Consider the following 114,645-nt stretch of genomic DNA (forward strand, 5'->3'; position numbering starts at 1 on the left):
ATGGTCGGCCGGTTGAGATCGGCAATGACGTTGGCGATAGTAAAGGTTTTTCCTGAACCGGTAACCCCCAGCAGCGTCTGGTGCGCCAGTCCATCCTCCAGCCCTTCTTCAAGGCGACGAATCGCCTCAGGCTGATCGCCTGAAGGTTTGAAAGCGGAGTTGAGTTTAAAGGCTTTACTCATGGTATTACGGTTCCTGCTGAAGAAGTCGGCGGGCAGGCTGGTAATTCTACTCTGCTATGGCGATTTTGCCAGAAAAAAATACTGGATATAATTACAGATATGCTGCACGATGATGGGGAGATGCCGCGATTCGCTTCAGCGTAATTTATGCGGTAATCCGGAAGCGTTTGTTGCGCAAGGTTATCCCCAGACGAGCAACGCTTTTAACAATTGTCAATAGAGCGTCATTAAATTGCAGTCTGATGACAAGCCAGACAATTCTCAGGCTTGCTTTTAAATAACCTGCTGATTTAAAAGAGATTGGCTCAAAAGCCCAGTTTCGCAGCATTATGTATGCAACCCGCGTATTTCCTCGCTTGCGCCCGGTTTTCAGTCGCTAATGCACAAGGTTATCCACAGGAATAGTGGATAACTGAATCCAGCCCCACGTCCATCGGCTGTGTATAATTTTCCCCTCGCTTATCCTGCCGTGCGAAAAAATTTTTTTTGCGATTATTTTTCCATCATCCCGTGCGGCTTTAACTATTCTTTTGGCGTACCCCATCGTGCCGTAACGGGAAAAAGCCCAGCGTTAAGGCCACTTATTTCTTCAGTCCCTGCCTTATGACAGCACAGATGCACCAGAAACGTTAAGCAGTCAGCACCGTCAAAGTGCAGGCGAGTTATTACTGTGGGCAATTGTTAAGCTTTTCTCATCAATTATGGCGAGTTTCGCTGCCTTTTTCCCCGGTTGAGGCTGCTTTGGCGGATCTGGCCTGGGAATTGCAGTGAATTAACGGTGGAGTGACGAGTCCATGCCGGCAGGATGAACAAGCGCCGCCGGCGACAGCAGTGTCCCAATAGCCATTGTGCATGACTGTATGCCAGACGACACAGAGCGGGAGCATTCAGGCGAATAATCTGGAAGGAGAATGTCAGATGCTGAGTTTACGTTCGGTGAATCAATTTTACGGTCAGAACCATATTTTATGGGATGTGGATCTCGATCTGCCGCCAGGCACCTGCACCGGCGTGCTGGGCAGCCCGGGGATGGGCAAAACCACGCTGGTGAACTGTATTATGGGTCGCCTGCCCATTAATAGTGGATCGATGACCTGGCAGGAAGACGGCGCGCCGCCGGAAAACCTGCTGCTGCAGCCTGCTGAGCAACGCGCGCGCATGGGCATCGGCTACGTACCACAGGGACGCCACATCTTTTCCCAGATGAGCGTGGAAGATAACCTGCTGATTGCGCTGATGGCGGCACAGGACGATCGCAGCCGCGCCATTCCCGAGATGGTGTTTGATCTGTTTCCGGCGCTCTACTCGCTGCGTCATCAGCGCAGCGGCGAACTGCCGATGGATCAGCAGCAGCAGCTGGCCCTGGCGCGCGCGCTGGTGCTGCAGCCGAAACTGCTGATCCTGGATGAACCCACCGAAGGCATGTCGCCGTGGCTGGAGGAGGAGATGGGGAATCTGATTCGCCGCCTGAACCGCGACTATGGCCTGACGATTCTGCTGCTGGAACAGCATGTGTCGTTCATTCGCCGCGTGGCGGACTATTTTCTGCTGCTGCATCGCGGCCGCAACGTGGCGCAGGGCAGCGTGGCGCAGCTGGATGATGTAACGGTGAGTAAGTGGTTAACGGCCACCTAGCGTCGGTAGCGTGCGGCGCAGGGTGCTGCGCCGCCGCGCCATTTACTGTGGCAGGGTAAGGTAACGGCCACAGTCGGCCTGCTGCGCCGCGCTGCTCAGCCACGGAATCTCACCGAGGAACGGGGCCGCAATGCGCTGTTGCAGCGTTGCCAGATATTCCGCATGTCGCTTACCCGGCGGCTGGATGTCATTGGCAATCCAGCCGGCGAGGCGCAACCCGCGCGCCTTCACCGCTTCCGCCGTCAGCATGGCGTGGTTGATGCAGCCGAGCTTCACGCCGACCACCAGAATCACCGGCAGTTGCTCGGCGGCGACCCAGTCGGCATAAGTTTGCGTCGCGGACAGCGGCGTGAACCAGCCGCCCGCGCCTTCCACCAGCACCCATTCAGCCTGCTGTTCCAGCGCGCGTAAGCCAGCGGAGAGCTGCGCAAATTCAATCGGTCTGCCCTCTTCCGCGCTGACGATATGCGGCGACGTCGGTTCGATGAACGCCAGCGGGTTTACCTGCTCATAGCTCAGCGCCAGGCTGCTGTAGCGCTGCAGCGCCAGCGCGTCGCTGTTGCGCACGCCGTCGGGCGTAATCTCGCAGCCGGAGGCCACCGGTTTGTAGCCAGCAGTGCGTAATCCCGCAGCGCTGGCCGCCTGCAACAGAGCGCCGCTGGCGACTGTTTTGCCCACTTCGGTGTCAGTTCCGGTAATAAACCAGCGTGTCATTTTTGTAAAACTCCATACATCAGGTGATAACTGAGACGATAGCCGTGCGCATCCTGCGGCCAGTGCTGCTCCAGCTGCGCCAGCTGCGGGCGCGTCAGCAGAGCCGCGTGTCGCCCATCGTGCAGATGCGTTGCGCCGATGCCTTTCAGCGAGCGCATGGCGCTGAGCGCGCTTGGGAAGTGCAGCGTGACGATCTGCGTCTGGCTGCGCAGCGGCAGGCCCGCGGTCGCCAGGGCAAAGGCATCGCCGCTGAGGAAGCGATTGGCGTGACGCCGACCATCGATCTGCGCCCACGCCTGGTGCACCTCCTGCAGCGAGCCGTCGAGCAGCGTCGAAAACAGCACGCTGCCGCCCGGGCGCGTCACGCGCAGAAACTGCAGCAGCGCGGTGCGCAGATCGCTGCTCCACTGCACCGCCAGGTTGCTCCAGACGCCGTCGACGCTGTTATCTGCCAGCGGTAACTGGTCGATATCGCCCTGTAAATAGTCGTGCGCCGAGTGCTGTTCGCGTGCCGCCTGCAGCATCGCCGGTGACAGATCCAGCGCGCAGACCTGGCGACCGCGATCGCGCCAGTAGCGGCTGAACCAGCCGGTGCCGCAGCCGGCATCCAGCAGCTGCGGGCCAAATCCGGCCGGCGCCAGCGCCAGCAGCGCCTCGCCGCTCTGGCGCTGCAGCTGAGCATGCTGTTCGTAGTGCGCGGCCGCCCGGCCAAACGCCTGCGCCACCGCCTGTTTATTCACCTGCAGCGTCATACAGTGCCTCCAGCAACGCGTCGATATCTTCGGGATGATGCGCGGCGGTGAGCGTAATGCGCAGCCGCGCGGTACCCGGCGGCACCGTTGGTGGCCGGATCGCGCTCACCCAGCAACCGGCCTGCGCCAGCCGTTGTGACAGCGCCAGCGCGGCACGGTTTTCGCCAACGATCAGCGGCTGAATGGCGCTGTCAGAGGCCATCAGCTGCCACGGCAACTGCGCCGCGCCCGCGCGAAAGCGGGCAATATTTTGCTGCAACCGCGCGCGCAGCGCGTCGCCCTGCTGGATCTGCTGCAGCGCCGCCAGCAGCGCACAGCACTGCGCCGGCGGCATGGCGGTGGAATAGATTAAATGGCGCGAGAACTGCTCGACGTAATCTGCGGTGGCGTCATCACACAGCAGCGCGGCGCCGCTGACGCCAAAGCCTTTACCAAAGGTCACCACCAGCAATTCCGGTTTCACCTGCTGCTGCCAGCAGCTGCCGCGCCCCTGCTCACCGGTGACGCCAATGCCGTGCGCATCGTCCACCAGCAGCCAGCCGCCCGCGCGCCGGGTTTCGGCGGCAAGTTCAGCCAGCGGCGCACTGTCGCCATCCATGCTGAATACGCCCTCGGTCACCACCAGCGTACCGCCTTCCGCGCGCGTCGCCAGCAGCTTCGCCAGGCTGGCCGGCTGGTTGTGGGCAAAACGGCGCAGCGTTGCCGGACTGTGGCTGGCGGCATCCAGCAGCGAGGCGTGCGCCAGTTTGTCAGCGATAATGCGATCCGACTTTTGCGCCAGCAGATGGATCACTGCCTGGTTGGCGGCAAAGCCGGAGATAAACAGCAGCGCGCGCGGGTAGCCGAGCCAGGACGCCAGCTGCTGCTCCAGCTGCGCATGGTGACGGCTGTAGCCGGTGACGTGGCCGGAAGCCCCGGCACCGACGCCCGCCTCGCGCACACCCTGCTGCCAGGCGGCCATCACCGCCGGATGCTGGCTCAGGCCGAGGTAATCATTACTGGAAAAGTGGCGATAGCGCTGCCCGTCGAGGGTAATTTCACGCACGCTGTTGTGCTCAATGCGCCGCCGCTGCCGCCAGCTGTCGGCGGCACGCTGCGCCGTCAGCGCCTGCGCAATACGTTCAGACCACATTTACACGGCCGCGTTATAGAACTGCGCGCTGTCGGCGTGCAGCAACTGCTCGCTGAGCTGGTGCTGCTGTTCGTTATCGCCCGCATTCGTTGCGGTGTGCTCCGGATTCAGGCCCAGCTTGCGGAACAGGATCAGATCTTTGTCCTCTTCCGGGTTCGGCGTGGTCAGCAGCTTGCAGCCGTAGAAAATCGAGTTGGCACCCGCCATGAAGCACATCGCCTGGGTCTGTTCGCTCATCTGCTCGCGACCGGCCGACAGGCGCACGTGCGAGGTTGGCATCATGATGCGCGCCACGGCAATGGTGCGGATAAAGTCGAACGGCTCGACGTCATCGTTATCCGCCAGCGGCGTGCCTTTGACTTTCACCAGCATGTTAATCGGCACGCTCTCCGGCGGCGTGGGCAGGTTGGCCAGCTGCACCAGCAATCCGGCGCGGTCGTTAACCGTTTCGCCCAGCCCGACAATGCCGCCTGAACACACTTTGATGCCGGCGTTGCGCACTTTATCCAGCGTATCAAGACGCTCCTGATAGGTACGGGTGGTGATGATGCTGCCGTAAAACTCCGGCGAGGTGTCGAGGTTATGGTTGTAAAAATCGAGCCCGGCGCTGGCCAGCCGCTGCGCCTGATCGTGGTCGAGCGTTCCCAGCGTCATGCAGGTTTCCATGCCCATGGCTTTCACGCCCTGCACCATCTGCTCAAGGTACGGCATGTCGCGCTCATGCGGATTTTTCCACGCCGCGCCCATGCAGAAGCGGCTGGAGCCCGCTGCTTTGGCCTTGCGCGCCGATTCCAGCACCGCTTCCACCTCCATCAGGCGCTCGGTTTCCAGCCCGGTTTTGTAACGCGCGCTCTGCGGACAGTATTTACAGTCTTCCGGACAGGCGCCGGTTTTGATCGACAGCAGCGTGCTGACCTGCACCTGACGCGGGTCGAAGTGCTGGCGGTGCACCTGCTGTGCTTCAAACATCAGCTCGAGAAAAGGTTTATCAAATAGCGCCTGAGCCTGAGCCAGTGTCCAGCGATTAGCCATTGCTTACTCCAAAAAAGGGGGTTCATCCTGACGATTAACGTGGTTATACTTGTAAACTAAATCTTTTCAAAATGGTTTACAAGACAGATGTTCACACAGGACGACCTTCGCTTTGACCGCCAGCATATCTGGCATCCTTACACCTCAATGCGCGATCCGCTGCCGTGCTACCCGGTGGTGGCCGCGCACGGCTGCACGCTGCAGTTGGCCGATGGACGTGAGCTGGTCGACGGCATGTCGTCGTGGTGGGCAGCGATCCACGGCTATAACCATCCGCGTCTCAATCAGGCGTTGCAGCAGCAGATGGCGCAGATGTCACACGTGATGTTCGGCGGCATCACCCATCCGCCAGCCGTGGAGCTGAGCCGCCAGCTGATCGCCATGACGCCCGAGGCGCTGGAGTGCGTGTTCCTCGCCGATTCCGGCTCGATCGCCGTCGAAGTGTCGATGAAAATGGCGCTGCAGTACTGGCTGGGTCGCGGAGAGACGCGGCAGAAATTCCTCACGCTGCAGCGCGGTTATCACGGCGATACGTTTGCCGCCATGTCGGTCTGTGATCCGGAAAACTCGATGCACAGCCTGTGGCGCGGCTACCTGCCCGAGCATCTGTTCGCCCGCGCGCCGCAGTGTGGCTTTGACGATGACTGGGATGACAACGATATTGCCGATTTCGCCCGGCTGATTGAGCAGCACCATCGCAGTATCGCAGCGGTAATTCTGGAACCTATCGTGCAGGGTGCCGGCGGCATGCGTTTCTACCATCCACGCTATCTGCAACAGGTGCGGGCGCTGTGCGATCGCTACGGTTTGTTGCTGATCGCCGATGAGATCGCCACCGGCTTCGGCCGCAGCGGCAAGCTGTTTGCCTGCGAGCACGCCGGCATCACGCCGGACATTTTGTGCCTCGGCAAGGCGCTGACCGGCGGCACCCTGACGCTCTCCGCCACCCTGACCACGCGCGACGTCGCCGATACCATCAGCCGCAGCGCGGCGGGCTGCTTTATGCATGGTCCGACGTTTATGGGCAATCCGCTGGCCTGTGCGGTGGCGGTCGAAAGCCTGAAGCTAATCAACGAAGGGCACTGGCCGGCGCAGGTGGCGGCGATTGAACAGCAGCTGCGAACGGAACTGCTGCCGCTGCGCGACCATCCGATGGTGGCGGATGCGCGCGTGCTGGGGGCGATTGGCGTGATTGAGACCCATCAGCCGGTGAACATGGCGGCGCTGCAGCAGTTCTTCGTGGAACGCGGCGTATGGATTCGCCCGTTCGGTAAGCTGATTTACCTGATGCCACCTTATCTGATTTCTGCCGCACAGCTGACGCAGCTGACGGCGGCGCTAAGCGCTGCACTGGCGGTGGACGGCCACTTTCAGCCCTGACACCGCTGGCACTCGCCGCCATTTTCCACCATCATGGAGAGCAGTACACAACAGGAAAGGAGAGATTATGCGCGTAGTGAGCCAGGATTTTAACGATGGCGATAAAATGCCCGAGCGCCACGTGTTTAACGGCATGGGTTACCAGGGCGATAATCTGTCGCCGCACCTGGCATGGGATGAAGTGCCGGCCGGCACCAAAAGCTTTGTGGTGACCTGCTACGATCCTGATGCCCCGACCGGCTCCGGCTGGTGGCACTGGGTGGTCGCCAATATTCCGGCTGAGGTGACCGTGCTGTCACAGGGCGCCGGTTCCGGCGTGGCGGAACTGCCGGAGGGTGCCATTCAGACGCGCACCGATTTCGGCCAGAGCGGTTACGGTGGCGCAGCGCCGCCGCAGGGCGAATCGCATCGCTACATCTTTACGGTGCATGCGCTGGACGTGGAGAAAATTGAGGTGGACGAAGGTGCCAGCGGCGCGATGGTCGGCTTCAACGTGCACTTCCATGCGCTGGCCAGCGCATCGATCACGGTGAAATACGCCTGATTACATAAGGTGCGCATCGCTGCGCACCCCGGCAGAGGTCGCCGTAGATGGCGACCCTGCATGACTCAGGAGCGTTCCTCAGTCCAGCGCGTGAATCACTACCCACATCGGCCCCTGACCCACGGCGTAACGCGCCAGCGGTTGCAGCAGGCCACGATCGCCAATGCGATAGACTTCAATGTGATGCGATTTCTGCCCCGCCGCTACCAGATACTGACCGCTGCCATCAATGTTAAAGCCACGCGGCTGAGTTTCGGTCGGCTGATAACCTTCAATCGTCAGCACCGAGCCGTCCTCACTGATACTGAACACGGTCAGCGTGCTGCTGGTGCGGTCACAGGCATACAGGAAGCGACCGTCCGGGGTGATATGGATATCCGCTGCCCAGCGTGTGTCGCTGAAGCCCGGTGGCATGATATCAAGACTCTGCACGCGCTCGACCTGGCCGTTAACATTGTTCAGCGCCCAGACGTCGACGGTGCTGTCCAGTTCGTTAACCACATAGCCATAAGCGCCGTTCGGGTGGAACGCCATATGACGCGGGCCGGCCCCTTCTACGGTGGTCACCTGCGGCTGCGCGCGCGGTGCCAGCGTGCCGTCCGCCTGCAGCTGATACAGGCAGATACGATCCTGTTTCAGCGCCGGCACAAACAGCGTCTGGTTGCTGAGATCGATATTCGCCGAATGGCAGCCCTCCAGCCCGTTAATCACCTGCAGCGGCGCCTGCGGCAGGCCGTCGCTGCCAATCGGGCTGATGCTGACGCAGGCATCGTTATAGGAGCCGCAAAACAGATAGTTGCCCTGGCGGTCGGTAGAAATGTGAGTCGGGCTGCCCGGCAGCGGCGCTTCACCGGCCAGGCTTAACGTACCGTCGGCCGCAATGCGGTATGCCAGTACGCGAAAATTCGGACGCACGCCGACATAGAGAAAATCTTTCTTCGGGCTCACCACCATCGGCTGCACCTGGCCGGCCACATCCGTGACCTGCAATAACGTCAGTGCGCCATCTTCCTGCATCTGCCAGGCGTGGATCTGCTGGCTCTCGGGACTGGCGGTATACACGACTTGTTTCATGCGTTTTCCTTATTCGCTGCCTGATGAAAAACAGTAACTGTAGCGCGTTTCACCGCCGCGCGCTGGGCTGATTTGTGCCCTGCTTTTTGTCTCAGGGCCGCTGGCGGGTGTAGACTTAATGCTTTGCTAACTCCGGACGGAAAGTGTAATGAGCTACCGCGTAATCGCCCTTGACCTCGACGGCACCCTGCTGACCCCAAACAAAACCATCCTGCCAGAATCCCTTGAAGCCTTAGCCCGCGCGCAACAGGCTGGCGTTCAGGTGCTGATCGTCACCGGTCGCCATCACTGCGCGATTCACCCGTTTTATCAGGCGCTGCAGCTGACAACGCCCGCCATCTGCTGTAACGGCACGTACCTGTACGATTACCAGGCGCAACGGGTGCTGGCTGCCGATCCGCTGGAGAAAAGTCAGGCGGCGCGGGTGATTGAGATGCTCGATCAGGAGAATATTCACGGTCTGCTGTATGTCGATGATGCGATGCTGTACCAGGAAGCGACCGGCCATGTGACGCGCACCCTCAACTGGGCGCAGTCGCTGCCGGAAGCGCAGCGCCCGCTGTTTGTGCAGGTGCCGAGTCTGGCGCAGGCGGCGCACGACGCGCAGTCGATCTGGAAATTTGCCCTGTCGCATCCGGATACCCGCGCGCTGCAGCAATTTGCCGAACGCACCGAACGCGAGCTGGGTCTGGCGTGTGAATGGTCGTGGCACGATCAGGTCGACATCGCTCAGGCCGGCAACAGCAAAGGCAAACGCCTGGCGCAGTGGGTGGCGAGCCAGGGTCTGAGCATGCAGGACGTGCTGGCGTTTGGCGACAATTACAACGATCTCAGCATGCTGGAGCAGGCCGGGCTCGGCGTGGCGATGGGCAATGCCGATGACGCCATCAAAGCACGCGCGCGCAAAGTGATCGGCACCAACCTTGAGCCGGGCATTGCGCAGGTGATCTACCAGGAAGTGCTGTAATGCCAGGCTGGTCGCGGCACAAGGCATCAGTCAGGTTGGCCGGAAAAAAGCGCGAAAAAACGCGCTGATCCGCAGACCGGACGTACCGCGCTGTCGTCCGGTTTGTGTTACGCGGTAATCGACACGCTCTTGATTTGCGCATACAGCCACTGATCGGGCCGGATATTCAGTTCGTCGCGCGCCCACGGTGAAATGCGCGCCCACAGCTCGCTGACGCCGATGCGCAGTTTCACTTCGACCTGGTCGTCCAGCTCCAGCAGCTCCACCACCTGCGCCGGTAAGATATTGCGGATCGAGGTATTTTGCGGCGGCTGCAGCGCCAGCGACACGTCCGCCGAGGCGATACGGATGCGCAGTACGCTTTTCACCGGCTGATTCACCCGGCTGACCCAGATGTGCTGATCGCCAAGCGACAGCGCGGTCATCGGGTAATCCGGATGCTGCTCCAGCACCTGCACGCGCAGCACGCTGCTGCGCTCGGCCGCCGGCAGCCAGGGCCGCATCGCGCTGCTGCCCCACACTTTTTCCAGCGTGCCGAAGGCTTTGACGTTACCGTTATCCAGCACCAGCACCTGATTCGCCAGCTGGACAATCTCCTCCAGGCTGTGGCTCACGTACAGCAGCGGAATCTCCACCTGCTTCGCCAGCTTCTGCAAATAGGGCATCAGCTCGCGCTTGCGTGGCAGATCGAGCGACGCCAGCGGTTCGTCCATCAGCAGGATATCCGGCGCGCTCAGCAGCGCCCGGCCCATCGCCACGCGCTGCTTTTCCCCCCCCGACAGCGAGGCCGGATAGCGATCCAGCAGCGCATCCAGTCCCAGCAGCGTCACCAGCGCCCCGAACTGCGCCTTCATTTTAGGCGCCATGCCATACTGCAGATTGCCGCGCACGCGATAATGGGGAAACAGGCGCGCATCCTGAAACACGTAGCCGATGCGGCGTTTTTCCGGCGGCAGATTGATGCCGCTGTCGCGGTCAAACAACAGACGATCGTTAAGCGCAATCTGGCCGCTCTGCGGCTGCGTCAGACCGCTGATGGCATTGATTAATGAGGTTTTTCCTGCACCGGACACGCCAAAGATCGCGGTGATGCCGCTGGCCGGAATCTCCACATCGACGTTGAGCTGATGCTCACCGAGCTGTTGCGCAATGTTGATTTTCAGCATCAGGCCGCTCCCAGCCGCTTGCGGCCCCAGCGCGCCAGCAGCTCCGAGGCCACCAGCGACAGCAGCGCCAGCGCAATCGCCACCGCGCACAGCCGCGCCGCGGTGCCTTCCGCGCCGGGCGTTTCAATCAGGGTAAACATGGCTGACGGGATGGTGCGGGTTTCGCCGGGAATGTTGGAGACAAAGGTAATGGTGGCACCAAACTCACCGAGCGAGCGGGCAAACGCCAGCACGGTGCCCACGATGATGCCCGGAAAAGTCAGCGGCAGCGTGATGGTGAAAAACACCCGCCAGCGGCCCGCGCCTAAGGTCCGCGCCGCCTGCTCCAGCCGGCTGTCTACCGCTTCCAGCGCCAGACGAATGGCGCGCACCATCAGCGGAAACGCCATCACCGCCGAGGCCAGCACCGCACCGCGCCAGCTGAAGGCGAAGGTCACGCCGAACCAGTCGTACAGCCAGTTGCCAATCAGGCCGCGCCGGCCCAGCGTCAGCAGCAACAAATAGCCCACCACCACCGGCGGCAGCACCAGCGGCAGGTGAATCAGGCTATCGAGCAGGGTTTTGCCGGGAAAGCGACAGCGCGCCAGAATCCAGGCCATCAGGATGCCAAACGGCAGGCTGCACAGCACCGCCACGCAGGAAACTTTCAGGCTGAGAAACACGGCCTGCCATTCGGGATCGCTCAGTATCATCTCTTCGGCGTAAATCCATACTGTTTAAACACGGCAGCGGCATCCGGCCCCTGCAGATAGTCATAGAAGGCCTGCACCGCTGCGTTCTGGTGATCGCTGACCACCGCCATCGGGTACTCTACGGGTTTGTGACTCGCTTCAGGGAAGCGTCCGACTACCTGCACCTTATCACTGGCTACCGCGTCGGAACCGTACACGATGCCATATGGCGTTTCGCGTCGCTCCACCAGCGCCAGCGCGGCACGCACGTTGTTAGCCGGTGCGAGCCGTGAAGCCAGCGTGTCCCACGCGCCCAGCTTTTGCAGCGCTTCTTTGGCATAAATGCCTGCCGGCACGTGATCCGGATCGCCCACCGCCAAACGCTCGCCCTTAAGCAGGTTCTGCCATTGGGTCTGCGCATTGATGGTCACCGGCTGCGCGTTAGCGCTTTTTGCCGCCACCAGCACCAGATCGTTGCCCAGCAGCGTGTGACGCGTACTGCCGATCACGCTGTTTTTCGCCACCGCATCGTCCATCCACTGCTGATCGGCAGAGATAAACAGATCCGCCGGGGCGCCCTGCTCGATTTGCCGCGCCAGCGTCGACGAGGAAGCGAACGAGGATACCACTTCAACGCCGCTTTTTTGCTGATATTGCGTGGCAATCTGCTGCATCGCGTTGGTCAGCGAGGCCGCTGCGAACACAGTAATTTTCTCCGCCGCCAGCGCCTGACCCGACAGCGACACGGTGACCACGGCTGCCGCCGCCCAGTGATAAAGCGTATTTTGCATAGAGAGCTCCAGGTTACGTTATATAGTTGATAATACAACGCGAGCCTGAAAGCTGTCATGAGCTTTATATCGGCAAAAACGGTGGGAAGTTAAGGGCAAAACGCCCGCAGCGTGCGGGCGTTAAAAATCAGTGGTGTGAGCTATTGGCGGGACGGTCGTCGCGGCGGCCAAATTTAGAGATGACGTTAAAGACTTCACCCAGGCCGTAAATCAGACCCAGCATAATCGCCATCACGATGGGCACCATGATGATGGCGACCGCCAGGCTTTTTAACAGTTCCAGCATGGAAACCTCGCGCAAAGAGTAAAAAAGTGATTGTAACGGCTGGAGAAAAAAAGGCACTGCCCTTTTCGTGCTTTTACTTTAGGCCTTACAATTGGCGCATTCACCTAAGGAGCTGACATGCAGGCAGAACTCTCTCTTCACATTCGTCTTCAGCAGAAACTGTTTGCCGATCCGCGCCGTATCGAGCTGCTCAGGCGCGTGCAGGAAACCGGCTCCATCAGCCAGGGCGCCAGACTGGCGGGCATCAGCTATAAAAGCGCCTGGGACGCCATCAATGAGATGAATCAGCTGGCGGATCAGACGCTGGTCGAACGCGCGACCGGCGGCAAAGGCGGCGGCGGTGCCAGGCTGACGCGCTACGGCGAGCGATTGATCCAGCTGTTTCAGCTGATGGAGCAGATCCAGCAAAAAGCCTTTGACGTGCTGCAAAACGACAGCCTGCCGCTCGACAGCCTGCTGGCGGCGATCGCCCGCTTTTCCCTGCAAACCAGCGCGCGCAACCAGCTGTTTGGCACGGTGCAGGCGCGCGATCGTCAGCAGGTGCAACAGCACGTTGAGGTACTGCTGAACGACGGCGTGACGCGCCTGCAGGTGGCTCTGACCGAACGCAGCGCGGAGCGGCTGCAGCTCGACTGCGGTAAAGAGGTGCTGGTGCTGATCAAAGCGCCGTGGATCCGCCTGACGCCTGACGCTGCCGAGGGCGATAATCAGCTGCCGGGCGTTGTCCACACCATCGAACCCGGCGAAACGCAGAGTGAAGTGCTGATTGCGCTGGCGGGCGGTGAAATGCTGTGCGCCACCATTCCCAGCCAGGCGCTTCGCCAGCATAATCTGCAGCCCGGCAGCGCCGTGACCGCCTGTTTTAATGCAGAACACGCCATCATCGCCACACTGCTCTGATCTGGCCGCCATGATTTGACTTCATTTCGCTGGCTCGCTACAACTGAGCGACTTGATGCAGAAAACGGAACAAATCATGGCCTCATTGCAAATTTCGCAAGGCATATTTCACCTGAGCGATAGCCGTACCCTGACCCTGCCGGACTTAACCCTGCACAGCGGCGAAAGCTGGGCCTTTGTCGGTGCCAACGGCAGCGGTAAATCTTCGCTGGCGCGCGCGCTGTCCGGCGAGCTGACGGCGGCAAAGGGCGAGCTGCGGCAGGATTTTCAGCGCCGCACCCGTCTGTCGCTGGAGCAGCTGCAACAGCTGGTGACGCAGGAGTGGGAGCGCAACAACACCGATCTGCTGAGTGAAGGCGAAGATGACACCGGCCGCACCGCGCTGGAGATCATTCAGGATGAAGTAAAGGATGAGGCGCGGGCGCAGGCGCTGGCCCAGCAGTTTGGCATCAGCGCTTTACTGACTCGCCGCTTCAAATACCTTTCCACCGGCGAAACGCGCAAAACGCTGCTGTGTCAGGCGCTGATGGCGCAGCCGGATTTGCTGATCCTCGACGAACCTTTTGATGGTCTGGATGTGGCATCGCGCGCCAGCCTTGCCGATACGCTGCATCAGCTGCATCGCGACGGCTACACCGTGGTGCTGGTGCTGAACCGCTTTGACGATATCCCGGATTTTGTCCAGCAGGTCGGCGTGCTGGCGGAGTGCACGCTGACGCACGTGGGCGCGCGCCAGGCGATTCTCGCCGAAGCGCTGGTGGCGCAGCTGGCGCACAGCGAACGCCTGCAGGGCATGGCGCTGCCGGAGCCGGACCAGCCGGATCAGCTGCCGCAGCTGGCGGCAGATGCGCCGCGCGTTATCCTGCGCAACGGCGTGGTGTCGTATAACGATCACGCGGTGATCGACGGCCTGAACTGGCAGGTCAATCCCGGCGAGCACTGGCAGATTATCGGCCCCAACGGCGCGGGTAAATCGACCCTGCTCAGCCTGGTCACCGGCGATCATCCGCAGGGCTACAGCAATGATTTAACGTTGTTTGGTATTCGGCGCGGCAGCGGTGAAACCATCTGGGACATCAAGCAGCATATCGGTTACGTCAGCAGCAGCCTGCATCTGGATTACCGCGTCAGCTGTAATGTGCGTACGGTGATCCTCTCGGGCTTTTTTGATTCGATCGGTCTTTATCAGGCGGTATCGGATCGGCAGAAAGCGCTGGCGCGCCAGTGGCTGGCGCTGCTTGGCATGGACAATGCGCTGGCCGATGCGCCGTTTCATAGCCTGTCGTGGGGCCAGCAGCGGCTGGTGCTGATTGCGCGCGCGCTGGTGAAGCACCCGACGCTGTTAATTCTGGATGAGCCGCTGCAGGGGCTCGATCCCATTAACCGCCAGCTGGTGCGCCGCTTTGTTGATGTGCTGATCGGCGAAGGCCGTACCCAGCTGATGTTTGTGTCCCACCACGCCGAGGACGCGCCGCAGTGCATCTCCCACCGCCTGAGTTTTGTAAAACAGGGGGCGGGCTATGCTTATCAGCAGGAGGCGTTGCGTTAGTTTTCATTGATGAGCGGGTCGCCATCCATGGCGGCCCGGCAGTAACAGTACGCACCTGACAGATTTCTTCCCCTAAAAATGTAACCGCTACCACTAGCCTGCCGTATTATTCGGTAAATGCTGCGCATAAACCCACAAAATGAGAATCGTCACCTTGTGTAAACGATACCATTTATCCAGACTGGATCACGCTTTCAGCGCCACCGTTATGCTACGTTGAAGGCAGTGATTTTCTTCTGTTTGCCGATTACCAGGACTTGTTATGCAAAAATTTAACCCGGTCGATCATCCGCATCGCCGCTATAACCCGTTGATCGATCAATGGGTGCTGGTGTCACCGCATCGCGCCAAACGTCCGTGGCAGGGTGCGCAGGAGACGCCGGCGCTGGAGCAACTGCCCGCACACGATCCGGACTGCTTCCTGTGCGCCGGTAATACCCGGATCACCGGCGACAAAAATCCCGATTACAAAAGCACTTACGTGTTCACCAATGACTTTGCCGCGCTGATGACCGATACGCCGGACGCGCCGCAGAGCGATGATGTGCTGATGCGCTGTGAAGGCGCGCGCGGTACCAGTCGGGTGATCTGCTTCTCGCCGGATCACAGCAAAACCCTGCCCGAACTGCCGCTGCACAACTTGCAGGATATCGTGCGCACCTGGCAGGAGCAGACCGCTGAACTCGGTCAGCACTATCCGTGGGTGCAGGTGTTCGAAAACAAAGGCGCAGCCATGGGCTGCTCGAATCCGCATCCGCACGGTCAGGTTTGGGCCAACAGTTTTCTGCCGAATGAAGCGCAAAAAGAGGATGACAACCAGCGCCGCTACTTTGCTGATAAAGGTACGCCGCTGCTGGTGGATTACGTAACGCGTGAACTGCAGGACGGCAGCCGTACCGTGGTCGAAACCGATCACTGGCTGGCGGTAGTGCCGTGGTGGGCGGCCTGGCCGTTTGAAACCCTGCTGCTGCCTAAAACGCACGTGAAACGCATTACCGATCTTAACGAGGCGCAGCGCACCGATCTGGCGCTGGCGCTCAAGCAGCTCACCAGCCGTTACGACAATCTGTTCCAGTGCTCGTTCCCCTATTCGATGGGCTGGCACGGCGCACCGTTCAACGGCGAAGCCAACGATCACTGGCAGCTGCACGCGCACTTCTATCCCCCGCTGCTGCGCTCCGCCACGGTACGAAAATTTATGGTTGGCTACGAGATGCTGGCCGAGACCCAACGTGATTTAACGGCGGAACAGGCAGCAGAACGTCTGCGCTCTGTCAGCGCTATCCATTTCCGCGAGGAACAATAAATGTCTTTAAAATCGATCACTCAACAGGTTTTCGCTGACACCTTCGGCTACGCGCCGAGCCACAGCATTCAGGCACCGGGTCGGGTGAACCTGATCGGCGAGCATACCGATTACAACGACGGCTTCGTGCTGCCCTGCGCCATTGACTATCAGACCGTGATTGCCTGCGCCCGCCGCGACGATCGCCAGGTGCGCGTGGTGGCGGTGGATTACGACAATCAGCAGGATAGCTTCTCGCTGGATGCGCCGATTGAGCCGCTCAGCGAACCGATGTGGGCCAATTACGTGCGCGGCGTGGTGAAACATCTGCAGCAGCGCGACGCCAGCTTTTGCGGCGTGGATATGGTAATCAGCGGCAACGTGCCACAGGGTGCCGGTCTCAGCTCGTCCGCCTCGCTGGAAGTGGCGGTGGGCACCGTGTTCCAGCAGCTCTATCAGCTGAAGCTCGACGGCGCAGCGATTGCCGTTAACGGGCAGGAAGCGGAGAACCAGTTTGTTGGCTGCAACTGCGGCATCATGGATCAGCTGATATCCGCACTCGGCCAGCAGGATCACGCCATGCTGCTGGACTGCCGCACGCTGGGCACGCGCGCCGTATCCATGCCGGAGGATGTCGCGGTGGTGATCATCAACTCGAACTTCCGCCGTAATCTGGTGGGCAGCGAATACAATACCCGCCGCGAGCAGTGCGAAACCGGTGCGCGCTTCTTTAACAAAAAGGCGCTGCGCGACGTGACGCTGGAGGAGTTTGCGGCGGCAGAACAGCAGCTCGATCCGCTGGTGGCCAAACGCGTGCGTCACGTGATCACCGAAAATGCCCGGACGCTGGAAGCGGCGGACGCGCTGAGCAGCGGCGATCTGCAACGCATGGGTGAGCTGATGGCCGCCTCGCACGCCTCAATGCGCGACGATTTTGAGATCACCGTACCGCCCATCGACCAGCTGGTGGAGATCGTCAAAGCGGAGATCGGCCCGCGCGGCGGCGTGCGTATGACCGGCGGCGGCTTCGGTGGCTGTATTGTCGCCCTGATGCCAACCGATCTGGTCGATCAGGTGAAAGCGGCGGTGGCGCAGCAGTACGAAGCGCAGACCGGCATCAAAGAGACCTTTTACGTGTGTAAAGCCTCAGCAGGAGCCGGCCAATGGTAAGCGACGTCAACTCTCATGCGCCGGACGGCCAGCCGTGGCGCATCACCGTGCTGCGCAACCGCAACGGCATGGTCGCCACCTTTATGGACTGGGGCGCCACCTGGCTGTCGGCGCGCGTGCCGATGCAGGACGGCAGCGTGCGCGAAGCGCTGCTCGGCTGCGCCACGCCGTCCGACTATCTGCATCAGGATGCTTATCTCGGTGCCACCATCGGGCGTTACGCGAACCGCATCGCCTTCGCTGAGCTGAAGCCGCTTAACCGGCTGCTGGCGGCCAATCAGGGTCCGCACCAGCTGCATGGCGGGCCGCAGGGTTTCGACAAGCGCCGCTGGCAGATCCTCAGCCAGAGCGACAGCGAAGTGCACTATCGTATTGATTCGCCGGACGGCGACCAGGGCTATCCCGGCAATCTGATTGCCGATGTGATTTATCAGCTCGATGACGATAACTGCCTGTCGATTCGCTATGAAGCGCAGACCGATCAGGCCTGTCCGGTCAACCTGACCAACCATGCTTACTTCAACCTTGATGCGCATCATGGCGACGCGCGCCAGCATCGCTTACAACTGCAGGCCGATCGTTATCTGCCGGTGGACAGCGCAGGCATTCCCAATGCGCCGCTGAAAGCGGTGGACGGCACCAGCTTTGATTTCCGCCAGCCGAAACGCGTGGCGGATGAGTTCCTGGCCGACGACGATCAGCGCGCGGTGAAAGGTTACGATCACGCGTTTCTGCTCACCACCGCCGGTGACAGCAGCCAGCCTGCTGCGCAGCTGTGGTCAGCGGACGACAAACTTAGCGTGAGCGTGTTCACCGCCGCGCCGGCGCTGCAGTTCTACTCCGGCAACTATCTGGAGGGAACGCGCGCCCGTGAACAGGGCAGCTATACTGCTTTCCAGGGCATCGCTCTGGAGAGTGAGTTTTTACCGGATTCGCCCAACCATAGCGAGTGGCCGCAGCCTGATTGCTGGCTGCAGCCCGGCGACACATGGCACTCCGTGACGCGTTATCGCTTCACCCCGCACTAAGCGCCGGTTGAAAAACGCGCACTGCGGTGCCGACAGGCTTACGCCGTGCGCTGTTTTCCGCTATGGTATGGCGCTATCAGTGTGCCGCTGAAATCAGCGGCCGCAGCCGGTTTCTATCATCATCGAAACATTAAGCATTAAGGAGTAAAGCTATGGCCGTAACTAAGCTGGTTCTGGTGCGCCACGGCGAAAGCCAGTGGAATCAGGAAAACCGCTTCACCGGATGGTACGACGTGGATCTGTCCGACAAGGGTCGCACCGAAGCCAAAGCAGCCGGTCAGCTGCTGAAAAAAGAAGGTTTCGTGTTTGATTTTGCCTACACCTCAGTGCTGAAGCGTGCCATCCACACTCTGTGGAACGTGCTGGATGAGCTGGATCAGGCCTGGCTGCCGGTCGAGAAAACCTGGCGTCTGAACGAGCGCCACTACGGTGCGCTGCAGGGTCTGGACAAAGCGGAAACCGCCGCTAAATATGGCGACGATCAGGTGAAACAGTGGCGCCGCGGCTTTGCCGTTACGCCGCCAGAGCTGGATCGTAACGACGAGCGTTTCCCGGGCCACGACCCGCGCTACAAATCCCTGACCGACGCGCAGCTGCCAACCACCGAAAGCCTGGCACTGACCATCGATCGCGTGATCCCATTCTGGAACGAGAGCATTCTGCCGCGCATCAAGAGCGGTGAGAAAGTGATCGTTGCCGCGCACGGTAACTCACTGCGCGCGCTGGTGAAATACCTCGATAACATGAGCGAAGATGAGATCCTCGAACTGAACATCCCAACCGGCGTACCGCTGGTGTATGAGTTCGACGAGAACTTCAAGCCAATCAAACATTACTATCTGGGTGATGCCGACGAGATCGCAGCGAAAGCCGCCGCCGTTGCTAACCAGGGTAAAGCGAAGTAAGTTCACGCTGAAACGCAAAAGGCCAGACGCGAGTCTGGCCTTTTTTTATGCCGTGCGCTGCCGTTAGCCGCGACGGGTTTTGATCGCCTGCGCCAGCTGACGCAGCGCTTTTTCCGTGTCGTCCCAGCCAATACAGGCGTCGGTGACGCTCTGGCCGTACACCAGCGGTTTACCGCTGTCGAGGCTCTGGTTGCCTTCTACCAGGTGGCTCTCAATCATCACGCCGGTAATCGCCTGCTCACCGCCGGCGATCTGCTGTGCCACGTCTGCGGCCACCACCATCTGACGCTGGAACTGCTTGCTGCTGTTGGCGTGGCTGAAGTCGATCATCACCTGTGGGCGCAGGCCCGCTTTTTCCAGCCCGGTTTTCACCGCCGCAACGTGTTCCGCACTGTAGTTCGGCTCTTTGCCGCCGCGCAGAATGATGTGGCAATCTTCATTACCGCTGGTTTCGACAATCGCCGAATGACCATATTTGGTGACCGACAGGAAGCAGTGCGGCGCGCTGGCAGCACCGATGGCATCGATCGCCACTTTAATGGTGCCGTCAGTGCCATTTTTGAAGCCGACCGGACAGGAGAGCCCGGAGGAGAGCTCGCGGTGCACCTGCGATTCGGTAGTACGCGCACCAATCGCGCCCCAGCTCATCAAATCCGCCATGTATTGCGGCGTGATCATGTCGAGGAACTCACCGGCAGCCGGCAGTCCGGTGTCGTTGATATCCACCAGCAGCTTACGCGCCAGGCGCAGGCCGTCGTTAATCTGGAAGCTACCGTCCATGTAAGGATCGTTGATCAGCCCTTTCCAGCCCACCGTGGTACGCGGTTTTTCAAAGTACACGCGCATCACCACTTCCAGCTCACCCTTCAGCTCCTCGCGCAACGTCAGCAGGCGAGCGGCATACTCTTTGGCTGCCTGCGTATCGTGGATGGAGCATGGCCCAATCACAACCAGCAGGCGGTCATCTTCACCGTGCAGAATGCGGTGAATGGCCTGGCGGGCCTGGGCAACGGTTTGAGCAGCGTTATCGGTGGCGGGGAATTTTTCCAGCAGCGCAACAGGGGGCAGTAACTCTTTGATCTCTCTGATGCGTAAATCGTCGTTCTGGTAATCCATACTTATTCCATTCAAATTTCTGGCCCTGCGTACGCCGGGCGCAACCCGTCCAATGTATCCCTTCAGGCACCAGGTGTAAATTATGTCCTGTGCGCCAATGGCTCGCTCAGATTTGCATTTATTCGTTTATGAACTAAGCTTTTTAAACGTAAGCACTGAGGAATGAGGTGCTTTCGCTATTTATATTCATGCCGAACACTCATGACGGAATTAAATTCCGTCGCGGCACGCTTTTTTCGTCAAACAGCACCAGCGGGTGTCACGCGGCAACTATCCATTTATTACAGGAGCATAATGATGAATAAGTTTGCATTGATTTTTCTGACGGCAGCGATGACTTTGGGCAGCGGCGCAGCACTGGCTGCGGATAACAACAACGGCCAGGCGAATGCGTCAGCAGAAGCCGGCGCAGCCGCAGGCGGCGCGAAAGAGAATCTGCCGCCAAATAATGTCGACAATAGCAACATTAATAATGGCAGCATGAACACCAACGGTGCCGCGACTTCCGGTACCAGCTCCGGCAATATGTCGACCAGCCAGGAACACAAAAATACCATGTGTAAAGATGGTCGCTGCCCGGATATGAACAAGAAAGTTGAAACCAAGGAAGGCGGTGGTCACGTTAAACACAAAACTGACGGCACCACGCAGTAATCCTCGCGGAGCGTGATGCAGGGCGAGCTTCGGCTCGCCCTGTTGTTTTTCCCCTGCCCTATTTCCGCTATGCTAACGCTATGAAATTCACAGGAACTGTTTCATGGCCGCGCTGCTGCTTATCGATGATCACCCTTTAGTTGAAGTCGCGCTGGAAGCGGCCTGCCTCAACGCCCCTATTCCATTACAGCTTTACGCCGCCGGTGACGAAGCCCAGGCGCGCCAGCTGCTGCAACAGCATCATATTGACCTGATTGTGCTGGATATCGGCCTGCCGGATAGCGATGGTCTGGAGCTGTTGCGCCGTCTGCGCGCGCGCCATCCGCAGTGTCCGGTGCTGATCTACTCGGCCCAGCAGAGCCGCCACACGCTGCTCAGCGCCGCCTCGCTCGGGGCGGCCGGCTATGTGGTGAAGAGTCAAAGCATGGCGCAGTTGCTGAGCGCGATTCTGGCGGTGCTGGGCGGCCAGCAGGCGTTTCCGCCGCTGCCGGAGCGCATTGCGCTACCGCTCACCGAGAAAGAGCAGCAGATTGTGGCGCTGCTGGTGCGCGGGCTGTCGAATATTCAGATTGGCGAACAGCTGCACATCAGCAACAAAACCGTCAGTACCCACAAGAAAAACATCCTCGAGAAGACCGGCGTGCAGTCGGTGGTCGAGCTGGCAGAACTGTGGAAAGCGCAGCAGTGAAACGCTGGCTGCTGCTGTTCGCGCTGTTTTTCAGTCTGCTGGCGCGCGCCGGATTGCAGCCCGCCAGCAGCGTAATGCTGCCCGCCATGATGCCCGCACCGCACGCCGAGCCGTGGCCGGGATCGGTGCTGCGCGTGGCGGTGCCGGCGCAAAACAGCGCGCCCTGGGCGATGCGCATCGGCGATCGCATCTGGGGCATTGATGCCGACTATCTCAGCGCCCTCAGCCAGCTGAGCGGCAGCACATTCAGCCTGCACGGTTACCCTGACTTTGCCGCCCAGCTGGCGGCGCTGCAGCGTGGCGACGTGGATATGGTGCTGAGCACCCGCCAGCGCGATCTGCCCACCGACGTACTGACCAGCGAGAGCTGGTTCACCAGTCCGATGCGCATCTACCGCAATCGTGACAATCAGCGCGCGGTGATGTTCAACAGTGATAACGCTCAGCTGACCATCGCCGCCGACACGCTGGCGCAGCTGCCGCAAACCTTTGCACATCGCCACCGCTGGCAGACGCTGCCCGGCAATTTACAGGCGCTGTATGCGCTGCTGAACCAGCAGAGTGACTATCTGGTGGCCGATGAAGCCAGCGCCGGTTTCCTGCTCAGCCAGCTGCAGCAGGGACAGATTTATCAAATCACTGCCGATCCCGGTGCCGGCGAGCTGTCGCTGCGCGCACTGACGCGCGATCCGGCGCTGATTGCCTGGCTCAACCGCCAGCTGCGTTTGCTGCCAGCGGAGTTCAGCAACCGCGTGCAGCAGCGCTGGAGTCCGCCGCTGCTGCGCTATCAGGATACACAGACCCTGATGCTGACGGGCGAAGAGAAACAGTGGCTGGCGCAGCAGGATGCCATCCCTTATGCCGCCGAGAGCGATAACTCGCCGTGGAGCTATCGCGATGCCAGCGGCAACGCGCGCGGCTTCGGGATTGACCTGCTTAACGCGCTGAGCCAGAGCACCGGTCTGCGTTTCACGCCGCGCTGGGTCAATAATCCGCAGCAGGCCGCCAGTCTGTTGCAGCAGCAGCAGGTGATGCTCAACCTGTTACAGCCGCTGTACGGGGACGATGCTAACCGCACCGCGCTGCCGGTGTGGCGCGCCATCTGGGGCATTTACACGCTGTCCGACAGGCAGCCGATGGACTGGTCCGCGCTGCACGCTCAGCGCGTCGGCGTGCTGCGTGGCGATCTGGCGCAGCGTCTGCTTCCGGCTGAGATCGCGCCCCAGCTGTTCGACGATCGCGCCCAGCTGTGGCAGGCCCTCAACACTGGCCAGATTGATGCAGTGGTGGATAACGTGCTGTCGGCGCGCTGGCGCATGGCCAGCCATGAGGGCAACCGCGTGCATCTCGCGTTTGTGGCCAGCGATATCGCCTGGCCGCTGGCGCCGCAGGTGAGCGCACAGCAGCCGCAGCTGAGCGCCCTGCTCGACCATGCGCTGCAGCAGATTCCGGCGGATACGCTGAACCAGATGCGCGTCAGCTGGTCGCAGCCGCCGCAGCCCGGCACCACCATGACGATGCGCAATGTGCCGCTGCTGATTTTGATTGCGGCCGCCGTGATCATCCTGTTGTTGCTGGTATTGCTGCTGCGCCGTTATCTGCAGCAGCGGCGTGAGCGGTTACAGCGCGAGCAGGCGGAGCGCGCCAATGCCGCTAAAAGCCAGTTTCTCGCCACCGCCAGCCACGAGCTGCGCACGCCGATGCAGGCGATTCTGGGTCTGCTGGAGCTGGAACAGCAGCAGCATCCGAGCGCGCGGCTCGATCTGATGCACAGCAGCGCACGGTCGCTGATGACGCTGCTGAACGACCTGCAGGATCATGCGCGCATCGAGAATCACAGCTTCCGCCTGACGCCGCGCCCGCTCGATCTCACGCTATGGCTACAGCAGCAACAGCAGTTTTACCACCCGCTGATGCGTGATGGCGGGCCACAGCTGCACGTGGCGGCGCTGACCCCGCTGCCGGCCAGCGTGATGCTCGACAGCGATCGCCTGCAGCAGGTGGTGAACAATCTGGTGGCCAATGCGCTGAAATTTACCCGCCACGGCGAAATCCGCCTGACGCTGGCGGTCACCGGGGATATCGCGCTGACGGTGAGCGACAGCGGCAGCGGCATTCCGCTCAGCGAGCAGGCGCAGCTGTTTGAACCGTGGTATCAGGCGCCGTCGGGCAAGCGCCATGCGGTGCAGGGCAGCGGCCTCGGGCTGTTTATCTGTCGCGAAATTGTACAGCGCATGGGCGGCACGCTGTCGCTGGAGTCCGCGCCGCAGCAGGGCACCACGGTGAGCGTGCGCCTGCCGCTGGAACCCTGTGCGGCGACAGCGGCGGATGACGCCACGCACTGGCCGCACTATCCACAGCTGCGCGTAGCGATTGTCGACGATCACCCGACCAATCTGCTGGTGATGCAGCAGCAGCTGGCGAGCTTTGGCATTACTGCGGCGGTGTTTGAGGATGGCCGCGAACTGCTGCGGGCCGATGCGCAGCAGCCGTTTGATGTGCTGTTTATCGACCAGATGATGCCACGCCCCGACGGCCTGACGCTGCTGCGCATCCTGCGCCGTCGTCAGCGCCAGCGCGAACAGCCTGCGCTGCGCATACTGTGCTCCGCCGACGTACAGCTGCTGAAACTGCCGCTGCAGGCGGACGAAGCGCAGCTGGTCAAGCCGGTGACTCTGCGGGATATTGCACCGCTGCTGGCGCAGGCGGTGCGCGATCCGTTGCAGGTGCTGCCGGACAGCCTGCAGATTCTGGCGCAGCACAATCCGGCTTTCATCCCGCGTATTTGCCACACCCTGCAGCGTACGCTGCAGCAGGATCGTGATGCGCTGCTACAGGCCAGCGCGGCCGCAGACTGGCCCCAGCTGGCGCGCGCGGCGCACCGCCTGAAAGGCAGCTGGCTGATGCTCGGCATAGACGACGTGGCCGCCCGCTGCCAGCAGCTGGCTGACGCGGCAAAACAGCATCAGCCTGACCGTGATAATCTCAATTTACTGATATCATTAACGAACAGGCTACTTAACCAACTGGAACGTTATGGCACACACTCATTCTCACAGTGAGCACGGCGGCAACCGCACGCGTCTCGCCGCCGCGTTTGGCATCACCGCGCTGTTTATGGTTGCCGAGGTCATCGGCGGGCTGGTGTCCGGCTCGCTGGCGCTGCTGGCCGATGCCGGACATATGCTCACCGACGCCGCCGCGCTGCTGATGGCGCTGCTGGCCGTGCAGTTCGCCCGGCGTAAACCGAACGCGCGTCACACCTTTGGCTTACTGCGCCTCACCACGCTGGCAGCGTTTGTGAACGCGATCGCGCTGCTGGTGATTACCGTTCTGATCGTCTGGGAAGCACTGCGCCGTTTTTACCAGCCCGAGCCGATTGAAGGCGGCCTGATGCTCGGCATCGCCATTGCCGGCCTGCTGGCGAATCTGCTGTCATTCTGGCTGTTGCATCGCGGCAGCGAAGAGAAGAATCTCAACGTGCGTGCCGCCGCGCTGCACGTGCTGGGCGACCTGCTGGGTTCGGTGGGTGCAATCGTGGCGGCGGTGATCATCATGCTGACCGGCTGGACGCCGATCGATCCGATTCTGTCGCTGCTGGTGGCGTTGCTGGTGGTGCGCAGCGGCTGGGCGCTGCTGCGCGAGAGCCTGCACGAGCTGCTGGAAGGCGCACCGACGCATATCGACGTGGATAAGCTGGCGCGGGCGCTGACGCGTCAGATTGATGAAGTGCGCAATGTGCATCATGTGCATGTGTGGCAGGTGGGCGAAAAGCCGGTACTGACGCTGCACGTACAGGTGATTCCGCCGTACGATCACGACGGCCTGCTGCGACGCATTCATCAGTATCTGCACCAGCATTATCAGATTGCCCATGCTACGGTGCAGATGGAGTATCAGCCCTGCGTCGGCCCGGACTGCGAGTTATGCGAAGAGAGCGGCACGCAGCACGAGCACGCAGCGCTGGAAGGCCACGCGCATCACCACCACTAATGGGACAGCGCGCGCGAACCCTGTTCCCGTGCGCTCTGCATCCACAGGCGCGTGCCGTTCAGCGCGATCAGCGTCAGGATGGCGTACTCCAGCGCCATGGCATACACGCCCTGACGCGCAAAGATCATCACGCTGATAACGTTGATCACCACCCACAGCAGCCAGTTCTCGACGTATTTGCGCGTCATCAGGATCATCGCCACAATTGACAGCACCATCATGCAGGAATCCCAGAACGGGAAGGCATCCGGCTGCAGCTGCGGCATTACCACGTTAAGACCGAGCGACTGCATCAGGCCCACCGCGGTGCGCGTGAGGAAAGCGAATACCGGGTCGATATAGCGCGTCATCAGCGCAATGGCGATCACGCAGGCGGCGCCCCAGCCGATGGCTTTCGGCAGCGGCAGCCAGCGGATTTTCAGCGCCGCTTCATGGCTGCTGGTCTGCCGGCTCCACGCGTACCAGCCGTACACATTGGCAACAAAGAAGAACAGCTGCAGCAGCAGGCTGGCATACAGCTGAATCTGAAAGAAAATCACCGCAAACAGCGTGACGTTAATCAGACCAAACAGGTAGTTGATAATTTTTTCCTGGCTGGCGAGCCAGATACACAGCAGGCCGGCCAGCGTACCGATCGCCTCAATCCATGACAGATCGTAGCCGCCGACGCCAATCGGAATATGAACCAGAATATTGTGTGTGCTAAAGAAGTCCATCATCTGCACCTGTATGAAAACCGCCTCAGGCGTTCCCTTTCAGCGTAAGTTTGAGTTGTGCTGCAAAGTCTAGCATGCGGTTGAGCGGCAGCAACGCTGCCTTGCGCAGTGCCGCATCGACGTGAATTTCATGCTGAGCGCCGCCGTGTGCCAGCCCTTCAGCGATAGCCTGCAGGCCATTCATCGCCATCCACGGGCAGTGCGCGCAGCTGCGGCAGGTCGCCCCTTCGCCTGCGGTAGGGGCTTCCAGTAACTCTTTATCCGGTACCGCCTGCTGCATTTTGTAAAAAATACCGCGGTCGGTCGCCACAATCATCTGCGGATGCGGCAGCGTTTTGGCGGCCTGAATCAACTGGCTGGTGGAACCGACCGCATCGGCCAGTTCGACAATCGCCTGCGGTGACTCCGGGTGCACCAGCACCGCCGCGTCAGGATAGAGCGCTTTCATGCGCTGCAGCGCCTGGGTTTTGAACTCATCATGCACGATGCAGGCGCCCTGCCAGCACAGCACATCAGCGCCGGTTTGCTGCGTGACGTAACGGCCCAGATGGCGGTCCGGTGCCCAGATAATTTTCTCACCGCGACTGTCGAGATATTCAATCAGCTCAACCGCAATGCTGGACGTCACTACCCAATCGGCGCGTGCTTTTACCGCTGCCGACGTGTTGGCATACACCACTACAGTCCGATCCGGATGCGCATCGCAGAAGCGGTTAAATTCGTCAATCGGGCAACCGAGGTCAAGCGAGCACTCCGCCTGCAGCGTGGGCATCAGCACGGTTTTTTCCGGGCTAAGGATTTTGGCGGTTTCGCCCATGAAACGCACGCCGGCCACCAGCAGCGTTTGCGCCGGATGCTGGCTGCCAAAGCGCGCCATCTCAAGGGAATCCGCCACGCAGCCGCCGGTCTCTTCGGCCAGCGCCTGAATTTCCGGATCGGTGTAGTAGTGCGCCACCATCACCGCATCGCGTGCTTTGAGCAGACGTTTAATTTCTTCGATGTAACCGGCTTTTTCCTGCGGGCTGAGGCGCGCCGGTTTCGGCGGGAAGGGATAAATGGCGCTTTCAGCATCAAACATTGCACTCATGACACGGCTCTCGTTTTATCGATTTAACAAAATCGCCCATCAGGACGATGATGCGGCATTAAATCCGCCATCGTGTTTTATATGCTAAACACAATAGCGGATTACACCGAGCCTGTCGTGTGATTTTTATGCGGGAAGTACCAGCTGCGCGCCGGCCTGCGCCTGTTGTGGGCTTTCCAGCTCAAGCAGAAACGCTTTTACCGCCAGGCCGCCAGCGAAGCCGGTGAGCTTACCGTTGCTGCCGATAACCCGATGACAGGGTGCCATGATCGACAACGGATTTTTACCGTTGGCAGCCCCGACGGCACGTACCGCTTTCGGGTTGCCGATCTGCTCCGCGATTTGCAGATAGCTGCGGGTTTCACCAAACGGAATGGTGAGCAGCGCCTGCCAGACCTTTTTCTGAAACGCAGTGCCAACGGTGTCGTACGGCATGTCAAACTGCTGGCGCTCGCCAGCAAAGTACTGGCGCAGCTGGCGCTCAGCCTCACAGAGAATCGGATGCTGGTCGTTACGCGCGATCGGTTTCAGCGGCACGCGCTGCGCCCCTTCGTTTTCCCATAAAATGGCTGACAGACCGCGATCCGTGGCAACGAGAGTCAGTTCTCCGACGGGCGTGGTAATGATTTTAGCGTGATACATGTTGCACCTCCGGCGTGGGCTATGCGGTTGATTATCGCACTTTTGCGCGGCGAAACTGGCTGTTTTCGGCCATGAGCATAAACTGGTTAGCTGTCCGAAAGCAGCCAGTTTTCCATCCGCACCTGCGCGACGATGGTGTTTATTTGCCGGAGACGATGATGTTTGATCCTGAAATTGCCTATCAGGCGCTGACGGCGCGCGACAGCCGTTTCGACGGGGTGTTTTTTGTCGGCGTGACCTCCACCGGTATTTACTGCCGTCCGATCTGTCCGGTGAAAGCGCCGATGCAGAAGAACTGCCTGTTTTTCACCAGTGCCGAAGCAGCTGAAAAGGCGCACTTTCGCCCCTGCCTGCGCTGCCGTCCCGAGCTGGCACCTGGTTCGGCACCGGTCGATAGCCATCATCGCATCGCCGACCGGCTGATTCGCCGTATCGAAGAAGGCTTACTGGAAGAACAGGAGACACTGGCTGAGATCGCCAGCGAGTTTGACCTGAGTGAACGCCAGCTAAGACGGGTGATTCAGCAGGAGCTGGGCGTGTCGCCGCTTGAATTGCGGCAAACCCGGCGCATGCTGCTGGCGAAGCAGCTACTGACTGAAACCGCATTGCCGGTGACCGAAATTGCCTATGCCAGCGGTTTTCGCAGTCTGCGCCGTTTTAACGACGTGTTCCAGGCGCGCTATCGCATGACGCCATCGCGTCTGCGTAAGCAGATTCAGACGGAAGCCCTGAATGGTGAGCAGGAGAGCGCCGAACTGCGCCTCAGCTACCGGCCTCCTTATGACTGGGACGCCATCCTCGATTTCCTGCAACAGCGCGTGATGAAGCAAGTCGAGTGGGTCAGCGAGGGCGTTTATCATCGTACTGTGGCGCTCGGTCAGTGTCGTGGCTGGGTGCGCATTAGCCATTTGCCGGAGAAGCAGGCGCTGAAGGTCCAATTTACCACCACGCTGACGCCGGTGCTGCCTGCCCTGCTGCGCCGCTTGCGCGATCTGTTTGATCTGGATGCCCAGCCAAAGCGCATCAGCGAGCAGCTCAGCCAGGATCCGCTATTAGCTGCGAGTCTGGCACGCTATCCGGGTTTGCGCGTTCCTGGTGCGTTTGACGGCTTCGAGCTGGCGGTCCGCGCCATCCTCGGCCAGCAGGTGACGGTGAAAGCCGCGACGACGCTGAGCAGTCGCGTGGCGGAGCGTTTTGGCGCCCCCCTCACCACACCGTGGCCTGCGCTCTCCCGCTTACCGCCAGAGGCCGAATCACTGGCCACTGCCCCCCTGGATGATATTGCCAGCCTCGGCATTGTGAGCGCCCGCGCGCAGGCGATCAAGGCACTGGCCGAGGCCTGCGCCTCAGGAGCGCTGCGCTTCAATGGCGCGGTAAATCCGGACGTGGTGCAGCAGCAGTTGCTGGCGCTTAAGGGTGTCGGGCCATGGACAGCGAGTTATATCGCCATGCGCGCCCTGCGCTGGCCGGATGCCTTCCCGAAAGAGGACATTGCGATCCGCAATAATCTCGGCGGCGTGAGCGCAAAGGTCGCAGAGCAGATGTCGCAGGTGTGGCGTCCGTGGCGCAGTTACGCGGTGCTGCATATCTGGAAGAGCCTGACGCCGGAAAAGCGGTAGTGAGATTTGGCATGATGTCGTTGCCAGAATAACTGTAATAGTGCCTTTCAGCCAAAGGGTACGGGGCGGTTGCGTAAAGTCGCCGTGAATACATCCCTGTAGGCTCTGCCGGCGCATCCATGCGCCGGAAGCTTTACTCCACCGCTCCGTACCCTTCGGCTTCATGTTAACTCTCTGCGCCTTGCTGAAAGCGCTGCAAAACTACAGCAGCTGAAATGCCTGACAGCCAGAAAAGGCGGGTGCGGAGGAGCGAAGCGTCCGAGCCATGGATGGCGAGGCCGATCCACAGGGATGTGAGATTCCTTTGCGATCCGCCCCGCCTTATCTGGTCGGTGCAAAATCTCAAAGCAACCCATCTAACACTGTAAAAAACGTAAAAAAGCAAAAAGGCGCCTTTAGGGCGCCTTTCTACATAACTGGTGGGTCGTGCAGGATTCGAACCTGCGACCAATTGATTAAAAGTCAACTGCTCTACCAACTGAGCTAACGACCCGCTCGGGAAGTGGCTTACAACTTTCGACTTGATGGTGGGTCGTGCAGGATTCGAACCTGCGACCAATTGATTAAAAGTCAACTGCTCTACCAACTGAGCTAACGACCCATCAAGGTTGTGAAGCAAACTGAAGTGACATCAAAACTGAATAGTTGAGATGGTGGGTCGTGCAGGATTCGAACCTGCGACCAATTGATTAAAAGTCAACTGCTCTACCAACTGAGCTAACGACCCATCTTCAGTGCTGCCGATACTTGTTAAGATATGTCCCGGCAACGGCGGCATATATTACTGATTTAACGGGAGGGCGCAACCCTTATTTTCCGCTAAATGTCTCAACTGCTTACCTTTCATGCGGCAAGACCAGAAATCAGACGAAATCCGGTCTTAACTGCAGCAATTACATTGCAGCGAGCCGTTTTTGTGCCTGCTTAGCAGACTCAGAGTTAGGGAACTGTTTGATCACCTGCTGGTAGACCGCTTTCGCTTTCGCTGTATCGTTCTTCTCCTGCATGATCACCCCAACCTTAAACAGCGCTTCCGCCGCTTTTGGCGATTTCGGGTAGTTTTTAACTACAGTGGCAAAATAGTAGGCCGCATCATCCTTTTTGCCTTTGTTGTAAAACAACTGACCCAGCCAGTAATTGGCATTCGGCTGATAGGTGGAGTCCGGATACTTCTTCACCCACGCCTGCAGCGCAGTAATCGCCTGGTCGTACTGTTTCTTCTCAAGAATCAGCGCGACGGCAGCATTGTAATCGGTGTTGGCATCGCCGGTTTGTGCGGGTGCAGCGGCAGCCGTATTGCTGCTCCCCGCATCAGCGTTTCCCGCTGCGGCACCGGCTGCTGCATCGGCACCACCGCTGGCCTGCGCACCATTACTGCTGCTCAGACTGTCGATCTGCTGATAAAGCTGCTTCTGCCGCTCAATCACCTGATTAAGCTGATAACTGTTCTGCTGGATCTGCCCGCGCAGCGAATCGATATCGCTTTGGTTATCACTCATCTGCTGCTGCAACTGCTGCAGAAGCTGAGCCTGGGCATTGGAGATACGTTCAAGAGTGGTGACACGGTCTTCGACCGAGCCTGAGCCAACGCTACTGATTGACGCCTGGGCATTAGCGGCCCAGGGGGCCGCTACGCCAACCAGTAACGACAGACTCAACAGATGAAGTCTGAAGTTACTAATCATGTGATTCTCTTAGTAAACCAGTACGGCACGACGGTTTTTAGCGTAAGCCGCTTCGTCGTGGCCCAGTACAGCAGGTTTCTCTTTACCGTAAGATACGATAGACATCTGGTCAGCAGACACGCCTTTACCCTGCAGGTACATTTTAACGGCGTTAGCACGACGCTCGCCCAGGGCGATGTTGTACTCTGGGGTGCCGCGCTCATCCGCGTGACCTTCGATGGTCACTTTGTAAGATGGGTTGCTGCGCAGGAAAGCAGCGTGCTGATCCAGCATCTGAGCGTATTCAGACTGCACGTCATACTTGTCCAGACCGAAGTAAACGATGTTGTTCTGCTGCAGCTGCTGCATCTGCAGACGCGCCTGCTCGTCAGAAGACATGTTGCCGTTCTGGCCAGCGCCAGCGCCGTATGCACCGTCAGCACCCATACCGGTCTGATCGTTGTTGTTGTTTTTGTGAGAGCTACATGCAGCTACCGCGATAACCGGCAGAGCCAGCATCAAACCCTTCAGCACTTTGTTCAGTTGCATTTCTTTATCCTATTATTTTGTTTGCCATACATTTTACTCCCCCGCCATGCGAGGGAGCGATGCATCACAGATACGGCGACCAGGCAGGGAATTTGACCTGTCCATCAGTTGCCGGAAGACGCGCTTTGAAACGCCCATCGGTTGAAACCAACTGCAACACGGAACCCATCCCCTGAGTAGAGCTATAGATTACCATCGTGCCGTTAGGAGCCAGACTTGGCGTCTCATCCAGGAACGTGTCCGTTATTGTCTGAACGGCTCCCGTTTCCAGATCCTGTTTGGCGACGTGCTGCGCGCCACCGGCGCTGCTGATCATCACCATCGTTTTACCGTCAGATGACACATCCGCATCCTGGTTCTGAGCCCCTTCCCAGGTAATGCGCTGTGGCGTTCCGCCGTTAACGTTAACTTTGTAAATCTGTGGCGCACCGGCCTGATCCGAAGTGTAAGCCAGCGTCTGGCTGTCCGGGAACCAGGTAGGTTCGGTGCTGTTGTAGCGGCCATCGGTCACCTGACGCGTCTGACCGGAGGCCAGATCCATCACGTACAGGTTCAGGCTACCGGTTTTCGACAGGGCGAAGGCCAGCTTAGAGCCGTCCGGCGAGAAGGCCGGCGCACCGTTGTGACGCGGATAAGAAGCTACCTGACGGATAGCGCCGTTGGCCAGCGTCTGCACCACCAGCGCCGATTTACCGCTTTCAAAGGTCACGTAAGCCACTTTGCTACCGTCCGGCGACCAGGCCGGTGACATCAGCGGCTGTGGCGAACGGTGTACCACAAACTGGTTGTAACCATCGTAGTCAGACACGCGCAGCTCGTACGGGAACTGACCGCCGTTGGTCTGCACCACATAGGCGATACGGGTACGGAACGCGCCTTTGATACCGGTCAGCTTCTCAAACACTTCATCGCTGGCGGTATGCGCGGCATAGCGCAGCCACTGTTTGGTGACTTTGTAGGAGTTCTGCGCCAGCACGGTACCCGGTGCGCCACCGGTATCCACCAGCTGATAAGCCACCTGGTAGCTGCCATCGGCGTTCGGCGTAACCTGCCCGACGACCACGGCATCAATACCCAGTGCGCTCCACGCGGCAGGCTGAACTTCCTGTGCGCTGGTCGGCTGCTGTGGCAGACGAGAGCGATCCAGCGGGTTGAATTTACCGCTGTTACGTAAGTCTGCTGCGACGATGCCACCAATATCTTCGGGTGCAGCGCCCGGACCGGCCCACTGGAACGGCACCACACCAATTGGGCGCGCGGTATTCACGCCCTGCGTAATTTCAATGCGTACTTCCGCGTGCAGCATCGCTGCCCACAGCAGTACAAAAAAACCTAAGGTTACACGAAGTGCCTGCTTCATCTTATCTCCCTTATCTGAACCTGAGTTCATGATAATTCGCACAGTTCCTGAAAAAACACGAGTACTCATAGAGTACGGCAAGCTAACCTTAGTTCAACCTGCCGTACGTTACTGCATTATTCTGGTTTGAAACGCATCGGTGCGTTCTTAAACACTTCATATACGGCCTGCGAAGGCGGCTTCGGAATGCGTGCCTGCTTCGCTGCGGTAATCGCCGCCTGACACAGGGCCGGATCGCCGCCTTCAGCTTTCACGTCAATCAGCAAACCATCCGGTGCCAGTTTAATCCGCAGATCGCAGCTTTTACCGCGATACAGATCGGCATCATAGAAACGGCTCTGAATCGCACTGGTGATCTGACCCAGATACGCATTCACCTCAGCACCTGAGGCACCGGCCTTCTTCTGATTGCCCTGACCTGCCGCCGCGCCACCACCGGAAGCGGCGCCGCTTTTCGGCGCATTCTTACCGGAAGAGAGACCGCCTAACAGATCATCCACATCGCTCTCGTTCTTCGCCGCTTCGGCAGCCGCTTTCTTCTTCGCATCGGCGGCCGCTTTAGCTTTCGCCGCCGCATCCGCTTTGGCTTTGGCTGCTGCCTCAGCTTTCGCTTTGGCTTCGGCGGCCGCTTTCTCTTTCGCGGCTTCCGCAGCTTTCTCTTTGGCTTCCTGTGCAGCTTTGGCTTTCGCATCTGCCGCGGCCTGAGCTTTGGCTTCTGCCTCCGCTTTGGCTTTGGCTTCAGCTGCGGCTTTCGCCTGCTGCGCGGCTTTCTCTTTCGCCGCTTCGGCAGCGGCGGCTTTGGCCTGCTCTTCCGCTTTCTTCTTCGCGTCGGCTGCGGCCTGCTTCGCCTGCTCTTCCGCTTTGGCTTTCGCGTCCGCTGCGGCCTTCGCCTGAGCATCGGCCTGCGCTTTGGCATCAGCTTTGGCTTTCGCCGCGGCCGCTTCTGCGGCTTTCTGCTGCTCCTGCGCCTGCTTCGCTGCTGCTTCGGCCGCCTTCTGCTGCTCTGCCTGCTGCTTCGCCTGCTCTTTGGCTTCCTGCTGCGCCTGCAGACGCTCTTTTTCCAGCTCTTTCAGCCGCTGCTGTTCAGCGGCCTGCTTCTGCTGCAACTCTTCCGCCTGCTGCTGTGCCTGCTTCTGGCGCTGCTGCTCGGCGCGCTGACTGTCACTCTGCTGATTCTGCTGACGGTTATACTGCTCAACCACCGCGCCAGGATCGACCATCACCGCGTCGATATCACTGCCACCACCGCCGCCGCTGGCTTCGATATGTTCGTTAAACGAGCTCCAAATCAGCAGGGCGATCAGCACGATGTGCAGAATCACCGAAATGATTATCGCGCGTTTTAACTTCTCGTTCTGCTCGGTTGCCTTCGACACTCTCGGTTCCCAAAAACGGTTCGCGTTAAATCGGCTGCGTCATCAAACCGACGGATTTCACGCCAGCCTGATGCAACAGGTTCAGCGCCTTGATGATTTCGTCGTAAGGCACATCTTTCGCCCCACCAATCAGGAAGACCGTCTTCGGATTGGCTTCAATACGGCGCTGCGCTTCGCTCACCACCTGCTCCGGCGGCAGCTGCGTCATACGATCGTGATCCACCACCAGGCTGTACTGCCCTACCCCGGCCACTTCCACGATCACCGGCGGATTATCGTCGCTGGAAACGGTTTTCGAATCGGTTGCGTCCGGCAGGTCCACTTCCACGCTCTGCGTAATAATCGGCGCGGTTGCCATAAAGATGAGCAGCAACACCAGCAGCACGTCCAGCAGCGGAACAATGTTGATTTCCGACTTAAGGTCGCGACGCCCGCGACCACGGGTTCTGGCCATCGTTAACCTCGACTTACTTGCTGTTGTCGGTAGAGAAAGCCTGACGATGCAGGATGGCCGTGAACTCTTCCATAAAGTTGTCGTAGCCCTGCTCCAGCTTGTTCACGCGCTGGTTCAGACGGTTATACGCCATAACGGCAGGAATGGCCGCGAACAGACCGATTGCGGTGGCGATTAGCGCTTCGGCGATACCGGGCGCAACCATTTGCAGCGTGGCCTGTTTCACCGCACCCAGTGCGATAAAGGCATGCATGATCCCCCACACCGTACCAAACAGACCGATATACGGGCTGATGGAACCGACGGTGCCAAGGAATGGGATATGATTTTCCAGCGCTTCCAGTTCACGGTTCATCGAGATGCGCATGGCGCGACCGGCCCCTTCGACCACCGCTTCCGGCGCATGGCTGTTAGCGCGGTGCAGGCGGGCAAACTCTTTGAAGCCAGAATAGAAAATCTGTTCAGACCCGCTCAGCTCGTCACGGCGCGCCTGGCTCTCCTGATAGAGACGCGACAGCTCGATACCGGACCAGAACTTGTCCTCGAACGCCTCGGCCTCACGCCCCGCCGCGTTAAGAATGCGGGTGCGCTGAATGATGATTGCCCAGGAGGCAATAGAAAAGCCGATCAAAATCAACATGATAAGTTTGACCAGAAGGCTTGCCTTCAGGAACAAATCAAGAACGTTCATGTCAGTCACTGCTTGAACTCCGCGACAATAGACTTGGGAAGCGCAATCGGCTTCATTAGATGTGGGTTGATGCAGGCAATCAGGACGTCTGCTTCATTGAGCACTTTGCCTTCAGCATTCACGATACGCTGCGAGAACGTCATGGTTGCGCGCGTCATTGCTGTCACTTCGCTCTGGATCTCCAGAAGGTCGTCGAGACGTGCCGCGGCAATAAAGTCCACCGTCATGCGCCGTACCACAAAAGCCACCTGCTCTTCCAACAGGGCCTGTTGATTGAAATGGTGCTGGCGCAACATCTCGGTACGTGCTCGTTCATAAAAAGCAAGATAGCTGGCGTGGTAAACCACACCACCGGCGTCAGTGTCTTCGTAATAGACCCGAACCGGCCAGCGAAACAGCGTTGTACTCACTCTACATCCCGGTCTCATTTTAAACGTTGCTACTATACGCAAGTGAGATCGGCTTGGGAATGGTCCGCCAGAGCCAGGAGAAAATAATTATCAGACGTTAACAACTGGAAGGATTTTCGGGAGATTTCCTGACCAACCGCTGACAAAAACTCACGTCAGCAGCGGTAAAACAGCCCTTACGGGCTGAGACAGAACTTAATGGTAGAACCAGTAAATTCCCAGCGCCAGCACGATCAGCGCCGGCAGCGGGGCAAACAGCGCCTGCCAGCGGGCACGCTGTGGCCGGAAACCGGTGCCGTGAATCACGCCGCTGCACACCGCCCAGATTAACAATAATCCGTGCCAGATGGCGAGCTCACTGGTGCGTGCGGCAAAGCGCGCCGGCTGCCAGATGACGCATCCGGCCAGCCACAGCGCCAGAATCAGTGAAAGGGCCCGCAGCGGGCCCTTATCCATCAGACGATACAGTGTCTGTATCAGGCTGCGCATCAGAGCTTGTCGTCCTGCGCGCCGCCCTCTTCCACATGCTCGATCGCCAGTGCCGTGACCACGCCAAACGCACAGGCCAGCAAGGTGCCAAGAATCCAGGCAAAATACCACATGCTTAATCTCCTCAATCAGTACAGGGAGTGCGTATTGCGCTCAATGTGTTCTTTGGTGATGCGGCCATACATCTTGTAGTAACACCAGCTGGTGTAAGCCAGAATAATCGGCACAAAGATGATGGCTGCCACGGTCATGATCTGCAGCGTCAGCAGGCTGGAGGTCGCGTCCCACATGGTCAGGCTGGTGCCTGGCACGGTACTGGATGGCATGATGAACGGGAACAGCGCAATGCCCGCCGTCATAATGACGCACGCCAGCGTTAGCGAAGAGAAGATAAACGCCCATGCGCCCTTCTCCATGCGCGAACACAGGATCGTCAGCAGCGGCAGCAGCGCGCCGAGCAGCGGGAACAGCCACAGCACCGGCATCTGTTCAAAATTGACCAGCCAGGCGCCGGCTTCACGCACCACGTCTTTACCCAGCGGGTTAGACGCCGCGTGATGATCGATTGCGCTTTTCAGCACATAGCCATCAATGCCGTACTTCACCCACACACCGGCCAGTACAAAGCCCACCAGCATCACCAGCGCACTGATTTGCGCCGCGGTGCGGGAACGCAGGTGCAGTTCGCCGCTGGTGCGCATCTGCAGGTAAGTCGCGCCCTGGGCCAAAATCATCGCGACGCTGATCACGCCAGCCAGCAGGCCAAACGGATTAAGCAGCTGGAAGAAATTACCGGTGTAGAACAGGCGCAGGTACTCATCAGCATGGAACGGCACACCCTGCAGCAGGTTACCGAACGCCACGCCAATCACCAGCGGCGGCACAAAGCTGCCAATGAAGATGCCCCAGTCCCAGGCACCGCGCCAGCGCATATCTTCAATCTTCGACCGGTAATCAAAGCCGACCGGACGGAAGAACAGCGAGGCCAGCACCAGAATCATCGCCACGTAGAAACCGGAGAACGCGGCGGCATAAACCATTGGCCAGGCGGCGAACAGCGCCCCGCCGGCAGTGATCAGCCAGACCTGGTTACCGTCCCAGTGCGGCGCGATGCTGTTAATCATGATGCGACGCTCGGTATCGGTGCGACCGAGGATGCGGGTCAGCATTCCCACGCCCATATCGAAGCCGTCGGTGACGGCAAAACCGATCAGCAGAATGCCAATCAGCAGCCACCAGACAAAACGCAACACTTCATAGTCAAACATGGTCGCTCTCCTTATCCGCGCGCCGGTTGAGTCACAGCCTGCACTGTTTCATGGTGATAGCGGCCGGTTTTCAGGCTGCTTGGACCAAGGCGGGCAAATTTGAACATCAGATACATTTCCGCCACCAGGAACACGGTATACAGGCCGCAGATCAGGATCATCGAGAACAGCAGATCGCCGACGGTCAGCGACGAGTTGGCCACAGCGGTTGGCAGCACCTCACCAATCGCCCACGGCTGACGGCCATATTCAGCGACAAACCAGCCAGCTTCGACGGCAATCCACGGCAGTGGAATACCGTACAGCGCCGCTTTCAGCAGCCAGCGATTCTTACCGATGCGGTTACGAATCACGCTCCAGAACGACAGCGCAATGATGCCCAGCAGCAGCACGCCACACAGCACCATGATGCGGAAGGCAAAATAGAGCGGTGCCACGCGCGGAATGGAATCCTGCGTTGCCTGCTGGATTTGCGCTTCCGTGGCGTTCGCCACATCCGGGGTATAACGCTTGAGCAGCAGACCGTAGCCGAGATCCTGTTTATGCGTCTCAAACTCACTGCGTACCGCCGGATCTTTACTGCCGGCACGCAGCTCGTTCAGCAGCGCATAGGCTTTCATACCGTTACGGATGCGCACTTCATGCTGCGCCAGCAGATCTTTCAGGCCGGTGACCGGTGTATCGACAGAACGGGTGGCGATCAGGCCGAGCAGATACGGGATCTGGATGGCGTACTTGTTCTCCTGCGTCGCCTGATCCGGCACGCCAAACAGCGTAAAGGCCGCCGGCGCCGGCTGGGTTTCCCATTCGGCTTCGATGGCGGCCAGCTTGGTTTTCTGCACATCGCCCATTTCATAACCGGATTCGTCACCCAGCACGATGACCGACAGCACGGCAGCCATACCGAAGCTGGCAGCGATCGCAAAGGAACGTTTAGCAAACGCGATGTCGCGCCCTTTCAGCAGATACCAGGCGCTGATGCCCAGAATGAACATCGCACCGGTGGTGTAGCCCGCGGCCACGGTATGCACAAATTTCACCTGCGCCACCGGGTTTAGCACCAGCTCGGAGAAGCTCACCATCTCCATACGCATGGTTTCGAAATTGAATTCGGAGGCGATCGGGTTCTGCATCCAGCCGTTCGCCACCAGGATCCACAGCGCGGACATGTTCGAGCCGAGTGCCACCAGCCAGGTCACCGCCAGGTGCTGCACTTTACCGAGGCGATCCCAGCCGAAGAAGAACAGGCCGACAAAGGTGGATTCAAGGAAGAACGCCATCAGGCCTTCGATGGCCAGCGGCGCACCGAAGATATCGCCGACGTAGTGGGAGTAATAAGACCAGTTGGTACCGAACTGAAATTCCATGGTCAGGCCGGTGGCCACACCCAGCGCAAAGTTGATACCAAACAACTTGCCCCAGAATTTGGTCATATCTTTATAAATCTGTTTTCCCGACAGGACATAGACCGTTTCCATGATCGCCAGTAAAAACGCCATACCGAGCGTTAAGGGCACGAACAGGAAATGGTACATCGCCGTCAGGGCAAACTGTAAACGCGACAGCTCGACAATATCTAACATGATGACTCCTTGCTCCTCGCATGAACTCATCCTGCGAATAACAACCACAAACAGCGGGCAGTGCGATGCAGAATAAGGTCAGGAACGACTGATTATTGATTCCAGTTTTGTTACCGACAGCACAATGCGTACTGCGGCCCGAAGTGAGCGAGTAACAGTGGTGAAAATTCCCCGAAAAACCGATCGCTTCAGCCTGTTTCGAGCAGGAGTAAGATGAGGAGGCGACAGAATTGATATGACAACGCCTGGCACAAACTCCTGAAAAATGATGAAAAAGACTGAATTGATGCAGCGCAATTTATACCGGTTGGGTTGCTTTTAGCCAGCGGTAAAGTTTGCTATATATCGCCTTTTATTGATCTGGATTAAGACAATAATTTTCCAGATATGTAGTGTTAGAGTTGTTGTTAATTAGTTGTCATAAATCGATGGCGCAATTAAGAAAACAATTACCTTTCCCGTAATTATTTAACCTCTTTGCCAGCCAGACGCCTGGACGCTGACGGGAAAAAGCACGCCTCTTTGCCCTTCTTTACTCAACGACAACGTAAGCATAGCCGCAGAAAATGTTGCCGTTACGTTTTTACTGCAAATGTGTGAGGACGGCTAATGGCCGTGCATGACAGCCATAAAAAAAGCCACCCGCAGGTGGCTTTGTTCTTTCAGCAGCAAAATCTTATTTCGCTGGCAGTACCGCTTTCACCGCGTCGCCGATATCGGCCAGGCTGCGAACGGTTTTCACGCCGGCCGCTTCCAGCGCAGCAAATTTCTCATCGGCGGTGCCTTTACCACCGGCAATGATGGCGCCGGCGTGGCCCATACGCTTGCCTTTCGGCGCCGTTACGCCGGCGATGTAGCCGACGACAGGCTTGGTCACGTGCTCTTTGATGAACGCCGCGGCCTCTTCTTCAGCGCTGCCGCCGATCTCACCGATCATCACGATCGCTTCGGTCTGCGGATCGTCCTGGAACATTTTCAGGATGTCGATGAAGTTAGAGCCAGGGATCGGGTCACCGCCGATGCCCACACAGGTGGACTGGCCGTAGCCGATGTCGGTGGTCTGCTTAACCGCTTCATAGGTCAGCGTACCGGAACGTGACACGATACCGACGCGGCCTGGCTGGTGAATGTGGCCCGGCATGATACCGATTTTACATTCGCCAGGGGTGATCACACCCGGGCAGTTCGGGCCGATCATGCGCACGCCTGCTTCGTCCAGCTTCACTTTCACCGTCAGCATATCCAGCGTCGGGATGCCTTCGGTGATGGTGATGATCAGTTTGATGCCCGCGTCGATCGCTTCCAGGATACCGTCTTTGCAGAACGGTGCCGGCACGTAGATCACGGTAGCGGTGGCGCCCGTGGCTTCTACCGCTTCGCGCACGGTGTTAAACACCGGCAGACCGAGATGGGTGGTGCCGCCTTTACCTGGCGTCACACCGCCAACCAGCTGCGTACCATAGGCCAGCGCCTGCTCAGAGTGGAACGTTCCCTGGCCACCGGTAAAACCCTGGCAAATGACTTTGGTGTTTTTGTCGATCAGAATGGACATTATTTACCCTCCGCAGCAGCGACAACACGCTGTGCTGCGTCTGTCAGGCTGGTTGCTGCAATGATGTTAAGACCGCTGTCCGCCAGTTTCTTCGCGCCCAGCTCGGCGTTGTTACCTTCCAGACGTACCACGACCGGTACGTTGACACCCACTTCAGCCACAGCACCGATGATGCCGTCTGCGATCAGGTCGCAGCGCACGATGCCGCCGAAGATGTTAACGAATACCGCTTTCACAGCATCGTCAGACAGGATGATTTTGAAGGCTTCAGTAACGCGCTCTTTGGTTGCGCCGCCGCCAACATCAAGGAAGTTTGCAGGCTGACCACCGTGGTGTTTCACGATGTCCATGGTGCCCATCGCCAGACCGGCGCCGTTGACCATACAGCCAATGTTGCCTTCCAGCGCGACGTAGTTCAGTTCCCACTGCGTCGCGTGGGCTTCACGGGGGTCTTCCTGGCTTGGGTCGCGCATTTCACGCAGCTCTGGCTGACGGAACAGGGCATTGCCATCGGCACCCAGTTTGCCATCCAGACAGATCAGGTCGCCCTGTTTGGTGATTACCAGCGGGTTGATCTCAACCATCGCCAGGTCGCGCTCCAGGAACATGGTCGCCAGACCCATGAAGATTTTGGTGAACTGGCTGACCTGCTTGCCGGTCAGGCCCAGTTTGAATGCCAGCTCGCGGCCCTGGTATGGCTGCGGGCCGGTCAGCGGATCCAGCGCCATTTTATGGATCAGGTGCGGGGTTTCTTCCGCCACTTTCTCGATTTCCACGCCGCCTTCGGTTGACGCCATGAAGATCACGCGACGGGTAGCACGGTCAACCACCGCACCCAGATACAGCTCCTGATCGATGTCGGTCGCCGCTTCAACTAGGATCTGGTTTACCGGCTGGCCATTGGCGTCAGTCTGGTAGGTCACCAGACGTTTGCCCAGCCAGTTTTCAGCGAAAGCACGAATGTCTTCTTTACTGTTAACCACCTTCACACCGCCCGCTTTACCGCGGCCACCGGCATGAACCTGACATTTCACCACCCACGGACCCGCGCCAATTTTCGAGGCGGCTTCTTCGGCTTCACGTGGCGTGGTGCAGGCGTAGCCAGTCGGTGCTGGCATACCATACCGTGCAAACAGCTGCTTCGCCTGGTATTCGTGTAAGTTCATGATGTTCTATCCATTCAGATCTAAACAGGGTTAATTTGGGCGCGCCTCGTGCCAGCGCGCCCGGCGAAAATCAGACATCCAGCAGCAGACGCGCCGGATCTTCCAGCAGCTCTTTCACCGCGACCAGATAGCCGACAGATTCACGACCATCGATCAGACGGTGATCGTAGGAGAGCGCCAGATACATCATTGGCAGCACCACCACCTGACCATTCACCGCCATTGGGCGATCTTTGATGGCGTGCATCCCCAGAATCGCGCTCTGCGGCGGGTTGATGATCGGCGTAGACATCAGCGAACCGAACACACCACCGTTGGTGATGGTGAAGTTACCGCCGGTCAGTTCTTCCACCGTCAGCTTGCCGTCACGGCCTTTCACCGCCAGCTCTTTAATTTTCTTCTCGATGTCGGCCATGCTCAGCGCATCAACATCTTTCAGCACTGGCGTCACCAGACCACGCGGCGTTGAGACCGCGATGCTGACATCGAAATAGTTGTGGTACACCACATCGTCGCCGTCGATCGACGCGTTGACTTCCGGGAAGCGTTTCAGCGCTTCGACCACCGCTTTGATGTAGAAGGACATAAAGCCCAGACGCACGCCGTGACGCTTCTCGAAGGCATCGCCGTACTGCTTGCGCAGATCCATGATCGGCTTCATGTTGACTTCGTTGAAGGTGGTCAGCATTGCGGTGCTGTTTTTCGCTTCCAGCAGACGCTCGGCCACGCGCTTGCGCAGACGGGTCATCGGCACGCGCTTCTCGCTGCGGTTGGCGACTGCCTGCGGAGCCGCATCGGCTGCCGGTGCCGCTTTCGCGCCGTCGGCTTTCTTCGCCAGATGTTTTTCTACATCTTCGCGCGTCAGACGGCCGCCAACACCGGTACCTTTAATCTGGCTGGCGTCGAGGTTGTTTTCCGCAATCAGGCGGCGCACGGCCGGGCTGAGCGCGTCATTGCTCTCTTCTTCCAGAGATGCAGTCTGACGCTGTGCAGGCGTAGACTCCTTGCTTTCCACTTTCGCCGTGGTCTCTTTCCCGCCGCTGTTGCCTTCCTTCAGACGGCCCAGAATCTGGCGCGATGTTACGGTGGCGCCTTCGTCTTCCAGCACCGCTTCCAGCACACCGTCAGCGGCGGCAGGCACTTCCAGTACCACTTTGTCAGTTTCGATCTCGACCAGCACTTCGTCGCGGGTCACAGAGTCGCCGGGTTTTTTATGCCAGGTGGCTACCGTGGCGTCCGCTACGGATTCAGGCAAATCGGGAACGAGAATTTCTACGCTACTCATTTTCTTTCCTTTTAATTAACCAAGGTTCAGCGCGTCATTGACCAGGTCTTGCTGCTGTTGTTGATGTACGGACATATAGCCCACGGCCGGTGAAGCAGAAGCCGGACGGCCTGCGTAACGCAGTGACGCACCAAATGGAACCACTTCGCGGAAATGATGCTGACTGCAATACCATGCGCCCTGGTTCAGTGGCTCTTCCTGACACCAGACGAAATCCTGAACATGGGCGTAATTCTTCAGCGCTTCCTGCACCGCTTTGTGCGGGAACGGATAGAGCTGTTCGATACGCACGATGGCGACATCGGTCTGCTCGTTCTTACGACGCTGTTCCAGCAGATCGTAATAAACTTTACCGGAGCACAGCACCACGCGTTTCACCTGCTGCGGATCGAGGTCGTCGATCTCACCAATCGCCGGCTGGAAGCTGCCGTTGGCCAGCTCATCAAGGCTGGATACCGCCAGCGGATGACGCAGCAGCGACTTCGGCGACATCACGATCAGCGGACGGCGCATACCGCGCAGCGCCTGACGACGCAGCATGTGGTACACCTGCGCTGGCGTTGATGGCACGCAGACCTGCATGTTCTGCTCAGCACACAGCTGCAGATAGCGCTCAAGGCGCGCGGAGGAGTGTTCCGGACCCTGTCCTTCATAGCCGTGTGGCAGCAGCATCACCAGACCACACATGCGGCCCCATTTCTGCTCGCCGGAGCTGATGAACTGATCAATCACCACCTGAGCGCCGTTGGCGAAGTCACCGAACTGCGCTTCCCAGATGGTCAGCACGCGCGGCTCGGCGGTGGCGTAACCGTATTCGAACGCCAGTACCGCTTCTTCCGACAGCACCGAATCCCACACCTTGAACTGACCCTGACCGTTATGGATATGGTGCAGCGGGGTGTAAGTCGAACCGTTCTGCTGGTTGTGAATCACCGCGTGACGGTGGAAGAAGGTGCCGCGGCCGGAGTCTTCACCCGACAGGCGCACCGGAATGCCTTCGTCCACCAGCGTGGCGTAAGCGAGGTTTTCCGCGCCGCCCCAGTCGAACAGCTTGTTGCCTTCCGCCATCTCTTTGCGGTCGTTGTAAATCTTGGCAACGCGCGACTGCACTTCCACCGCTTCCGGAATGCTGCTGATGCGGCGCGCCAGCTCCTGCAGACGTTTCATGTCCACGGTTTCCGGGTAGCTCTCATCCCACTCGTGGTTGAGGTACGGAGACCAGGTGAACGAGTGCAGGCTCATCGGACGCCATTCCGGCACCACGCACTCGCCTTCATCCAGCGCGTCGCGGTACAGGTTTACCAGCTCGGTGGCATCTTCCTGCGTGGCCACGCCTTCGCTTTCCAGCTGATCGGCGTAGATTTTGCGCGGCGTCGGATGCTTTTTGATTTTCTGATACATCAGCGGCTGGGTTGCGCTTGGCTCGTCGGCTTCGTTATGGCCGTGACGGCGGTAGCACACCAGGTCGATGAACACATCGCGTTTGAAGGTGTTGCGATAATCCAGCGCCAGACGGGTAACAAACGCTACCGCCTCCGGATCGTCCGCGTTGACGTGGAAGATCGGCGCCAGCACCATTTTGCCGATGTCGGTGCAGTAAGGGGTAGAACGCGCATCTTTCGGATTCGAGGTGGTGAAGCCCACCTGGTTGTTAATCACGATGCGTACGGTGCCGCCCACTTCGTAACCGCGCGCCTGCGACATGTTCAGGGTTTCCTGCACCACGCCCTGGCCAATAACCGCGGCGTCACCATGAATGGTGATCGGCAGGACTTTGTTGCTGCCCGGCTCCGCCAGACGATCCAGACGCGCACGCACCGAGCCCATGACTACCGGGCTTACAATTTCCAGATGCGACGGGTTGAACGCCAGCGCCAGGTGCACCAGGCCGCCTTCGGTTTCCACGTCTGACGAGAAGCCCATGTGGTACTTCACGTCACCGGTACCGAGGTGCTCTTTGTGCTTGCCGGAGAACTCGTCGAACAGATCCTGCGGTTTTTTACCCAGCACGTTGATCAGCACGTTGAGACGGCCGCGGTGCGCCATGCCCAGCACCACTTCACGCGTGCCGCTCTTGCCGGCGTGGCGAATCATTTCGCGCAGCATCGGTACCAGCGCATCACCGCCTTCCAGCGAGAAGCGTTTGGCACCCGGGAATTTCGCGCCGAGGTATTTTTCCAGGCCCTCTGCCGCCGTCAGCTCTTTCAGGAAACCTTTTTTCTCGTCCGCGCTGAATGACGCATGGCCCACCACCGATTCCAGACGCTGCTGAATCCAGCGCTTCTCTTCGGTGTTGTTGATGTGCATGTACTCTGCACCAATCGAACCACAGTAGGTCTGCTGCAGTGCGGCATAAAGATCGGCCAGCTTCATGGTCTCTTTGCCAATGGCGAAAGAGCCTACGTTAAAGCTTTCCTGAAAATCGGCGTCGGTCAGATCGTGGAAGGCCGGATCGAGATCCGCCACGCGTTCCTGCTTCCACAGGCCGAGCGGATCGAGGTTAGCGTGCTGATGGCCGCGGAAGCGGAAAGCATTAATCAGCTGCAGCACTTTAACCTGTTTGGAATTAGCGGCCGGATCGGTGACTGTGGAGGTGTAGCGGGTGGCGTCTTTCGCCAGGCGGCGGAAATATTCACGCGTCGTGGAGTGAAACTGCTCAGGTTTCACGCCGGTGCCCGGCAGCTGCTGGAACATCGAGCGCCACACTTCATCAACAGAGTCAGGATCGGTCAGGAAATCCTCATAGAGTTGCTCTATGTAGGACTGGTTCGCGCCGGCCAGCCAGGAGGAGTCCAGCCAGGGTTTCATCGCGCTGTTCTGCATTGTGATCCCTTAAGCATTAATCTGCTTTTTTGAGGTTTCATTTGTTGCCGCTTACGCGGCTTGCCGTAGTGAGTTCAGCGATACGAACCTGTGCGCAACCGGCGCCTGGCCCGTAAGGGAACCTTTATAAGCGTGGTCAGTACCGCGCTTATAGAGGCTTCCGTAAACGATCGGGAACCTGGGTTCCCGATCGTGACTTCCGTTTGTTACGCCCCGCGCTGCAGCAGCATCGACTTAATATGGCCGATGGCGCGCGTTGGGTTTAAGCCTTTCGGGCACACGCTCACACAGTTCATGATGCTGTGACAGCGGAAAACACTGAAAGCATCATTCAGATTGTCGAGGCGCGCATCGGTTTCGGTATCGCGGCTGTCAATCAGGAAGCGGTACGCCGCCAGCAGGCCGGCCGGACCGATGAACTTGTCCGGATTCCACCAGAATGACGGGCACGACGTGGAGCAGCAGGCACAGAGAATACACTCGTACAGGCCGTCCAGGTGCTCACGCTGCGCAGGCGTTTGCAGATGCTCGCGCGCTGGCGGATTTTCCCCATTATTCAACAGGAAAGGCTTAATCTTCTCATACTGAGCATAGAATTGTCCCATGTCCACCACGAGGTCGCGGATTACCGGCAGACCGGGCAGCGGACGGATAACAATCTTCTTGCTGCCATTGCCCAGTGCGGAGACCGGCGTGATACACGCCAGGCCATTTTTACCGTTCATGTTGAGGCCATCGGAGCCGCACACGCCTTCACGGCAGGAGCGACGGAAGGCCAGCGTAGGATCCTTCTCTTTCAGACGGATCAGCGCGTCCAGCAGCATCATGTCGCGACCATCTTCCGCTTCGAGGGTGTAATCCTGCATGCGCGGTTTGTCATCGACTTCCGGGTTGTAACGATAGATAGAAAATTCGAGTCTCATGATGATCTCCGCAATTAGTAAGTACGCGCTTTCGGCGGGAAGGCCGCACGCAGTTTCGGTTGCATGTTCACCTCACGGCGCGTCATGCTTTCCGTTTGCGGAACATAGAGGCTGTGGCACAGCCAGTTGGCATCATCACGCTCCGGGTAGTCGAAGCGGCTGTGAGCGCCACGGCTTTCGGTGCGGAAGTTGGCCGCTACCGCGGTGGCGTAAGCGGTTTCCATCAGGTTATCCAGCTCAAGGCATTCGATACGCTGGGTGTTGAAGTCCGGTGAACGGTCATCGAGACGCGCGTTTTTCAGGCGCTCACGAATCTCTTTCAGCTCGGCCAGGCCTTCACGCATCGCATCCCCTTCACGGAATACCGAGAAGTTGTTCTGCATGCAGCGCTGCAGCGCCTTGCGGATTTCAACCGGGTCTTCACCGGTGGTGTTGTTTTCCCAGCGGTTGAAGCGGGCCATCGCCGCGTCGATTTCATCTTCGGTGGCGTCGCGCAGTTCGCCCTGCTCAGCGATGCACTCCATCAGGTGAACACCGGCCGCGCGGCCAAATACCACCAGGTCGAGCAGCGAATTGCCGCCAAGACGGTTTGCGCCGTGTACCGATACGCAGGCAATTTCGCCTACCGCGAACAGGCCCGGAATCACTTCATCTTCGCCCTGCTCGTTAACGCGCAGCGCCTGACCGGTCACGCGGGTCGGCACGCCGCCCATCATGTAGTGGCAGGTCGGGATAACCGGAATCGGTTCTTTAATCGGGTCAACGTGAGCAAAGGTGCGCGACAGTTCGAGGATACCCGGCAGACGGGATTCCAGCACTTCAGCGCCCAGATGGTCGAGTTTCAGTTTGATGTGCGGACCCCATGGGCCGTCGCAGCCGCGACCTTCACGGATTTCCACCATCATTGAACGCGCCACCACATCACGGCCCGCCAGATCTTTGGCGTTCGGCGCGTAGCGCTCCATGAAACGCTCGCCATGCTTGTTCAGCAGATAGCCACCTTCACCACGGCAGCCCTCGGTCACCAGCACACCCGCCCCGGCGATGCCGGTTGGGTGGAACTGCCACATCTCCATATCCTGCATTGGCACGCCGGCACGCAGCGCCATGCCGACGCCGTCGCCGGTGTTGATGTGGGCGTTGGTGGTGGACTGATAGATACGGCCAGCACCGCCGGTCGCGAGGATAGTGGCTTTGGCTTTGAAGTAGACTGTTTCACCGGTTTCGATGCAGATGGCGGTACAGCCGACGATCGCACCGTCAGCGTTTTTCACCAGATCCAGTGCATACCACTCGGAGAAGATGGTGGTTTTGTTTTTCAGGTTCTGCTGATACAGCGTATGCAGCAGGGCGTGGCCGGTACGGTCGGCAGCAGCAGCGGTACGCGCCGCCTGCTCACCACCGAAGTTTTTCGACTGACCACCAAACGGACGCTGATAAACGCGGCCGTCATCAAGACGGGAGAATGGCAGGCCCATGTGCTCCAGCTCCAGAATCGCTTCCGGACCGGTTTTACACATATATTCGATCGCGTCCTGGTCACCGATGTAATCGGAGCCTTTGACGGTATCGTACATGTGCCATTCCCAGTTATCTTCGTGGGAGTTACCCAGTGCCACGGTAATCCCGCCCTGCGCCGATACGGTGTGGGAACGGGTTGGGAACACTTTGGATAACAGAGCACAGCTCTGGCCCGACTGGGAGATTTGCAGCGCGGCGCGCATACCCGCACCACCTGCGCCGATCACCACGGCATCAAATTCTCTGACTGGCAAACTCATTTACACACCCCACACCACAACAGTTCCATAAATTGCATACGACAACAGCGCGACCACAATCACCAGTTGCAACACCAGACGCGTTGCCAGCGGTTTCACGTAGTCGGTCAGGACCTGCCACATGCCAATCCAGCCGTGGACCAGAATCGAGAACAGCGTCAGCAACGTGAACACTTTGGTAAAGGAGGAAGCGAAAAAGCCGCGCCAGACGTCATACGTCAGCGTGCCGGTCATCACGACAAAACCGAGGATGTAGAGAATGTAGAGCGTAATTAAGATTGCAGCAGCACGCAGTAACAGCCAGTCATGGATACCGTTGCGTCCTAATGCAGAAGCATTGCTTACCATACGAGGACTCCAGCCAGAATTGAGAGCACGACAGTGATAACAAAAACCGCTTGCGCGGTACGGGTTCCCACCTGCAGGGTTTCTGCCGTAAAACCGAAGTCGGCCAGCATGTGACGAATGCCGCTTGCTGCGTGATAAGCCAGCGCGGTCAGAATGCCCCACATGATGAATTTGGCGAAGAAGCTATCCATGATGGATGCCGCTTGCTGGAAACCTTCCGGAGAAGAGAGGGAGAGACCCAGTAACCAGAGCAGAATTCCGAGAGCGACAAAGGTAATCACGCCGGAGACGCGGTGGAGAATGGACGATATTGCAGTAACGGGAAACCGGATCGTCGAGAGATCCAAGTTAACAGGTCTTTGTTTTTTCACGGTTTTGCCCACACAGCTCTTTTTTATTTTGCTTCCTCCGGTCCTGAGTTACAGAAGAGCACAGTGCGTGTTCGGACTGCAACCGCCACCAAAATAGCAACATCCAGTGTTAAATGAAGCGGGTAAAACGCTGGGTGGCTCCTGGTGTCAGGGTATTCCGGAGACCTGGCGGCAGTATAGGAGGATCACATTCTGATTACAATTCCCCTACAATCTCTTTGGTCACATTTAAGCTGAACAGTGATCCGTCTCACGTATTTCACAATTTATACATTTTTAATTATCTGATTTGACAATAGATCAACATTTCAGTTACAAACGAACGCACTAAAACCCTATGATGCATAAAAGTTATGGGGATACACTTTCCCCTAAGCTCAAGTTATGTAACATTGCCTTTACGAGCAACACAAACCGTCAGGTTATTGGTTACCAAGAAGTTATATCGTGACAGGATCTTTAACATCCACGATGTGCAGCGCGTCATGCCCGGACACCACCGATTGGCTTTACACATTTCGCTCCGTAACCTTGCAGCATGAACGTTACCGCTGAGTGATGCTGTGAAGATTCTGTTTTAGCCTAAGTCGTGCGGGTTGCAATAAGGCAGTAAGCGTGCAAATGATGGGCGTTTATGGAAGTAAATGACCGCACTGCGCGCGCGCAGCCAGTGTAGCGGCGGCCCGAAAATACGGCGGGTAAACGCAACATGATGACTGTTCTGGTGTCTAAGATCCTTACCTACTAAGGCGCTATGGAGACGAAAAATGACAGATAAAAAAGTGACGCTAACCCTACAAGATAACAACTCCGTGGAACTGGATGTGATGCAAGGCACGCTGGGACAGGATGTTGTTGATGTCCGCGCCCTTGGCTCAAAAGGCCTGTTCACCTTCGACCCCGGTTTTACCTCTACGGCGTCCTGCGAATCAAAAATTACCTTTATTGATGGTGATGAAGGGATTTTGTTACATCGCGGTTTCCCCATCGATCAGCTGGCTACCCACTCAAACTATCTGGAAGTGTGCTACATCCTGCTGAACGGCGAAGCCCCTACTCAGGCGCAGTACGACGAGTTCCGCACCACCGTAACCCGTCACACCATGATTCACGAGCAGATCACCCGCCTGTTCCACGGCTTCCGTCGTGATTCACACCCGATGGCGGTGATGTGCGGCGTGACCGGCGCGCTGGCCGCCTTCTATCACGATTCATTAGACGTGAATATTGAACGTCACCGTGAAATCGCCGCCTTCCGCCTGCTGTCAAAAATGCCGACCATGGCCGCGATGTGTTACAAATACTCCATCGGCCAGCCGTTTGTGTATCCGCGTAACGACCTCTCCTATGCCGGTAACTTCCTGCACATGATGTTTGCTACGCCGTGTGAAGAGTACAAAGTGAACCCGGTGCTGGAACGCGCCATGGACCGTATCCTGATCCTGCACGCTGACCACGAACAGAACGCATCAACCTCTACCGTGCGTACCGCCGGTTCTTCCGGTGCCAACCCGTTTGCCTGTATCGCCGCCGGTATCGCCTCGCTGTGGGGACCTGCGCACGGTGGTGCCAACGAAGCCACGCTGCGTATGCTGGAAGAGATCAGCACCGTGGATCACATCCCGGAATTCGTGCGTCGCGCCAAAGATAAGAACGATTCATTCCGTCTGATGGGCTTCGGTCACCGTGTGTATAAGAACTATGACCCGCGCGCAACCGTGATGCGTGAAACCTGTCATGAAGTGCTGAACGAGCTGGGCATGAAGGACGACCTGCTGGAAGTGGCGATGGAGCTGGAGCACATCGCGCTGAACGACCCGTACTTTATCGAGCGCAAACTCTATCCGAACGTCGATTTCTATTCCGGCATCATTCTGAAAGCGATGGGCATTCCGTCATCAATGTTTACCGTGATCTTCGCGATGGCGCGTACCGTTGGCTGGATTGCGCACTGGAAAGAGATGCACGACGAAGGCATGAAGATTGCCCGTCCACGTCAGCTCTACACCGGTTACACCGAGCGCGAATTCAGCTCGGCGCTGAAAAAATAACAATCAGGGCGGGTTATCCCGCCCTTTTCTTTTTTAGTATACGGCGAAAGTTCGGGGCGCATCGTGCAGAGCCCTGCCTGGCTGAGCCCCGTTTCAGGCGTCCTCGCGCCGCTGACGCGGTACCTTCACACCCTTCGTCAGTCTGACGGACCGCCGTCGACGGGACATCCTGTCCCGGCTCCGGCTTTCGCCCGCATCCATGCGGTCTCATCCTGACTTCCTCATGCTGTTCAGCGCTGCGGATTGCCTGCCCCGGGGCTCAGCCAGTCAGTGCATTAGCTCTGGTGCAGTTTGCCGCAAGTCGATGCGGGGATCGCCTGTCCCGCGCCTCTTCTATTGATGACCAAAACTCAATGCTGACAGCCCGGACACCAGTAAAACGGTCGTGAGGACAGTACGCCCTTCTCAATGACGGTACCGCAGCGCCGGCACTTTTTGCCCTGGCGGTGAAACACCTCGAAACGAAACGCCGCCTCTTCGTGATACTTCTTCATGCTGCCACGCATCTGATAAGACAAACGCGGCACCGCCAGCATGGCGTGGCTCAACGCATCCAGTTGCTGATCGCTCAAATCCTGTGCACGATGCTGCGCCAGCAAACCGGCGTGCCACAAAATCTCGACGCGCAGATAGTTGCCGAGCCCGGCGAGAAATGCCTGATCCAGCAGCAAACCGCTGAACTGGCGGCGACGAAAACGCGGCGACAGCAGCCGCTCGCGCACCTCTTCCACCGTCAGCGTAGCGTCCAGCACGTCAGGTCCGACGCGTTGTAAAAACGGATGCGCGCCGAGCGTATCTGCGTTCAGCAGCTCAATATCCGAAGCGCTATACAGCAAAATTGCCCGGTCGGCATTACCCAGCCGCACGCGCAGCTGGCGCGAAGTATTGGGCTCAGTCCCGCTCGGCACCACACGCCACACACCGTACAGCTGATTATGGCTGTACAGCGTCAGCCCGTTGGAGAAGTGCGTCAGCAGTGCCTTGCCGCGCGTTTCAAAGGCGTCGATGGTTTCCCCCATCAGCGCCGGTTCGTAGGTCTTCAGCGCCGGAAAAGCAAACCACACCTCGGTCAGAGGCTTGCCCACCATTGCCGCTGCAAGTTGATCCGCCGCGCGGCGGATCTCCGGTCCCTCTGGCATAACCACTCCTGATTAATGGGTTGCGCCGCCCACTTCGCGAATGTCTTTCTCTGTGCTGAGAATCACCTGCAGCGACGTTTCCAGCGCCTGAATCACACTGGCGGTCGACATACTCGGTGCGCCAGGATGCTGCGCCGCCTGCTGCGGCATATACGGGATATGCACGAAACCGCCGCGTGCTGCGCTGCCTGTGGTCTGCAGCCAGTGCAGCAGGTGATACATGACGTTATTACAGGTAAACGTCCCGGCGGTTTGCGACACCGAAGCCGGAATTCCCACTTCGCGCAGTGTCGCGACCATCGCTTTGATCGGCAGCGTGGAAAAATAGGCCGCCGGTCCCCCGGCGACAATCGGCTGATCGACCGGCTGCTGCTGGTCATTATCCGGAATGCGCGCATCGTTCACATTAATCGCCACGCGCTCTACGCTGATATCGCTGCGCCCGCCAGCCTGGCCGACACACAGCACGCGGTGCGGCTGCAGCTCTTCCAGCGCAGCGGTCAGCACCTGGCCGCAACGGGCGAATACCACCGGCAGCTGGCGCACCACAATCCGCGCGCCGCCGAACTCCCGACCATCAAAGCTGCGTACCGCTTCCCACGACGGATTAATGCGCTCGCCGCCAAACGGCTCGAACGCCGTCATTAACACCGTTTTCATCGCAACCTCACAGGAACATCAGGAAATAAAGCAGGAAAATATTTACCAGTAACAGTAGCACACCGGTTGGCACCTGAGCCTTGATCACCGCGTTACGGTCCGGCAGCTCCAGTAAACGCGCCGGAACAATATTGAAGTTGGCAGCCATCGGCGTCATCAGCGTGCCGCAGTACCCGCAGAACATGCCGATCGCCGCCATCACCGCCGGATTGCCACCGTGCTGCAGCACCAGAATCGGAATACCGATGCCGGCGGTGACAATCGGGAACGCCGCAAACGCATTGCCCATCACCATGGTCAGCAACGCCATGCCCAGCGCATATACCGCCACCGCAATCAGCCGGTTATCCACCGCCAGATAGTGTTCGGTCAGATGCGAAATCGCCGTGCCGACGCCAGCGCTGGTAAACAGCAGGCCGAGCGTGGCGAGAATCTGCGGCAGAATAAACGCCCAGCCCACCGCATCCAGCAAACGCCGCGTCTCCTGCATCGACTGCAGCGGCTTCTCGTGGGTAAACTTCAGCGCAATCAGCCAGCCCAGCACGCAGCCAATCATCATCGAAAACAGCGTGACCAGCGTCGAATGATTGCCCGGGCCAAATACCTTCTCCTGCAGACCGGGAATATGATTGAACGCCAGCACGCCAATCACCGTCACCAGCGGAATTGCCAGCGCCGGCAGGAACAGCTTATTGCCGAGACGCTGCGCGCTCTGCTGCTTCTGTTCATCGCTGCGCTGATGATAGCGACCGAGGCGCACGCCGCCGAACCCGGCAATCAGCGCCATGACCACCACCGCCGTGCCCACCGCAATATGCAACCAGCGACGTCCCAGCTCCGCATCACCGGCCCACTGCCCCATCAGTTGATAAGCACCGTCACCAATCAGGAAAATCAGACCATACAGCGCCCAGAATAAACCGGTGGTAAAACGGCGCGGGTTGGCGCTATCGCGCCATGACAGCAGCGCGACAATCAGCAGGATCGCCCCGGCCAGCCACATTAGATACTGTTGCTGAAACATCACTCACCTCCTTTTGCGCGCAGCGCCTGCTGGTTGAGCGCGCCCAGCTCACGCGACAGCTGACGGTCGAGCCGCACCAGTCGCGCAGCATGAATCAGGAACGCACACAGCGCGGTCGGAATGCCCCACAGCGCGATGTGCAACGGTTCGGTGCTGATGCCCGCCGACTCCTGCATAAAGTTGTGCATAAAAATGATCGCGCCGAAGGCCACGAAAATATCTTCACCGAAGAACAGCCCGACGTTATCGGTGGCCGCCGACATGGCGCGCAGCCGCTGACGAATCTCCGGTGATACGCTGCCGTAACGGTTTTCAGTGGCACCTTCGGCCATCGGTGCCAGCAGCGGACGCACCATCTGCGGATGGCCGCCCAGGCTGGTCAGCCCCAGCGCCGCAGTCAGCTCACGCACGAACAGATAGACGATCAGTAAACGGCCGGCGGTGGCGGTTTTGATCCGGGCGATCCACGTCTGCGCACGCTCTTTCAAACCGTGGCGCTCCAGCAATCCGATGACCGCCAGCGGTAACAGCAGGATCAGCGGCAGATTACGGGTATTGAGAAAGCCGGAACCGAGCTTCTCCAGAATATCGCCGAGCGGCATATGCGCCGCCAGCCCGGTGACAAAACCGGCAACAATCACCACCAGCACCGGGTTGAAGCGCAGCACAAAGCCGAGCACAATCGCGGCAATGCCGAGTAACGGCCAGAGATTGACCACGTTATCCATGTTTTCCCCTCGTCAGAAATAAAAAGCCCGGCAACAGGCCGGGCTAACAGTCAATGATCAGGCGCTGGTGACAGCAATCTGATTTGTCGCAAAAGCAGCGCGCAGCGTGCGGGCGAATTCCAGCGCATGGGCGCCATCGCCGTGCAGACAGACTGTCTGCGCATTCACCGCCACCCATTCGCCGCTGACGCTGCGCACCTGACGCTGCTGCACCATGGTGAGCGTCTGCGCCAGCGCCTGCTCAGCCTCTTCGATTAACGCCCCCGGCTGGCTGCGCGGCACCAGCGCGCCACTGGCCAGATAGCCGCGGTCAGCAAACACTTCTTCGCGCGTACGCAGACCATGATGCGCGGCGGCGGCAATTGAGGCGCTGCCCGCCAGGCCAACCAGAATCAGCGCCGGATCGACGGCTTTCACCGCGCGCGCAATCGCATCCGCCAGCGCTGCATCCGCCGCCGCCTGGTTATACAGCATGCCGTGCGGCTTCACGTGCACCAGCTTCGCCCCTTCACTTTCAGCGAGGCTTTTCAGAGCACCAATCTGGTAGATCACCTGCGCGTAGACGGTTTCCGGCGGCAGCTGCATGGCGGTCCGGCCAAAATTTTCCCGGTCGGGAAAGCTCGGATGCGCACCAATCGCCACGCCATTGGCGCTGGCCCAGCGCACCGACTGCAGCATGGTTTCGGCATCGCCGGCATGGAAACCGCAAGCGATGTTGGCAGAGCTCACCAGCTCCAGCAGGGCCCGATCGCTGGCACTGCCTTCACCGAGGTCGGCGTTAAGATCGATCTTCATGAGCAAGCCCCCAGGCTATCTGATCAAGCGAACGTTGCTGCTGCTGTTTGGCCAGCAGCGCCTCCTCCAGCGTGCAGCGGATGAAGTGAATCGGTTCTCCCAGACGAATCTGCGCCAGCTGATAGAGATCGGCTTCGATGACGCAGGCGATACGCGGATAGCCGCCGGTGGTTTGCGCATCGGCCATCAGCACAATCGGCTGGCCGTTCGGCGGCACCTGCACCACACCCGGCACCAGGCCGTGCGACAGCAGTTCACGTGCGACACTGCGCTGCAGCGGACTGCCCTGCAGCCGGTAGCCCATGCGGTTACTTTGCGGGCTGAGCTGCCACGGGTTACGCCAGAATGCGTCCTGCGCGTCGTGGGTAAATTCGTTGTACTCCGGCCCCGGCAGTGCGCGGATGCGGTTGCCCCACAGCAACTGCCGTACGCCAGCCTGATGGCTGAAGCAGCGCGTCGGCTTGCCCAGCGGCAGCTGATCGCCATCCTGCAGTTTACGCCCCTGCCAGCCGCCAAAGGCCGCTTTGAGATCGGTGCTGTGCGAGCCCAGCATGGCGTCGATGGCAAAACCGCCGTTCACCGCGAGATAGCTGCGCATACCGCGCGTAGGCATGGACAGACTCAGCACCTGGCCTTTTTTCACCGGCAGACGCCAGCCGGTCCACACCGGCTGGCCATCCAGTTCGGCGCTGCAGCTGGCACCGGTCAGCGCAAACCAGCCGTCGCGACGAAACTCCGCTTTGAACTGGCCGAGCACAATCTCCAGCACCGCGCTGTTTTCGGCGTTGCCGACCAGCATATTGGCCGTGCGCATTGAAGGCTCATCCAGTGCACCGCTCAGGCTGATGCCGTATTGCCGCCAGCCGTGGCGGCCGCGATCCTGCACCGAGGTCATTAATCCGGCACGCAAAATGTTTAACATACGCCCTCCCGTTGTGGCACGAAGCGGACGCTGTCGCCGGGACGCAGCAGCGTCGGCGGCTGTTGCTGTGGATCGAACAGCCTAAGCGGCGTGTGACCAATCAGCTGCCAGCCACCGGGCGCGGCCAGCGGATAGATACCGGTCTGGCTGCCGCCAATGCCCACCGAACCGCCAGGCACCACCAGCCGGGGCTCGGCGCGACGCGGCGTGTGCAGCCGCTCATCCAGCCCGCCGAGATAAGGGAAACCCGGCTGAAAGCCAATGAAATAGACCACGTAATCCGCGCTGCTGTGCAGTTCCACCACCTGTTGCGAGGTCAGATCCGCCGCACGGGCGACCTCCACCAGATCCGGACCGCCCGCGCCGCCATACACCACCGGAATCTCAACCTGACGCGGCTCGGCCAGCAGCACCTCGCTCTCTTCCCACCAACGCTGCAAACGCTCGATAGCATCCAGCGCTTTCAGCTGCGGATCGCGCAGTAGCAGCGTCAGGTTATTCATGCCCGGAATCACTTCCGCGATCTGCTCATTCTGCTGCAGCCGCTGGCACAATCCCCAGATGCGCTGCTGGCTGACGAGCGAAACCGGCGGTTCCAGCTCCAGTACCACCGCCCGCTCACCCAGCAGATAACAACGTGCTCGTTGCAAAACCCACCTCCCGGTCATTAATAAAACGCGCCGTGACCGCAGTGACGGCGCGCCTGAGGGCATTCGCTTATGCGAAAAGTCAATAAGTTATGCGAAAGTGAAGGAGATGTGTCAACTGATTTGCGCCCGGCACGTGTTTTCCGGGCGCATAAGCGAGGCGGTCAGGCGGGGTTGTCGATATCGATAAAGGTCACATCCAGACCATGCTGGCTGGCGAGCCACTCACCGAGCGCTTTAATACCGCCGCGTTCGGTGGCGTGATGGCCGGCAGCAAAGAAATGCAGCCCCTGTTCACGGGCGCTGTGAATGGTCTGCTCAGAGACTTCACCGCTGATAAAGGCGTCAACGCCAAAGGCGGCGGCCGCATCGATAAAGCCCTGACCGCCACCGCTGCACCATGCCACCCGGCGAATCAGCGCCGGAGCATTATCACCGCAGTGCAGCGGCTGGCGGCCGAGGCGCGCCGCGATTTTTTCCGCCAGCGCCGGACCGCTTAGCGGCTCAGCCAGCTCGCCCCAGGGCACCAGCGGCTGAATTTCACCTTTGACGTCGATATCAAACAGCGTGGCCAGCTGGGCGTTGTTGCCCAACTGTGGGTGAGCATCGAGCGGCAGGTGCCAGCCGTACAGGTTGATGTCATTGGCCAGCAGCGTGCGCAGACGCTGGCGCTTCATGCCTTTAATCACCGGCGCTTCGCTCTTCCAGAAGTAGCCATGATGCACCAGTATCGCATCGGCCTGGCGTTTTACCGCCTCATCCAGCAGTGCCTGACAGGCCGTCACCCCGGTAATTACGCGGCGCACCTGCTCACGCCCCTCAACCTGCAAACCGTTGGGCGCATAGTCGCTGAAGGCACTGGTGTTGAGTTGCTGATTGACGATCTGTTCTAACTCGAAATTGTTCATAACGGCTCCGTGACCGCCTCAGGCTGCGCTGCGCGCGCGCTCGAAGGCGTCTAGTGTCTTTTTACGTGCCGCCTTATGTTCCACGATTGGCGCCGGATAATCGAGTTTCTTGTTATTTTTCTCCGCCCAGGCGTGCGGCTGATGGATGGCGCTGTCCGGTACGTCTTGCAGCTCCGGCAGCCACCGGCGGATAAACTCGCCCTGCTTATCGAAGCGCTCGCCCTGGGTCGTTGGGTTGAAGATGCGGAAGTAAGGCGCGGCGTCGGTGCCGGTCGACGCGGCCCACTGCCAGCCACCGTTATTGGCCGCCAGATCGCCGTCAATCAGCTGCTGCATGAAATAGCGTTCACCCTCGCGCCAGTCAATCAGCAGATCTTTCACCAGGAAGCTGGCGGTGATCATGCGTAACCGATTGTGCATCCAGCCCAGCGTTTTGAGCTGGCGCATCGCTGCGTCAACAATCGGATAACCGGTTTTGCCCTGCTGCCAGGCGGTAAGGTGTTGCTCATTCTGTTGCCAGCTGACGTTGCGCGTCCAGTCGACAAACGGCTGATGCTTACACAGCGCCGGAAAAGCCACCATCAGGTGACGATAAAATTCGCGCCAGACCAGTTCATTCAGCCACACCAGCGCGCTGCCGTTGTTCAGCGCCTGCGGATGCTCCTTCAAAATGCGATGCAGGCACTGACGCGGCGACAGCACACCAATCGCCAGATACGGCGACAGGCGGCTGGTGCCGTCAATCGCCGGTATGTCGCGCTGCTGGTCATATTTTTCCACCCGCTGCTGGGCAAACTGGCGCAGCTGCTTCAGCGCCGCCTCTTCTCCGGCGGGGAACCAGGTTTCGTCGAATTTTTCCACAGGATAATCGAATGCCGCTATTTTTTTGCCGGCGGCCACGGGTGCCCCGGCGCGCGCTTTCGGTGCGTGATGGCACTCTGGCAGCCCCTGTTGCAGACGCCGGATAAACGCTTTGCTGAACGGCGTGAACACTTTGAACATGCTGTTGCTGCCGGTCTGTACGCTGCCCGGCGGTAACAGCAGGCTGTCATCGAATCCCTGGCACACCACGCCCTGCTGATCGAGCTGCTTCTCAACCGCAGCATCGCGCTGGCGCTCATTGATTTCATACTGATAGTTGTAAAACAGCGCATCCACCTTGTGCTGCTGGCAGAAGGTCGCAAGATAGTCGACCGACGCGGCGAAGTCATCGCACTGATGATAGTGCAGCTTGATACCGCGTTCTGCCAGCGACTGCTGCAGCAGGCACAGGTTTTGATGGATAAAAGCCGCCTGTTTGGGGGCCATGCTGTGTTGCTGCCACTGGCCGGGCGTGGCGATGAACAGCGCCAGCACCTCGGCCTGACTGTCGCGGCAGGCTGCGGCCAGTGCGCTGTTATCATTCATGCGCAAATCGTTACGCAGCCAGACTAAGTGAGTGCTCATAACGCTCCGTGTTTACTGGCCGTAGCGCAGACGCAGCGCTTCCGGGTAAGGATCGAAATAACGCTGCTGCGCCAGCCACGGGTGCGGGAACTCTGCCATGTAGTGTTTCAGCATGGTGATGGGGGCCAGCAACGGCTGCAGACCGCGACGGTAGCGATCGATCAGCTGCGCCAGTTCCTGACGCTGCGGTGAACTCAGCTTCGGCCGGAAATAGCCCTGTACGTGCATCAGCACATTGGTGTGATTACGACGCGACGCCTGGTGCGACATCAGGTGCATCAGACGGTTGCGGTATTCAAAGGCGTACGCATCCAGTGACTCCCACTGTTCCATTGCCGCAACAAACCGCCCCATCTCGCGGTACTCATCCTGCGCATGCGACAGCAGCAGAAGTTTGTAGCGACTGTGGAAGGCAATCAGCTTGTGGCGCGTCAGCCCGCTGCGCCACATTTCGTTGAACTCATGCAGCGCATAGACGCGCCCCATAAAGTTTTCGCGGATCGCATCATCGTGCAGGCGTCCATCCTCTTCCAGCGGCAGCCACGGCAGCTCTTTCTGCAGGAACGAGGTGAACACGCCGGTGCCGGCTTTGCGATTGTTGTTAGTGTCAGGCTCGTAGACGCGCACGCGCTCCAGTCCGCAGCTCGGCGATTTGGCACACAGGATGTAGCCGCACAGATGGTGCAGCGATTTGACGCGCTCCGCAGACCAGCGGGCCATGTCGTCGGTCAGCTCTTCCCCGCCGTCTTTGCTGAAACACAGGTGGATCTGATCGTCGCTCTGTTTGACCAGCCGCAGCGCCGGGCGCGGCGTCGGCAGACCAATGGCCATTTCCGGGCAGACAGGTTCGAAGCGCACAAATGGCGCGAGCTCGTCAGTTGCAAAGGCAAAACGCTTGTGGCCGCCATCGAATCGGACGCTATCCCCGAGCAGGCAGGCACTGATACCTACAGGAATTTTCTCGCTCATACTTGTACAACCTCCAAAATCTTGTAGAGGTTTAAGTGTAGCTGAAATGCCGCGAGATAACAGCGGGACAATGCGTTTGTCGCACCACTTTAAGATAAAAAAACCCGGTGCCTCGAGCGAGGTCACCGGGTTATCACCGCGAAGCCGGGCGTTACCAGTAGATACCGCCTGCCGCTTCCGATTGCGCCAGCCAGACTGGTTTGGTGCTGGTTTTGCACCACATGCGGTGCAGATAACTGTAGAAGCGCGCGCGATCCTGGCGGAACAGCATCACTGGCAGCGCCAGTACGCCAATCAATACCACCAGCACACGGCGCAGCACAATTTTGGCGAGTGGATATGCCTGATACATCAATGCCTCCTCGTGGTAAATTTTGCTATGAAATGTGATCTGCCTCAGATATTACGCCTGGTTGTGTAATTTTACTACTCATCCGACCACTATTTTGATCTTTTTTCAGCCATTTCCTGGCCGGGATGAAAGGAAGTTACATTTTTGTAAAATTTTGGATCGCAGCGAGTTACTGAGATCGTGACGGACGCCGTCGCGGTTTATTGTTAAAGTAATGCGTTAACCTTATTTGCCGCAGGAGTCAGCGTGACGACCATCTTGATTGTCGAAGATGAAAAGGAGATTCGCCGTTTCGTGCGCCTGGCGCTGGAGAGCGAAGGCCTGAAGATTGTGGAAGCGGAGCAGCTGCAGCGCGGCCTGATTGAAGCGGCTACGCGCAAACCGGATTTGGTGATTCTCGATCTCGGTTTACCGGACGGCGATGGCAATGCCTTCATCCGCGAAGTGCGGCAGTGGAGCAGCATGCCGGTAATTGTGCTGTCGGCGCGCAGCGATGAGCAGGATAAAATAGAGGCGCTGGATGCCGGCGCTGACGACTATCTCACCAAGCCGTTTGGCATCGGCGAACTGCTGGCGCGCGTGCGCGTGGCGCTGCGTCGTCATCAGCGCAGCCAGCCGGAGCCGCTGGTGCAGTTTGGCGAAGTAAGCGTCGATCTCGCCGCGCGGCGCGTGCTGCGCAGCGGTGAAGAGGTACATCTGACACCGACCGAATTCCGCCTGCTCAGCCTGCTGCTGAATAACGCCGGCAAAGTGCTGACCCAGCGCCAGTTGCTTAACCAGGTATGGGGGCCCAACGCCGTGGAACACAGCCATTATCTGCGCATCTATATGGGACACCTGCGGCAAAAGCTGGAAGCCAACCCCACCCAGCCAACGCACCTGCTGACAGAAACCGGCATCGGCTATCGCTTCATGCCATAAAAAAAGGCCGCAAACGCGGCCTTCTTCATGCAGGATGCCCTGTCAGGCGTTTTTCAGCACTTCGCTGACAATTTCTACCGCTTCTTTCTCGATCTGCTGGCGATGCTCAGCGCCGAGGAAGCTTTCACAATAGATTTTGTAGGCGTCTTCCGTGCCGGACGGACGTGCCGCGAACCAGCCGTTTTCAGTCATCACTTTCAGACCACCAATCGAGGCGCCGTTGCCCGGTGCCGCGGTCAGACGTGCGGTGATCGGGTCGCCCGCCAGCGTATCGGCGCTGACCATTTCAGGTGACAGCTTCGACAGTGCCGCTTTCTGCGCAGAAGTGGCAGGTGCCTGCAGACGGTTGTAGCTTGGCGCACCAAAACGCGCGGCCAGCTCATCATAGTGCTGCTGCGGGTTCTTACCGGTAACCGCAGTGATTTCCGCCGCCAGCAGACACAGGATAATGCCGTCTTTGTCTGTTGACCAGGCGGAGCCGTCGAAACGCAGGAACGAGGCGCCGGCGCTCTCTTCGCCGCCAAAGCCAAAGCTGCCGTCGAACAGACCATCCACGAACCATTTGAAGCCGACCGGGACTTCTACCAGCTTGCGGCCAATATCGTTCACCACGCGGTCAATCATCGCGCTGGAAACCAGCGTTTTACCAACGGCCACCTCTTTGCCCCACTGCGGACGGTGCTGGAACAGGTAGTTGATCGCTACCGCCAGATAGTGGTTCGGGTTCATCAGACCGGCGGGCGTGACGATGCCGTGACGGTCGTAATCCGGATCGTTACCGAAGGCCAGATCGAACTTGTCTTTATACGCCAGCAGACCGGCCATCGCGCACTCGGACGAACAGTCCATGCGCACCACGCCATCTTTATCCAGATGCATGAAGCGGAACGTCTGGTCGATGGCATCATTAACGATGGTCAGATCGAGCTGGTAGTGCTCAGCAATGCGCTGCCAGTAGGCCATGCCGGAACCGCCGAGCGGATCGACACCGATTTTCAGGCCGGCTTTCTGGATCGCCGGGAAGTCAATCACCTGCGCCAGACCTTCAACGTATGGCTGGATCAGATCCTGCTCAACGATGTGGCCACTGGCCCACGCCTGATCCAGCGCCAGACGCTTAACCTCTTTCAGCTCACCTTTGATCAACTGATTCGCGCGATCTTCCACCACTTTGGTGACGTTGGTGTCAGCCGGTCCACCGTTCGGCGGATTGTACTTGATGCCACCGTCTTCCGGCGGGTTGTGCGACGGGGTAATCACGATACCGTCCGCCTGCGCGCCGCCGCGCTTGTTGTGCTCCAGAATGGCGTTGGAGATCGCCGGCGTCGGCGTATAGCCGTTGTCCTGCTGCACAATCACATCAACGCCGTTGGCGGCCAGCACTTCCAGCACTGACAGGATCGCCGGCTCAGACAGCGCATGGGTGTCTTTACCTACGTAGCACGGGCCGGTGATGCCGTTCTTTTTACGCTCTTCAGCGATCGCCTGCGCAATCGCCAGAATGTGTACTTCGTTGAAGCTATGACGTCCCGCGCTGCCGCGGTGGCCGGAGGTGCCAAATTTCACCGCATGGTCCGGGTTCGCCGCATCCGGCTTCAGGACGTAGTACTGCGAGGTTAATTGTGCAACGTTAATCAAATCGCTCTGCTGGGCAGGTTGCCCGGCACGGGGGTGATTGGCCATTGGCGCTTCTCCCTGACGCTTCGGTTTAAATGGTGCCGCAAACTTTCTCTGCCAGTTCCTGCGGGAACTGCATGGCAAGCATGATGTGTTCCACCATGCTGCATTTACGACCTGTATTGGTATTGGTGATCACCCAGTACGGCGTGCCGGGGACGTGCTTCGGCTTAGTATGGGTGCCATTTTGCAGCAGCGTGTGCTCGTCACCCGCAAAGTAGACGCGGGTGCGGCCCTGCAGCGAGGCAGTGGCATCAGCAAAGGCTGCCGGATCAAGACGATAAAGCGTTGACAGGATCAGCATGAAGCGATTAACCGCCTTCTTCTGCTCCGCATACTCGTCAGACAGCAGCAGCTCACGCACGGCGCGCACGCGATCCTGAGGTCGCGCTTCGCTGCGTGCAGCCGGTGCTTCTTTTACCGCCGCATTCGCCGCTGTCGCAGCGGATGCGCTCTGGCCGGCAGTGAATTTCAGCATACGGCGCAAAATGTCCGAGGCGCTTTCACCAATGTGCTGCGTGTGGCTGGCAATATAACGGTAGAGTTCTTCGTCAACTTCAATCGTTTTCATCTTTTTCCGTGCGATTCTGGCAAATGGCAGAACCACGCTACTTTGCAAAGGCCTTAACAAAATCCGGTCGTGCAAAATGTGAGCGGGCTCTAACATAAGGATTATAAAGTTAAATCCGCGACAGCCGATAGCGCTGGCATCGTTTACGGGCAAAAGTCGGAATATGCCCTAATGCCTGACCGCCTGGCGCCGGGACAGGTGAATCCATGATACCCTAAGCCCAGGTCTCAACCGAAAGAACTTTAGCCATGATTTTGAACGCCCGTCTGCAAACTGAACAATCTGCCCCTGATGCCCAGCCCATTCTGTTAATTCATGGCCTGTTTGGTAGCCTGGATAACCTCGGCGTACTGGCGCGCGGCGTGCGCGATGCACGGCCCACGCTGCAGGTGGATGTCCGTAACCACGGCCTGTCACCGCGCAGCGAAGAGATGCACTACGCTGCGCTGGCGCAGGATATGGTCGATACGCTGGATGCGCACCACATCGAACGGGTCGATGTTATCGGCCACTCAATGGGCGGCAAAATTGCCATGGCGCTGAGCGCCGTTGCGCCCGAACGGATTGGCAAAATGGTGCTGATTGATATCGCGCCGGTGGATTATCAGACGCGACGCCACGATGAGATCTTCGCGGCGATCCGCGCGGTCAGCGCAGCTGGCGTCACGCGCCGCAGCGCTGCGGCCGACGTGATGCGTGAACACGTGCGCGAAGAAGGCGTGATTCAGTTCATTCTGAAATCTTTCCATGAAGGCGAATGGCGCTTTAACGTGCCGGTGTTATGGGACAATTATCCGGTGCTCTCCGGCTGGCAGGAGGTGCCCGCGTGGCCTCATCCGGCGCTGTTTATTCGCGGCGGTGATTCACCCTATCTGGACAATCAGCACCGTGATGCGCTGCTGCGCCAGTTCCCGCAGGCGCAGGCGCACATTATCAGCGGTGCCGGCCACTGGGTGCATGCCGAAAAACCCGATGCCGTACTGCGCGCGGTGCGCCGCTTTTTTAACCTGTAAAAGCAAAAGCTTGCTACGGGCGGTTTAGGGTTGGCGTCGCGCCGGGCGCTGGAGTATGATGTCGCGCTAAAAATTTGCCGCGGATGCTTTTTTCGCCGCGGTCGGGCCGATAAATGTTTAAATCGCGCAGCGCCTTTCCGCCGTTCGCGCCCACGCAGTTTCACAAACCATGGCAAAAGAACAGACAGATCGTACCACGCTCGATCTCTTCGCAGACGAGCGGCGTCCCGGTCGCCCTAAAACCAGTCCGCTGTCGCGTGATGAGCAGCTGCGCATTAATAAGCGCAACCAGCTGAAGCGCGACCGGGTGCGCGGCCTGCGCCGCGTTGAGCTGAAAATGTCCAGCGAAGCGGTCGACGCGCTTAATACGCTGGCCGAGCAGCAGAACATCAGCCGCAGTGAACTGATTGAACAAATGCTGCTGGCGCAGCTCAAACTGGCGTAACGTGCGCAGACCGCACGCTGGAACACAAACTCAGCGCTTTACACATTCCGCGCTTTTCGCCGGTCTGCTATCATTCGCATAACTGTGTCGTCTTCTGACTTACTTTCACAATCAGGATTTAAGAGGTTACTCACTCCATGGCAATCGTAGGCATTTTCTTCGGCAGCGATACCGGCAACACTGAAAACATTGCAAAAATGATCCAGAAACAACTGGGTAAAGATGTCGCCGAAGTGCATGACATTGCTAAGAGCACCAAAGAAGATCTCGAAGCATTCGATATTCTGCTGCTGGGTATTCCGACCTGGTACTACGGTGAAGCCCAGTGCGACTGGGATGACTTCTTCCCGACGCTGGAAGAGATTGATTTCAACGGTAAGCTGGTAGCGCTGTTTGGCTGCGGCGATCAGGAAGATTATGCCGAGTACTTCTGTGACGCGATGGGCACCATTCGCGACATCATTGAGCCAAACGGCGCAGTGATTGTGGGCCACTGGCCAACCGAAGGTTACCACTTCGAAGCCTCTAAAGGTCTGGCAGACGACAAACACTTCCTCGGCCTCGCCATCGATGAAGATCGTCAGCCTGAACTGACTAACGAGCGCGTCGACAAATGGGTTAAGCAGATCTTTGACGAGCTGCAGCTGCAGGCGATCATCGAAGCCTGATGCTTTCCTGTCCGATGTGGGCGCTGGCTCACATCGGGCATTGGAATTACCTATAAAAATAATAGCTACGGTTTTTTAACTTTTTCCCTCAATTCTGTAGAATACCCGCAACGGTCATCTGCTTATTCCTCGGGCATCAGACTGAGACTGCGCGAAAAGGAACATCGATCTGCACGATCCCGCTGAGGTTCACGACATTTCTCCTTACAGCATCCGGGGAATTGTCCGCCGCAGCCGGTTTTCATTTCGCAGGCTGAGCTCTATAATGAGACGCAAATGAGAATGCGCGTTGACCACACATTCAAGGCCTTTGCGCCGTAAGTGACTAGCAAAGTAACAGGACAATATCCGCATGACTGACAACAACTCCGCATTGAAAAAGGCTGGCCTGAAAGTCACGCTGCCCAGACTGAAGATTCTGGAAGTGCTTCAGGGACCCGGACCCGAGTCCCATCATGTCAGTGCGGAAGATTTGTACAAACGCCTGATCGACATGGGCGAAGAGATTGGTCTGGCGACGGTATACCGTGTTCTGAACCAGTTTGACGACGCCGGCATCGTGACGCGTCATAACTTCGAAGGCGGGAAATCCGTATTCGAACTGACCCAGCAGCATCACCATGATCACCTGATTTGCCTCGACTGCGGCAAAGTGATCGAGTTTAGCGATGAATCTATCGAAACGCGTCAGCGTGAGATTGCGACACGCCACGGTATCAAACTCAGCAACCACAGCCTGTATCTGTACGGCCACTGTGCGCTGGGAGACTGCCGCGAAGACGAGACGCTCCACGATCAGTAATTGAATATGCTATGCAGTATAAAAAAACCGGTGCCAGGCACCGGTTTTTTTATGGCTGCGTTCAGGCGACCAGCGTTTCCTGCAAATAGCGCCAGCGCGGAACCGGCGTGCTGCAGTCCAGCACCGCCAGCGAAATGCGGGTCTGGTTGTTGCCGTTAAGCATTTGCAGTTCGTGATACTGAATGGTCACTTCCTGCTGCTGCTGGGAAATGATGGCATGCTCACTGGTGGCGATTCGCATCCCTTCCCGCTGCCCGTGCAGTTTGCGAAACAGGGTTTCAGTGTCATTGAGATCGAGCTGTTTGCCTTGCGGCGTCACCATTTTGAAGTCGGGATGAAAGTGCGACAGCAGCAGGTCCATACTGTCATCGCTGCCTTCGGCCTGATTAAAAATACGTTCGATAAGCTGATGTAAAACCACCACGCTATGTTTGGCTTCCAGAGCGAGACTTGTCATTTTTCTTCCTTCGCTAACCCGCACAGCAACATTTAAGAGCGCATAGCCTACCTGAAAATAACGATTTCACACGGGTAAATTAGTTAATTTTATTAAAGTCAGATTAGTCGTAATCGCGCGTAATTACTGTTTTTTGTCTGGTTCAGCATAATCGATTCCCGTTTGCAGATAACGGGCAATAAAAAAGGGCGATTGCTCGCCCTTTGCTGATCATATCGTGCTATCAAGCAGTAAAATTATTCGCCGATTTTTGCCCAGGTATCACGCAGACCCACAGTGCGGTTGAACACCAGTTTCGACGGCTGCGAGTACACGCTGTCAGCGCAGAAGTAACCTTCGCGCTCAAACTGATACGGCGCCAGCGCGCTGGCGGCACGCAGACCCGGCTCAACGAAGCCCTGTTTGATCTCCAGCGAGTTCGGGTTAATGGTGGTGAGGAAATCCTCGGCCGCGCCCGGATTTGGCACGCTGAACAGACGATCGTACAGGCGGAATTCGGCAGGCAGCGCGTGAATCGCCGACACCCAATGGATAACGCCTTTCACCTTGCGGCCATCGGCCGGATCTTTGCTCAGGGTGTCGACATCGCAGGTAGCGTAGATGCAGGTGATGTTGCCGGCTTCATCTTTCGCCACGCGCTCGGCACGAATGACGTAAGCGTTGCGCAGACGAACTTCTTTACCCAGCACCAGACGCTTGTACTGCTTGTTGGCCTCTTCACGGAAGTCGGCACGATCGATCCACACCTCACGGCTGAACGGCACCTCACGCGTGCCCATCTCCGGTTTGTTCGGATGGTTCGGCATGCTGATGATTTCTTCATGCCCGGCCGGCAGGTTCTCGATCACCACTTTCAGCGGATCCAGCACCGCCATAGCGCGCGGCGCGTTCTCGTTGAGGTCGTCACGAATGCACGACTCCAGCGACGCCATCTCAACAATGTTGTCCTGCTTGGTCACACCGATACGGCGGCAGAATTCGCGGATTGACGCCGCGCTATAGCCACGACGGCGCAGACCGGATACGGTCAGCATGCGCGGATCGTCCCAGCCTTCAACAATCTTCTCGCTCACCAGCTGCGTCAGCTTACGCTTCGACATCACCGCATATTCCAGATTCAGGCGCGAAAACTCGTACTGACGCGGATGCACCGGAATAGTGATGTTATCCAGCACCCAGTCGTAGAGACGACGGTTATCCTGGAACTCCAGCGTACACAGGGAATGGGTGATGCCTTCCAGCGCATCAGAGATGCAATGGGTAAAGTCGTACATCGGATAGATGCACCACTTGTTGCCAGTCTGGTGGTGTTCGGCAAATTTAATGCGGTACAGCACCGGATCGCGCATCACAATAAAGCTGGATGCCATGTCGATTTTGGCACGCAGACAGGCTTTGCCCTCTTCGAAGCCGCCATCACGCATCTTCTGGAATAGCGCCAGGTTCTCTTCCACGCTGCGATCGCGATACGGGCTGTTTTTGCCCGGCGCGGTTAGCGTGCCGCGATATTCACGGATCTGCTCTGGCGACAGCTCATCAACGTAGGCCAGGCCTTTGTTGATCAGCTCAACCGCGTAGTTGAACAGTTGGTCAAAGTAGTCAGAGGAGTAACGAATGTTGCCGCTCCACTCAAAGCCCAGCCATTGCACATCATTCTTGATCGATTCAACGAACTCCATATCCTCTTTGACCGGATTGGTGTCGTCGAAACGCAGGTTGCACTGCCCCTGATAATCTTGTGCGATACCAAAGTTCAGGCAGATCGATTTTGCATGGCCAATATGCAGGTAACCATTGGGCTCAGGCGGGAAACGGGTATGCACACTGTTGTGCTTACCGCTCGCCAAATCTTCGTCGATGATCTGACGAATAAAGTTCGTTGGGCGGGCTTCAGCCTCACTCATCTCAAAATCCTCAAAACAATAGCGGGTGATTTGTACCACGAAGTAACGGAGTATGATCCACAAAGCGCTGAAGGGAAACAACCGTTTGTTGGTCGTTTTAAAACAAAAAAGGCAGGAATTGCTTCCTGCCTTCAGTGACGCTCAAAACGTGTTAATTTTTCACTTCATACAGCGGCGTAACGCCTGCTACCACGGTACCGCCTGCCAGCAGATTCAGACCAGCAAAATCATCGCTGTTGCTGACCACCACCGGGCTGATCATCGAACGCGCATTGGCGTTGAGGAAGTCCAGATCCATTTCGAGGATCGGCTGGCCCGCTGTGACGGTTGCGCCCTCTTCAACCAGACGGGTAAACCCTTTACCTTCCAGCGCGACGGTATCGAGACCCATGTGCACGACAATCTCAACGCCATTTTCGGCTTCAAGGCAGAATGCATGGTTGGTGTTGAAGATTTTCACCACGGTGCCCGCCACCGGCGCGACGACAGTTTTATCGCTCGGTTTGATCGCCAGGCCATCGCCTACCGCTTTGCTGGCGAAGGCTTCATCCGGCACGTTTTCCAGCGCTACCACTTCGCCACTGACCGGTGCCAGCAGCGTTGCAATCACCTTTTTCTCGCTGTTGCGCACGGCCTGGGGCTGAGCAGCCGCAGGCGCGGCGGTTGTTGCCGCAGCAGGTGCCGCTGCGCCGGCAACCGGGCCTTTGCTCAGTACGGTTTTCATCGCGGTCGCAATGCTTTCGGCCTGCGTACCAACAATGATCTGCACGCTCTGCTTGTTAAGGCGGATCACGCCAGAAGCACCGAGGCGTTTAGCCACGCTTTCATTCACCTGCGCAGAGTCTTTCACATTCAGACGCAGACGGGTGATGCAGGCGTCGATGTTGGTCAGGTTGTCAGAACCGCCCACCGCGCCGATGTAGCGACGTGCCAGAGATTCGGTTTCGCTCTCACCGTTGCTACTGTGATCAACGTTGACGTCATAGCCGTCTGTCTCATCACCGGCAGCCAGCTCGCGGCCCGGCGTCAGCAGGTTGAATTTCTGAATGGTGAAGCGGAACACCACATAGTAGATGACGAAGAACACCAGACCCTGCGGGATCAGCATCCACCAGTGCACCGCCAGCGGGTTACGCGTCGATAGCACCATGTCCACCAGACCGGCACTGAAACCGAAACCGGCAATCCAGTGCATGCTGGCAGCGATGAAGACCGAAATACCGGTCAGCACGGCGTGGATGACATACAGCACCGGTGCCACGAACATGAAGGAGAATTCCAGCGGCTCGGTGATGCCGGTGAAGAAAGCGGCGAATGCCGCTGCCAGCATGATACCACCGACTTTAGCGCGGTTTTCCGGACGTGAGCAGTGATAGATTGCCAGCGCCGCACCCGGCAGACCGAACATCATGATCGGGAAGAAGCCCGCCTGATAGCGACCGGTGATACCCGGGATGCCGGTACCGTTGGCGATAGACTGCGCGCCGCCAAGGAATTTCGGAATGTCGTTGATGCCCGCCACATCGAACCAGAACACCGAGTTCAGCGCGTGGTGCAGGCCAACCGGAATCAGCAGACGGTTAAAGAAGGCGTACACGCCCGCACCGACCGAGCCCAGTTTCTGAATGTGCTCACCAAAGCTCACCAGACCGCCGAAAATGATCGGCCAGACGTACATCAGGATGAAGGCGACCACAATCATCAGGAAGGAAACCAGGATAGGAACCAGACGGCGACCGCTGAAGAACGACAGCGCCTTAGGCAGCTCAACGTGGCTGAAGCGGTTATAGACTTCCGCCGAGAGAATGCCCACCAGGATGCCGACAAACTGGTTATTGATTTTACCGAAGGCGGCAGGAACCTGCTCCACCGGCATTTTCTGAATCATGGCCACCGCGGCGGGTGAACACAGGGTAGTAACCACGAGGAAACCTACAAAGCCGGTTAATGCCGCTGCACCGTCTTTATCTTTTGACATGCCGTAAGCCACACCAATGGCGAACAGCACGGACATGTTGTCGATGATGGCAGAACCCGATTTGATCAGCAGTGCTGCCAGCGCATTGCCTGCGCCCCAGCTGTCAGGATCGATCCAGTAACCTACCCCCATCAGGATTGCCGCTGCCGGCAGGGTCGCTACCGGCACCATAAGCGCGCGGCCGACCTTTTGCAGATATCCTAAAATACTCACCTTATTCTCCCCCTATGAGACTGGCGTTTTGCCGTGATGCGGGTTGATTTTATTATCCCGGCACCCGGTACCTTGATGACACACTTCACCACGAGGCGCAGTGTAAAGATAAATTAATTCGCCTCGCAAATTAAAACCAGTGTAACTGTGACTTTAATCACCAAAATGGACGTTTTTCACTGCGAAATGCTAGCCACCACCACAAACTTATTTTATGATGAAAAATATCAGGTCGCACTTTTCCAACGCCGCGAGCGTGCAAACGGGTTACCCTATAAGCAGCCAGCTGCAGCAGTAAACGCGACCCTAACTTTCCAATCTTAACTGAGGTGAAGACATGAGACTGATCCCTTTGGCCACACCGACCCAGGTGGGTAAATGGGCTGCACGCCATATCGTTAATCGCATCAATGCCTTTAAACCCAGCGCAGACCGTCCCTTTGTGCTGGGACTGCCAACCGGCGGCACGCCGCTGGAAGCCTACAAGCACCTGATCGAGATGCATAAAGCGGGCCAGGTTAGTTTCAAACACGTGATCACCTTCAATATGGATGAGTATGTCGGTCTGCCGAAAGAGCATCCGGAAAGCTATCACAGCTTTATGTACCGTAACTTTTTCGATCACGTTGATATTCAACCAGAAAATATCAATCTTCTGAATGGCAATGCCGAAGATATTGACGCAGAATGTCGCCAATACGAAGAGAAGATCCGCGCACTGGGTAAAATCCACCTGTTTATGGGCGGCGTCGGCAACGATGGCCACATTGCGTTCAACGAACCGGCTTCTTCGCTCTCTTCCCGCACCCGCATTAAAACCCTGACGCACGACACCCGTGTGGCGAACTCGCGTTTCTTCGACGGCGATGTTGATCAGGTGCCTAAATATGCCCTGACCGTGGGCGTCGGCACGCTGCTGGATGCGGAAGAAGTGATGATTCTGGTGACCGGCCACGTCAAAGCCCAGGCGCTGCAGGCGGCGGTAGAAGGTAACGTCAACCACATGTGGACCATCAGCTGCCTGCAGCTGCACCCGAAAGCGGTGGTGGTGTGTGATGAGCCAGCCACCATGGAACTGAAAGTGAAAACCGTGAAATATTTCCGCGAAATGGAAGCGGAAAATATGAAGGGTGTGTAACAACACGTTGTAGAAAGCCTGCTGTTAAGCGCAGCAGGTTCAGCCGGGAGAAGAGATGATGTACGCATTAGTTAACGGCCGGATTTTTACCGGTCATGAAGTTCTGGACAATCACGCCGTGGTGATTGCCAATGGCCTGATTGAGCGTGTCTGCCCGCGCGATGCGCTGGACGCCGCGATTCCACAACAGGATGTGGCTGGTGCGTTCATCGCTCCCGGATTTATCGACCTGCAGCTCAACGGCTGCGGCGGCGTGCAGTTCAACGATGACATCAATGCCCTGAGCGTGGAAACGCTGGAGATCATGCAGCGTGCCAATGAAAAATCCGGCTGCACCAGCTATTTACCGACGCTGATTACCAGCAGTGATGAACTGATGAAGCGCGCAATTGAAACCATGCGTGCTTACCTGGCGAAGCATCAGAATCAGGCGCTGGGCCTGCATCTGGAAGGTCCGTGGCTGAATAAAGAGAAGAAAGGTACTCACAATCCGCAGCTGATTCGTTTGCCGGATGCGGAACTGGTGGATTTCCTGTGCGCCAACGCTGACGTCATCACCAAAGTTACGCTGGCGCCGGAAAATGCGGGCAGCGCGGTGATTCGCCAGCTGCGTGACGCCGGGATTATTGTGTCATCTGGTCACTCCAATGCCACCTATGCCGAAGCCAAAGCGGGCATCAGCGCGGGCGTCACCTTTGCCACCCACCTGTATAACGCCATGAGCGCCTTTAGCGGTCGTGAGCCTGGTCTTATCGGTGCGCTGTTTGATTCGCCTGATGTATACTGCGGCATTATTGCAGACGGTTTACATGTCAATTACGCTAACGTGCGCAATGCAAAACGAATCAAAGGCGACAAACTGGTGCTGGTGACCGATGCCACCGCGCCGGCCGGTGCGTCGATTGATCAATTCATTTTTGCAGGTAAAACAATATACTATCGCGACGGCCTGTGCGTAGATGAGAACGGTACCCTGAGCGGATCTGCGCTGACAATGATTGAAGCGGTGCAGAATAGCGTGGAACATTGTGGTATCGCGCTGGACGAAGCGCTGCGCATGGCGACCCTGTATCCGGCAAGGGCAATGGGTGTGGAAAGGCAGTTTGGTACGGTGGAAGCAGGAAAAGTCGCCAACCTCACTGTCTTTACCCGCGATTATCAAATCACTAAGACGTTCGTCAACGGAGACAACGTCCTCAGCGAGTAAGTACTGAATGACCACTGGCGGCCAGACTCAAATAGGAAATGTCGATCTTGTCAAACAACTTAACAGTGCAGCTGTTTACCGGCTGATTGATCAACAGGGGCCGATTTCGCGTATTCAGATTGCCGAACTCAGCCAGCTTGCGCCCGCCAGCGTCACCAAAATTACCCGTCAGCTTATCGAACGCGGCCTCATCAAAGAGGTGGAGCAACAGGCCTCCACCGGTGGGCGCCGCGCCATCTCCATCATCACCGAAACCCGCCATTTTCATACCATCGGCGTGCGCCTGGGGCGTAACGATGCCACGCTGACGCTGTTCGATCTCAGCGGAAAATCGCTGGCGCAGGAAGATTATCCGCTGCCGGAGCGCACCCAGGAGACGCTGGAGAACGCGCTGTTCAACGCCATCAGTGCCTTTATGAGCACGCACCAGCGTAAAATTCATGAGCTGATCGCTATCGCGGTGATCCTGCCGGGGCTGGTCGACCCGATTAACGGCATCATTCGCTACATGCCGCACATTGCCGTCAGCCACTGGCCGCTGGTGGCGAGCCTGAAAAAACGCTTTAACGTCACCAGTTTTGTCGGGCACGATATCCGCAGCCTGGCGCTGGCTGAGCACTATTTCGGTGCAAGCCGCGACTGTGCAGACTCCATTCTGGTGCGTTTACACCGCGGAACCGGCGCCGGCATCATCGCGAACGGCCACATTTTCCTCGGCAGCAATGGCAACGTGGGTGAGATTGGTCATATTCAGGTCGATCCGCTCGGCGAACGCTGCCACTGTGGCAACTTTGGCTGCCTCGAAACCATTGCCGCCAATGGCGCGATTGAGAACCGCGTGCGCCACCTGCTCAATCAGGGTTATCCCAGCAGCCTGACGCTGGATGATTGCCAGATGCCGCAAATCTGCCGCGCCGCCAATCAGGGCGACGCGCTGGCCTGCGAAGTGATCGAGTACGTTGGCCGCTATCTCGGCAAAGCGATCGCTATCGCCATTAACCTGTTTAACCCGCAAAAAGTGGTGCTGGCCGGCGAAATTACCGATGCCGATAAAGTGCTGTTCCCGGCGATTGAGGGCTGCATTAACACCCAGGCGTTGAACGCGTTTCGCAAAAATCTGCCCGTGGTGCGGTCTGAGCTAGACCATCGTTCGGCAATTGGCGCTTTCGCGCTGGCAAAACGCGCTATGCTGAATGGCATTCTGCTGCAGCACCTGCTGGAAGAATAATAGAAAGCCTGCCGGCTGGCAGGCCCGACCGGAAGCCATCTATGACCATCAAAAGCGTAATCTGTGACATCGACGGCGTGTTGATGCACGACAATACCGCCGTGAAAGGCGCAAACGAATTCCTGCAGCGCATTCTGGAAAAAGAGATGCCGCTGGTGGTACTGACCAACTATCCGTCACAAACCGCGCAGGATCTGGCCAACCGCTTTGCCAACGCCGGCGTCGACATCCCGGATTCGGTGTTCTACACCTCCGCCATGGCCACCGCGGATTTCCTGCGTCGTCAGGAGGGCAAAAAAGCCTACGTGATTGGTGAAGGCGCACTGATTCATGAACTGTATAAAGCCGGTTTTACCATCACTGACGTCAACCCGGATTTCGTGATTGTCGGCGAGACGCGTTCGTTTAACTGGGAGATGATGCATAAAGCCGCCTTCTTTGTGGCTAACGGTGCGCGTTTTATCGCGACCAATCCTGATACCCACGCACGCGGCTTTGTGCCGGCCTGTGGCGCGCTCTGTGCCGGTATCGAAACTATCTCCGGCCGCAAACCGTTTTATGTCGGTAAGCCCAGCCCTTACATCATGCGCGCCGCACTGAATAAAATGCATGCGCATTCAGAAGAGACGGTGATTGTGGGCGATAACCTGCGCACCGATATTCTGGCTGGCTTCCAGGCCGGTCTGGAAACCATTCTGGTGCTGTCCGGCGTCTCTACGCTGAGCGATATCGACGCCATGCCGTTCCGTCCGGACTGGATCTACCCTTCCGTGGCTGATATCGACCTGTTCTGATTAGCGTCATGCTGTCTGCTTATGGCCCTGCTCGCCGTTACGGTGTGCAGGGCTTTTTTATTTGTCTGGCACACCGCTGTGATTCAGCCGCTGACGCGATCTCATCGGCTGCGCACAAAACCATCACTTCTGACAATTCATTAGACACTATCTAATTTAATCGTTAATTTTTTGAATAAAACCCAACATTACTTCACACCAACAATCTTTTTATCAGTATTTGGTGATTTCGCTTGCGTTACCACCATCAATTAGCGCATTTTCTTATACATCACGCAGCGCAGGCTGCCGGACAAACAAGTCAATAACATCGCCACAGGGTGAGATCAGGAGTCAGTTATGTGTTCGATTTTTGGTGTGCTGGATCTGAAGACCGATCCTGTTGAACTGCGCAAGAAAGCGCTGGAATGTTCGCGTCTGATGCGTCACCGCGGCCCGGACTGGTCAGGTGTCTTCGCTGATGAGAAAGCCATTCTGGTGCACGAGCGCCTGTCCATCGTTGACGTGAACAACGGCGCCCAGCCGCTGTACAACGCGGATCACACCCACGTACTGGCTGTTAACGGCGAAATTTATAACCACCAGGCGCTGCGCGCGGAACTGAGCGATCGTTACGCGTTCCAGACCGGTTCAGACTGCGAAGTCATCCTCGCGCTGTATCAGGAAAAAGGCCTCGATTTCCTCGACGACCTGCAGGGCATGTTCGCCTTCATTCTGTGGGACAGCGTCAAACAGCAGTATCTGATTGGCCGCGATCACATCGGTATTATTCCGCTCTATATGGGCAACGATGAGCACGGCAACCTGTATGTTGCTTCTGAAATGAAAGCGCTGGTGCCGGTGTGCCGCAGCATCAAAGAATTCCCGCCGGGAAGCTACCTCTCCAGCACCGATGGCGAAATCCGTCGTTACTGGCAGCGTGACTGGATGGATTTTGCTGCCGTGGCGCAAAACACCACCGATGCCGCTGGCCTGAAGCACGCGCTGGAAGAGTCAGTGAAGAGTCACCTGATGTCAGACGTACCGTACGGCGTGCTGCTGTCCGGCGGCCTCGACTCTTCCATCATCTCTGCGGTGACCAAGCGCTTTGCCGCCAAACGTGTGGAAGATCAGGACAAGAGCGATGCGTGGTGGCCGCAGCTGCACTCCTTTGCCGTCGGTCTGGAAGGATCGCCGGATCTGAAAGCGGCGCAGGCGGTGGCCGATCACCTCGGTACCGTGCACCATGAAATTCACTTCACCGTGCAGGAAGGTCTGGATGCGATCCGCGATGTGATTTACCACATCGAAACCTACGATGTGACCACCATTCGCGCGTCGACGCCAATGTATCTGATGTCGCGTAAAATCAAAGCGATGGGCATCAAAATGGTGCTGTCCGGTGAAGGGGCGGATGAAGTGTTTGGCGGTTACCTCTACTTCCACAAGGCACCGAACGCCCAGGAGTTCCACGAAGAAAACGTGCGTAAACTGCTGGCACTGCACATGTTTGACTGCGCGCGCGCTAACAAAGCGATGTCGGCGTGGGGCGTGGAAGCACGTGTGCCGTTCCTTGATAAGAAATTTCTTGATGTCGCGATGCGCATCAACCCGGAAGACAAAATGTGCGGCAGCAACGGCAAAATGGAAAAACACATTCTGCGTGAATGTTTCTCCTCTTACCTGCCGGAGAGCGTAGCATGGCGTCAGAAAGAGCAGTTCTCTGATGGCGTAGGCTACAGCTGGATTGACACGCTGAAAGAAGTGGCGGCGAAGCAGATTAGCGAGCAGCAGCTGGCGACCGCGCATTTCCGCTTCCCGCACAACACGCCAACCTCGAAAGAAGCGTATCTGTACCGCGAGATCTTTGAGGAGCTGTTCCCACTGCCAAGCGCGGCAGAGTGCGTGCCGGGCGGTCCCTCCGTGGCCTGTTCGTCGGCGAAAGCCATTGAGTGGGATGAAGCGTTTAAATCGATGGACGATCCGTCTGGCCGTGCGGTAGGCGTGCATCAGTCAGCGTACAAATAAGCATTTTCTTTATGCGTATAAGGGGCCCATTGTGGCCCCTTTTTCTTGCATCTGACGCGGATACGATCGAAAATTGCCGAATAAATCATCAGCCTGGTTACAAGCCAGACAAACAGGCGCGTTAAGGCAAAAAACGGCAAAAAATTTGTTGACGCTACAAAGCTCAATACGCATAATGCGCCCCGCAACGCCGATGAAGGTAACGCGAAAAAAGATGGCTACGTAGCTCAGTTGGTTAGAGCACATCACTCATAATGATGGGGTCACAGGTTCGATTCCCGTCGTAGCCACCATCTTTTTGCGGGAGTGGCGAAATTGGTAGACGCACCAGATTTAGGTTCTGGCGCCGCAAGGTGTGCGAGTTCAAGTCTCGCCTCCCGCACCATTTCAGTCTTCGGCAGCCGGATGGGGTATCGCCAAGCGGTAAGGCACCGGTTTTTGATACCGGCATTCCCTGGTTCGAATCCAGGTACCCCAGCCAATCCGATGCACTCTCGTGGATACGAGTCGACGAATGGGATATCGCCAAGCGGTAAGGCACCGGTTTTTGATACCGGCATTCCCTGGTTCGAATCCAGGTATCCCAGCCATCATCGGGCGCAGTAAAGCAGTACAATCTGGCTACGTAGCTCAGTCGGTTAGAGCACATCACTCATAATGATGGGGTCACAGGTTCGATTCCCGTCGTAGCCACCAAACAAATTGGGGTGTCGCCAAGCGGTAAGGCAGTGGATTCTGATTCCACCATTCCGGGGTTCGAATCCCTGCACCCCAGCCATACAAAGACAATTTGACCAAACACCTATTGGGGTGTCGCCAAGCGGTAAGGCACCGGATTCTGATTCCGGCATTCCGGGGTTCGAATCCCTGCACCCCAGCCAAATTGCACAACAGGCCCGCTTTTGCGGGCTTTGTTGTTTTTTGTCGTTCCTCAATTTCACGCCTTATACAACAGATGGCGCCGCCACGATTGCGGCGCCCGGTGTGTTACAACCCCAGCGCGTAACGCAGCACCTGACGCTTGAGCACGCCAGCATTCTCTGCCGCAATCAGTCCAAGGTTACGCACCACACGCAGCGGCGGCAGCGCGTTGCTAAAGGCGAAGTAGAACAGATCCATACCGCCCTGCATCAGCAAATTATCTTTGTAGCGCTGACGGTGATAACGCTGCAGAACCGGCAGCGATGACCAGCGCTGCGCCTGACTGCGCGCGTCCACCAGCGTATCAATCAGCGCATCCACATCGCGGTAGCCGAGATTAACCCCCTGCCCGGCCAGCGGATTGATGGTGTGTGCAGCATCACCGACCAGCGCCAGGCCCGGCAGCACGTAGCGTGTGGCATGGCGGCGCACCAGCGGAAACGACGCCGTGTTCTTCACCTGGAAGCGGCCGACGCGCGCCGGGAAGTTGGCCTGTACTTCTTTGGCCAGCTGGCTGAGCGGCAGATTTTGCAGCTGACGGATCCGCGCCGGCGCGTCGTACCACACCAGCGAAGCGTGGCGATCGAACAGCGGCAGAAACGCGCGCGGACCGTCCGGCGTAAATTGCTGCCAGGTGGCATCGCCAGCCTCGTGTTCACACTCAACGCTGATTAGCATGCAGGATTGCGCATAGTTCCAGCCGCGCACGCCGATACCCGCCAGCTGTCGCACACGCGAATTAGCACCATCGGCCCCCACCACCAGCTGGCTATCCAGCGTGCTCCCGTCATCCAGCTGCAGCTGCCAGCCGCCGCTGTGCGCCTGCAGCGTCTGCAGTGAGGCCGGACACAGCAGCGTTACGCCATCCTGCTGCATCTGCTCCCACAGCGCGCGCTGCAGCACGCTGTTTTCCACCATATAGCCCAGCTCGGGAATGCCCAGTGCAGCGGCGTCAAAGGTGACGTGCGCGCTTTGCCACTCCCAGGTTTCCAGCTTGCGGTAGGGCGCGCTGCGCATCGCCTGGACACGCGGCCAGACATTGAGCTGGCGCAGCAGCGCCACCGATGACGCACCAATGGCGGAGATGCGTATATCCGGCGCCAGGCTGGCGTCAAACGCGGCCGGTTCAGCACGCTCAATCACCGCCACGCGAAACTGCTGTTGCGCCAGACCACAGGCCAGCGCGGCACCGACCATGCCGCCGCCCACCACCACCACATCAAACTGTGAATCCTGCATTGACTCTTATCCTTCTGATTGCCGTGACGCCTTGCGGCAGCACTCTATGTGGCAAAGTGTACCGGAAATTTACCGCACCAGCAGAAAAGCCCTGCTAACCTTGTGCTTCAGACGGCTCAGCCGCGCGAAGTATAACCGGGCATCATGCCCTGAATAATTCGTGCGCCAGGAAGGCGGCAAGCAAGGATCTCCCCGGGAGCTTACATCAGTAAGTGACCGGGAGAGCCGCGCGCAGCCAACGCACCTGGCGTGCGAAATATAACCGGGCATCATGCCCTAAATAATTCGTGCGCCGGGAAGGCGGCAAGCAAGGATCTCCCCGGGAGCTTACATCAGTAAGTGACCGGGGGAGCCGCGCGCAGCCAACGCACCTGGCGTGCGAAGTATGACGGGCATGCTGGTCACACCCGCGCCAAAGCATTACAATACGCGCCCTGCACTTCTCTGCTCAGAATCAATGGCTAGTTCAATGACCAAAAAACTGCATATCAAAACCTGGGGCTGTCAGATGAACGAATATGATTCATCGAAGATGGCTGACCTACTGAACAGCACGCACGGCTATACCCTGACGGAGGAAGCCGAAGACGCAGACGTACTGCTGCTGAATACCTGCTCCATCCGTGAGAAGGCGCAGGAAAAAGTGTTTCACTTGCTGGGACGCTGGAAGAAGCTGAAGGCGAAGAATCCTGAGCTGATTATTGGCGTGGGCGGCTGTGTGGCTTCGCAGGAGGGCGATAAAATTCGCCAGCGCGCGCAGTGCGTGGACATCGTTTTTGGCCCGCAGACGCTGCATCGTCTGCCGGAGATGATTAATCAGGTGCGCGGCAGCAAAAGCCCGATTGTTGACGTCTCGTTCCCGGAAATCGAAAAGTTTGATCGCCTGCCGGAGCCGCGTGCTGAAGGGCCTACGGCTTTTGTCTCGATCATGGAAGGCTGCAATAAATATTGCACTTTCTGCGTGGTGCCTTATACGCGCGGCGAGGAAGTAAGCCGTCCCTGCGATGACATCCTGCTGGAAGTTGCCCAGCTGGCGGCGCAGGGCGTGCGTGAAGTGAATCTGCTGGGGCAGAACGTCAACGCTTATCGCGGCGCGACCTTTGACGACCAGATTTGTACCTTTGCCGAGCTGCTGCGTCTGGTGGCCGCGATTGACGGAATTGACCGGATTCGTTTCACCACCAGCCATCCGATTGAGTTCACCGACGACATCATCGACGTTTATCGTGATACGCCGGAGCTGGTGAGCTTCCTGCACCTGCCAGTGCAGAGCGGTGCCGATCGTATTCTGACGCTGATGAAGCGAGCGCACACTGCGCTGGAGTACAAAGCGATTATCCGTAAGCTGGTGGCCGCGCGCCCGGATATCCAGATCAGTTCAGATTTCATCATTGGCTTCCCGGGCGAAACCCAGCAGGATTTCGAGCAGACCATGAAGCTCATCGGCGAAGTTAATTTCGACACCAGCTTCAGCTTTATCTATTCGGCGCGTCCGGGGACGCCAGCGGCCGATCTGCCGGACGACGTGCCGGAAGAGGAGAAGAAGCAGCGTCTGTACATTTTGCAGGATCGCATCAATCAGCAGGCGATGGCATGGAGCCGCCGCATGCTTGGTACCGTTCAGCGTATTCTGGTGGAAGGTACCTCACGTAAGAATGTGATGGAGCTGACCGGCCGTACCGAAAACAACCGCGTAGTCAACTTTGAAGGCGACGTGCGCATGATCGGTAAATTTGTTGATGTCGAAATCGTCGATGTTTATACCAATTCGCTGCGTGGCGTCGTGGTTCGCACCGAAGAGGAGATGGGCCTGCGCGTCGCGGAGAGTCCGGCATCGGTGATTGCGCGTACGCGTAAAGAGGATGAGATCGGCGTGGGCCTGTATCAACCTTGAGACCGCGATTACTGAGCGACAGCGCACAACGCGCTGTCGCCTGTTTCATCCCGCAGCCCTTGCTTTCCGCAGCTGCCGCCCAAATATCTCCCCTGAAGCTTGCGCCCGGGCGCGACCCCATAAATAATTCCGTAAAGATGCTGACGCCTGGCGTGCGGTATCTGCTATTTCTTTCAACTGGCCCTGAGTGACCCAAAGGATTCATTTGAATATCGAAACTCGTGAAATCGCCCTTGAACCGGCAGACAATCGTCGACTGATGAGCCTGTGCGGTCCGTTTGATGACAACGTAAAACAGCTGGAGCGCCGTCTGGGCATTGAGATCAATCGCCGCGACAACCTGTTTAAGCTGGTCGGCCGCGCGCTGAGTGTCGAGGCGGCCGCCAATATTCTGCGTTCGCTGTATGTTGATACCGCGCCGGTGCGCGGCCAGATCCCGGACATTGAACCGGATCAGATCCATCTGGCGATCAAAGAGAGTCGCGTGCTGGAGCAGACGGCCGACAGCGTGCCGGAGTACGGTAAAGCGGTAAACATCAAGACCAAGCGCGGCGTGATTAAACCGCGTACGCCAAACCAGGCGCAGTACATCGCCAATATTCTCGATCACGACATCACCTTCGGCATTGGGCCGGCCGGGACCGGGAAAACCTATCTGGCGGTCGCCGCCGCGGTGGATGCGCTGGAGCGGCAGGAAATTCGCCGTATTCTGCTGACGCGTCCGGCGGTCGAAGCCGGCGAAAAGCTCGGCTTCCTGCCCGGCGATCTCAGTCAGAAAGTCGATCCTTACCTGCGTCCGCTGTATGACGCCCTGTTTGAAATGCTGGGCTTCGAGCGCGTCGAGAAGCTGATGGAGCGCAACGTGATTGAAGTCGCGCCGCTGGCCTACATGCGCGGCCGTACGCTGAATGACGCGTTCGTGATTCTCGATGAGAGCCAGAACACCACCATCGAACAGATGAAGATGTTCCTGACGCGTATCGGCTTCAACTCCAAAGCGGTGATTACCGGTGACGTGACGCAGATTGACCTGCCGCGCAGCACCAAATCCGGTCTGCGCCACGCCATTGAAGTGCTGGCCAACGTGGAAGAGATCAGCTTCAACTTTTTCCACAGCGAAGACGTGGTGCGTCATCCGGTGGTCGCACGCATTGTTAATGCTTATGAAGCCTGGGAAGAAGCGGACCAGAAACGCCGTGATAAACTGGCGGAAGAGCGTAAGCGTGAGGCGCAGGCGGCACAAACTGCCAGCCAGCCGACGCCGCAGGAGCCTTCATGAGCACGGTGATTTTAGATTTGCAGCTGGCATGTGCCGATGAAAACGGCCTGCCCGCAGAAGCGGCGTTTCAGCGCTGGCTGGAGGCGGCGGTCACGCCGTTTCAGCCTGAGAGCGAAGTCACGATACGGCTGGTCGATGAAGCGGAGAGTCATGAGCTTAATCTGACTTATCGCGGCAAAGATAAGCCAACTAATGTGCTGTCGTTTCCGTTCGAAGCACCGCCGGGCATTGAGCTGGCGCTGCTGGGCGACCTGATTATTTGTCGTCAGGTTGTTGAGCAGGAAGCGGCCGAACAGGGCAAAAGCCCTGAAGCGCACTGGGCACACATGGTGGTTCACGGCACGCTGCATCTGCTGGGTTATGACCATATTGAAGACGAGGAAGCTGAAGAGATGGAAGCGCTCGAGACCGAGATAATGCTTGCTCTTGGCTATCCCGATCCGTACATTTCGGAAAAAGAAGACGCCTGAACCGCCGGTTCAGGACATTGCGCTGCTGGCGAGGATGCCGGCAGTTCCTTTCCCTCATTCGAGAGAACTAAATAAAAACGCCATGAGCGACGACCATTCTCAAAACAACGACGCACCCAGTAGTAAAAAGGGTTTTTTCTCCCTGCTAATCAATCAGCTTTTCCACGGCGAACCCAAAAACCGTGACGAACTGCTGGGGCTGATCCGCGATTCTGAGCAAAAAGAGCTGATCGACCAGGACACCCGCGACATGCTGGAAGGGGTGCTGGATATTGCCGAACAGCGCGTGCGCGACATTATGATCCCGCGCTCGCAGATGATAACCCTGAAGCGCAACCAGAGCCTTGAAGAGTGCCTGGCGGTGATTATTGAATCTGCCCACTCGCGCTTCCCGGTAATCAGCGAAGATAAAGACCATGTTGAAGGCATTCTGATGGCGAAAGATCTGCTGCCGTTTATGAGCAGCAGCGCAGAGCCATTCAGCATGGAAAAAGTGCTGCGCCCGGTCGTGGTGGTGCCTGAGAGCAAGCGTGTCGATCGCATGCTCAAAGAGTTCCGCTCGCAGCGCTATCATATGGCGATCGTCATTGATGAGTTCGGTGGTGTCTCCGGACTGGTGACCATCGAAGATATCCTTGAGCTGATCGTCGGCGAAATTGAAGACGAATATGACGACGAAGAAGATCGCGATATCCGTCAGCTCAACCGCCACACCTATACGGTGCGTGCGCTGACGCCGATTGAGGATTTCAATGAGGTATTTGGTAGCGATTTCAGCGATGACGAAGTCGATACCATTGGCGGTCTGGTGATGCAGGGATTCGGCCATCTGCCGGCGCGCGGTGAAAGCATCGACATTGAGGGTTACCAATTCAAAGTTGCGATGGCTGACAGCCGCCGTATCATCCAGGTGCATGTGAAAATTCCGGAAGACTCTCCGCAACCGCAACTGGAAGACGAATAATTTTATGGCATTAGCCTCTCTCTACTCGCAGCAGCGGGTTCGCCTGCTGCTGGCGTTAATTCTGGGTGCCGCGGGCACCCTTTCCTTTTCCCCGTATGATTTCTGGCCCGCCGCCCTGCTCTCTCTGGCCGGTTTGCAACTGCTGTTGCTGGATCGCCGCAGCGCGCAGGCGGCAGGTATCGGTTTTGCCTGGGGCTTTGGCCTGTTCGGCAGCGGCATCAACTGGGTGTACGTCAGCATTGCGACGTTTGGCGGCATGCCCGGCCCGGTCAATGTGTTCCTCGTGGTGCTGCTCGCCGCCTATCTGGCGCTCTACCCGCTGCTGTTTGCCCTGCTGCTGAACCGCTTCTGGCCGCGGGCCACGCTGTGGCGCATGGCGCTGGCGGCACCGGCGCTGTGGCAGATCACCGAGTTTCTGCGCGGCTGGGTGCTGACCGGCTTTCCGTGGCTGCAGTTTGGCTACAGCCAGATCGATGGGCCGCTGAAAGGCCTGGCGCCGCTGGCTGGCGTGGAAACCATCACCTTCCTGCTAATGGTGATTGCCGGCCTGCTGGCCTCGGCCTGCTACCACCGCAGCGTGAAAAACCTGATTATCGCCGTCGCGCTGCTGCTGCTGCCGTGGCCACTGCGGATGCTGCAGTGGTATGAGCCGCTGCCGCAGCGCAGCGTCAATGTAGCGATGGTGCAGGGCAATATTCCGCAGTCAATGAAGTGGGATCCGCAGCAGCTGCTGACCACGCTGCGCGTCTATACCGCATACAGCAAGCCGTTTTTCGGCAAAGCGCCAATCATCATCTGGCCGGAGTCGGCAATTACCGATCTGGAGAGTAATCAGCAGCCGTTTCTGCATGCGCTGGATGACGAACTGCGCGCGCGCGGCAGCACGCTGATCACCGGCATTGTTGATTCGCGCGTGGAGAGCGATAACCGCTATCACGATTACAACTCGGTGATTGTGCTGGGCGGCGCGCAGCCTTACAGCTATCAGAGCCGCAACCGCTACCAGAAAAACCACCTGGTGCCGTTTGGCGAGTTTGTGCCGCTGGAAGGTCTGCTGCGTCCGCTGGCGCCGTTCTTCGACCTGCCGATGTCCTCGTTCAGCCGTGGCGCCTACCTGCAGCCGCAGCTGAAAGTGGCGGGCTACAACCTCACCAGCGCCATTTGCTATGAGATCGTACTGGGCGAACAGGTGCGCGCCAACTTCCGTCCGGACACCAACTTCCTGCTGACGGTGTCGAACGATGCCTGGTTCGGTCATTCGATTGGTCCGTGGCAGCATTTCCAGATGGCACGCATGCGTGCGCTGGAGCTGGGTCGCCCGCTGCTGCGCTCAACGAACAACGGTGTTACCGCAGTGGTGAATGCGCAGGGAGACGTGGAGAACATCATCCCGCAGTTCACCCGCGAAGTGCTGAGCGCAACAGTCACGCCTGCCAGCGGGGAAACGCCGTATGCACGCGTCGGTATCTGGCCGGTATGGCTGCTGACGCTGGCGGGCATCGTGCTGGCGATTTTACGCCGCCGCACCTGATATCCCGCCCCCTTTACCAGGCGAAGCGCAGGCTTCGCCTTTTTTCTGCGCAGTTTTCCGCTCCCTTTATCCTTAGTCACCACCACTTTCTGCTGCCTTTTTGCCCGCTCTCCGCGTACTGGCACGATCATTGCTAATTATTTCAGTGGTTTTAGCAACATCCGTGATTTGTCAGCGTAATGCCACGTTTGCGCACCATGATCTGGCACCGAAGCGCACTTAATTGGCGCAGAGGCTGTTTTTTGCCTCTTATTGGTGCGGAGCGGCTCGCAAAAAACGAACTTTTTTGTTTCATTACGTTAACAATTCGCTATGTTAATCACTATCCTGCGCGCAGTTGCGCTAAGGGATAATTAAAAAAGCAGCAGGAAATACACACAACATCACAATCTGCGCAGTTTATGTTCTGCGCAACATTCACACGAAGGAGTAGGAACATGCAGATTCGCAAAGTGGCATTATCGCTTCTGCTGTTGGGCGCAGCAGCGGGCGCGGCCCAGGCGGAAGATCTCACCGGCACCCTGAAAAAAATCAATGATAGTGGCGTGATTGTCGTGGGGCACCGTGAGTCATCCGTTCCCTTTTCTTACTACGACAACCAGCAGAAAGTGGTGGGCTATTCGCAGGACTACTCCAACGCCATTGTTGCCGCCATCAAAGCGAAACTGAATAAGCCGGATCTGCAGGTCAAAATGCTGCCGATCACCTCACAAAACCGTATTCCGCTGCTGCAGAACGGCACCTACGATTTCGAGTGTGGCTCGACCACCAATAACGTAGAACGTCAGCAGCAGGCGGCGTTCTCTGACACCATCTTCATCATCGGTACGCGTCTGCTGGTGAAAAAAGGTGGCGACATTAAAGATTTCGCCGATCTGAAAGGCAAAACCGTGGTCGTCACCTCGGGCACCACCTCTGAGATTCTGCTGCGCAAGCTGAATGACGAGAAGAAAATGGATATGCGCATCATCAGCGCGAAAGATCACGGTGACTCGTTCCGCACGCTGGAAACCGGTCGCGCAGTGGCCTTCATGATGGATGACGCGCTGCTGGCCGGTGAACGTGCCAAGGCGAAGAAACCGGATAACTGGGAAATCACGGGTACGCCGCAGTCCAAAGAAGCCTACGGCTGCATGCTGCGTAAAGACGATGCGCCGTTTAAACAGCTGATGGATGACACCATCGCCAAAGCGCAGACGTCGGGTGAAGCCACCAAATGGTTCGATACCTGGTTCAAACAGCCAATTCCGCCGAAGAACCTGAACCTGAACTTCGAGCTGTCTTCTGACATGCAGGCGCTGTTTAAAGCACCGAACGACAAAGCACTCTGAATTAACAATGAAAACAAGGGCGGCACTGCTGCCCTCTCGATTGCTGAACACGCGGTGCGGACAGACAGACTGTAACAGGCCGTTCCCCTGAAGCAGGACACAAGACACCGCTCAACAATCTTATGGGTAGCCTCGCTACCCTTTTTTTACCGGAGCTCGTTATGGGTATCGATTGGAACTGGGGCATCTTTTTACAGCAGGCTCCGTTCGGCAATACGACTTACCTCGGCTGGCTGTGGTCCGGATTTCAGGTGACCGTCGCGGTCTCCTGCTGCGCCTGGATTATCGCCTTCCTGGTAGGTTCCTTCTTTGGCATTCTGCGTACCGTGCCTAATCGCTGGCTGTCCACGATTGGCACCTGCTACGTGGAGCTGTTTCGTAATATCCCGCTGATAGTGCAGTTCTTCTTCTGGTATCTGGTGGCGCCAGAACTGGTCGGGGAGAAGCTCGGCATGTGGTTTAAGGCTGAACTGGACCCGAACATCCAGTTTTTCCTCTCTTCAACCATCTGTCTCGGTCTGTTCACCGCCGCACGCGTGTGTGAGCAGGTGCGCGCCGCGATTCAGTCGCTGCCGCGCGGCCAGAAAAACGCCGGTCTGGCGATGGGCCTGACACTGCCGCAGACCTACCGCTACGTGCTGCTGCCTAACGCCTACCGCGTGATTGTGCCGCCGATGACCTCGGAAATGCTTAACCTGGTGAAGAACTCCGCCATCGCCTCTACCATCGGTCTGGTCGACCTGGCGGCGCAGGCGGGCAAGCTGCTGGATTACTCGGCGCATGCCTATGAATCTTTCACCGCTATCACCCTGGCCTACGTCGGTATTAACCTGGTGATCATGCTGATTATGAGTCTGGTAGAACGCAAAATCCGCCTGCCCGGCAACCTGGGAGGCAAATAATGTACGATTTTGACTGGAGTTCGATTCCGCCCAGCCTGCCCTATCTGCTGAACGGCATGATCATTACGCTGAAAATCACGGCGGTGGCGGTGGTGTTTGGCATTATCTGGGGCACCATTCTGGCGGTGATGCGTTTGTCCGCGTTCGCCCCGATCCGCTGGTTCGCCAAACTGTACGTGAACCTGTTCCGCTCGGTACCGCTGGTGATGGTGCTGCTGTGGTTCTATCTGGTGGTTCCCAGCTTTCTGCAGCAGGTGCTTGGACTGTCGCCAAAAACCGATATCCGCCTGATCTCCGCCATGGTGGCGTTTGCGCTGTTTGAAGCCGCTTACTATTCGGAGATTATCCGCGCCGGTATCCAGAGCATCTCACGCGGTCAGTCCAACGCGGCGCTGGCGCTGGGTATGACGCAGTGGCAGTCGATGAAGCTGATCATCCTGCCGCAGGCGTTCCGCGCCATGGTGCCGCTGCTGCTGACGCAGGGCATCGTGCTGTTCCAGGATACCTCGCTGGTGTATGTGTTAAGCCTGGCGGACTTCTTCCGCACCGCGTCCACCATCGGTGAACGTGACGGTACCCAGGTAGAAATGGTTCTGTTTGCCGGTCTGGTCTACTTCGTGATCAGCCTGAGCGCTTCGCTGTTGGTAAGTTATCTGAAAAGAAAAAGGACGGTTTAAATGATTAGCCTGAAAAATGTTTCTAAGTGGTATGGGCACTTTCAGGTGCTGACCGACTGCTCCACCGAAGTGAAGAAAGGTGAAGTAGTGGTGGTCTGCGGGCCGTCCGGCTCGGGTAAATCGACGCTGATTAAAACGGTGAACGGGCTGGAGCCCGTGCAGCAGGGTAGCATTCAGGTGAACGGTACCGAGGTGAACAACAAAAAAACCAATCTCGCTCAACTGCGCAGCAAAGTGGGCATGGTGTTCCAGCACTTCGAACTGTTCCCGCATCTCAGCATCATTGATAACCTGGTGCTGGCACAGGTGAAAGTGCTGAAGCGCGACAAAACTGCCGCACGCGACAAGGGCCTTGCCCTGCTGAAGCGCGTGGGTCTGGCGGCGCATGCGGAGAAATTCCCTGGTCAGCTGTCTGGCGGTCAGCAGCAGCGCGTCGCCATCGCCCGTGCGCTGTGCATGGATCCTATCGCTATGCTGTTCGATGAACCGACTTCCGCACTGGATCCGGAGATGATCAACGAAGTGCTGGACGTCATGGTGGAATTAGCCAACGAAGGCATGACGATGATGGTGGTGACGCACGAGATGGGCTTTGCACGCAAAGTGGCGAATCGTGTCATCTTTATGGACGAAGGGAAGATCGTTGAAGATACCAACAAGGATGACTTCTTCAGCAATCCGCAGTCCGACCGCGCCAAAGACTTCCTCGCGAAGATCCTGCACTGATACTCACCATTCTGGCGGTCCACGGACCGCCAGCGTCAGGGCTTATCTTGCCCCTCCTGCCCTTCACCAAAATCGATATATTGCTGCTGTGATGCGCACCATTAAGCTTCATCATCGCGGTAACTAAATGCGCGCATACCGCCGCACCTGTTTTTTACGGCAGAAGGGATCCTGAACTAAGCCGGACGTCACGCGGCAGGGATGCCGCGTGTCGAGGCACGCAGGGATGCGGGTTTTGCCGATCCGGGCGTGTTCAGGTTCCCTTCTGGCAGTCCGCACGCCTTCAGCAACAATACTTTTTTTGCTTCAGAGCACGGTGATAATTCAGGGCTCAAACGGCTGACGCTGGAACTGATCGTGGCCGCACTCCGGGCAGCGCGTCAGGCTTTCCGGGGTGTAAATCGCCCGGGTAAAGCCGCACTTTTCACACACCAGGTTACCCAGACCCACCACTTCGCCGCTCTGATACACGCCGTGATGCCGCAGATCCTGAAACACTTCGCGCCACTCCAGCTGGCTCTTATCGGTGATATCGGCCAGCTCTTTCCACAGGCTTTCACGGATCACCCGCAGAAACACTGAATCGCCGAGCGCTTCGCTGGATTCCTGATAGCTGAGCGCGAACTCGTGCAAATCGCGCCGCACCGCGCGCATGACCTCGTCGACTTCGGCGGTGGTCAGCGTCTGTTTCTGCAGCAGCGCGCTGCGCGCCTCGGCGACCAGTGCGTCGACATCACGCTCGCCACGCTCCAGCCGCTGGGTTAATGCTGCTACGGTTGCACGATACTCCTGCGCCACATTATTCATTTTGTTCTCCTTTCCGCTGCGGATGCTGAGTTAAGTTTAGCCGCTTTGCCATATTTGCTGCGCTTAGCGCAGAGGAAATCGCAAAAGGGTGAAAGCGCTGGCGCATTCCGCACAAATCACGCCGCCGGAGGGCGTCAATTGTTGTTGAGGGGCGGCCTTATGGGTATGCTATGCGGATCAAAAGTGTTTAAAAAAACGATTTCACAAGGACCACAGGCAGCCATGCAAGAGCAATACCGCCCGGAAGAGATAGAATCCCGCGTCCAGCAGCACTGGGACGAAAACGAAACCTTCAAAGTGACCGAGCAGGAAGGCAAAGAGAAATACTACTGCCTGTCTATGCTGCCCTATCCTTCTGGCCGCCTGCACATGGGCCACGTGCGTAACTACACCATTGGCGATGTGATTGCGCGCTACCAGCGCATGCTGGGCAAAAACGTCCTGCAGCCGATTGGCTGGGATGCCTTTGGCCTGCCCGCTGAAGGGGCGGCGGTGAAAAACAACACCGCGCCAGCACCCTGGACCTACGACAACATCGAATACATGAAAAACCAGCTGAAACTGCTGGGCTTCGGCTATGACTGGAGTCGCGAACTGGCGACCTGTCAGCCTGAGTATTATCGCTGGGAACAGTGGTTCTTCACCAAACTGTACGAAAAAGGTCTGGTCTACAAAAAAACCTCCGCAGTCAACTGGTGCCCGAACGACCAGACCGTACTGGCGAACGAACAGGTGATCGATGGCTGCTGCTGGCGCTGCGACACCAAAGTCGAACGCAAAGAGATCCCGCAGTGGTTCGTGAAAATCACCGATTACGCCGAAGAGCTGCTCAACGACCTTGATAAGCTGGAAGACTGGCCGGAGCAGGTTAAGACCATGCAGCGCAACTGGATTGGCCGTTCTGAAGGTGTCGAGATCACCTTTGACGTGGCCAACAGCGCGGAAAAAGTCACGGTTTACACCACTCGTCCGGACACCTTCATGGGGGCAACTTATGTCGCCGTGGCAGCCGGTCATCCTCTGGCGCGCCAGGCTGCCGTCAACAACCCGGCGCTGGCTGACTTCATTGCTGAATGCAGCAACACCAAAGTCGCCGAAGCGGACATGGCCACGATGGAGAAGAAAGGCATGGCCACCGGCCTGCACGCTATCCATCCGCTGACGGGCGAAGAGATTCCGGTCTGGGTCGCTAACTTCGTGCTGATGGAGTACGGCACCGGTGCCGTGATGGCCGTACCGGGTCATGACCAGCGCGACTGGGAATTCGCCACCAAATACGATCTCAACATCAAGCCGGTGGTGCTCAACCTCGACGGTACCGTGCCGGATATCAGCGCCGCGGCGATGACCGAAAAAGGCACGCTGTTCAACTCCGGCGAGTTTGACGGTCTGGACCACGACGCCGGCTTCAACGCCATCGCCGATGCGCTGGCGGCCAAAGGCGTCGGCGTGCGTAAAGTGAACTATCGCCTGCGCGACTGGGGTGTGTCACGCCAGCGCTACTGGGGTGCGCCAATTCCGATGGTGACGCTGGAAGATGGCACCGTAATGCCAACGCCAGAAGATCAGCTGCCGGTGATTTTGCCGGAAGACGTGGTCATGGACGGTATCACCAGCCCAATCAAAGCCGATCCGGAGTGGGCGAAAACCACCGTCAACGGTCAGCCGGCGCTGCGTGAAACCGACACCTTCGACACCTTTATGGAATCATCGTGGTACTACGCGCGTTACACCTGTGCGAACTACAACGAAGGCATGCTGGATCCGGCGGCAGCGAACTACTGGCTGCCGGTCGATCAGTATGTGGGCGGTATCGAACACGCCATCATGCACCTGATGTATTTCCGCTTCTACCACAAGCTGCTGCGCGACGCGGGCCTGGTCAACTCTGACGAGCCGGCCAAACGCCTGCTGTGCCAGGGCATGGTACTGGCTGACGCCTTCTACTACGTCGGCGCCAACGGCGAGCGCAACTGGGTTTCTCCGGTTGACGTTAACGTCGAGCGCGACGAAAAAGGCCGCATCACCAAAGCCATCGACAATCAGGGCCGCGAAGTGATCTACGCGGGCATGAGCAAAATGTCGAAGTCCAAAAACAACGGCATCGACCCGCAGCTGATGGTTGAGCGCTACGGCGCAGATACCTTGCGTCTGTTCATGATGTTTGCCTCCCCGGCGGAAATGACGCTGGAGTGGCAGGAGTCAGGCGTGGAAGGCGCTAACCGCTTCCTGAAACGCGTGTGGAAGCTGGCGTACGATCACGTGGCTAAAGGCGCGACCGTGGCGCTGGATGTCAACGCGCTCAACGATGAGCAGAAAGCGCTGCGTCGCGATCTGCACAAAACCATCGCCAAAGTGGCGGATGACATCGGCCGTCGTCAGACCTTCAACACCGCGATTGCGGCAATCATGGAGCTGATGAACAAACTGCTGCGCGCGCCGCAGGAGAGCGAACAGGATCGCGCCCTGATGCAGGAAGCGCTGGTCGCCGTAACGCGCCTGCTCTATCCATTCACCCCGCACGCCAGCTACGTGCTGTGGCAGGCACTGGGTGGCGAAGGCAGCATCGACGACGCCAGCTGGCCGGTTGCCGATGAAGCGGCAATGGTAGAGGATTCGCTGCTGGTGGTGGTGCAGGTCAACGGTAAAGTGCGTGGTAAAATTACCGTGGCGCCGGATGCGACGCAGGAACAGGTGCAGGCGCGTGCGGCACAGGAGCATCTGGTGGCGAAATATCTCGATGGCGTCACCCTTCGTAAAGTGATTTATGTCCCTGGCAAACTGCTTAACCTGGTCGTAGGTTAAGTTCAGGAGGAACTGTGCGACAACTCGTTATCAGGCTGTTTGTCCTGCTGGCAGTGCTGGTCACTGCCGGCTGTGGTTTTCATCCGCGCGGCACCACGCAGGTGCCACCGGAAATGAAAACGCTGATCGTCCAGAGCGGCGATCCGTATGGCCCGCTGGCGCGCACCGTGCGTCAGCAGCTGCGCATCAACGATGTCAAAATCGTTGAAGACAGCAAAGCGGCCAGTGCGCAATACCCGACGCTGCGTCTCGGCGCGGAGAGTCAGGGACGCGACACCGCGTCGGTATTCATCAGCGGCACCACCGCCGAATACTCGCTGGTGATGACCGTCAGCGCGCAGGTGTTGCTGCCGGGTAAAGGCATTTATCCGATCAGCACCACGGTGTACCGTTCGTTCTTCGACAACCCGAACGCCGCGCTGGCGAAGGATGCCGAGCAGGATATGATTGTGCAGGAGATGCGTCAGCGTGCCGCCGAGCAGCTGGTACGTAAGCTGCTGACGGTACACGCCGCGCAGGAGAGCAACAAAGAGACGCTGCCGCAACCTGAAGTGATTGCGCCAGGCGCGGACTCACCGGAAGTGCCCTCCTCGTCAGCCACCAGTCTGCAATGATCAGGATCTATCCTGAACAACTGCGCGCGCAGCTTCGAGAGGGGCTGCGCGCCTGTTATTTTCTCACCGGTAATGAACCCCTGCTGATTCAGGAGAGCGCAGATGCCATCCGCGCTGCCGCCGCTCAGCAGGGCTTCGACGAGCATTTTTCCGTCAGCGTTGATGCGCAGACTGACTGGGAAGCGATTTTCGCCAGCTGTCAGTCGCTGAGTCTGTTCACACAGCGCCAGACGCTGACGCTGCAACTGCCGGAAAACGGCCCCAACGCCGCCATCGCCGAACAGCTGGTGAAACTGGCGGCGCTGCTGCACAGCGACATTATGCTGGTGCTGCGGATGGCGAAGCTGACCAAAGCGCAGGAAAACAGTGCCTGGTTCAAAGCGCTCAGCGCCAGTGCGGTGCTGGTGCCGTGCCAGACGCCGGAACAGGCGCAGCTGCCGCGCTGGGTGGCCGCCCGCGCGAAAGCCCTGCAGCTGAGTATTGATGACGCGGCAATTCAGCTGCTCTGCTACTGTTATGAAGGTAATCTGCTGGCGCTGGCCCAGGCGCTGGAGCGGCTGTCGCTGCTGTGGCCGGACGGCAAACTGACGCTGCCCCGCGTGGAAGAAGCGGTGAACGATGCCGCGCATTTCACGCCGTTTCACTGGGTTGATGCGCTGCTGGCCGGCAAGAGCAAACGCGCGCTGCACATTTTGCGTCAGCTGCAAAAAGAGGACAGCGAAGTGGTGATTCTGCTGCGCACGCTGCAGCGCGATCTGCTGACGCTACTGCAGCTGCAACGCCAGCAGGCGAAGCAGCCGCTGCGCACGCTGATGGATCAACAGCGTATCTGGCAGAACCGCCGTGCCCTGTTCACTGAAGCGCTGCAGCGACTGGATGCGCAACGGCTGCAGCAAGCGGTGCATCTGCTGGCTCAACTCGAACTGACCATGAAGCAGGACTACGGTCAGAATCTGTGGCCGCAGCTGGAGACGCTGTCGTTGCTGCTGTGCCATCGTGATTTTCCGCTGGGTTTAACTGATGTCTGACCTTTACGCGCTGTTTGGCGGCACCTTCGATCCAATTCATTTTGGGCATCTGCGTCCGGTCACCGCGCTGGCGCAGCAGGTTGGCCTGCAAAAAGTGACGCTGCTGCCGAACAACGTGCCGCCGCACCGGCCGCAGCCGGAAGCCAGCGCACAACAGCGCGTGGCGATGCTGCGCTGCGCCATTGCCGATCGTCCGCTGTTTGATATCGACACGCGCGAGCTGACGCGCACCACGCCGTCATGGACGGTGGACACGCTGGAAACCCTGCGCGCCGAGCGCGGTGCACAACAGCCCCTCGGGTTTATCATCGGTCAGGATTCTCTGCTAACGTTAGGAAAATGGCATCGCTGGCAGGAGCTGCTGTCGCTGTGTCACCTGCTGGTTTGTCAGCGTCCAGGCTACGCCGCGCAGATGGCTACGCCAGAGATGCAGCAGTGGCTGGATGCGCACCGCGCGCATCAAGTGCAGCAGTTGCATCGCGCACCCGCAGGCCACATCTGGCTGGCCGATACGCCGCTGTTCGACATTTCTGCCACTGAGATTCGCCAGCGCCGCCATCATGGCCTGGACTGCGCCGATCTGCTGCCGGCGGCGGTGATCGACTACATCGATCGCGCGGGCTTATATCGCGATTGATCGCCGCGTGCTATACTGCGCCGCTTCATTTTTGGCTGCGTTTTCCGGGGCATTCAGCCTGCCCATAATCACCTGTTTTTAAGGGGAACCTTTTGCAAGGCAAAGCACTCCAAGAGTTCGTTATTGATAAGATTGATGATCTCAAAGGCCAGGACATCGTTGCGATTGATGTGCAGGGCAAATCCAGCATCACCGATTGCATGATTATCTGTACCGGGACCTCCAACCGTCACGTCTCCTCCATCGCTGACCATGTGATGCAGGAATCGCGCGCGGCAGGCCTGAAACCGCTCGGCGTCGACGGCAAAGCGGCTGCTGACTGGGTTGTGGTCGATCTCGGTGAAGTGATCGTGCATGTGATGCAGGAAGAGAGCCGCCAGCTGTATGAGCTGGAAAAGCTCTGGAGCTAAACGTTGAAACTGCAGCTTGTCGCCGTCGGCACCAAAATGCCTGACTGGGTTCAGACCGGTTTCATGGAGTACCTGCGTCGCTTTCCCAAAGATATGCCGTTTGAGCTGACTGAAGTGCCGGCCGGTAAACGCGGCAAAAACGCCGACATCAAACGCATTCTGGAAAAAGAAGGTGAAGCGATGCTGGCGGCGGTGGGCAAGGGCAACCGCATTGTGACGCTGGATATTCCCGGACAGCCATGGGAAACGCCGCAGCTGGCGCAGCAGTTAGAGCGCTGGAAGCTGGACGGGCGTGATGTCAGCCTGCTGATTGGTGGGCCGGAAGGCCTGGCACCGGCGTGTAAAGCGGCAGCCGAGCAGAGCTGGTCACTGTCCGCGTTAACGCTGCCGCATCCGCTGGTGCGTGTGCTGGTGGCGGAAAGCCTGTATCGTGCCTGGAGTATTACCACTAATCACCCTTATCACCGTGAATAAACGCCTGACAACCTCCAGACAATAAACGCAGCGGATGAAATTACAGAGCAACGCTTTTCGCGATTACACTGCCGAACAGAAACTGTTTGTCCGCCGCGCCCTGGTGGCCTTTGTCGGCATCCTGCTGCTCTCCAGCGTGCTGGTGGTCAATCTGTATCATCTGCAGATCCTGCGCTTCGACGACTACAGCACCCGTTCAAACGAAAACCGCATCAAACTGGTGCCGGTCGCTCCCAGCCGCGGCATCATCTATGACCGCAACGGTGTGCCGCTGGCGCTCAATCGCACCATTTACCAGGCCGAGCTGGTGCCGGAAAAAGTCGATGATCTGAAGCAGACGCTGCAGGATCTGCGGCCGGTGCTGGATTTGACCGACGACGATATCGATGCGTTTGAAAAAGAGCGCAAGCGCTCGCGCCGATTTACCTCGATTCCGGTCAAAACCGGCCTGAATGAAGTGCAGGTCGCGCGCTTCGCAGTGAACCAGTACCGTTTCCCGGGCGTGGAAGTGAAAGGCTACCAGCGCCGCTACTATCCCTACGGCCAGACGCTGACGCACGTGGTGGGTTACGTCTCGAAAATCAACGATCGTGACGTCAAGCGCCTTGATGAAGAAGGCAAATGGCCGAACTACGCAGCCACACACGATATCGGTAAGCTCGGCATCGAAAACTATTACGAAGATGTGCTGCACGGCAAAACCGGCTACGAAGAGGTGGAAGTCAACAACCGCGGTCGCGTGATCCGTCAGCTGCATGAGCAGTCACCGCAGGCCGGACGCGATATCTGGCTGACCATCGATCTCAAACTACAGCAGTACATCGAAACCCTGCTGACCGGCAGCCGCGCCGCCGTGGTGGTGAGCGATCCGCGCACCGGTGAGATTCTCGCACTGGTCTCCACACCCAGTTACGATCCGAATCTGTTTGTCGATGGTATTTCGAGTAAAGATTATAAGGCGCTGCTCGGCGATGAGAACCGCCCGCTGTATAACCGTGCGCTGCAGGCATCGTATCCGCCAGCTTCCACGGTTAAACCTTATGTGGCGGTCTCAGCGCTCAGCGCCGGCGTGATCAACCGCAATACCAGCCTGTTCGATCCGGGCTGGTGGCAGCTGCCGGGCTCGGAAAAACGCTACCGCGACTGGAAAAAGTGGGGCCACGGTCGCCTCAACGTCACCAAATCGCTGGAAGAGTCGGCGGATACCTTCTTCTATCAGGTGGCCTATGACATGGGCATCGACCGCCTGTCGGAGTGGATGACCAAATTCGGCTACGGCCACCGTACCGGTATCGACCTGCCGCAGGAGAGTCCCGGTAACATGCCGACGCGCGAATGGAAGATGAAACGCTTTAAAAAGCCGTGGTATCAGGGCGATACCATTCCGGTCGGTATCGGCCAGGGCTACTGGACAGCGACGCCGGTGCAGATGAACAAAGCGCTGATGATCCTGATTAACGACGGCGTGATTAAAGTGCCTCACCTGCTGCGCGCCACCCGTGAAGGCAACAGCATGGTGCCGTATCGCCAGCCGCCGGATGCACCGATTGGCGACATTCATTCCGGCTACTGGGAGATCGCCAAAGACGGCATGTATGGCGTGGCCAACCGCGCCAACGGCACCGCGCATAAAAGCTTTGCCGATGCACCGTACAAGATTGCGGCGAAATCCGGTACCGCACAGGTGTTTGGCCTGAAAGAGAATGAGACTTACAACGCGCATAAAATTGCCGAACGGCTGCGTGACCATAAGCTGATGACCGCCTTCGCGCCGTACGACAAGCCGCGCGTCGCCGTCACCATGATTCTGGAAAACGGCGGTGCCGGCCCGGCGGTGGGCACCGTGATGCGCCAGATTCTCGACCACATAATGCTGGGCGACAACAATACCGTGCTGCCAGAAGCCGCACCCATGCCGCCCGGCTACGAAGGTGAATAACGATGTCGATGAACGATAGTCCCCAGAAAAGAACGATCTGGACGCGTATCCATATCGACCCGCTGTTTATGCTGATCATCATCAGCCTGCTGGCCTACAGCGCCATTGTTATCTGGAGCGCCAGCGGCCAGGATCCGGGCATGATGGAGCGCAAGCTCGGGCAGATTGCCATGGGCACCATCATCATGCTGGTGATGGCGCAGGTGCCGCCGCGCGTGTATGAAAGCTGGGCGCCCTACCTCTACATTGTCTGCGTAATTTTGCTGGTGGCGGTCGATGCCTTCGGCCACATCAGTAAAGGGGCACAGCGCTGGCTCGATCTTGGTTTTGTGCGCTTTCAGCCGTCGGAAATCGCTAAAATCGCCGTGCCGCTGATGGTGGCACGCTTCATCAACCGCGATGTCTGTCCGCCGACGCTGAAAAACACCGGCATCGCGCTGGTGCTGATTTTCATGCCGACGCTGCTGGTGGCGGCGCAGCCGGACCTCGGTACCTCCATTCTGATCGCTGCCTCCGGCCTGTTTGTGCTGTTCCTCTCCGGCATGAGCTGGAAGCTGATTGGCGTGGCCGTGCTGCTGGTGGCGGCGTTCATCCCGATTCTGTGGTTCTTCCTGATGCACGATTATCAGCGCGACCGCGTGATGATGCTGCTCGATCCGGAGAGCGATCCGCTCGGTGCCGGCTACCACATTATTCAGTCCAAGATTGCTATCGGCTCCGGCGGCCTGCGCGGCAAAGGCTGGCTGCACGGCACCCAGTCGCAGCTGGAGTTTCTGCCCGAACGTCACACCGACTTTATCTTCGCGGTGCTGGCGGAAGAGCTCGGCCTGGTGGGCGTCCTGCTGCTGCTGGTACTTTATCTGCTGCTAATCATGCGCGGGCTGGTGATTGCCGCACGCGCGCAAACCACCTTTGGTCGCGTAATGTCCGGCGGCCTGATGCTGATTCTGTTTGTGTATGTTTTCGTTAACATTGGCATGGTTAGTGGTATCTTACCGGTGGTTGGCGTGCCGCTGCCGCTGGTGAGCTACGGCGGATCGGCGCTGATTGTGTTAATGGCCGGATTTGGCATCGTGATGTCGATCCACACTCATCGAAAAATGTTATCTAAAAGCGTTTAAGAGGCTGCACATGCGTAAGGACTGGCTTGGGGTTGCTCTGGCATCACTGGTACTGGCTGCCTGTTCCACACCGGAACAGCAGACGAACACGGCCCCGCCGCAGCCGGCCTACAATGGCCCGGTGGTGGAGATTCCTGGCGTGGAGCCGCGCTATGAGCCGATCAATCCCTCTACCAGCCAGGACTACAGCGTCAACGGCAAAACCTACCGGGTGATTAAAGATCCGTCTAACTACAGTGAAGTTGGTCTGGCAACCTGGTACGGCGAAGAGGCGCAGGGCAACCGCACCGCGCTGGGTGAAACCTACGATCCGGACGCGTTAAGCGCCGCACACCCTACCCTGCCGCTGCCGAGCTACGTGCGCGTCACCAACCTGGCCAATGGCCGGCAGATTGTGGTGCGCGTCAACGATCGCGGCCCTTACACGCCGGGTCGGATTATTGACCTGTCGCGCGCCGCGGGCGATCGCCTGAATATTTCCAATAACACCCGCGTACGGGTGGATTATATCAAGGTAGCGCCGGACGGTTCAGTATCCGGTCCGGGCACCATCGGCACCACCGTGGCCAAACAGAGCTATGCGCTGCCGGCGCGCCCTGACCTGAGCGGCGGCATGGTGATGACCGGCGCCAGCAGCGCGCCCGCCCCTGCCGCACAGGACGTCCGCGCGGTGGATAACAGTTCACTGCAGAGCAACGGCAACATCGGTGCACCGGTGCAGAGCAGCGGCTTTCTCGGCGCACCGCAGCCGTTAGCCAGCGGCGTACTGGAAGGCAGCGCGTCGGCCACACCGGTTGCCGCCAGCCCTGCCGCACCGGCTGCGGCTGCGGCAGCGAGTCCGGCTCCGGCCAGCCACAGCGCCAGCGCCCATGCCGGCAGCGGTTTTGTGGTACAGGTTGGCGCCCTGAATGATGCCGCTCGCGCCCGGCAGATGGCTGACAGCCTTGGCCAGCGCTTTGGTGTACCCGGCGCGGTGGAAGCCAATGGCAACGTCTACCGCGTGCAGCTTGGCGGTTTCAGCAGCCGGGCTCAGGCCGCGGCGCTGCAGCAGCGTCTGAGCACTGAAGCGCAGATCAGCTCCTTTATTACCACGGCCCGCCCGTCAATGTGACGGGCCGTGCCCTTGCCTGCTGACACTGAGGCATAAAGCCAGATGTCGCACGATGGCAGCTTTGCTATAGTAAGGCACTTTTTTCACTCTTAACCCCACGGATGCTGTAGTCCTGAACATGAATACGCTGAAACCTTCTCGTTTTCTGAAACGCCTGACAGTGGGATCACTGGTCGCTCTCTCCCTCAGCCACGTTGCCTTTGCAGATGATGTTAATCTGAAAACCATGATTCCGGGCGTGCCGGACATCGATGCCGAAGCTTACGTGCTGATCGACTATAACTCCGGCAAAGTGCTGGCGGAAAAGAACGCGGACGCGCGCCGCGACCCGGCCAGTCTGACCAAAATGATGACCAGCTACGTCATCGGCCAGGCGGTCAAAGCGGGCAAAATCCATCAGGATGACATTGTTACCGTCGGTAAAGATGCCTGGGCAACCGGCAATCCGGTGTTCAAAGGCTCCTCGCTGATGTTCCTCAAGCCGGGCGATCGCGTACCGGTCTCTCAGCTGACGCGCGGTATCGTGCTGCAGTCCGGTAACGACGCCTGCGTGGCGATGGCCGATTACGTTGCCGGCAGTCAGGACGCATTCGTTAACCTGATGAACAACTACGTGGGCGCGCTGGGCCTGAAAAATACCCATTTCCAGACCGTGCACGGTCTTGATGCTGACGGTCAGTACAGTACGGCGCGTGACATGGCGCTGATTGGCCAGGCGCTGATTCGCGATGTGCCGGATGAATACGCGGTCTACAGAGAGAAAGAGTTCACCTTTAATAACATCCGCCAGATGAACCGTAACGGCCTGCTGTGGGATACCAGCCTGAACGTCGACGGCATCAAAACCGGCCACACCGAAGCCGCCGGCTATAACCTGGTGGCGTCAGCGACCGAAGGCCAGATGCGTCTGATCTCGGCGGTGATGGGCGGTCACACCTTCAAAGGCCGTGAAACCGAAAGTAAAAAGCTGCTGACCTGGGGCTTCCGCTTCTTCGAAACCGTGGCACCGCTGAAGGCGGGCAAAGAGTTTGCGTCTGAGCCGGTATGGTTTGGCAACAGCGATCGCGTGCAGCTCGGCGTGGAAAAAGATGCCTACCTGACCATTCCGCGCGGCCGCATGAAAGACCTCAAGGCCAGTTACGTGCTGAACAACACCGAACTGCACGCGCCGCTGCAGAAAAACCAGGTCGTGGGCAGCATCAACTTCCAGCTGGATGGTAAAACCATCGAACAGCGTCCGCTGGTGGTGCTGAACGAAGTGCAGGAAGGCGGTTTCTTCAGCCGCATCATCGATTACATCAAACTGATGTTCCATCACTGGTTCGGCTAAGGCGCGCTTGAAAAATCGCCAATCCGTCCCCAGATAAGCTACTATATTGCTCCCGCTTCGGCGGGAGCCTGTTTTTTATGCACCGGAGTTAATATGAAAACCAAACTGAATGAACTGCTCGAATTCCCGACGCCTTTTACCTACAAAGTGATGGGCCTGGCGCAACCGGAGCTGGTTGATCAAGTGGTTGAAGTGGTGCAGCGTCATGCGCCCGGCGACTACAGCCCTGACGTGAAGCCCAGCAGCAAAGGCAATTATCACTCGGTGTCGATCACCATTAACGCCACCCACATCGAACAGGTGGAAACCCTGTACGAAGAGCTGGGCAACATCGAAATCGTGCGCATGGTGCTGTAATGCTGACGCTGGTAAAGGCCGCTTTGCCAACGTTATACTCTGCCCTCCACTCGCTACCGGACTTCTGCTTTGTCTGCTAATACGCTTCTTGTTCGTCAGCTTGGCCAGCGCGACTGGCAGCCCGTCTCCGATGCCATGCATCACTTTACCGATCGGCGCGACAGCGCCACCGCCGATGAACTCTGGCTGGTAGAACACCCCGCGGTGTTTACTCAGGGCCAGGCGGGCAAAGCCGAACATGTGCTGGTGCCGGGCGATATTCCGGTGGTACAGAGCGATCGCGGCGGCCAGGTAACCTATCACGGCCCGGGCCAGCAGGTGATGTATGTACTGATTGACGTTAAACGCCGCAAGCTGGGCGTGCGCGATCTGGTCACCGCACTGGAAGAGACGGTCATCGCTACGCTGGCTGATTACGACATCAGCGCGCGTGCGCGTGCGGATGCGCCCGGCGTATACGTTGGCGATGCGAAAATTTGTTCGCTCGGCCTGCGCATCCGTAAAGGCTGCTCGTTTCACGGTCTGGCGCTCAATGTCGCGATGGATCTGGCGCCCTTCCTGCGTATCAATCCCTGTGGCTATGCCGGCATGGAGATGACGCAGATCAGCGCCTTCCGGCCCGGCGTCACGCCGGCGGACGTGCAGCCGCGCCTGGTGCAGCATTTCGCGCGCCTGACCGGCTTTAGCGACACGGAATGGCATGATGAGGCCGCGTGCTGACCTTGACCGTACGTGCGCATTTACAAAATTGTAACTTTCGCCACGGCTTATCGGCTGCTTCTGCCCCGGCGAGATGATATAATTTTTGCAATTTTTTCAAATAAAGTTGAAAGCCTGGTTCTCAGTTTGAGTGAGGAAGCTTTCAAATCGCAATCCCGACCGGAACCTGCAGATTTATGAGTAAACCAATTCAGATGGAACGTGGCGTCAAGTATCGCGATGCCGACAAAATGGCGCTGATTCCGGTAAAAACCGTGGTCACCGAACGCCAGGAAATCCTGCGTAAGCCGGAGTGGATGAAGATCAAACTGCCTGCGGATTCCAGCCGCATTCAGGGCATCAAAGCGGCGATGCGTAAAAACGGCCTGCACTCGGTGTGTGAAGAGGCTTCCTGCCCTAACCTTGCCGAATGCTTTAACCACGGCACCGCCACCTTTATGATCCTCGGTGCCATCTGTACCCGCCGCTGTCCGTTCTGCGATGTGGCACACGGTCGGCCAAACGCGCCGGACGCCAACGAGCCGCTAAAGCTGGCACAAACCATTGCCGACATGGCGCTGCGCTATGTGGTAATCACCTCGGTGGACCGCGACGATCTGCGCGACGGCGGTGCACAGCACTTTGCTGACTGCATCAGCGCCATCCGCGAGAAAAGCCCGACCATCAAAATTGAAACGCTGGTGCCGGACTTCCGCGGGCGTATGGATCGCGCGCTGGAGATCCTCACAGCTACGCCGCCGGATGTGTTCAACCATAACCTGGAAAACGTACCGCGCGTCTATCGTCAGGTGCGTCCGGGCGCCAACTACGAGTGGTCGCTGAAGCTGCTGGAGCGTTTCAAAGAAGCGCATCCGGACGTGCCAACCAAATCCGGTCTGATGGTCGGTCTCGGGGAAACCAATGCGGAAATCATCGAGGTGATGCGCGATTTGCGTCGCCACGGTGTTACCATGCTGACCCTCGGCCAGTACCTGCAGCCAAGCCGTCACCACCTGCCGGTACAGCGTTACGTCAGCCCGGCGGAGTTCGATGAGATGAAAGAAGAAGCGCTGGCGATGGGCTTTACCCACGCCGCCTGCGGTCCGTTCGTCCGCTCGTCCTATCACGCTGATATGCAGGCGAAAGGCCTGGAAGTGAAGTAATCTCCTGCCGCGATTGCGCCCTGCTGCGGCGCAATCGCAAAATTTTGCTTAAACCGCTTAATTCCTGTCGCAAATCTGTCGCTTTAACCGCTGAGGCCATAAGAGCCTGTTTATTATTTTTTATTTTCTCAGTGTTTTTTTCATAAAGGTCAGATTATGCAATCATCCTTTCATATCGATGAGCTCGATTTTATGCGGGCGGCGGATGTGTCAGGTCCATCCTCTGGTAGACCGCGAAGCGGCGCGTCGGGCGAAAGCCTGGATGCGCTAAAAGCGCGCACCACGCCCATGGATATCACTAATCCGTTCGTGACGCCCCATGCGTCGTGCGAACTGGCGTTTCTTGCAACCGCCATCAGCATCGACCACCGCTACGACGAAATTCATCTGCACCTGCCGCAAAGCGCGCAGCCTGCGTCTGCGCCCGCGCCCACACTGCCGTTCACCGAACTGCGCAGCGTAACGCCGGATGAAACGCCGTTGCTGCCAGCGCTGCCGCCGCAGGAGTCAGCGCTGCAGGCCGCTGGCGAGAGCGTCTGGCACAGCCTGCCTGAGGTTCCGGCGCTCAGCCCGGCGCTGTCGCTGGTCAGCGCGCTGCCTGCGGCATGGTATGCCGCTGAACATCAGACGCTCCACCCGTCGCCTGTCCCCACGCTCCCAGCCCGGCAGCCGCTGAGTCTGCCAGAGGTGGCTGTGCTGCGCGACATACAGCAACACGACTATGCGGTGGATTACGATGACAGCGGTGAGCCGAAAATGTTTAGCGGCACGCTGGCGGCGGGCGCTCAGGTGCTTATTTATATCGATAATGTGCTGATTGAAGTGGTAACGGGCGACGCACAGGGTCACTGGCAGTTCGCTCAGCCCGCCGATTTAAGCGCGGCACAGCATGTATTCAGTGCAGAGTTCGTCGATGAACAGGGGCATGTCAGCAGCCGTTACAATAAGTTGATTACCGTACTGCCGCAGCCTGCCGCTATTATCACGCCAATTGATGACAGCGATCTCAGCGCGATTGATTGTGCACTGATGGAACTGGCGATGCAGCAGGATGATATTGCGCCCGCTCTTCTGCCGCTGACCTTCAGCGAAGCATGGCTGGATGAGTGGCACAGCGCTGACAGCACGCTAACCGCCAGCGGCGATCACGGTGGCAACCTGCCAGGCTGGGATGAACCGCTGGAACATCACATTGTCTGGCACTAAAAAACGAAAACCAGACTGTGGCAGTCTGGTTTTTTAACGTAATAAATATTTACACTTATTGACGTTCAGCGCAGAGATTACTCTTTGTGGCCGACGCGTTCAGCAGGCGTTTCTTCGGCACTGCTTTTGGTTGCGGTGGATTCATCATCTTTCATGGCTTTTTTAAAGCCCTTGATTGCGGAACCCAGATCGCCACCCAGTGAACGTAACTTGTTGGTGCCAAAAAGCAGTACGATAAGCGCACCGATGATCAGCAGTTTGGCAATACTGATACCTTCCATATTTTACCTTTCAACCTTCGCGAAAAACGGACAGCACTATTAACGCGCAGTTATTCACCACGCTCAACTGCAATCTGTAACAGAGTGAGATCTCACGGTCAGATAAAGCGGCTGAGAAACGCCTGGGTACGCGGATGCTGCGGATTGCCAATCACCTGCTCTGGCGGTCCCTGTTCCACCACCACGCCACCATCCATGAACACCACGCGATCGGCGGCTTCACGCGCAAAGCCAATCTCATGCGTTACCACAATCATGGTCAGGCCGCGATTGGCTAAGGTACGCATGGTAGCCAGCACTTCCCCCACCAGCTCCGGATCCAGCGCTGAGGTCGGTTCATCGAACAGCATCAGCAGCGGTTTGATCGCCAGCGCACGGGCAATCGCCACGCGCTGCTGTTGTCCCCCCGACAAATGTCGCGGCCAGGCGTCGGCTTTATCGCTCAATCCGACCGTTGCCAGCAGCTCACGCGCGTGTTGCAGCACCTCATCACGTGGGAACTTGTGCACGCCAATCGGCGCTTCCATGATGTTTTGCAGTACCGTCATATGGGGATAGAGATTGAACTGCTGAAACACCATGCCGATTTTCTGCCGCTGATGGGCAATTTTCCGCGCCGACAGGCGATGCAGCAGACCGCGCTTTAGCGCGTAACCAATCTGCTCGTCGCCCACCATAATCGAGCCGGCATTCATCTCTTCCAGATGATTAATGCAGCGCAGAAAGGTCGACTTGCCGGAGCCCGAAGGCCCGAGAATCACCACCACTTCGCCCGGAAACACATCGAGATCGATGCCTTTCAGCACCGCGTTATCACCGAAGCTCTTTTGCACATTACGCGCACGCACCAGCGGCTGAATCTCGCTCATACGTCCTCCTTTAAACGCGGGGCCGCAGCCAGCGCCGTGTCACTGCTGGCGCGTCGTTTGTTCACCACCACGGTACGTTTGCTGCCGCGCGCGTAGTAGCGCTCAATGGCTGACTGGCCGACGTTGAGGATCGAGGTAATCAGCAGATACCAGATCACCGCCACCATCAGCATCGGAATGATTTCAAAGGTACGGTTGTAAACGGCCTGCACCGAATAGAGCAGATCGCCCATCGCGATGACGCTCACCAGCGACGTGGCTTTGATCATGCTAATCAGCTGGTTGCCGGTCGGGGGAATAATGGCGCGCATCGCCTGTGGAATGATGATACGCCGCAGCGCGCGGCTGCGGCTCATGCCAAACGCCTGAGTGGTTTCAACCTGACCGTGATCGACCGACAGCAGGCCGGCACGGATAATCTCCGCCATATAGGCAGCCTCGTTGAGCGCCAGACCGGCGATGGCGGCAGTCAGCGGCGTGATCAGATCGTTAGTATTCCAGCTGGCAAAGGTGATGTCCGTCCACGGCACGGTGATCGAAAGCGTGGGAAACAGTGTCGACAGGTTGTACCAGAATATCAGCTGCACCAGCAGCGGCGTACCGCGAAAGAACCAGATGTAGAGCGCCGACACGCCGCTCAGCAGTTTATTCTCTGACAGCCGCCAGACCGCCAGCAGCAGCCCCAGCAGGGTGCCCAGCACCATCGACACCACCGTCAGCCCGAGCGTCACCTGCAGCCCTTTCAGCACCGAGCCTTCGGTAAACCACTGCAGCACCACGTGCCACTCAAAATTGGGATTGGTCACCACCAGCCACAGACCATTCGCTGCCAGCATCAGGACCACGATCCAGCTAACCCAGCGTCCATACGCGGGCGCGCTACGGGCAAAAGCGACGTCGCGCTGCGGCACGTCCCCCTGATCCGTGGGGCGCGCGTTGGGGCCGACGGCACTCATTTTGCCGTCTCCTGCGCCAGGTTACGTCCCGGCTGCGGCAGCATGTTGCCGTCCAGCTGCCACTTTTTCATGATGGCCGCGTAGGTGCCGTTGGCAAACAGTTCTTTGTAGGCATCCAGCACCACCTCGCCCAGCGGCGAGCCTTTGGGAACGACCGTGCCCTGAAAGATATCGCCAAAGCCGTTTTTCTGCCCCTGACCAGACAGTTGAAGTTGCCCCTGCGCCTGCTCAATGAAATAGGTCAGCGGCGCCTGCGAGGAGAAGAAGGCATCCGAACGCTTCGAGCGCACCGCCAGTATCGACGAAGGCTGATCGGTAAAGGACTGCACCACGACTGCAGGTTTGCCCGCAGCCTCACAGGCGGCTGACTGTTTGCGGATCACCTGCTCCGCCGAACCGGCCGCCATCACCGCAATGCGCTTACCGCAGGTATCTGCCAGACCGTTGATGTGCGCCGGATTGCCCTTCTGCACGCCAAACACCACGAATTCCTGCACGTAGTCGATGAAGTCCACCTTTTGCTGGCGATCCGGATAATCACCTATCGGCCCAATGGCCATCTGATAGCGTCCGGAATTAATACCGGCCAGTACGCCGGACAGACCGCTCACCGTCGCGTGTTCAATTTTCACGCCCAGCAGCTGGCCGAGCGCCACGGTAAGATCGGCCGAGGCGCCATCCATTGAGTGCGGCCCGTTAACGATTTCATACGGCGGAAAGGAGCCGTTATTTACCGAGATCATTTTGCCAGCCTGCTTGATCTGCGCCGGCAGCCGATCGTGCAGCGCCTGATCCATTTTTTGCGTCGGAATGGCGTCCGCAGCCTGGGCGACGCTCGCCGTCAGGCCGGTCGCCAGCGCGATGGCGGTTAAAAGCATTTTCATCAGTCAGTTTCCCCCAGGCAGGTCAAAGTGATTGCAATTCCGGACGGGCAAAGCGGCGATTTTCCAGTACCGGCAGCACGCTGCGGGCGTAGGCGATGCGGGTCGGATCCAGTTCGGCAAACACCAGTGCGGCGCACTCCGGTGCCTTCGCAATCACCACGCCAAGCGGATCGACCACCAGACTGTTACCAATGTTGCGCGGCCCGCACTCGCCTACCGCCACCATGTAGCAGGTGTTTTCCAGCGCGCGCGCACTGGTCAGCAGTTCCCAGTGCATCTCCTTTAACGGTCCTTTTACCCAGGCGGAAGGCAGCACCAGCACGTCGGCACCGTCCAGCACCAGCCGGCGCGCCAGTTCGGGAAAACGCACGTCATAGCAGGTCATCAGCCCAACTTTCATACCGGCCACCTCAACCAGTGGCGGCACGGCATCACCCGGATTAACCCGCTGCGACTCCTGCATGGCGAAGGCATCGTACAGATGCAGCTTGACGTACTGCGCAATGATTTCGCCATTACGCAGGGCAATCAGTACGTTGTGCGCTTTGTTATCCTGCGTCGGCACGTGCACGCTCATCATGGTGGTCAGCGCGTTACCTTTGCTGGTTTCCAGCAGCTGACTGACAAACGGCCCGTCCAGCGGCTGTGCGGCTTTTAACACCAGATCGGGATCGGCGATATCGCGCGCCAGCACGCCTTCCGGCAGCACCAGCATATCGGCGCCCGCCGCCAGCGCATCCTGCATCAGACCGCGACAAATGGCGGTGTTCTCCTGCCATTCGCGGCTAACGGCGAATTGCCCCATGGCTACTTTCATCTTCACTCCCCTCTGGCCGCCACCGGGAAAATCTCCTCCGGCGAGAGCAACGTTGTGGTTAAGCCCTGCTGAAACAGCTCACGGGCGAAGTCGGCAATCATCCTTTTGTTAGCGGTAAATCCGTTTTGATTCCAGTCGGCAGGCAATTCCTGCGCGGTGCGTCGCAAATCATCCAGCAGCCACGGCGTGGTATCCGCGTACTTCTCGCGTTTGCGCATCCACAGCTGATACGCGCGATCGATCACCTCGCTCAGCGCGTGCGGCAGCCACGGATGCGCCGCCGCCAGCGCCGGCTTCAGCGCCAGCAGATGAATACCGGGCACATAGCCGACGCGGTTGAAGTAGTCGCGCTCGGCACTGACGAAATCCGCCTGCAGCTGGCGCAGACCGGAATCTTTCAGGAAAAAACCCTCAGGCATAAACGGCGTGAACACCGCATCCAGCTCGCCGGCTTTCAACAGTTCAATCAGCGGACGCTCGTCCGGCGCCGGTTCGATACGGCCCGGGCGACCAAATCCCGCCAGCCGGTCAACAATCGGATGATCAGCGGCCAGGCGTCCGGCAAACCAGAAGGCGTCGTTGATATCGACGCCCGCTTCGCGCAGCACGGTGCGCGTCCAGGTATTGCCGGAGTCCTGCCAGCCGGTAACGCCGATTCTTTTGCCTTTCAGCTGGGCTGGCGTGGTGAGCGGGCTGGCGGTGGTGGTGATGATGCAGCGCTGGCGAAAGCCACGCATCAGAAAGTGCGGCAGGCCGAGCAGTGAGCTGTCGCCGCGCGCCCGTGCCTGCGCATAGCGGCTGAACGACACCTCACCGCCTTCGTAGTGTTCACTGCTGGCCAGGTTATCCACCAGCGTGCCTACGCGGTCAATGACCAGCCTGAAGCCCTGTGGCTGAATATCGCCCAGCGCCAGCGGCGTGAAGTAATCCCAGTCGCGCACCGCCAGTCTGATAGTGATCATCGTTGTGCTTCTCCGTTTGTTCAGCCGCCACGCTGGCGCTGTGCATTTTTTCTGCAAATTGTGCTTGAATTTGAGTCTAAAACGCGAATACTAATCTGAACAATCATTTCTTTGTTACTGAACAAAGCTTTTTCTTATGACGCAAATTGTGGATGCAGAGTGGCTCAGCCAGCAGATTAACGACGCCTCGGTAAAAGGCATTACCCTCGCCGCGTCAACATTGATTCGCGACGGACAGATTGCCGTAGGCATGCAGATGCCGGCAGTGCGCGATTTGGCGGAGCGGCTGGGCGTGAGTCCGGCCACGGTATCCGCGGCCTGGGCGCAGCTGAAAAAGCAGAAAGTGCTGGCGGGTAAAGGGCGAAGCGGAATCTGGGTGTGCGGCAACAGTGTGATGCCGCGACCGGTCCGCTTTGAGAAAATTGGCAACTATGGTGAAAACGTCAAAGCCGCGCTGGCGATGGCAGCACCCGATCCGGCCCTACTGCCGGATCTGCGCCCGGCGATGCTGGCCGGGCTGGCGTCACCGCAGCTGAATAGCTATCAGCGTGAGGCGATTTCGCCACAGCTGCAGGCGGCCATTGCGCCGCGCTGGCCCTGTCCGGCGGAGGCGTGGCTGGCGACCGATGGCGGCTTTGATGCCATGAACCTGATAGTGCAGACGCTGCTGTCACCCGGCGATCGGGTAGTGATTGAAGATCCGACCGCGACGCGTCTGCTGGATATGCTCGACAACATCGGTGCCGAGATCCTGCCGCTGCCCGGTGATGAGCAGGGACCGCTGCCCGCGGTGCTGGCGACACACTTACAGAAAGCGCCAGCGATGTTCATTTATCAGCCACGCACCCACTCGGCGACCGGCTACAGCGTCAGCCAGCAGCGCAGCGAAGCGCTGGCGCAGGTGCTGGCGCAGAGTGCCACCCTGATTGTCGAGGATGATGGCATCGGCGATTTGTCGCGCTGGCCGGTATGGAGTCTCGGCCGCCACTATCCGCAGCGTACGTTGCACGTGCACTCCTTTTCCAAAGCCTACGGCCCGGATCTGCGGCTGGCGGTGGTATCCGGCACGGCAGAACTGGTGAAACGGCTGCAGTCGTGGCGTAACTTCGGGGTCAGCTGGACCAGCCGTATTTTGCAGGATGCGGTGGCCTGGATGCTAAGCGATGCGCCCACCCAGCAGCGCATACAGCAGGCCAAAGGCACGTATGCCGCGCGCCGTCAGCAGTTGCTGGCCGCACTGGCGCGGCGCGGGCTGGTACAGGAAGATCGCGACGGCCTGAGCGTGATGCTGCCGGTGGCGTCAGAGCAGTATGCCATGATCACCCTCGCCGCCCGGGGCATCACCGTGCTGCCAGGCGAACGCTGCAGCATCAACAGCGGACAGTTCATTCGCGTCAGCATTGCGCGGCTGCCGGCCGATCAGCTCGACAGCATCGCCGATGCGTTAGTGATTGCCTGCGGACGCGAGCTTAATATCAGCCCAGATCTTTGATGTGATAGCGTGGCGACTCAACGTAGCCTTCACGCGCATAAAACTGGTTGGCTTTCAGTCGCGAGGCGTGACAATGCACTTCCATGCGGTCGCAGCCGCGGGCGCGCGCCAGTTGCTCGGCGTGGTTCAGCAGTTGCTGGCCGCTGCCTTTACTGCGCTCGCCCTCGGCGATACAGAAATAGCTGATGCGCGCGAAATCGCCCGCTAATGCCAGCTGCGGAATGAAGTGCAGCGAAAGAAATCCCAGCACCTGGTTACCGTGTTCCGCCACCAGCAGCGTCTCGTCGGGATGGGCGCACAATTGCGCCAGCCGATCGCTAATAAATTTTTCCGTGCCGCGATAACCCAGCTCGGTTAACAGTGCACTCAGGGCAAAGCTGTCTTTGGCCTGTGCTTCACGTATGTTCATCCTGCCTCCTCCGTTCCCTGACTGCTGTTATATAGCGTTGCCGCTGAAAAATCTGCAAGTAAGCTTTGTTATGAGTATGTTACGGGAATTATCTGTGAGCGACGCCGCAGAATGTGCCTTGTCATGCCGCTGTCACGCTGGCTTAAGGCTGGCTTAATCTTGCTTTGCCATGCTGGCATAAATGAAGTTGCGAGGCATGGCACATGAAGAATCTGGTACCGCACTGTTTAAATGAATGGCTGGCGCTGTCGCTCAGTACGCTGGTGATTGTCGCCTGGGCTATTAGCTGGTGGCAGGGCTGAAAAAAGCACAAAAAAAACCCGCCATCAGGCGGGTTTTTAAAATTCTGACTGTTAACTTACAGAGCGGTAACGTTAGCAGCAGATGGGCCTTTAGCGCCGTCGGTGATTTCAAACTCTACACGCTGACCTTCAGCCAGAGTTTTGAAGCCGTTGCTCTGGATAGCAGAGAAGTGTACGAATACATCTTTGCTGCCATCTTCTGGAGTAATGAAACCGAATCCTTTGGACTCATTAAACCACTTAACGTTACCTTTGATCTTGGACATCTATATTACCTTTACATGAAAAATGGACACTAAACTGTGTCGGCATCTAGTACAGCAATTGCAGTGACATTTGTCCAGCGCGAATTGATGAAAAAGTGATAAATATTGATTTTTTCCATGCCCTTCACACTTTCTGCGCATCTTCAGCGATTAAAACTGAAATCTTAACCAGGCAAAATAGACGTTGCCGTTGTTATAAGTACCTGGAATGTAAGTCATTTGGAAGGTTGCCGGGCCATACCCTATCGAAGCCAGCGGCAATACCAGCGGAACCGGGATATATCGCCAGTTATCTCTGGCCGTCACACCCGCGGTGTAACCGGCGCCCAGATGGAAATTCTGATCGTTCAGCGGTCGCCAGGTCGCTTCCCAGCCGTAGCCGGCGATGGGCTCCCACTTGTTAAACGAGTCTTTGAACGCCATGGCATACAGGCCGTGCCAGTTGCCCTTTTCATCCCAGCGCGAAACGCCACCGCCCGCGCCCCACGGCCGCTCGTTGTACTTTTTGATGTGTTCATCATCGTAAGTAAAGCGGTTGTGCCAGGTGATAGCCGGGACGTAAAGATCGTAATTTTGCGGTTGTGTCCAGGTTTGCGCCACGTTATCGGAGAAGGTATTCCAGCCCGATTTAATCGCTTCGCCTGTGGTTGCCGCTGGTGTCGAAAAAGAGACCGATGAAGTCAAAATACAGCCGCAAAAGGCTGCAGAAATACGCCAGTTCACAACAATGCTTCCTGTTAAATCATCCTGTATCCGGCAGTCACCGCGTAGCGCCACATCGCGCCGCACCGTGCTGCCGTGGGTTAATGGCTGATGCCACGAGCGCGTGCAGCGCGCGCCACAATGGCGCCAGTTGCACCCGGCTCTGCTGGCAATCAGCTGGTTAATTTTACCTCACTGCGCGAACGGAGTCGAAACGGCAAATAAACAAAACGCAGAGGGTAAAAGGTGCAGAAAATGCACTGTTCAGTTAATGATTACTTAGGGTGATTACTTAATATTCAGCAACTTATCCACACAAATTGATTTCATGAATAAATTAATAAAATTTATCAATTGAACTCACCCGATGATTGAGATAAATCTCATCACTCCAGGACGGAGAGAGGAGGAACTGAGATGACAATTCGTTGCAGCCGCTGCGGTTGCGCCAAATTTTTTTATACAGTACCCGGCAAGGAAAAGGTCGACGATTCCGATCATCACGGCGCCTGTTGCGCCGCGTGCGGCAAGCCGATCAGCCTGCGCGATGTGATCCCGCTGTCATCCCTGCACTCTGCTTCTGCCGCCCGTCACGTTGAATAATGTTTTCAGGCACCCGGCGGGTGCCTGAACGC

At 58.1% G+C, this 114,645-nt stretch carries 110 protein-coding genes and 10 tRNA genes (1 of these 120 only partly in view); 57 read left to right on the forward strand and 63 right to left on the reverse strand.

Annotated elements, in window-relative coordinates; all coding sequences use genetic code 11:
• A protein-coding gene (gene uvrB, locus F3I21_RS04910) for an excinuclease ABC subunit UvrB (RefSeq protein ID WP_021508497.1) crosses the window boundary here: on the reverse strand, positions 1-182 show its 5' end (the start). Its footprint begins 1,840 nt before the window's first position; the window shows 182 of its 2,022 coding nt (coding positions 1-182); it begins with the start codon at positions 180-182; the stop codon falls past the left edge of the window.
• Between the two features lie 918 nt (positions 183-1,100).
• On the opposite strand from uvrB, the gene F3I21_RS04915 reads away from it, so the two are divergent.
• The gene (locus F3I21_RS04915; protein WP_021508499.1) at positions 1,101-1,817 is read left to right on the forward strand and encodes an ABC transporter ATP-binding protein; all 717 of its coding nucleotides are present in this window, start codon (positions 1,101-1,103) and stop codon (positions 1,815-1,817) included.
• A gap of 42 nt (positions 1,818-1,859) precedes the next feature.
• On the opposite strand, the gene bioD is transcribed toward F3I21_RS04915, so the two are convergent.
• Genes bioD through bioB form a run of 4 tightly spaced genes read right to left on the reverse strand, consistent with a single transcriptional unit; the run spans position 1,860 to position 5,447 of the window.
• A complete protein-coding gene (gene bioD, locus F3I21_RS04920; RefSeq protein WP_021508500.1) occupies positions 1,860-2,531 on the reverse strand; it encodes a dethiobiotin synthase in 672 nt (223 codons plus the stop codon).
• Complete coding sequence (gene bioC, locus F3I21_RS04925) at positions 2,528-3,283, reverse strand: malonyl-ACP O-methyltransferase BioC (protein ID WP_058757848.1); 756 nt, start codon at positions 3,281-3,283, stop codon at positions 2,528-2,530. The genes bioD and bioC overlap by 4 nt, the downstream gene beginning before the upstream one ends.
• On the reverse strand, positions 3,264-4,415 hold the full coding sequence (gene bioF / locus F3I21_RS04930; RefSeq protein WP_150058426.1) for an 8-amino-7-oxononanoate synthase: 1,152 nt from the start codon (positions 4,413-4,415) through the stop codon (positions 3,264-3,266). The genes bioC and bioF overlap by 20 nt, the downstream gene beginning before the upstream one ends.
• Positions 4,416-5,447, reverse strand: coding sequence for a biotin synthase BioB (gene bioB / locus F3I21_RS04935; protein WP_150058427.1), 1,032 nt, complete (start codon positions 5,445-5,447; stop codon positions 4,416-4,418).
• A gap of 87 nt (positions 5,448-5,534) precedes the next feature.
• Here bioB and bioA point away from each other — a divergent pair, with 87 nt between their 5' ends.
• Positions 5,535-6,827, forward strand: a complete 1,293-nt coding sequence (bioA, locus tag F3I21_RS04940) for an adenosylmethionine--8-amino-7-oxononanoate transaminase (RefSeq protein WP_058769466.1) — start codon at positions 5,535-5,537, stop codon at positions 6,825-6,827.
• Between the two features lie 67 nt (positions 6,828-6,894).
• Positions 6,895-7,371: a kinase inhibitor gene (locus tag F3I21_RS04945; protein ID WP_058781275.1), complete on the forward strand. Its 477-nt coding sequence runs from the start codon at positions 6,895-6,897 to the stop codon at positions 7,369-7,371.
• Positions 7,372-7,449: 78 nt separating this feature from the next.
• On the opposite strand, the gene pgl is transcribed toward F3I21_RS04945, so the two are convergent.
• Entirely contained in the window at positions 7,450-8,445 is a 996-nt protein-coding gene (pgl, locus tag F3I21_RS04950) for a 6-phosphogluconolactonase (protein WP_058781274.1), read from the reverse strand.
• Positions 8,446-8,593: 148 nt separating this feature from the next.
• On the opposite strand from pgl, the gene F3I21_RS04955 reads away from it, so the two are divergent.
• Entirely contained in the window at positions 8,594-9,412 is an 819-nt protein-coding gene (locus tag F3I21_RS04955) for a pyridoxal phosphatase (RefSeq protein WP_058757854.1), read from the forward strand.
• Between the two features lie 107 nt (positions 9,413-9,519).
• Here the strand turns inward: F3I21_RS04955 and modC are convergent, their stop codons facing one another.
• From modC to F3I21_RS04975, 4 genes are all read right to left on the reverse strand, one after another.
• Positions 9,520-10,578, reverse strand: a complete 1,059-nt coding sequence (modC, locus tag F3I21_RS04960) for a molybdenum ABC transporter ATP-binding protein ModC (protein WP_150058428.1) — start codon at positions 10,576-10,578, stop codon at positions 9,520-9,522.
• Positions 10,578-11,270 carry a molybdate ABC transporter permease subunit gene (modB, locus tag F3I21_RS04965; RefSeq protein ID WP_058757855.1) on the reverse strand — a complete coding sequence of 231 codons (693 nt, stop codon included), beginning with the start codon at positions 11,268-11,270 and terminating at the stop codon, positions 10,578-10,580. Before modB ends, modC begins: the two co-directional genes overlap by 1 nt.
• Positions 11,267-12,040, reverse strand: a complete 774-nt coding sequence (gene modA, locus F3I21_RS04970; protein WP_150058429.1) for a molybdate ABC transporter substrate-binding protein — start codon at positions 12,038-12,040, stop codon at positions 11,267-11,269. The genes modB and modA overlap by 4 nt, the downstream gene beginning before the upstream one ends.
• A gap of 127 nt (positions 12,041-12,167) precedes the next feature.
• Entirely contained in the window at positions 12,168-12,326 is a 159-nt protein-coding gene (locus F3I21_RS04975) for an AcrZ family multidrug efflux pump-associated protein (protein ID WP_021508511.1), read from the reverse strand.
• Positions 12,327-12,443: 117 nt separating this feature from the next.
• Here F3I21_RS04975 and modE point away from each other — a divergent pair, with 117 nt between their 5' ends.
• The 6 genes from modE (at position 12,444) to gpmA (ending at position 19,163) form a co-directional block, all read left to right on the forward strand.
• Positions 12,444-13,226 carry a molybdenum-dependent transcriptional regulator gene (modE, locus tag F3I21_RS04980; RefSeq protein WP_150058430.1) on the forward strand — a complete coding sequence of 261 codons (783 nt, stop codon included), beginning with the start codon at positions 12,444-12,446 and terminating at the stop codon, positions 13,224-13,226.
• Between the two features lie 76 nt (positions 13,227-13,302).
• Positions 13,303-14,775 (forward strand): molybdate ABC transporter ATP-binding protein ModF, encoded by a 1,473-nt coding sequence (gene modF, locus F3I21_RS04985; protein ID WP_150058431.1) that lies wholly within the window; start codon positions 13,303-13,305, stop codon positions 14,773-14,775.
• 262 nt (positions 14,776-15,037) lie between these two features.
• Positions 15,038-16,081: a galactose-1-phosphate uridylyltransferase gene (gene galT, locus F3I21_RS04990; RefSeq protein ID WP_059010746.1), complete on the forward strand. Its 1,044-nt coding sequence runs from the start codon at positions 15,038-15,040 to the stop codon at positions 16,079-16,081.
• Positions 16,082-17,230 carry a galactokinase gene (galK, locus tag F3I21_RS04995; RefSeq protein WP_150058432.1) on the forward strand — a complete coding sequence of 383 codons (1,149 nt, stop codon included), beginning with the start codon at positions 16,082-16,084 and terminating at the stop codon, positions 17,228-17,230. It begins immediately after the preceding gene.
• Complete coding sequence (gene galM, locus F3I21_RS05000) at positions 17,224-18,258, forward strand: galactose-1-epimerase (RefSeq protein WP_132465508.1); 1,035 nt, start codon at positions 17,224-17,226, stop codon at positions 18,256-18,258. The genes galK and galM overlap by 7 nt, the downstream gene beginning before the upstream one ends.
• 152 nt (positions 18,259-18,410) lie before the next feature.
• Positions 18,411-19,163: a 2,3-diphosphoglycerate-dependent phosphoglycerate mutase gene (gpmA, locus tag F3I21_RS05005; protein ID WP_010616013.1), complete on the forward strand. Its 753-nt coding sequence runs from the start codon at positions 18,411-18,413 to the stop codon at positions 19,161-19,163.
• A gap of 63 nt (positions 19,164-19,226) precedes the next feature.
• Here the strand turns inward: gpmA and aroG are convergent, their stop codons facing one another.
• Positions 19,227-20,279, reverse strand: coding sequence for a 3-deoxy-7-phosphoheptulonate synthase AroG (aroG, locus tag F3I21_RS05010; RefSeq protein WP_021508517.1), 1,053 nt, complete (start codon positions 20,277-20,279; stop codon positions 19,227-19,229).
• A gap of 294 nt (positions 20,280-20,573) precedes the next feature.
• Between aroG and F3I21_RS05015 the strand changes: the two genes are divergently transcribed.
• The 4 genes from F3I21_RS05015 to zitB all read left to right on the forward strand — a co-directional run bounded on the left by F3I21_RS05015 (position 20,574) and on the right by zitB (position 25,614).
• On the forward strand, positions 20,574-20,933 hold the full coding sequence (locus tag F3I21_RS05015) for a YbgS-like family protein (RefSeq protein WP_370515615.1): 360 nt from the start codon (positions 20,574-20,576) through the stop codon (positions 20,931-20,933).
• Between the two features lie 103 nt (positions 20,934-21,036).
• Positions 21,037-21,621 carry a response regulator transcription factor gene (locus F3I21_RS05020; protein ID WP_021508519.1) on the forward strand — a complete coding sequence of 195 codons (585 nt, stop codon included), beginning with the start codon at positions 21,037-21,039 and terminating at the stop codon, positions 21,619-21,621.
• The gene (locus tag F3I21_RS05025) at positions 21,603-24,683 is read left to right on the forward strand and encodes an ATP-binding protein (RefSeq protein ID WP_150058433.1); all 3,081 of its coding nucleotides are present in this window, start codon (positions 21,603-21,605) and stop codon (positions 24,681-24,683) included. Before F3I21_RS05020 ends, F3I21_RS05025 begins: the two co-directional genes overlap by 19 nt.
• Positions 24,658-25,614: a CDF family zinc transporter ZitB gene (zitB, locus tag F3I21_RS05030; protein ID WP_150058434.1), complete on the forward strand. Its 957-nt coding sequence runs from the start codon at positions 24,658-24,660 to the stop codon at positions 25,612-25,614. Before F3I21_RS05025 ends, zitB begins: the two co-directional genes overlap by 26 nt.
• Here zitB and pnuC read toward each other — a convergent pair.
• From pnuC to F3I21_RS05045, 3 genes are all read right to left on the reverse strand, one after another.
• On the reverse strand, positions 25,611-26,330 hold the full coding sequence (gene pnuC / locus F3I21_RS05035) for a nicotinamide riboside transporter PnuC (protein WP_021508522.1): 720 nt from the start codon (positions 26,328-26,330) through the stop codon (positions 25,611-25,613). The genes zitB and pnuC overlap by 4 nt on opposite strands.
• A gap of 25 nt (positions 26,331-26,355) precedes the next feature.
• Positions 26,356-27,417: a quinolinate synthase NadA gene (gene nadA / locus F3I21_RS05040; protein WP_150058435.1), complete on the reverse strand. Its 1,062-nt coding sequence runs from the start codon at positions 27,415-27,417 to the stop codon at positions 26,356-26,358.
• A gap of 126 nt (positions 27,418-27,543) precedes the next feature.
• On the reverse strand, positions 27,544-28,059 hold the full coding sequence (locus tag F3I21_RS05045) for a methylated-DNA--[protein]-cysteine S-methyltransferase (protein ID WP_150058436.1): 516 nt from the start codon (positions 28,057-28,059) through the stop codon (positions 27,544-27,546).
• A 158-nt stretch (positions 28,060-28,217) separates the two neighbouring features.
• Between F3I21_RS05045 and F3I21_RS05050 the strand changes: the two genes are divergently transcribed.
• Positions 28,218-29,678: an AlkA N-terminal domain-containing protein gene (locus F3I21_RS05050; protein WP_150058570.1), complete on the forward strand. Its 1,461-nt coding sequence runs from the start codon at positions 28,218-28,220 to the stop codon at positions 29,676-29,678.
• Between the two features lie 417 nt (positions 29,679-30,095).
• Here the strand turns inward: F3I21_RS05050 and F3I21_RS05055 are convergent.
• The 22 genes from F3I21_RS05055 to sdhC all read right to left on the reverse strand — a co-directional run bounded on the left by F3I21_RS05055 (position 30,096) and on the right by sdhC (position 49,783).
• Positions 30,096-30,171 (reverse strand) — tRNA-Lys (locus F3I21_RS05055).
• A gap of 32 nt (positions 30,172-30,203) precedes the next feature.
• A tRNA-Lys gene (locus F3I21_RS05060) sits at positions 30,204-30,279 on the reverse strand.
• Between the two features lie 50 nt (positions 30,280-30,329).
• A tRNA-Lys gene (locus tag F3I21_RS05065) sits at positions 30,330-30,405 on the reverse strand.
• A gap of 166 nt (positions 30,406-30,571) precedes the next feature.
• Complete coding sequence (gene cpoB, locus F3I21_RS05070) at positions 30,572-31,363, reverse strand: cell division protein CpoB (protein WP_058757869.1); 792 nt, start codon at positions 31,361-31,363, stop codon at positions 30,572-30,574.
• 9 nt (positions 31,364-31,372) lie between these two features.
• Positions 31,373-31,891, reverse strand: coding sequence for a peptidoglycan-associated lipoprotein Pal (gene pal, locus F3I21_RS05075; RefSeq protein WP_021508527.1), 519 nt, complete (start codon positions 31,889-31,891; stop codon positions 31,373-31,375).
• A 64-nt stretch (positions 31,892-31,955) separates the two neighbouring features.
• Positions 31,956-33,251 (reverse strand): Tol-Pal system beta propeller repeat protein TolB, encoded by a 1,296-nt coding sequence (tolB, locus tag F3I21_RS05080; RefSeq protein WP_021508528.1) that lies wholly within the window; start codon positions 33,249-33,251, stop codon positions 31,956-31,958.
• A gap of 116 nt (positions 33,252-33,367) precedes the next feature.
• The gene (gene tolA / locus F3I21_RS05085; RefSeq protein WP_021508529.1) at positions 33,368-34,627 is read right to left on the reverse strand and encodes a cell envelope integrity protein TolA; all 1,260 of its coding nucleotides are present in this window, start codon (positions 34,625-34,627) and stop codon (positions 33,368-33,370) included.
• 25 nt (positions 34,628-34,652) lie between these two features.
• Positions 34,653-35,081, reverse strand: a complete 429-nt coding sequence (gene tolR, locus F3I21_RS05090) for a colicin uptake protein TolR (protein ID WP_021508530.1) — start codon at positions 35,079-35,081, stop codon at positions 34,653-34,655.
• A 13-nt stretch (positions 35,082-35,094) separates the two neighbouring features.
• Complete coding sequence (tolQ, locus tag F3I21_RS05095; protein WP_010616001.1) at positions 35,095-35,781, reverse strand: Tol-Pal system protein TolQ; 687 nt, start codon at positions 35,779-35,781, stop codon at positions 35,095-35,097.
• Positions 35,778-36,200, reverse strand: coding sequence for a tol-pal system-associated acyl-CoA thioesterase (gene ybgC, locus F3I21_RS05100; RefSeq protein WP_168714917.1), 423 nt, complete (start codon positions 36,198-36,200; stop codon positions 35,778-35,780). The genes tolQ and ybgC overlap by 4 nt, the downstream gene beginning before the upstream one ends.
• Positions 36,201-36,377: 177 nt before the next feature.
• Entirely contained in the window at positions 36,378-36,671 is a 294-nt protein-coding gene (ybgE, locus tag F3I21_RS05105) for a cyd operon protein YbgE (protein ID WP_058775290.1), read from the reverse strand.
• Positions 36,671-36,784, reverse strand: a complete 114-nt coding sequence (cydX, locus tag F3I21_RS05110; protein ID WP_010615998.1) for a cytochrome bd-I oxidase subunit CydX — start codon at positions 36,782-36,784, stop codon at positions 36,671-36,673. Before cydX ends, ybgE begins: the two co-directional genes overlap by 1 nt.
• Positions 36,785-36,799: 15 nt before the next feature.
• Positions 36,800-37,939, reverse strand: a complete 1,140-nt coding sequence (gene cydB / locus F3I21_RS05115; protein ID WP_021508533.1) for a cytochrome d ubiquinol oxidase subunit II — start codon at positions 37,937-37,939, stop codon at positions 36,800-36,802.
• Positions 37,940-37,950: 11 nt separating this feature from the next.
• Positions 37,951-39,522 (reverse strand): cytochrome ubiquinol oxidase subunit I, encoded by a 1,572-nt coding sequence (cydA, locus tag F3I21_RS05120; protein ID WP_058757874.1) that lies wholly within the window; start codon positions 39,520-39,522, stop codon positions 37,951-37,953.
• 676 nt (positions 39,523-40,198) lie between these two features.
• Positions 40,199-41,074, reverse strand: coding sequence for a succinate--CoA ligase subunit alpha (gene sucD / locus F3I21_RS05125; RefSeq protein WP_021508535.1), 876 nt, complete (start codon positions 41,072-41,074; stop codon positions 40,199-40,201).
• Positions 41,074-42,240 (reverse strand): ADP-forming succinate--CoA ligase subunit beta, encoded by a 1,167-nt coding sequence (sucC, locus tag F3I21_RS05130; RefSeq protein ID WP_006118458.1) that lies wholly within the window; start codon positions 42,238-42,240, stop codon positions 41,074-41,076. The genes sucD and sucC overlap by 1 nt, the downstream gene beginning before the upstream one ends.
• 70 nt (positions 42,241-42,310) lie before the next feature.
• Positions 42,311-43,525: a 2-oxoglutarate dehydrogenase complex dihydrolipoyllysine-residue succinyltransferase gene (odhB, locus tag F3I21_RS05135; RefSeq protein ID WP_021508536.1), complete on the reverse strand. Its 1,215-nt coding sequence runs from the start codon at positions 43,523-43,525 to the stop codon at positions 42,311-42,313.
• Between the two features lie 15 nt (positions 43,526-43,540).
• Positions 43,541-46,348 carry a 2-oxoglutarate dehydrogenase E1 component gene (sucA, locus tag F3I21_RS05140; RefSeq protein ID WP_021508537.1) on the reverse strand — a complete coding sequence of 936 codons (2,808 nt, stop codon included), beginning with the start codon at positions 46,346-46,348 and terminating at the stop codon, positions 43,541-43,543.
• A 206-nt stretch (positions 46,349-46,554) separates the two neighbouring features.
• Positions 46,555-47,271 (reverse strand): succinate dehydrogenase iron-sulfur subunit, encoded by a 717-nt coding sequence (locus F3I21_RS05145; RefSeq protein ID WP_021508538.1) that lies wholly within the window; start codon positions 47,269-47,271, stop codon positions 46,555-46,557.
• Between the two features lie 14 nt (positions 47,272-47,285).
• Entirely contained in the window at positions 47,286-49,052 is a 1,767-nt protein-coding gene (sdhA, locus tag F3I21_RS05150; protein ID WP_021508539.1) for a succinate dehydrogenase flavoprotein subunit, read from the reverse strand.
• Positions 49,053-49,400, reverse strand: coding sequence for a succinate dehydrogenase membrane anchor subunit (sdhD, locus tag F3I21_RS05155; protein ID WP_021508540.1), 348 nt, complete (start codon positions 49,398-49,400; stop codon positions 49,053-49,055).
• Complete coding sequence (gene sdhC / locus F3I21_RS05160; RefSeq protein ID WP_021508541.1) at positions 49,394-49,783, reverse strand: succinate dehydrogenase cytochrome b556 subunit; 390 nt, start codon at positions 49,781-49,783, stop codon at positions 49,394-49,396. The genes sdhD and sdhC overlap by 7 nt, the downstream gene beginning before the upstream one ends.
• A 755-nt stretch (positions 49,784-50,538) precedes the next feature.
• Between sdhC and F3I21_RS05165 the strand changes: the two genes are divergently transcribed.
• Positions 50,539-51,822 (forward strand): citrate synthase, encoded by a 1,284-nt coding sequence (locus F3I21_RS05165; RefSeq protein ID WP_021508542.1) that lies wholly within the window; start codon positions 50,539-50,541, stop codon positions 51,820-51,822.
• A 350-nt stretch (positions 51,823-52,172) separates the two neighbouring features.
• On the opposite strand, the gene nei is transcribed toward F3I21_RS05165, so the two are convergent.
• The 11 genes from nei to F3I21_RS05220 all read right to left on the reverse strand — a co-directional run bounded on the left by nei (position 52,173) and on the right by F3I21_RS05220 (position 61,412).
• Positions 52,173-52,961, reverse strand: a complete 789-nt coding sequence (nei, locus tag F3I21_RS05170; RefSeq protein ID WP_058769449.1) for an endonuclease VIII — start codon at positions 52,959-52,961, stop codon at positions 52,173-52,175.
• A gap of 12 nt (positions 52,962-52,973) precedes the next feature.
• Positions 52,974-53,621: a pyroglutamyl-peptidase I gene (pcp, locus tag F3I21_RS05175; RefSeq protein ID WP_150058437.1), complete on the reverse strand. Its 648-nt coding sequence runs from the start codon at positions 53,619-53,621 to the stop codon at positions 52,974-52,976.
• Between the two features lie 7 nt (positions 53,622-53,628).
• Positions 53,629-54,645, reverse strand: a complete 1,017-nt coding sequence (locus F3I21_RS05180; RefSeq protein ID WP_150058438.1) for a DUF979 domain-containing protein — start codon at positions 54,643-54,645, stop codon at positions 53,629-53,631.
• Positions 54,645-55,373, reverse strand: coding sequence for a DUF969 domain-containing protein (locus tag F3I21_RS05185; protein WP_021508546.1), 729 nt, complete (start codon positions 55,371-55,373; stop codon positions 54,645-54,647). The genes F3I21_RS05180 and F3I21_RS05185 overlap by 1 nt, the downstream gene beginning before the upstream one ends.
• 57 nt (positions 55,374-55,430) lie before the next feature.
• Positions 55,431-56,168, reverse strand: coding sequence for a 5-oxoprolinase subunit PxpA (pxpA, locus tag F3I21_RS05190; protein ID WP_058769446.1), 738 nt, complete (start codon positions 56,166-56,168; stop codon positions 55,431-55,433).
• A complete protein-coding gene (gene pxpC, locus F3I21_RS05195) occupies positions 56,152-57,090 on the reverse strand; it encodes a 5-oxoprolinase subunit PxpC (RefSeq protein ID WP_150058439.1) in 939 nt (312 codons plus the stop codon). Before pxpC ends, pxpA begins: the two co-directional genes overlap by 17 nt.
• A complete protein-coding gene (gene pxpB, locus F3I21_RS05200; RefSeq protein WP_150058440.1) occupies positions 57,084-57,740 on the reverse strand; it encodes a 5-oxoprolinase subunit PxpB in 657 nt (218 codons plus the stop codon). Before pxpB ends, pxpC begins: the two co-directional genes overlap by 7 nt.
• Before the next feature lie 161 nt (positions 57,741-57,901).
• Positions 57,902-58,645 carry a type 2 GTP cyclohydrolase I gene (locus F3I21_RS05205; protein WP_021508550.1) on the reverse strand — a complete coding sequence of 248 codons (744 nt, stop codon included), beginning with the start codon at positions 58,643-58,645 and terminating at the stop codon, positions 57,902-57,904.
• An 18-nt stretch (positions 58,646-58,663) separates the two neighbouring features.
• Positions 58,664-60,091, reverse strand: a complete 1,428-nt coding sequence (gene phrB, locus F3I21_RS05210) for a deoxyribodipyrimidine photo-lyase (RefSeq protein ID WP_150058441.1) — start codon at positions 60,089-60,091, stop codon at positions 58,664-58,666.
• Between the two features lie 12 nt (positions 60,092-60,103).
• Positions 60,104-61,060 carry a 2-thiouracil desulfurase family protein gene (locus tag F3I21_RS05215; protein WP_088516291.1) on the reverse strand — a complete coding sequence of 319 codons (957 nt, stop codon included), beginning with the start codon at positions 61,058-61,060 and terminating at the stop codon, positions 60,104-60,106.
• Between the two features lie 151 nt (positions 61,061-61,211).
• Positions 61,212-61,412, reverse strand: coding sequence for a YbfA family protein (locus F3I21_RS05220; protein WP_031279882.1), 201 nt, complete (start codon positions 61,410-61,412; stop codon positions 61,212-61,214).
• Positions 61,413-61,658: 246 nt separating this feature from the next.
• Here F3I21_RS05220 and kdpE point away from each other — a divergent pair, with 246 nt between their 5' ends.
• Positions 61,659-62,333: a two-component system response regulator KdpE gene (gene kdpE, locus F3I21_RS05225; RefSeq protein WP_021508554.1), complete on the forward strand. Its 675-nt coding sequence runs from the start codon at positions 61,659-61,661 to the stop codon at positions 62,331-62,333.
• Between the two features lie 42 nt (positions 62,334-62,375).
• On the opposite strand, the gene pgm is transcribed toward kdpE, so the two are convergent.
• Together pgm and seqA are read right to left on the reverse strand one after the other, a co-directional pair.
• The gene (gene pgm, locus F3I21_RS05230; RefSeq protein ID WP_021508555.1) at positions 62,376-64,016 is read right to left on the reverse strand and encodes a phosphoglucomutase (alpha-D-glucose-1,6-bisphosphate-dependent); all 1,641 of its coding nucleotides are present in this window, start codon (positions 64,014-64,016) and stop codon (positions 62,376-62,378) included.
• A 25-nt stretch (positions 64,017-64,041) separates the two neighbouring features.
• The gene (seqA, locus tag F3I21_RS05235; protein WP_150058442.1) at positions 64,042-64,581 is read right to left on the reverse strand and encodes a replication initiation negative regulator SeqA; all 540 of its coding nucleotides are present in this window, start codon (positions 64,579-64,581) and stop codon (positions 64,042-64,044) included.
• A gap of 248 nt (positions 64,582-64,829) precedes the next feature.
• Between seqA and ybfF the strand changes: the two genes are divergently transcribed.
• From ybfF to fur, 4 genes are all read left to right on the forward strand, one after another.
• Positions 64,830-65,594 carry an esterase gene (gene ybfF, locus F3I21_RS05240; protein ID WP_021508556.1) on the forward strand — a complete coding sequence of 255 codons (765 nt, stop codon included), beginning with the start codon at positions 64,830-64,832 and terminating at the stop codon, positions 65,592-65,594.
• 169 nt (positions 65,595-65,763) lie between these two features.
• Positions 65,764-66,039 (forward strand): LexA regulated protein, encoded by a 276-nt coding sequence (ybfE, locus tag F3I21_RS05245; RefSeq protein ID WP_010616122.1) that lies wholly within the window; start codon positions 65,764-65,766, stop codon positions 66,037-66,039.
• A 137-nt stretch (positions 66,040-66,176) separates the two neighbouring features.
• Positions 66,177-66,707, forward strand: coding sequence for a flavodoxin FldA (gene fldA, locus F3I21_RS05250; protein WP_021508557.1), 531 nt, complete (start codon positions 66,177-66,179; stop codon positions 66,705-66,707).
• Between the two features lie 352 nt (positions 66,708-67,059).
• Complete coding sequence (gene fur / locus F3I21_RS05255) at positions 67,060-67,509, forward strand: ferric iron uptake transcriptional regulator (protein WP_021508558.1); 450 nt, start codon at positions 67,060-67,062, stop codon at positions 67,507-67,509.
• A 61-nt stretch (positions 67,510-67,570) separates the two neighbouring features.
• Here fur and F3I21_RS05260 read toward each other — a convergent pair whose 3' ends face one another.
• From F3I21_RS05260 to nagE, 3 genes are all read right to left on the reverse strand, one after another.
• Entirely contained in the window at positions 67,571-67,966 is a 396-nt protein-coding gene (locus tag F3I21_RS05260; RefSeq protein WP_021508559.1) for a hypothetical protein, read from the reverse strand.
• A gap of 236 nt (positions 67,967-68,202) precedes the next feature.
• Entirely contained in the window at positions 68,203-69,870 is a 1,668-nt protein-coding gene (gene glnS / locus F3I21_RS05265; RefSeq protein WP_058757889.1) for a glutamine--tRNA ligase, read from the reverse strand.
• Between the two features lie 151 nt (positions 69,871-70,021).
• Complete coding sequence (nagE, locus tag F3I21_RS05270; RefSeq protein ID WP_058758041.1) at positions 70,022-72,055, reverse strand: N-acetylglucosamine-specific PTS transporter subunit IIBC; 2,034 nt, start codon at positions 72,053-72,055, stop codon at positions 70,022-70,024.
• A gap of 343 nt (positions 72,056-72,398) precedes the next feature.
• Between nagE and nagB the strand changes: the two genes are divergently transcribed.
• The 12 genes from nagB (at position 72,399) to F3I21_RS05330 (ending at position 79,316) form a co-directional block, all read left to right on the forward strand.
• On the forward strand, positions 72,399-73,199 hold the full coding sequence (gene nagB / locus F3I21_RS05275; RefSeq protein ID WP_031279884.1) for a glucosamine-6-phosphate deaminase: 801 nt from the start codon (positions 72,399-72,401) through the stop codon (positions 73,197-73,199).
• A 58-nt stretch (positions 73,200-73,257) separates the two neighbouring features.
• Positions 73,258-74,406 (forward strand): N-acetylglucosamine-6-phosphate deacetylase, encoded by a 1,149-nt coding sequence (gene nagA / locus F3I21_RS05280; protein ID WP_059012584.1) that lies wholly within the window; start codon positions 73,258-73,260, stop codon positions 74,404-74,406.
• 7 nt (positions 74,407-74,413) lie between these two features.
• Entirely contained in the window at positions 74,414-75,634 is a 1,221-nt protein-coding gene (locus F3I21_RS05285; RefSeq protein ID WP_058757890.1) for an N-acetylglucosamine repressor, read from the forward strand.
• Between the two features lie 41 nt (positions 75,635-75,675).
• Positions 75,676-76,428 (forward strand): HAD-IIA family hydrolase, encoded by a 753-nt coding sequence (locus tag F3I21_RS05290; protein WP_021508565.1) that lies wholly within the window; start codon positions 75,676-75,678, stop codon positions 76,426-76,428.
• 339 nt (positions 76,429-76,767) lie between these two features.
• Entirely contained in the window at positions 76,768-78,435 is a 1,668-nt protein-coding gene (gene asnB / locus F3I21_RS05295) for an asparagine synthase B (RefSeq protein ID WP_021508566.1), read from the forward strand.
• Positions 78,436-78,651: 216 nt separating this feature from the next.
• Positions 78,652-78,728 (forward strand) — tRNA-Met (locus F3I21_RS05300).
• A 7-nt stretch (positions 78,729-78,735) separates the two neighbouring features.
• Positions 78,736-78,820, forward strand: a tRNA-Leu gene (locus tag F3I21_RS05305).
• Positions 78,821-78,841: 21 nt separating this feature from the next.
• Positions 78,842-78,916 (forward strand) — tRNA-Gln (locus tag F3I21_RS05310).
• A gap of 34 nt (positions 78,917-78,950) precedes the next feature.
• Positions 78,951-79,025 (forward strand) — tRNA-Gln (locus tag F3I21_RS05315).
• A 29-nt stretch (positions 79,026-79,054) separates the two neighbouring features.
• A tRNA-Met gene (locus F3I21_RS05320) sits at positions 79,055-79,131 on the forward strand.
• A gap of 7 nt (positions 79,132-79,138) precedes the next feature.
• Positions 79,139-79,213: transfer RNA gene (locus tag F3I21_RS05325), tRNA-Gln, on the forward strand.
• Between the two features lie 28 nt (positions 79,214-79,241).
• A tRNA-Gln gene (locus tag F3I21_RS05330) sits at positions 79,242-79,316 on the forward strand.
• 106 nt (positions 79,317-79,422) lie between these two features.
• On the opposite strand, the gene ubiF is transcribed toward F3I21_RS05330, so the two are convergent.
• The gene (gene ubiF / locus F3I21_RS05335) at positions 79,423-80,595 is read right to left on the reverse strand and encodes a 3-demethoxyubiquinol 3-hydroxylase (RefSeq protein WP_150058443.1); all 1,173 of its coding nucleotides are present in this window, start codon (positions 80,593-80,595) and stop codon (positions 79,423-79,425) included.
• A 469-nt stretch (positions 80,596-81,064) separates the two neighbouring features.
• Between ubiF and miaB the strand changes: the two genes are divergently transcribed.
• From miaB to F3I21_RS05380, 9 genes are all read left to right on the forward strand, one after another.
• Complete coding sequence (gene miaB / locus F3I21_RS05340; protein ID WP_021508568.1) at positions 81,065-82,489, forward strand: tRNA (N6-isopentenyl adenosine(37)-C2)-methylthiotransferase MiaB; 1,425 nt, start codon at positions 81,065-81,067, stop codon at positions 82,487-82,489.
• 205 nt (positions 82,490-82,694) lie between these two features.
• Positions 82,695-83,768 carry a PhoH family protein gene (locus F3I21_RS05345; protein WP_058757893.1) on the forward strand — a complete coding sequence of 358 codons (1,074 nt, stop codon included), beginning with the start codon at positions 82,695-82,697 and terminating at the stop codon, positions 83,766-83,768.
• Entirely contained in the window at positions 83,765-84,238 is a 474-nt protein-coding gene (ybeY, locus tag F3I21_RS05350) for an rRNA maturation RNase YbeY (RefSeq protein WP_150058444.1), read from the forward strand. The genes F3I21_RS05345 and ybeY overlap by 4 nt, the downstream gene beginning before the upstream one ends.
• 82 nt (positions 84,239-84,320) lie before the next feature.
• Positions 84,321-85,202 carry a CNNM family magnesium/cobalt transport protein CorC gene (gene corC, locus F3I21_RS05355; RefSeq protein WP_021508571.1) on the forward strand — a complete coding sequence of 294 codons (882 nt, stop codon included), beginning with the start codon at positions 84,321-84,323 and terminating at the stop codon, positions 85,200-85,202.
• A gap of 4 nt (positions 85,203-85,206) precedes the next feature.
• On the forward strand, positions 85,207-86,733 hold the full coding sequence (lnt, locus tag F3I21_RS05360) for an apolipoprotein N-acyltransferase (RefSeq protein WP_150058445.1): 1,527 nt from the start codon (positions 85,207-85,209) through the stop codon (positions 86,731-86,733).
• A gap of 437 nt (positions 86,734-87,170) precedes the next feature.
• Positions 87,171-88,064 (forward strand): glutamate/aspartate ABC transporter substrate-binding protein, encoded by an 894-nt coding sequence (locus F3I21_RS05365; protein ID WP_021508573.1) that lies wholly within the window; start codon positions 87,171-87,173, stop codon positions 88,062-88,064.
• Between the two features lie 161 nt (positions 88,065-88,225).
• Complete coding sequence (locus F3I21_RS05370; protein ID WP_021508574.1) at positions 88,226-88,966, forward strand: amino acid ABC transporter permease; 741 nt, start codon at positions 88,226-88,228, stop codon at positions 88,964-88,966.
• Complete coding sequence (gltK, locus tag F3I21_RS05375) at positions 88,966-89,643, forward strand: glutamate/aspartate ABC transporter permease GltK (protein WP_021508575.1); 678 nt, start codon at positions 88,966-88,968, stop codon at positions 89,641-89,643. Before F3I21_RS05370 ends, gltK begins: the two co-directional genes overlap by 1 nt.
• The gene (locus F3I21_RS05380) at positions 89,644-90,369 is read left to right on the forward strand and encodes an amino acid ABC transporter ATP-binding protein (RefSeq protein WP_058757895.1); all 726 of its coding nucleotides are present in this window, start codon (positions 89,644-89,646) and stop codon (positions 90,367-90,369) included.
• A 324-nt stretch (positions 90,370-90,693) separates the two neighbouring features.
• Here F3I21_RS05380 and F3I21_RS05385 read toward each other — a convergent pair whose 3' ends face one another.
• Complete coding sequence (locus F3I21_RS05385; RefSeq protein WP_021508577.1) at positions 90,694-91,176, reverse strand: zinc ribbon-containing protein; 483 nt, start codon at positions 91,174-91,176, stop codon at positions 90,694-90,696.
• Between the two features lie 222 nt (positions 91,177-91,398).
• Here F3I21_RS05385 and leuS point away from each other — a divergent pair, with 222 nt between their 5' ends.
• The 14 genes from leuS to F3I21_RS05455 all read left to right on the forward strand — a co-directional run bounded on the left by leuS (position 91,399) and on the right by F3I21_RS05455 (position 106,070).
• Positions 91,399-93,981 (forward strand): leucine--tRNA ligase, encoded by a 2,583-nt coding sequence (leuS, locus tag F3I21_RS05390; protein ID WP_150058446.1) that lies wholly within the window; start codon positions 91,399-91,401, stop codon positions 93,979-93,981.
• A 14-nt stretch (positions 93,982-93,995) separates the two neighbouring features.
• Positions 93,996-94,595: an LPS assembly lipoprotein LptE gene (gene lptE, locus F3I21_RS05395; RefSeq protein ID WP_021508579.1), complete on the forward strand. Its 600-nt coding sequence runs from the start codon at positions 93,996-93,998 to the stop codon at positions 94,593-94,595.
• A complete protein-coding gene (gene holA, locus F3I21_RS05400) occupies positions 94,592-95,623 on the forward strand; it encodes a DNA polymerase III subunit delta (RefSeq protein ID WP_021508580.1) in 1,032 nt (343 codons plus the stop codon). Before lptE ends, holA begins: the two co-directional genes overlap by 4 nt.
• On the forward strand, positions 95,616-96,260 hold the full coding sequence (gene nadD / locus F3I21_RS05405) for a nicotinate-nucleotide adenylyltransferase (protein ID WP_150058447.1): 645 nt from the start codon (positions 95,616-95,618) through the stop codon (positions 96,258-96,260). Before holA ends, nadD begins: the two co-directional genes overlap by 8 nt.
• Positions 96,261-96,352: 92 nt before the next feature.
• Positions 96,353-96,670 carry a ribosome silencing factor gene (gene rsfS, locus F3I21_RS05410; protein ID WP_021508582.1) on the forward strand — a complete coding sequence of 106 codons (318 nt, stop codon included), beginning with the start codon at positions 96,353-96,355 and terminating at the stop codon, positions 96,668-96,670.
• A gap of 3 nt (positions 96,671-96,673) precedes the next feature.
• Entirely contained in the window at positions 96,674-97,144 is a 471-nt protein-coding gene (gene rlmH / locus F3I21_RS05415; RefSeq protein ID WP_058757899.1) for a 23S rRNA (pseudouridine(1915)-N(3))-methyltransferase RlmH, read from the forward strand.
• Positions 97,145-97,178: 34 nt separating this feature from the next.
• Complete coding sequence (gene mrdA / locus F3I21_RS05420) at positions 97,179-99,083, forward strand: peptidoglycan DD-transpeptidase MrdA (protein WP_021508584.1); 1,905 nt, start codon at positions 97,179-97,181, stop codon at positions 99,081-99,083.
• Positions 99,084-99,091: 8 nt separating this feature from the next.
• Complete coding sequence (mrdB, locus tag F3I21_RS05425; protein WP_031279886.1) at positions 99,092-100,204, forward strand: peptidoglycan glycosyltransferase MrdB; 1,113 nt, start codon at positions 99,092-99,094, stop codon at positions 100,202-100,204.
• Between the two features lie 10 nt (positions 100,205-100,214).
• Positions 100,215-101,315, forward strand: coding sequence for an endolytic peptidoglycan transglycosylase RlpA (gene rlpA / locus F3I21_RS05430; RefSeq protein WP_150058448.1), 1,101 nt, complete (start codon positions 100,215-100,217; stop codon positions 101,313-101,315).
• 118 nt (positions 101,316-101,433) lie between these two features.
• Positions 101,434-102,645 carry a D-alanyl-D-alanine carboxypeptidase DacA gene (dacA, locus tag F3I21_RS05435; RefSeq protein ID WP_021508587.1) on the forward strand — a complete coding sequence of 404 codons (1,212 nt, stop codon included), beginning with the start codon at positions 101,434-101,436 and terminating at the stop codon, positions 102,643-102,645.
• A 93-nt stretch (positions 102,646-102,738) separates the two neighbouring features.
• Positions 102,739-103,002 carry a DUF493 family protein YbeD gene (ybeD, locus tag F3I21_RS05440; RefSeq protein ID WP_010618866.1) on the forward strand — a complete coding sequence of 88 codons (264 nt, stop codon included), beginning with the start codon at positions 102,739-102,741 and terminating at the stop codon, positions 103,000-103,002.
• A 69-nt stretch (positions 103,003-103,071) separates the two neighbouring features.
• Complete coding sequence (lipB, locus tag F3I21_RS05445) at positions 103,072-103,722, forward strand: lipoyl(octanoyl) transferase LipB (protein WP_150058449.1); 651 nt, start codon at positions 103,072-103,074, stop codon at positions 103,720-103,722.
• Between the two features lie 176 nt (positions 103,723-103,898).
• Positions 103,899-104,864 (forward strand): lipoyl synthase, encoded by a 966-nt coding sequence (gene lipA / locus F3I21_RS05450; RefSeq protein ID WP_058757902.1) that lies wholly within the window; start codon positions 103,899-103,901, stop codon positions 104,862-104,864.
• 156 nt (positions 104,865-105,020) lie between these two features.
• A complete protein-coding gene (locus F3I21_RS05455) occupies positions 105,021-106,070 on the forward strand; it encodes a hypothetical protein (protein ID WP_150058450.1) in 1,050 nt (349 codons plus the stop codon).
• A gap of 77 nt (positions 106,071-106,147) precedes the next feature.
• Here F3I21_RS05455 and tatE read toward each other — a convergent pair whose 3' ends face one another.
• From tatE to F3I21_RS05485, 6 genes are all read right to left on the reverse strand, one after another.
• Positions 106,148-106,351, reverse strand: coding sequence for a twin-arginine translocase subunit TatE (gene tatE / locus F3I21_RS05460; protein ID WP_010618871.1), 204 nt, complete (start codon positions 106,349-106,351; stop codon positions 106,148-106,150).
• A gap of 98 nt (positions 106,352-106,449) precedes the next feature.
• Positions 106,450-107,220 carry an amino acid ABC transporter ATP-binding protein gene (locus tag F3I21_RS05465; protein ID WP_058757904.1) on the reverse strand — a complete coding sequence of 257 codons (771 nt, stop codon included), beginning with the start codon at positions 107,218-107,220 and terminating at the stop codon, positions 106,450-106,452.
• Complete coding sequence (locus F3I21_RS05470; RefSeq protein ID WP_150058451.1) at positions 107,217-108,176, reverse strand: amino acid ABC transporter permease; 960 nt, start codon at positions 108,174-108,176, stop codon at positions 107,217-107,219. Before F3I21_RS05470 ends, F3I21_RS05465 begins: the two co-directional genes overlap by 4 nt.
• Positions 108,173-109,060: an ABC transporter substrate-binding protein gene (locus tag F3I21_RS05475; protein WP_150058452.1), complete on the reverse strand. Its 888-nt coding sequence runs from the start codon at positions 109,058-109,060 to the stop codon at positions 108,173-108,175. Before F3I21_RS05475 ends, F3I21_RS05470 begins: the two co-directional genes overlap by 4 nt.
• A gap of 22 nt (positions 109,061-109,082) precedes the next feature.
• The gene (locus F3I21_RS05480; protein WP_150058453.1) at positions 109,083-109,877 is read right to left on the reverse strand and encodes a deaminated glutathione amidase; all 795 of its coding nucleotides are present in this window, start codon (positions 109,875-109,877) and stop codon (positions 109,083-109,085) included.
• Positions 109,878-109,879: 2 nt separating this feature from the next.
• Positions 109,880-110,839 carry a nitrate ABC transporter substrate-binding protein gene (locus F3I21_RS05485; RefSeq protein WP_150058454.1) on the reverse strand — a complete coding sequence of 320 codons (960 nt, stop codon included), beginning with the start codon at positions 110,837-110,839 and terminating at the stop codon, positions 109,880-109,882.
• A 136-nt stretch (positions 110,840-110,975) separates the two neighbouring features.
• Here F3I21_RS05485 and F3I21_RS05490 point away from each other — a divergent pair, with 136 nt between their 5' ends.
• Positions 110,976-112,331, forward strand: a complete 1,356-nt coding sequence (locus tag F3I21_RS05490) for an aminotransferase class I/II-fold pyridoxal phosphate-dependent enzyme (protein ID WP_125309948.1) — start codon at positions 110,976-110,978, stop codon at positions 112,329-112,331.
• On the opposite strand, the gene F3I21_RS05495 is transcribed toward F3I21_RS05490, so the two are convergent.
• The 3 genes from F3I21_RS05495 to pagP all read right to left on the reverse strand — a co-directional run bounded on the left by F3I21_RS05495 (position 112,315) and on the right by pagP (position 114,031).
• A complete protein-coding gene (locus tag F3I21_RS05495; RefSeq protein WP_021508597.1) occupies positions 112,315-112,740 on the reverse strand; it encodes a GNAT family N-acetyltransferase in 426 nt (141 codons plus the stop codon). The two genes, F3I21_RS05490 and F3I21_RS05495, sit on opposite strands and share 17 nt — an antisense overlap.
• A gap of 358 nt (positions 112,741-113,098) precedes the next feature.
• Entirely contained in the window at positions 113,099-113,308 is a 210-nt protein-coding gene (gene cspE, locus F3I21_RS05500; RefSeq protein ID WP_010615627.1) for a transcription antiterminator/RNA stability regulator CspE, read from the reverse strand.
• 150 nt (positions 113,309-113,458) lie between these two features.
• The gene (pagP, locus tag F3I21_RS05505) at positions 113,459-114,031 is read right to left on the reverse strand and encodes a lipid IV(A) palmitoyltransferase PagP (RefSeq protein WP_021508599.1); all 573 of its coding nucleotides are present in this window, start codon (positions 114,029-114,031) and stop codon (positions 113,459-113,461) included.
• Positions 114,032-114,645 lie beyond the last annotated feature (614 nt).

This window comes from Pantoea sp. B_9, assembly GCF_008632015.1.
In the GTDB taxonomy this organism is placed as follows: Bacteria; Pseudomonadota; Gammaproteobacteria; order Enterobacterales; family Enterobacteriaceae; genus Pantoea; species Pantoea dispersa.

Coding starts and splice junctions, on each gene's coding strand:
- F3I21_RS04915 (WP_021508499.1), top strand. CDS start 1,101: ATGCTGAGTTTACGTTCGGTGAATCAATTTTACGGTCAGAACCATATT.
- bioD (WP_021508500.1), bottom strand. CDS start 2,531: ATGACACGCTGGTTTATTACCGGAACTGACACCGAAGTGGGCAAAACA.
- bioC (WP_058757848.1), bottom strand. CDS start 3,283: ATGACGCTGCAGGTGAATAAACAGGCGGTGGCGCAGGCGTTTGGCCGG.
- bioF (WP_150058426.1), bottom strand. CDS start 4,415: ATGTGGTCTGAACGTATTGCGCAGGCGCTGACGGCGCAGCGTGCCGCC.
- bioB (WP_150058427.1), bottom strand. CDS start 5,447: ATGGCTAATCGCTGGACACTGGCTCAGGCTCAGGCGCTATTTGATAAA.
- bioA (WP_058769466.1), top strand. CDS start 5,535: ATGTTCACACAGGACGACCTTCGCTTTGACCGCCAGCATATCTGGCAT.
- F3I21_RS04945 (WP_058781275.1), top strand. CDS start 6,895: ATGCGCGTAGTGAGCCAGGATTTTAACGATGGCGATAAAATGCCCGAG.
- pgl (WP_058781274.1), bottom strand. CDS start 8,445: ATGAAACAAGTCGTGTATACCGCCAGTCCCGAGAGCCAGCAGATCCAC.
- F3I21_RS04955 (WP_058757854.1), top strand. CDS start 8,594: ATGAGCTACCGCGTAATCGCCCTTGACCTCGACGGCACCCTGCTGACC.
- modC (WP_150058428.1), bottom strand. CDS start 10,578: ATGCTGAAAATCAACATTGCGCAACAGCTCGGTGAGCATCAGCTCAAC.
- modB (WP_058757855.1), bottom strand. CDS start 11,270: ATGATACTGAGCGATCCCGAATGGCAGGCCGTGTTTCTCAGCCTGAAA.
- modA (WP_150058429.1), bottom strand. CDS start 12,040: ATGCAAAATACGCTTTATCACTGGGCGGCGGCAGCCGTGGTCACCGTG.
- F3I21_RS04975 (WP_021508511.1), bottom strand. CDS start 12,326: ATGCTGGAACTGTTAAAAAGCCTGGCGGTCGCCATCATCATGGTGCCC.
- modE (WP_150058430.1), top strand. CDS start 12,444: ATGCAGGCAGAACTCTCTCTTCACATTCGTCTTCAGCAGAAACTGTTT.
- modF (WP_150058431.1), top strand. CDS start 13,303: ATGGCCTCATTGCAAATTTCGCAAGGCATATTTCACCTGAGCGATAGC.
- galT (WP_059010746.1), top strand. CDS start 15,038: ATGCAAAAATTTAACCCGGTCGATCATCCGCATCGCCGCTATAACCCG.
- galK (WP_150058432.1), top strand. CDS start 16,082: ATGTCTTTAAAATCGATCACTCAACAGGTTTTCGCTGACACCTTCGGC.
- galM (WP_132465508.1), top strand. CDS start 17,224: ATGGTAAGCGACGTCAACTCTCATGCGCCGGACGGCCAGCCGTGGCGC.
- gpmA (WP_010616013.1), top strand. CDS start 18,411: ATGGCCGTAACTAAGCTGGTTCTGGTGCGCCACGGCGAAAGCCAGTGG.
- aroG (WP_021508517.1), bottom strand. CDS start 20,279: ATGGATTACCAGAACGACGATTTACGCATCAGAGAGATCAAAGAGTTA.
- F3I21_RS05015 (WP_370515615.1), top strand. CDS start 20,574: ATGATGAATAAGTTTGCATTGATTTTTCTGACGGCAGCGATGACTTTG.
- F3I21_RS05020 (WP_021508519.1), top strand. CDS start 21,037: ATGGCCGCGCTGCTGCTTATCGATGATCACCCTTTAGTTGAAGTCGCG.
- zitB (WP_150058434.1), top strand. CDS start 24,658: ATGGCACACACTCATTCTCACAGTGAGCACGGCGGCAACCGCACGCGT.
- pnuC (WP_021508522.1), bottom strand. CDS start 26,330: ATGGACTTCTTTAGCACACACAATATTCTGGTTCATATTCCGATTGGC.
- nadA (WP_150058435.1), bottom strand. CDS start 27,417: ATGAGTGCAATGTTTGATGCTGAAAGCGCCATTTATCCCTTCCCGCCG.
- F3I21_RS05045 (WP_150058436.1), bottom strand. CDS start 28,059: ATGTATCACGCTAAAATCATTACCACGCCCGTCGGAGAACTGACTCTC.
- F3I21_RS05050 (WP_150058570.1), top strand. CDS start 28,218: ATGTTTGATCCTGAAATTGCCTATCAGGCGCTGACGGCGCGCGACAGC.
- cpoB (WP_058757869.1), bottom strand. CDS start 31,363: ATGATTAGTAACTTCAGACTTCATCTGTTGAGTCTGTCGTTACTGGTT.
- pal (WP_021508527.1), bottom strand. CDS start 31,891: ATGCAACTGAACAAAGTGCTGAAGGGTTTGATGCTGGCTCTGCCGGTT.
- tolB (WP_021508528.1), bottom strand. CDS start 33,251: ATGAAGCAGGCACTTCGTGTAACCTTAGGTTTTTTTGTACTGCTGTGG.
- tolR (WP_021508530.1), bottom strand. CDS start 35,081: ATGGCCAGAACCCGTGGTCGCGGGCGTCGCGACCTTAAGTCGGAAATC.
- ybgC (WP_168714917.1), bottom strand. CDS start 36,200: ATGAGACCGGGATGTAGAGTGAGTACAACGCTGTTTCGCTGGCCGGTT.
- ybgE (WP_058775290.1), bottom strand. CDS start 36,671: ATGCGCAGCCTGATACAGACACTGTATCGTCTGATGGATAAGGGCCCG.
- cydX (WP_010615998.1), bottom strand. CDS start 36,784: ATGTGGTATTTTGCCTGGATTCTTGGCACCTTGCTGGCCTGTGCGTTT.
- cydB (WP_021508533.1), bottom strand. CDS start 37,939: ATGTTTGACTATGAAGTGTTGCGTTTTGTCTGGTGGCTGCTGATTGGC.
- cydA (WP_058757874.1), bottom strand. CDS start 39,522: ATGTTAGATATTGTCGAGCTGTCGCGTTTACAGTTTGCCCTGACGGCG.
- sucD (WP_021508535.1), bottom strand. CDS start 41,074: ATGTCCATTCTGATCGACAAAAACACCAAAGTCATTTGCCAGGGTTTT.
- sucC (WP_006118458.1), bottom strand. CDS start 42,240: ATGAACTTACACGAATACCAGGCGAAGCAGCTGTTTGCACGGTATGGT.
- odhB (WP_021508536.1), bottom strand. CDS start 43,525: ATGAGTAGCGTAGAAATTCTCGTTCCCGATTTGCCTGAATCCGTAGCG.
- sucA (WP_021508537.1), bottom strand. CDS start 46,348: ATGCAGAACAGCGCGATGAAACCCTGGCTGGACTCCTCCTGGCTGGCC.
- F3I21_RS05145 (WP_021508538.1), bottom strand. CDS start 47,271: ATGAGACTCGAATTTTCTATCTATCGTTACAACCCGGAAGTCGATGAC.
- sdhA (WP_021508539.1), bottom strand. CDS start 49,052: ATGAGTTTGCCAGTCAGAGAATTTGATGCCGTGGTGATCGGCGCAGGT.
- sdhD (WP_021508540.1), bottom strand. CDS start 49,400: ATGGTAAGCAATGCTTCTGCATTAGGACGCAACGGTATCCATGACTGG.
- F3I21_RS05165 (WP_021508542.1), top strand. CDS start 50,539: ATGACAGATAAAAAAGTGACGCTAACCCTACAAGATAACAACTCCGTG.
- nei (WP_058769449.1), bottom strand. CDS start 52,961: ATGCCAGAGGGACCGGAGATCCGCCGCGCGGCGGATCAACTTGCAGCG.
- pcp (WP_150058437.1), bottom strand. CDS start 53,621: ATGAAAACGGTGTTAATGACGGCGTTCGAGCCGTTTGGCGGCGAGCGC.
- F3I21_RS05180 (WP_150058438.1), bottom strand. CDS start 54,645: ATGTTTCAGCAACAGTATCTAATGTGGCTGGCCGGGGCGATCCTGCTG.
- F3I21_RS05185 (WP_021508546.1), bottom strand. CDS start 55,373: ATGGATAACGTGGTCAATCTCTGGCCGTTACTCGGCATTGCCGCGATT.
- pxpA (WP_058769446.1), bottom strand. CDS start 56,168: ATGAAGATCGATCTTAACGCCGACCTCGGTGAAGGCAGTGCCAGCGAT.
- pxpC (WP_150058439.1), bottom strand. CDS start 57,090: ATGTTAAACATTTTGCGTGCCGGATTAATGACCTCGGTGCAGGATCGC.
- F3I21_RS05205 (WP_021508550.1), bottom strand. CDS start 58,645: ATGAACAATTTCGAGTTAGAACAGATCGTCAATCAGCAACTCAACACC.
- phrB (WP_150058441.1), bottom strand. CDS start 60,091: ATGAGCACTCACTTAGTCTGGCTGCGTAACGATTTGCGCATGAATGAT.
- F3I21_RS05215 (WP_088516291.1), bottom strand. CDS start 61,060: ATGAGCGAGAAAATTCCTGTAGGTATCAGTGCCTGCCTGCTCGGGGAT.
- F3I21_RS05220 (WP_031279882.1), bottom strand. CDS start 61,412: ATGTATCAGGCATATCCACTCGCCAAAATTGTGCTGCGCCGTGTGCTG.
- pgm (WP_021508555.1), bottom strand. CDS start 64,016: ATGGCCAATCACCCCCGTGCCGGGCAACCTGCCCAGCAGAGCGATTTG.
- seqA (WP_150058442.1), bottom strand. CDS start 64,581: ATGAAAACGATTGAAGTTGACGAAGAACTCTACCGTTATATTGCCAGC.
- ybfF (WP_021508556.1), top strand. CDS start 64,830: ATGATTTTGAACGCCCGTCTGCAAACTGAACAATCTGCCCCTGATGCC.
- ybfE (WP_010616122.1), top strand. CDS start 65,764: ATGGCAAAAGAACAGACAGATCGTACCACGCTCGATCTCTTCGCAGAC.
- fldA (WP_021508557.1), top strand. CDS start 66,177: ATGGCAATCGTAGGCATTTTCTTCGGCAGCGATACCGGCAACACTGAA.
- fur (WP_021508558.1), top strand. CDS start 67,060: ATGACTGACAACAACTCCGCATTGAAAAAGGCTGGCCTGAAAGTCACG.
- F3I21_RS05260 (WP_021508559.1), bottom strand. CDS start 67,966: ATGACAAGTCTCGCTCTGGAAGCCAAACATAGCGTGGTGGTTTTACAT.
- glnS (WP_058757889.1), bottom strand. CDS start 69,870: ATGAGTGAGGCTGAAGCCCGCCCAACGAACTTTATTCGTCAGATCATC.
- nagB (WP_031279884.1), top strand. CDS start 72,399: ATGAGACTGATCCCTTTGGCCACACCGACCCAGGTGGGTAAATGGGCT.
- nagA (WP_059012584.1), top strand. CDS start 73,258: ATGTACGCATTAGTTAACGGCCGGATTTTTACCGGTCATGAAGTTCTG.
- F3I21_RS05285 (WP_058757890.1), top strand. CDS start 74,414: ATGACCACTGGCGGCCAGACTCAAATAGGAAATGTCGATCTTGTCAAA.
- F3I21_RS05290 (WP_021508565.1), top strand. CDS start 75,676: ATGACCATCAAAAGCGTAATCTGTGACATCGACGGCGTGTTGATGCAC.
- asnB (WP_021508566.1), top strand. CDS start 76,768: ATGTGTTCGATTTTTGGTGTGCTGGATCTGAAGACCGATCCTGTTGAA.
- ubiF (WP_150058443.1), bottom strand. CDS start 80,595: ATGCAGGATTCACAGTTTGATGTGGTGGTGGTGGGCGGCGGCATGGTC.
- miaB (WP_021508568.1), top strand. CDS start 81,065: ATGACCAAAAAACTGCATATCAAAACCTGGGGCTGTCAGATGAACGAA.
- ybeY (WP_150058444.1), top strand. CDS start 83,765: ATGAGCACGGTGATTTTAGATTTGCAGCTGGCATGTGCCGATGAAAAC.
- corC (WP_021508571.1), top strand. CDS start 84,321: ATGAGCGACGACCATTCTCAAAACAACGACGCACCCAGTAGTAAAAAG.
- lnt (WP_150058445.1), top strand. CDS start 85,207: ATGGCATTAGCCTCTCTCTACTCGCAGCAGCGGGTTCGCCTGCTGCTG.
- F3I21_RS05365 (WP_021508573.1), top strand. CDS start 87,171: ATGCAGATTCGCAAAGTGGCATTATCGCTTCTGCTGTTGGGCGCAGCA.
- F3I21_RS05370 (WP_021508574.1), top strand. CDS start 88,226: ATGGGTATCGATTGGAACTGGGGCATCTTTTTACAGCAGGCTCCGTTC.
- gltK (WP_021508575.1), top strand. CDS start 88,966: ATGTACGATTTTGACTGGAGTTCGATTCCGCCCAGCCTGCCCTATCTG.
- F3I21_RS05380 (WP_058757895.1), top strand. CDS start 89,644: ATGATTAGCCTGAAAAATGTTTCTAAGTGGTATGGGCACTTTCAGGTG.
- F3I21_RS05385 (WP_021508577.1), bottom strand. CDS start 91,176: ATGAATAATGTGGCGCAGGAGTATCGTGCAACCGTAGCAGCATTAACC.
- leuS (WP_150058446.1), top strand. CDS start 91,399: ATGCAAGAGCAATACCGCCCGGAAGAGATAGAATCCCGCGTCCAGCAG.
- holA (WP_021508580.1), top strand. CDS start 94,592: ATGATCAGGATCTATCCTGAACAACTGCGCGCGCAGCTTCGAGAGGGG.
- nadD (WP_150058447.1), top strand. CDS start 95,616: ATGTCTGACCTTTACGCGCTGTTTGGCGGCACCTTCGATCCAATTCAT.
- mrdA (WP_021508584.1), top strand. CDS start 97,179: ATGAAATTACAGAGCAACGCTTTTCGCGATTACACTGCCGAACAGAAA.
- mrdB (WP_031279886.1), top strand. CDS start 99,092: ATGAACGATAGTCCCCAGAAAAGAACGATCTGGACGCGTATCCATATC.
- rlpA (WP_150058448.1), top strand. CDS start 100,215: ATGCGTAAGGACTGGCTTGGGGTTGCTCTGGCATCACTGGTACTGGCT.
- dacA (WP_021508587.1), top strand. CDS start 101,434: ATGAATACGCTGAAACCTTCTCGTTTTCTGAAACGCCTGACAGTGGGA.
- ybeD (WP_010618866.1), top strand. CDS start 102,739: ATGAAAACCAAACTGAATGAACTGCTCGAATTCCCGACGCCTTTTACC.
- lipA (WP_058757902.1), top strand. CDS start 103,899: ATGAGTAAACCAATTCAGATGGAACGTGGCGTCAAGTATCGCGATGCC.
- F3I21_RS05455 (WP_150058450.1), top strand. CDS start 105,021: ATGCAATCATCCTTTCATATCGATGAGCTCGATTTTATGCGGGCGGCG.
- tatE (WP_010618871.1), bottom strand. CDS start 106,351: ATGGAAGGTATCAGTATTGCCAAACTGCTGATCATCGGTGCGCTTATC.
- F3I21_RS05465 (WP_058757904.1), bottom strand. CDS start 107,220: ATGAGCGAGATTCAGCCGCTGGTGCGTGCGCGTAATGTGCAAAAGAGC.
- F3I21_RS05470 (WP_150058451.1), bottom strand. CDS start 108,176: ATGAGTGCCGTCGGCCCCAACGCGCGCCCCACGGATCAGGGGGACGTG.
- F3I21_RS05475 (WP_150058452.1), bottom strand. CDS start 109,060: ATGAAAATGCTTTTAACCGCCATCGCGCTGGCGACCGGCCTGACGGCG.
- F3I21_RS05480 (WP_150058453.1), bottom strand. CDS start 109,877: ATGAAAGTAGCCATGGGGCAATTCGCCGTTAGCCGCGAATGGCAGGAG.
- F3I21_RS05485 (WP_150058454.1), bottom strand. CDS start 110,839: ATGATCACTATCAGACTGGCGGTGCGCGACTGGGATTACTTCACGCCG.
- F3I21_RS05490 (WP_125309948.1), top strand. CDS start 110,976: ATGACGCAAATTGTGGATGCAGAGTGGCTCAGCCAGCAGATTAACGAC.
- F3I21_RS05495 (WP_021508597.1), bottom strand. CDS start 112,740: ATGAACATACGTGAAGCACAGGCCAAAGACAGCTTTGCCCTGAGTGCA.
- cspE (WP_010615627.1), bottom strand. CDS start 113,308: ATGTCCAAGATCAAAGGTAACGTTAAGTGGTTTAATGAGTCCAAAGGA.